At 54.5% G+C, this 115343-nt stretch carries 101 protein-coding genes, 3 pseudogenes and 2 riboswitches (2 of these 106 cut by a window edge); of the genes and pseudogenes, 69 read left to right on the top strand and 35 right to left on the bottom strand.

Annotation, left to right across the window (positions count from 1 at the left end):
• Window positions 1-2754 carry the 3' portion of an S-layer homology domain-containing protein gene (locus tag GE107_RS16530; protein ID WP_255570532.1) on the top strand. 5295 nt of this gene lie to the left of the window's left edge, so the window shows 2754 of its 8049 coding nt (coding positions 5296-8049); the start codon falls outside the window, past its left edge; it ends in the stop codon at window positions 2752-2754.
• 481 nt (window positions 2755-3235) lie between these two features.
• Here the strand turns inward: GE107_RS16530 and GE107_RS27200 are convergent.
• Window positions 3236-3391, bottom strand: a pseudogene (locus GE107_RS27200) (NAD(P)-dependent alcohol dehydrogenase); the annotation flags it as partial.
• 84 nt (window positions 3392-3475) lie between these two features.
• Window positions 3476-3811: a rhodanese-like domain-containing protein gene (locus GE107_RS16525; protein WP_219641088.1), complete on the bottom strand. Its 336-nt coding sequence runs from the start codon at window positions 3809-3811 to the stop codon at window positions 3476-3478.
• A 221-nt stretch (window positions 3812-4032) separates the two neighbouring features.
• Here GE107_RS16525 and GE107_RS16520 point away from each other — a divergent pair, with 221 nt between their 5' ends.
• Window positions 4033-4359 (top strand): DUF488 domain-containing protein, encoded by a 327-nt coding sequence (locus GE107_RS16520; RefSeq protein ID WP_219641087.1) that lies wholly within the window; start codon window positions 4033-4035, stop codon window positions 4357-4359.
• Between the two features lie 121 nt (window positions 4360-4480).
• Here the strand turns inward: GE107_RS16520 and GE107_RS16515 are convergent, their stop codons facing one another.
• Together GE107_RS16515 and GE107_RS16510 are read right to left on the bottom strand one after the other, a co-directional pair.
• Complete coding sequence (locus GE107_RS16515) at window positions 4481-4657, bottom strand: YjfB family protein (RefSeq protein WP_219641086.1); 177 nt, start codon at window positions 4655-4657, stop codon at window positions 4481-4483.
• Between the two features lie 104 nt (window positions 4658-4761).
• Entirely contained in the window at window positions 4762-5286 is a 525-nt protein-coding gene (locus GE107_RS16510) for a hypothetical protein (RefSeq protein ID WP_219641085.1), read from the bottom strand.
• A 228-nt stretch (window positions 5287-5514) separates the two neighbouring features.
• Here GE107_RS16510 and GE107_RS27195 point away from each other — a divergent pair, with 228 nt between their 5' ends.
• Genes GE107_RS27195 through GE107_RS16490 form a run of 4 tightly spaced genes read left to right on the top strand, consistent with a single transcriptional unit; the run spans window position 5515 to window position 10612 of the window.
• Window positions 5515-7569, top strand: coding sequence for a sensor histidine kinase (locus tag GE107_RS27195; RefSeq protein WP_219641084.1), 2055 nt, complete (start codon window positions 5515-5517; stop codon window positions 7567-7569).
• Window positions 7570-7582: 13 nt separating this feature from the next.
• Window positions 7583-8236: a response regulator transcription factor gene (locus GE107_RS16500; RefSeq protein ID WP_219641083.1), complete on the top strand. Its 654-nt coding sequence runs from the start codon at window positions 7583-7585 to the stop codon at window positions 8234-8236.
• Between the two features lie 55 nt (window positions 8237-8291).
• Complete coding sequence (locus GE107_RS16495) at window positions 8292-9629, top strand: FAD-dependent oxidoreductase (protein ID WP_255570531.1); 1338 nt, start codon at window positions 8292-8294, stop codon at window positions 9627-9629.
• A 44-nt stretch (window positions 9630-9673) separates the two neighbouring features.
• Window positions 9674-10612, top strand: a complete 939-nt coding sequence (locus GE107_RS16490; protein WP_219641082.1) for an LLM class flavin-dependent oxidoreductase — start codon at window positions 9674-9676, stop codon at window positions 10610-10612.
• An 87-nt stretch (window positions 10613-10699) separates the two neighbouring features.
• Here GE107_RS16490 and GE107_RS16485 read toward each other — a convergent pair whose 3' ends face one another.
• The 3 genes from GE107_RS16485 to GE107_RS16475 all read right to left on the bottom strand — a co-directional run bounded on the left by GE107_RS16485 (window position 10700) and on the right by GE107_RS16475 (window position 13091).
• Window positions 10700-11014: a hypothetical protein gene (locus GE107_RS16485; RefSeq protein ID WP_255570530.1), complete on the bottom strand. Its 315-nt coding sequence runs from the start codon at window positions 11012-11014 to the stop codon at window positions 10700-10702.
• Window positions 11015-11218: 204 nt separating this feature from the next.
• Window positions 11219-11716 carry a hypothetical protein gene (locus GE107_RS16480; protein WP_219641080.1) on the bottom strand — a complete coding sequence of 166 codons (498 nt, stop codon included), beginning with the start codon at window positions 11714-11716 and terminating at the stop codon, window positions 11219-11221.
• 76 nt (window positions 11717-11792) lie between these two features.
• The gene (locus tag GE107_RS16475) at window positions 11793-13091 is read right to left on the bottom strand and encodes a hypothetical protein (RefSeq protein WP_219641079.1); all 1299 of its coding nucleotides are present in this window, start codon (window positions 13089-13091) and stop codon (window positions 11793-11795) included.
• 580 nt (window positions 13092-13671) lie between these two features.
• Between GE107_RS16475 and GE107_RS16470 the strand changes: the two genes are divergently transcribed.
• The 6 genes from GE107_RS16470 (at window position 13672) to GE107_RS16445 (ending at window position 25701) form a co-directional block, all read left to right on the top strand.
• Window positions 13672-16278, top strand: a complete 2607-nt coding sequence (locus tag GE107_RS16470) for an NB-ARC domain-containing protein (RefSeq protein WP_219641078.1) — start codon at window positions 13672-13674, stop codon at window positions 16276-16278.
• A gap of 125 nt (window positions 16279-16403) precedes the next feature.
• A complete protein-coding gene (locus GE107_RS16465; RefSeq protein WP_219641077.1) occupies window positions 16404-18614 on the top strand; it encodes an McrB family protein in 2211 nt (736 codons plus the stop codon).
• Window positions 18586-21021 carry a restriction endonuclease-like protein gene (locus GE107_RS16460; RefSeq protein WP_219641076.1) on the top strand — a complete coding sequence of 812 codons (2436 nt, stop codon included), beginning with the start codon at window positions 18586-18588 and terminating at the stop codon, window positions 21019-21021. Before GE107_RS16465 ends, GE107_RS16460 begins: the two co-directional genes overlap by 29 nt.
• A gap of 5 nt (window positions 21022-21026) precedes the next feature.
• Window positions 21027-21611 (top strand): restriction endonuclease, encoded by a 585-nt coding sequence (locus GE107_RS16455; RefSeq protein WP_219641075.1) that lies wholly within the window; start codon window positions 21027-21029, stop codon window positions 21609-21611.
• A 20-nt stretch (window positions 21612-21631) separates the two neighbouring features.
• Window positions 21632-22219 (top strand): hypothetical protein, encoded by a 588-nt coding sequence (locus GE107_RS16450; protein WP_219641074.1) that lies wholly within the window; start codon window positions 21632-21634, stop codon window positions 22217-22219.
• Window positions 22220-22278: 59 nt separating this feature from the next.
• Window positions 22279-25701 carry an AAA domain-containing protein gene (locus GE107_RS16445; protein ID WP_219641073.1) on the top strand — a complete coding sequence of 1141 codons (3423 nt, stop codon included), beginning with the start codon at window positions 22279-22281 and terminating at the stop codon, window positions 25699-25701.
• A 146-nt stretch (window positions 25702-25847) separates the two neighbouring features.
• Here GE107_RS16445 and GE107_RS16440 read toward each other — a convergent pair whose 3' ends face one another.
• Both GE107_RS16440 and GE107_RS16435 read right to left on the bottom strand, forming a co-directional pair.
• On the bottom strand, window positions 25848-26255 hold the full coding sequence (locus GE107_RS16440; RefSeq protein WP_370636439.1) for an RDD family protein: 408 nt from the start codon (window positions 26253-26255) through the stop codon (window positions 25848-25850).
• Window positions 26256-26468: 213 nt separating this feature from the next.
• Window positions 26469-27386: an NADP-dependent oxidoreductase gene (locus GE107_RS16435; RefSeq protein WP_219641071.1), complete on the bottom strand. Its 918-nt coding sequence runs from the start codon at window positions 27384-27386 to the stop codon at window positions 26469-26471.
• 445 nt (window positions 27387-27831) lie between these two features.
• Between GE107_RS16435 and GE107_RS16430 the strand changes: the two genes are divergently transcribed.
• From GE107_RS16430 to GE107_RS16320, 24 genes and pseudogenes are all read left to right on the top strand, one after another.
• On the top strand, window positions 27832-28737 hold the full coding sequence (locus tag GE107_RS16430) for a DoxX-like family protein (RefSeq protein WP_219641070.1): 906 nt from the start codon (window positions 27832-27834) through the stop codon (window positions 28735-28737).
• 103 nt (window positions 28738-28840) lie between these two features.
• Window positions 28841-29521 carry a DUF4166 domain-containing protein gene (locus GE107_RS16425; protein ID WP_219641069.1) on the top strand — a complete coding sequence of 227 codons (681 nt, stop codon included), beginning with the start codon at window positions 28841-28843 and terminating at the stop codon, window positions 29519-29521.
• Window positions 29522-29584: 63 nt separating this feature from the next.
• Complete coding sequence (locus GE107_RS16420; protein WP_219641068.1) at window positions 29585-30205, top strand: class I SAM-dependent methyltransferase; 621 nt, start codon at window positions 29585-29587, stop codon at window positions 30203-30205.
• Between the two features lie 192 nt (window positions 30206-30397).
• Window positions 30398-31405 carry a hypothetical protein gene (locus GE107_RS16415; protein WP_219641067.1) on the top strand — a complete coding sequence of 336 codons (1008 nt, stop codon included), beginning with the start codon at window positions 30398-30400 and terminating at the stop codon, window positions 31403-31405.
• A gap of 82 nt (window positions 31406-31487) precedes the next feature.
• Window positions 31488-32000: a hypothetical protein gene (locus tag GE107_RS16410; RefSeq protein ID WP_219641066.1), complete on the top strand. Its 513-nt coding sequence runs from the start codon at window positions 31488-31490 to the stop codon at window positions 31998-32000.
• 128 nt (window positions 32001-32128) lie between these two features.
• Window positions 32129-33760 (top strand): hypothetical protein, encoded by a 1632-nt coding sequence (locus GE107_RS16405; protein ID WP_219641065.1) that lies wholly within the window; start codon window positions 32129-32131, stop codon window positions 33758-33760.
• A 240-nt stretch (window positions 33761-34000) separates the two neighbouring features.
• Window positions 34001-34504 carry a hypothetical protein gene (locus GE107_RS16400; RefSeq protein ID WP_219641064.1) on the top strand — a complete coding sequence of 168 codons (504 nt, stop codon included), beginning with the start codon at window positions 34001-34003 and terminating at the stop codon, window positions 34502-34504.
• 120 nt (window positions 34505-34624) lie between these two features.
• A pseudogene (locus GE107_RS27430) lies at window positions 34625-34789 on the top strand (integrase core domain-containing protein); the annotation flags it as partial.
• Window positions 34790-34795: 6 nt separating this feature from the next.
• On the top strand, window positions 34796-35080 hold the full coding sequence (locus GE107_RS16395) for a hypothetical protein (protein ID WP_219641063.1): 285 nt from the start codon (window positions 34796-34798) through the stop codon (window positions 35078-35080).
• A gap of 16 nt (window positions 35081-35096) precedes the next feature.
• A riboswitch (cobalamin riboswitch) is annotated at window positions 35097-35317 on the top strand.
• Window positions 35318-35497: 180 nt separating this feature from the next.
• Window positions 35498-36190: a HoxN/HupN/NixA family nickel/cobalt transporter gene (locus tag GE107_RS16390; protein WP_219641062.1), complete on the top strand. Its 693-nt coding sequence runs from the start codon at window positions 35498-35500 to the stop codon at window positions 36188-36190.
• A gap of 22 nt (window positions 36191-36212) precedes the next feature.
• Entirely contained in the window at window positions 36213-37964 is a 1752-nt protein-coding gene (gene cobJ, locus GE107_RS16385; protein ID WP_219641061.1) for a precorrin-3B C(17)-methyltransferase, read from the top strand.
• 17 nt (window positions 37965-37981) lie between these two features.
• Window positions 37982-39091, top strand: coding sequence for a sirohydrochlorin chelatase (locus tag GE107_RS16380; protein WP_219641060.1), 1110 nt, complete (start codon window positions 37982-37984; stop codon window positions 39089-39091).
• A gap of 2 nt (window positions 39092-39093) precedes the next feature.
• Window positions 39094-39873 carry a precorrin-6A reductase gene (gene cobK / locus GE107_RS16375; protein WP_219641059.1) on the top strand — a complete coding sequence of 260 codons (780 nt, stop codon included), beginning with the start codon at window positions 39094-39096 and terminating at the stop codon, window positions 39871-39873.
• A 16-nt stretch (window positions 39874-39889) separates the two neighbouring features.
• Window positions 39890-40540 carry a precorrin-8X methylmutase gene (locus GE107_RS16370; RefSeq protein ID WP_219641058.1) on the top strand — a complete coding sequence of 217 codons (651 nt, stop codon included), beginning with the start codon at window positions 39890-39892 and terminating at the stop codon, window positions 40538-40540.
• 5 nt (window positions 40541-40545) lie between these two features.
• Window positions 40546-41640 (top strand): cobalt-precorrin-5B (C(1))-methyltransferase, encoded by a 1095-nt coding sequence (locus tag GE107_RS16365; RefSeq protein WP_219641057.1) that lies wholly within the window; start codon window positions 40546-40548, stop codon window positions 41638-41640.
• Between the two features lie 17 nt (window positions 41641-41657).
• A complete protein-coding gene (gene cbiE / locus GE107_RS16360) occupies window positions 41658-42893 on the top strand; it encodes a precorrin-6y C5,15-methyltransferase (decarboxylating) subunit CbiE (RefSeq protein WP_219641056.1) in 1236 nt (411 codons plus the stop codon).
• Window positions 42886-43608, top strand: coding sequence for a precorrin-2 C(20)-methyltransferase (cobI, locus tag GE107_RS16355; protein WP_219641055.1), 723 nt, complete (start codon window positions 42886-42888; stop codon window positions 43606-43608). Before cbiE ends, cobI begins: the two co-directional genes overlap by 8 nt.
• Window positions 43605-44381, top strand: coding sequence for a precorrin-4 C(11)-methyltransferase (cobM, locus tag GE107_RS16350; RefSeq protein WP_219641054.1), 777 nt, complete (start codon window positions 43605-43607; stop codon window positions 44379-44381). Before cobI ends, cobM begins: the two co-directional genes overlap by 4 nt.
• On the top strand, window positions 44378-45499 hold the full coding sequence (locus GE107_RS16345; RefSeq protein ID WP_219641053.1) for a cobalt-precorrin 5A hydrolase: 1122 nt from the start codon (window positions 44378-44380) through the stop codon (window positions 45497-45499). The genes cobM and GE107_RS16345 overlap by 4 nt, the downstream gene beginning before the upstream one ends.
• Window positions 45500-45539: 40 nt before the next feature.
• Window positions 45540-46937: a cobyrinic acid a,c-diamide synthase CobB gene (locus tag GE107_RS16340; RefSeq protein ID WP_219641052.1), complete on the top strand. Its 1398-nt coding sequence runs from the start codon at window positions 45540-45542 to the stop codon at window positions 46935-46937.
• Window positions 46928-47509, top strand: coding sequence for a nitroreductase family protein (locus GE107_RS16335; RefSeq protein ID WP_219641051.1), 582 nt, complete (start codon window positions 46928-46930; stop codon window positions 47507-47509). The genes GE107_RS16340 and GE107_RS16335 overlap by 10 nt, the downstream gene beginning before the upstream one ends.
• Window positions 47506-48045 (top strand): histidine phosphatase family protein, encoded by a 540-nt coding sequence (locus GE107_RS16330; protein ID WP_219641050.1) that lies wholly within the window; start codon window positions 47506-47508, stop codon window positions 48043-48045. The genes GE107_RS16335 and GE107_RS16330 overlap by 4 nt, the downstream gene beginning before the upstream one ends.
• A gap of 288 nt (window positions 48046-48333) precedes the next feature.
• Window positions 48334-49002, top strand: a complete 669-nt coding sequence (locus tag GE107_RS16325; protein WP_219641049.1) for an NAD(P)H-dependent oxidoreductase — start codon at window positions 48334-48336, stop codon at window positions 49000-49002.
• Window positions 49003-49229: 227 nt separating this feature from the next.
• Window positions 49230-49682 (top strand): MarR family winged helix-turn-helix transcriptional regulator, encoded by a 453-nt coding sequence (locus GE107_RS16320; protein WP_219641048.1) that lies wholly within the window; start codon window positions 49230-49232, stop codon window positions 49680-49682.
• Window positions 49683-49688: 6 nt separating this feature from the next.
• Here the strand turns inward: GE107_RS16320 and GE107_RS16315 are convergent, their stop codons facing one another.
• From GE107_RS16315 to GE107_RS16285, 7 genes are all read right to left on the bottom strand, one after another.
• The gene (locus GE107_RS16315) at window positions 49689-50582 is read right to left on the bottom strand and encodes a haloalkane dehalogenase (protein WP_219641047.1); all 894 of its coding nucleotides are present in this window, start codon (window positions 50580-50582) and stop codon (window positions 49689-49691) included.
• Between the two features lie 284 nt (window positions 50583-50866).
• On the bottom strand, window positions 50867-51466 hold the full coding sequence (locus GE107_RS16310; protein WP_219641046.1) for a hypothetical protein: 600 nt from the start codon (window positions 51464-51466) through the stop codon (window positions 50867-50869).
• A 223-nt stretch (window positions 51467-51689) separates the two neighbouring features.
• A complete protein-coding gene (locus GE107_RS16305) occupies window positions 51690-52535 on the bottom strand; it encodes a carbohydrate ABC transporter permease (protein ID WP_219641045.1) in 846 nt (281 codons plus the stop codon).
• Window positions 52536-52539: 4 nt separating this feature from the next.
• Complete coding sequence (locus GE107_RS16300; protein ID WP_219641044.1) at window positions 52540-53484, bottom strand: carbohydrate ABC transporter permease; 945 nt, start codon at window positions 53482-53484, stop codon at window positions 52540-52542.
• Between the two features lie 95 nt (window positions 53485-53579).
• Window positions 53580-54938, bottom strand: a complete 1359-nt coding sequence (locus GE107_RS16295) for an ABC transporter substrate-binding protein (protein WP_219641043.1) — start codon at window positions 54936-54938, stop codon at window positions 53580-53582.
• 101 nt (window positions 54939-55039) lie between these two features.
• The gene (locus GE107_RS16290) at window positions 55040-56656 is read right to left on the bottom strand and encodes a response regulator (RefSeq protein WP_219641042.1); all 1617 of its coding nucleotides are present in this window, start codon (window positions 56654-56656) and stop codon (window positions 55040-55042) included.
• On the bottom strand, window positions 56653-58386 hold the full coding sequence (locus GE107_RS16285; RefSeq protein WP_219641041.1) for a cache domain-containing sensor histidine kinase: 1734 nt from the start codon (window positions 58384-58386) through the stop codon (window positions 56653-56655). The genes GE107_RS16290 and GE107_RS16285 overlap by 4 nt, the downstream gene beginning before the upstream one ends.
• 1307 nt (window positions 58387-59693) lie before the next feature.
• On the opposite strand from GE107_RS16285, the gene GE107_RS16280 reads away from it, so the two are divergent.
• The 7 genes from GE107_RS16280 (at window position 59694) to GE107_RS16250 (ending at window position 67721) form a co-directional block, all read left to right on the top strand.
• Window positions 59694-60674 carry a LacI family DNA-binding transcriptional regulator gene (locus GE107_RS16280; protein WP_219641040.1) on the top strand — a complete coding sequence of 327 codons (981 nt, stop codon included), beginning with the start codon at window positions 59694-59696 and terminating at the stop codon, window positions 60672-60674.
• A 106-nt stretch (window positions 60675-60780) separates the two neighbouring features.
• Window positions 60781-61668 (top strand): ABC transporter permease, encoded by an 888-nt coding sequence (locus GE107_RS16275; RefSeq protein ID WP_219641039.1) that lies wholly within the window; start codon window positions 60781-60783, stop codon window positions 61666-61668.
• 51 nt (window positions 61669-61719) lie between these two features.
• Window positions 61720-62613: a carbohydrate ABC transporter permease gene (locus GE107_RS16270; RefSeq protein WP_219641038.1), complete on the top strand. Its 894-nt coding sequence runs from the start codon at window positions 61720-61722 to the stop codon at window positions 62611-62613.
• A gap of 77 nt (window positions 62614-62690) precedes the next feature.
• Window positions 62691-64436: a type 2 periplasmic-binding domain-containing protein gene (locus GE107_RS16265; RefSeq protein WP_219641037.1), complete on the top strand. Its 1746-nt coding sequence runs from the start codon at window positions 62691-62693 to the stop codon at window positions 64434-64436.
• Between the two features lie 204 nt (window positions 64437-64640).
• Window positions 64641-66113, top strand: coding sequence for a glycoside hydrolase family 32 protein (locus tag GE107_RS16260; protein WP_219641036.1), 1473 nt, complete (start codon window positions 64641-64643; stop codon window positions 66111-66113).
• A 195-nt stretch (window positions 66114-66308) separates the two neighbouring features.
• Window positions 66309-67142, top strand: coding sequence for an HAD family hydrolase (locus tag GE107_RS16255; RefSeq protein WP_219641035.1), 834 nt, complete (start codon window positions 66309-66311; stop codon window positions 67140-67142).
• A gap of 18 nt (window positions 67143-67160) precedes the next feature.
• Complete coding sequence (locus GE107_RS16250) at window positions 67161-67721, top strand: DUF402 domain-containing protein (RefSeq protein WP_219641034.1); 561 nt, start codon at window positions 67161-67163, stop codon at window positions 67719-67721.
• Between the two features lie 45 nt (window positions 67722-67766).
• On the opposite strand, the gene GE107_RS16245 is transcribed toward GE107_RS16250, so the two are convergent.
• Window positions 67767-68324, bottom strand: a complete 558-nt coding sequence (locus GE107_RS16245) for an Hcp family type VI secretion system effector (RefSeq protein ID WP_219641033.1) — start codon at window positions 68322-68324, stop codon at window positions 67767-67769.
• A 226-nt stretch (window positions 68325-68550) separates the two neighbouring features.
• Between GE107_RS16245 and GE107_RS16240 the strand changes: the two genes are divergently transcribed.
• A complete protein-coding gene (locus tag GE107_RS16240; protein WP_255570528.1) occupies window positions 68551-69561 on the top strand; it encodes an aldo/keto reductase in 1011 nt (336 codons plus the stop codon).
• 142 nt (window positions 69562-69703) lie between these two features.
• On the opposite strand, the gene GE107_RS16235 is transcribed toward GE107_RS16240, so the two are convergent.
• Genes GE107_RS16235 through GE107_RS16225 form a run of 3 tightly spaced genes read right to left on the bottom strand, consistent with a single transcriptional unit; the run spans window position 69704 to window position 71351 of the window.
• Window positions 69704-70171 (bottom strand): nucleoside deaminase, encoded by a 468-nt coding sequence (locus tag GE107_RS16235; RefSeq protein WP_219641032.1) that lies wholly within the window; start codon window positions 70169-70171, stop codon window positions 69704-69706.
• A gap of 14 nt (window positions 70172-70185) precedes the next feature.
• Window positions 70186-70629, bottom strand: coding sequence for a DMT family transporter (locus GE107_RS16230; protein WP_219641031.1), 444 nt, complete (start codon window positions 70627-70629; stop codon window positions 70186-70188).
• Entirely contained in the window at window positions 70626-71351 is a 726-nt protein-coding gene (locus GE107_RS16225; protein ID WP_219641030.1) for a Crp/Fnr family transcriptional regulator, read from the bottom strand. The genes GE107_RS16230 and GE107_RS16225 overlap by 4 nt, the downstream gene beginning before the upstream one ends.
• Before the next feature lie 195 nt (window positions 71352-71546).
• Here GE107_RS16225 and GE107_RS16220 point away from each other — a divergent pair, with 195 nt between their 5' ends.
• The 5 genes from GE107_RS16220 to GE107_RS16200 all read left to right on the top strand — a co-directional run bounded on the left by GE107_RS16220 (window position 71547) and on the right by GE107_RS16200 (window position 77645).
• Window positions 71547-71744, top strand: coding sequence for a hypothetical protein (locus GE107_RS16220; protein WP_219641029.1), 198 nt, complete (start codon window positions 71547-71549; stop codon window positions 71742-71744).
• Between the two features lie 80 nt (window positions 71745-71824).
• The gene (locus tag GE107_RS16215; RefSeq protein ID WP_219641028.1) at window positions 71825-72406 is read left to right on the top strand and encodes a ribonuclease H-like YkuK family protein; all 582 of its coding nucleotides are present in this window, start codon (window positions 71825-71827) and stop codon (window positions 72404-72406) included.
• Window positions 72407-72858: 452 nt separating this feature from the next.
• On the top strand, window positions 72859-74586 hold the full coding sequence (locus GE107_RS16210) for a proline--tRNA ligase (RefSeq protein ID WP_219641027.1): 1728 nt from the start codon (window positions 72859-72861) through the stop codon (window positions 74584-74586).
• Window positions 74587-74896: 310 nt separating this feature from the next.
• The gene (locus GE107_RS16205; RefSeq protein ID WP_219641026.1) at window positions 74897-76321 is read left to right on the top strand and encodes an RtcB family protein; all 1425 of its coding nucleotides are present in this window, start codon (window positions 74897-74899) and stop codon (window positions 76319-76321) included.
• Window positions 76322-76340: 19 nt separating this feature from the next.
• Window positions 76341-77645 (top strand): AAA family ATPase, encoded by a 1305-nt coding sequence (locus tag GE107_RS16200; RefSeq protein WP_219641025.1) that lies wholly within the window; start codon window positions 76341-76343, stop codon window positions 77643-77645.
• Between the two features lie 5 nt (window positions 77646-77650).
• Here GE107_RS16200 and GE107_RS16195 read toward each other — a convergent pair whose 3' ends face one another.
• The gene (locus GE107_RS16195) at window positions 77651-78196 is read right to left on the bottom strand and encodes a hypothetical protein (RefSeq protein WP_219641024.1); all 546 of its coding nucleotides are present in this window, start codon (window positions 78194-78196) and stop codon (window positions 77651-77653) included.
• A gap of 400 nt (window positions 78197-78596) precedes the next feature.
• Between GE107_RS16195 and GE107_RS27425 the strand changes: the two genes are divergently transcribed.
• Window positions 78597-79262: an aminoacyl--tRNA ligase-related protein gene (locus tag GE107_RS27425; protein ID WP_219641023.1), complete on the top strand. Its 666-nt coding sequence runs from the start codon at window positions 78597-78599 to the stop codon at window positions 79260-79262.
• A gap of 45 nt (window positions 79263-79307) precedes the next feature.
• On the opposite strand, the gene GE107_RS16185 is transcribed toward GE107_RS27425, so the two are convergent.
• Both GE107_RS16185 and GE107_RS16180 read right to left on the bottom strand, forming a co-directional pair.
• Window positions 79308-79607 carry a hypothetical protein gene (locus tag GE107_RS16185; protein WP_219641022.1) on the bottom strand — a complete coding sequence of 100 codons (300 nt, stop codon included), beginning with the start codon at window positions 79605-79607 and terminating at the stop codon, window positions 79308-79310.
• Window positions 79608-79648: 41 nt separating this feature from the next.
• Window positions 79649-79734: riboswitch (cyclic di-GMP riboswitch) on the bottom strand.
• Between the two features lie 105 nt (window positions 79735-79839).
• Window positions 79840-80745 carry an HD-GYP domain-containing protein gene (locus GE107_RS16180; RefSeq protein WP_219641021.1) on the bottom strand — a complete coding sequence of 302 codons (906 nt, stop codon included), beginning with the start codon at window positions 80743-80745 and terminating at the stop codon, window positions 79840-79842.
• Window positions 80746-80940: 195 nt separating this feature from the next.
• On the opposite strand from GE107_RS16180, the gene GE107_RS16175 reads away from it, so the two are divergent.
• Complete coding sequence (locus GE107_RS16175) at window positions 80941-81393, top strand: SRPBCC family protein (protein ID WP_219641020.1); 453 nt, start codon at window positions 80941-80943, stop codon at window positions 81391-81393.
• 46 nt (window positions 81394-81439) lie between these two features.
• Here the strand turns inward: GE107_RS16175 and GE107_RS27180 are convergent, their stop codons facing one another.
• On the bottom strand, window positions 81440-81526 hold the full coding sequence (locus tag GE107_RS27180; RefSeq protein ID WP_370636445.1) for a hypothetical protein: 87 nt from the start codon (window positions 81524-81526) through the stop codon (window positions 81440-81442).
• 11 nt (window positions 81527-81537) lie between these two features.
• Between GE107_RS27180 and GE107_RS16170 the strand changes: the two genes are divergently transcribed.
• Window positions 81538-81873 carry a hypothetical protein gene (locus GE107_RS16170; RefSeq protein WP_219641019.1) on the top strand — a complete coding sequence of 112 codons (336 nt, stop codon included), beginning with the start codon at window positions 81538-81540 and terminating at the stop codon, window positions 81871-81873.
• 120 nt (window positions 81874-81993) lie between these two features.
• On the opposite strand, the gene GE107_RS16165 is transcribed toward GE107_RS16170, so the two are convergent.
• From GE107_RS16165 to GE107_RS16150, 4 genes are all read right to left on the bottom strand, one after another.
• Window positions 81994-82848 (bottom strand): AraC family transcriptional regulator, encoded by an 855-nt coding sequence (locus tag GE107_RS16165; RefSeq protein ID WP_219641018.1) that lies wholly within the window; start codon window positions 82846-82848, stop codon window positions 81994-81996.
• Between the two features lie 279 nt (window positions 82849-83127).
• Window positions 83128-83640 carry a nucleoside 2-deoxyribosyltransferase gene (locus GE107_RS16160; protein WP_219641017.1) on the bottom strand — a complete coding sequence of 171 codons (513 nt, stop codon included), beginning with the start codon at window positions 83638-83640 and terminating at the stop codon, window positions 83128-83130.
• A 58-nt stretch (window positions 83641-83698) separates the two neighbouring features.
• The gene (locus tag GE107_RS16155) at window positions 83699-85162 is read right to left on the bottom strand and encodes a HAMP domain-containing sensor histidine kinase (RefSeq protein ID WP_219641016.1); all 1464 of its coding nucleotides are present in this window, start codon (window positions 85160-85162) and stop codon (window positions 83699-83701) included.
• Window positions 85147-85830 carry a response regulator transcription factor gene (locus GE107_RS16150; RefSeq protein WP_219641132.1) on the bottom strand — a complete coding sequence of 228 codons (684 nt, stop codon included), beginning with the start codon at window positions 85828-85830 and terminating at the stop codon, window positions 85147-85149. The genes GE107_RS16155 and GE107_RS16150 overlap by 16 nt, the downstream gene beginning before the upstream one ends.
• A 193-nt stretch (window positions 85831-86023) precedes the next feature.
• Here GE107_RS16150 and GE107_RS16145 point away from each other — a divergent pair, with 193 nt between their 5' ends.
• Window positions 86024-86755 carry a YceI family protein gene (locus GE107_RS16145; RefSeq protein ID WP_219641015.1) on the top strand — a complete coding sequence of 244 codons (732 nt, stop codon included), beginning with the start codon at window positions 86024-86026 and terminating at the stop codon, window positions 86753-86755.
• A gap of 244 nt (window positions 86756-86999) precedes the next feature.
• Window positions 87000-89090, top strand: coding sequence for a methyl-accepting chemotaxis protein (locus GE107_RS16140; RefSeq protein ID WP_219641014.1), 2091 nt, complete (start codon window positions 87000-87002; stop codon window positions 89088-89090).
• 4 nt (window positions 89091-89094) lie between these two features.
• On the opposite strand, the gene GE107_RS16135 is transcribed toward GE107_RS16140, so the two are convergent.
• Window positions 89095-89985: an AraC family transcriptional regulator gene (locus GE107_RS16135; RefSeq protein ID WP_219641013.1), complete on the bottom strand. Its 891-nt coding sequence runs from the start codon at window positions 89983-89985 to the stop codon at window positions 89095-89097.
• Between the two features lie 137 nt (window positions 89986-90122).
• On the opposite strand from GE107_RS16135, the gene GE107_RS16130 reads away from it, so the two are divergent.
• The 3 genes from GE107_RS16130 to GE107_RS16120 all read left to right on the top strand — a co-directional run bounded on the left by GE107_RS16130 (window position 90123) and on the right by GE107_RS16120 (window position 93221).
• Window positions 90123-92594 carry a glycoside hydrolase family 38 N-terminal domain-containing protein gene (locus GE107_RS16130; RefSeq protein WP_219641012.1) on the top strand — a complete coding sequence of 824 codons (2472 nt, stop codon included), beginning with the start codon at window positions 90123-90125 and terminating at the stop codon, window positions 92592-92594.
• Between the two features lie 254 nt (window positions 92595-92848).
• Window positions 92849-93019, top strand: a complete 171-nt coding sequence (locus tag GE107_RS16125; protein WP_219641011.1) for a hypothetical protein — start codon at window positions 92849-92851, stop codon at window positions 93017-93019.
• A 37-nt stretch (window positions 93020-93056) separates the two neighbouring features.
• Complete coding sequence (locus tag GE107_RS16120; protein ID WP_219641010.1) at window positions 93057-93221, top strand: hypothetical protein; 165 nt, start codon at window positions 93057-93059, stop codon at window positions 93219-93221.
• A gap of 347 nt (window positions 93222-93568) precedes the next feature.
• Here the strand turns inward: GE107_RS16120 and GE107_RS16115 are convergent, their stop codons facing one another.
• From GE107_RS16115 to GE107_RS16100, 4 genes are all read right to left on the bottom strand, one after another.
• A complete protein-coding gene (locus GE107_RS16115) occupies window positions 93569-94144 on the bottom strand; it encodes a uracil-DNA glycosylase (protein WP_219641009.1) in 576 nt (191 codons plus the stop codon).
• Complete coding sequence (locus GE107_RS16110; RefSeq protein ID WP_219641008.1) at window positions 94141-94929, bottom strand: DUF72 domain-containing protein; 789 nt, start codon at window positions 94927-94929, stop codon at window positions 94141-94143. Before GE107_RS16110 ends, GE107_RS16115 begins: the two co-directional genes overlap by 4 nt.
• A gap of 2 nt (window positions 94930-94931) precedes the next feature.
• Window positions 94932-97988: a DNA polymerase III subunit alpha gene (locus GE107_RS16105; protein WP_219641007.1), complete on the bottom strand. Its 3057-nt coding sequence runs from the start codon at window positions 97986-97988 to the stop codon at window positions 94932-94934.
• Window positions 97989-98155: 167 nt separating this feature from the next.
• Complete coding sequence (locus GE107_RS16100; protein WP_219641006.1) at window positions 98156-99022, bottom strand: helix-turn-helix transcriptional regulator; 867 nt, start codon at window positions 99020-99022, stop codon at window positions 98156-98158.
• A 185-nt stretch (window positions 99023-99207) separates the two neighbouring features.
• On the opposite strand from GE107_RS16100, the gene GE107_RS16095 reads away from it, so the two are divergent.
• From GE107_RS16095 to iolB, 11 genes and pseudogenes are all read left to right on the top strand, one after another.
• On the top strand, window positions 99208-99807 hold the full coding sequence (locus GE107_RS16095; protein WP_219641005.1) for a nitroreductase family protein: 600 nt from the start codon (window positions 99208-99210) through the stop codon (window positions 99805-99807).
• 760 nt (window positions 99808-100567) lie between these two features.
• Window positions 100568-101875: an ABC transporter substrate-binding protein gene (locus GE107_RS16090; RefSeq protein WP_219641004.1), complete on the top strand. Its 1308-nt coding sequence runs from the start codon at window positions 100568-100570 to the stop codon at window positions 101873-101875.
• Window positions 101876-101967: 92 nt separating this feature from the next.
• On the top strand, window positions 101968-102867 hold the full coding sequence (locus GE107_RS16085; RefSeq protein ID WP_219641003.1) for a carbohydrate ABC transporter permease: 900 nt from the start codon (window positions 101968-101970) through the stop codon (window positions 102865-102867).
• Between the two features lie 42 nt (window positions 102868-102909).
• Window positions 102910-103737, top strand: a complete 828-nt coding sequence (locus GE107_RS16080; protein ID WP_219641002.1) for a carbohydrate ABC transporter permease — start codon at window positions 102910-102912, stop codon at window positions 103735-103737.
• 81 nt (window positions 103738-103818) lie between these two features.
• Window positions 103819-104937 (top strand): GntR family transcriptional regulator, encoded by a 1119-nt coding sequence (locus tag GE107_RS16075; RefSeq protein ID WP_219641001.1) that lies wholly within the window; start codon window positions 103819-103821, stop codon window positions 104935-104937.
• A gap of 205 nt (window positions 104938-105142) precedes the next feature.
• Window positions 105143-108283: an alpha-mannosidase gene (locus tag GE107_RS16070; RefSeq protein WP_219641000.1), complete on the top strand. Its 3141-nt coding sequence runs from the start codon at window positions 105143-105145 to the stop codon at window positions 108281-108283.
• Between the two features lie 7 nt (window positions 108284-108290).
• Window positions 108291-108602 (top strand): glycoside hydrolase family 125 protein, encoded by a 312-nt coding sequence (locus GE107_RS16065; RefSeq protein WP_219640999.1) that lies wholly within the window; start codon window positions 108291-108293, stop codon window positions 108600-108602.
• A gap of 3 nt (window positions 108603-108605) precedes the next feature.
• Window positions 108606-109565: an aldo/keto reductase gene (locus GE107_RS16060; RefSeq protein WP_219640998.1), complete on the top strand. Its 960-nt coding sequence runs from the start codon at window positions 108606-108608 to the stop codon at window positions 109563-109565.
• Window positions 109566-109580: 15 nt separating this feature from the next.
• Window positions 109581-110336, top strand: a complete 756-nt coding sequence (locus tag GE107_RS16055; RefSeq protein ID WP_219640997.1) for a sugar phosphate isomerase/epimerase family protein — start codon at window positions 109581-109583, stop codon at window positions 110334-110336.
• Window positions 110337-110361: 25 nt separating this feature from the next.
• Window positions 110362-110573 (top strand): annotated as a pseudogene (locus tag GE107_RS16050) (aldehyde dehydrogenase family protein); the annotation flags it as partial.
• 54 nt (window positions 110574-110627) lie between these two features.
• The gene (iolB, locus tag GE107_RS16045) at window positions 110628-111449 is read left to right on the top strand and encodes a 5-deoxy-glucuronate isomerase (protein ID WP_219640996.1); all 822 of its coding nucleotides are present in this window, start codon (window positions 110628-110630) and stop codon (window positions 111447-111449) included.
• A 515-nt stretch (window positions 111450-111964) separates the two neighbouring features.
• Here iolB and hflX read toward each other — a convergent pair.
• Window positions 111965-113248 (bottom strand): GTPase HflX, encoded by a 1284-nt coding sequence (gene hflX / locus GE107_RS16040; protein ID WP_370636438.1) that lies wholly within the window; start codon window positions 113246-113248, stop codon window positions 111965-111967.
• 587 nt (window positions 113249-113835) lie between these two features.
• On the opposite strand from hflX, the gene GE107_RS16035 reads away from it, so the two are divergent.
• Window positions 113836-115026 carry an aromatic acid exporter family protein gene (locus GE107_RS16035; RefSeq protein ID WP_219640994.1) on the top strand — a complete coding sequence of 397 codons (1191 nt, stop codon included), beginning with the start codon at window positions 113836-113838 and terminating at the stop codon, window positions 115024-115026.
• A gap of 69 nt (window positions 115027-115095) precedes the next feature.
• Here GE107_RS16035 and GE107_RS16030 read toward each other — a convergent pair whose 3' ends face one another.
• Window positions 115096-115343, bottom strand: partial view of a spore coat protein gene (locus tag GE107_RS16030; protein WP_219640993.1) — the 3' portion only. 103 nt of this gene lie beyond the right edge of the window; only the last 248 of its 351 coding nucleotides appear in the window; the start codon falls outside the window, past its right edge; the stop codon is at window positions 115096-115098.

Below are 115343 nucleotides of genomic sequence, written 5' to 3'. Positions count from 1 at the left end.
AGCGGCGTGAAGGCGACGGTGCTCTATAAGGACCCGGTCAGCCAAGAATGGACCGTGTGGGACGCGGGGCCGTATGAGCAAGTGAATCCGCATGACACCGACGATCAAGGCAAATACGGCTGGGACGTTCCGGAAGGCAAGTGGAAGGTCGTCTGGGAGAAGGAAGGCTACGAGACGAAGACGAGCGCGGAGCTTGACGTTCCGCCGCCGCATACCGAGGTGAACGCGGGGCTCGTATCCTGGGAAGCGCCGAAGGTTCAGACGGTGACGGGAGTCACATACGATGGCGGCGGTTATGTGGATATTCAATTCAGCAAGTACGTGAAGGTGCCGACCACGATCCCGGCGCAAGCCGTGACGGTGACGGGACCGGATAACCAGGAGATGGAGGGGACTCTGGCCTTCGTCAAACCGGAGATCAACCCGGCGGATCCCGCCGGACTGGAGACGCTGTCGCCGGTCCTCCGCTTTACGCCGAAGAACGGATCCGCTTTGAAGGTCGGCTCGGAATACGCGTTGAAGGTCAAGGCGAACCTCTTCCGGAGTTACGCCGGCGTATGGATGAGCGAAGGCTATGCCGGTCCGTTCACGGTTAGCTTGCGCGACGAAACGGGGCCGGTTCCCACCCGCGCGACGGCGGAAGACGGAGGCATGATCCTCAGCCTGACGTTCAACGAACCGCTTGGAGCCGCGGTAGACGCATCCAAGCTTGCATTGGACGGCAACGCCGAAGCGATTGCCTCGGTCGTACGGTCCGCAGCTACGGGCGGCAATCAGACGCTGCTCATCAGTCTGAAGGAGCCGCTGCCGTCCGGTAAGGAAACGGAATTGAACGTGCTCGGCGGAGCGGTCGCCGACGCGGCAGGCAACGCGTCGAGCGAGGGGACGCTCACGGTTTCCAGGCAAGCGATTGGAACGAATGCTTCGCTGTCGGCACTGTCGGTAGCCGGGGGCGCGTTGACGCCGGAATTTGATCCGGGAGTACTTGCCTACACGGTGCAAGTATCGCAGACGGCGGAAGACATCCAAGTGACGGCGCGAACCGCCGATGCCCAAGCGAAGCTCGCCGTAGACGGCGTCGAAGCCGTCAGCGGCACGGCCAAATCCGTGCGGATCCCGGACGACGGGGAAATCGCCGTCCGCGTCACGGCGGAGGACGGCGTGACCGACCGCGAGTATACGTTGAAGGTTACCAGGCAAGCGGCGGGAACGAATGCCAAGCTATCGGCACTGTCGGTAGCCGGGAGTGTGTTGTCGCCGGGGTTTGATCCGGAACGTCTTGCTTACACGGTTGAAGTATCGCAAACGGCAAAAGACGTCCAAGTGACGGCGCAAACCGCCGATTCCAAAGCGAAGCTCACCATAGACGGCGTCGAAGCGGTCAGCGGCACGGCGAAAACCGTTCGGATACCGAACGACGGGAAAATCGCCATCCGCGTCACGGCGGAGGACGGCGTGACCGTCCGCGAGTATAGCCTCCAAGTGAAACGGCGCGGCACGGAACCGGAGCCGAGTCCAAGTCCGAGTCCGGGAGGCGGATCGGGCGGATCGGGTGAGTCGCCGTCCGTGACGAAGACGGAGAAGTTCACGAGCGGCAACGGCGGAACGGGATTGCTGACGACCGTCCGCAGCGAAGCCATCGCGAAAGCTTTGCAGAACGGAGCGAACGGGCAGAAGCTGCTCCATGTCGCAGAAGGTCAGCAAGCCGACGAATACGTATTGCGGCTCACGCCTGACGTGCTTGCCGAGTTGAAGAAGAACAGCGCCGGCATCGTCTATAAGCCGGGCACGTTGCAAGTCTCGCTTCCGGGCGACGTTCTCGGAGCAGTCTCGCTTCCGTCCGACGCTTCTCTGAATATCTCGTTTGCCGAGCCGTCGGCGGAGCAGATTAAGACTTCCGTCGATGCTGCGGACCGGCAGAGCGGCAAGTCGTTGAAGCCCGTCGGGAAAGCCGTCATGTTCAAGCTCGAGGTTCTCCGGGATGGGAAAGCGAGCGCGTTCGAGGTGCCTTCGGAGAAGTCGGTACGCGTCGAGCTTCCTTATGGGGCGACAGGGCAGCAAGCGCTGTATCGTTTCGATCCGACCGCCGGACGCTGGTCCTATGTGCGGGATCAGGCAACGGCTCAAGCGCCGAATCGGATCGTGTTCGATATCCGCTCTTCCGGACACTTCGCCGTGATGGAGTACACGAACACCTTCAAGGACATCGCGGGTCATTGGGCCGCGTCTGATATCGGCTGGATGGCGCAACGCCTGCTGGTCTATGGCGTATCGCCGGAGTCGTTCCAACCGAATCGGGTGGTAACGAGGGCAGAATTCACCTCCGTGCTCGTGCGGGCACTCAACCTGCCGGCTGCCGAGCTCGCCAAAGTCACGCGGTTTACCGATGTCGACGAAGACGACTGGTATTATGCCGACGTGCAAGCCGCGCTCGCCGCGGGTATTATCCACGGCTATTCGGAGGATCGTTTCGCTCCGAATGCGCCGATCACCCGGGAGCAGATGGCCGTGATCATCTGGAGAGCCTATGCCTACTTGTATTCGATCGATGATCAGGACGCCAACCTGGAGCTTCTTAAGAAGTTCGATGATAACGGCCAAATCAGCGGATGGGCGAAGGAAGTCGTAGCCCTGTCGCTTCAAGCCGGACTCGTGCACGGTACATCCGCCCATCGCTTCGATCCCAAGGGTCAAGCGACGAGAGCGCAGATGGCGGCTATGATTAAGCGGTTGTTGCTGAATAAGCCAGGATAAAGCTGAGTTACAGAGGGCAGGCGAATGATTCGCCTGCCCTTTGAACATGTCGGGGAATTACGATCAGAAGGATATATACAATCCGTATCAAATGCTGTTAACGATTGGCGAAGATATTCAATGATGGGGTGATGAACGTGCGCAACAATCGTTTGATTCAGATCGAACCGGAGGTCGGTACCCGTGACAACGCAGGCGATCCGATCACCTCATCCGCTCCAAGGGATTTCACCCATTCCATATTCGCGGTATTGCACACTCGGAACGGAATATGCCTGGCCAGGATTATAATTTTGGAGCGCCATCACGATACCGAACATCGGAACGATGCTGAACTGATACCCGGGAATCAAGCCTCCGTTAAAGAGCATGCAGAAGACCAGGATCCACATGCCTGGGGACGGCATTCTCCATGCTGGTTACCGTTCTGATGGCTTATCCGCTGGCGAGACCCCAGAGAGAATTCAAAATGCGCAATACGGCCAAAATGTTTGGCAAGCTGCACGGCGTATGTTCCTACGCTGCCTGAAGCTCCATAAATAAGAACTTTTTGCCCGCTTTGGATGTTCGCTTTGCCCCCCGACTCCACTTCCCCGGCTAATTCCAGGCTGAGTATACGACCGCTTTCATGCTTACACACCTCAATCCGTGGGTTTATCCTGGCTAATGACCATAAGAAGCCCCCAATGGGATGTACCCTTGGGGGCTTCTTATTCATACCTTATTTTCCGCTTTCAAACGGCAGTCCGGCTTCGGACCAATCTTGCTTGCCTTCGCGATATTCTTTGACATTCGTATACCCGAGCTCCACCAGGCGCTTAGCGGCGATTTCCGAGTTGGGGCACGGCAGGCTGGCGCAATATGTGACGATTTCGGCCGATTTATCCGGCAGCAGAGCAGGGGCCAATTGATCCACCTGATCATGCGGCAAGTGAAGGGCACCCGGAAGATGCGCATCTTCATAGTAATTGGCGGGTAATGCCTCGACCAGAATGAACTTTTCTCCTTTCGCGAGTTTGTCTTGGATCTCGGTACGGCTGATGCTTGTAACAACCATCGTTGTTGCCTCCCTTGGAATTGTAGTTGACTGCGCAACTATATTGAGTTGAGAATAACACGGTTTAGTTGACTATGCAACAACTTTTTTTTGGATGGAAATGAAAAGAGCCATCCTGCGATGGCTCCAATATCTAGTTCCAGACTTTACGCAATATTTTGTCGAGCAAACTATGGAGGGCGTGTACGTTGTATATCTGGAACGGATAAGGGTGAACATGGATGATTCGTATCAAGCGCATCTATGATCCGACGGAGGAGTCCGATGGAAAGCGGATTCTAGTGGATCGACTTTGGCCACGGGGCGTTTCAAAGGAGAAGGCGGCGATACACGAGTGGATGAAGGAGGTTGCGCCAAGTCACGAATTGAGGAAGCGGTTTCATGAGCATGCGAACTTCGGCGAGTTCGAGGAAAGATATCGTAAAGAGCTCATGGATGATGAATCGAAGATTCCGTTATTAAAGCAGCTGCGGAAATGGGCAGACGAAGGTACTGTAACGTTGTTGTATTCCGCGAAAGATGAAGAAGAACCCAAGCCATATTTCTAGCTGAAATGATTCGCGGAATGGATATGGATTGAAAGTTGAAGCCTGCGTGGCGTTGTCTTCGAGGAGTCGCACCGGTCGGAAGGATGACAATAAAACTCCCCCGGGCCACCGGGGGAGTTACTCACACCTTTACATCCAAATGACGCCCAACATTAGGATCGAGACTTTGCTGAATCATTTGCACAAGTCCCTGGCCTTGCTGTACCGCCTGGTCTTTCGCCATAGACAGCACCCGGATTCCCACGGCGGTAGACAACGCGGATTGACTCATTGCCACGGATGCGGCCGCGATATCCATGATATCCCTCCTCAAGGTTATATATCGGTTTTCGGCCAGTCATATTTTTCATCGTGGTCGTCTTCCATCTCTTCGTAAACAAACCGCCGCTGGGTGTAAGCTGTTCAGGCTCTTGCGATTTGTTTGGACCTCCACACCGCGTATCCCATGCCGATGTAGGCGACTCCCCAGAGCAAGGCGACGATTTTCTCGAAGATTGGGACTACGCCGATAAACAGCATGGCAATAAGCGTAATGCACGGCCATTTCGGCAGGACGCGGGCTCTAAGACTTGCGATCGGGAAGAGCAGAAGTCCAAGCATCCCTGACGCGATCTCGATGCTTTTCACGATCCCCCATTCCCACGGCGATACATGAAGCATGGTTGACCAAACCGTACAAGTGACCATGATAAGACCAAGCTCCATGACGGCGAACGAGAGAAATCCGAATTTCCCCGCCTCTTTCGCTTGCGCCAGATAGAGACCGAACGTACCGAACACCATCAGGATGTTGGCGACAAATGCGCAAATCAGTTCCTGATTGCTGTCGCCTCCCCAAATGTAGGACGAGGGGGTCATCCCGATCCGGCTCATTCCTCCGATCATGGCGACAAATGCAAACCATCTTACCGCTCTTTCGATTGTCATGTTCATCCTCCGCTTCGCGCGTCGTAATCGAATTCGCCGCCCTCCGTCGTGCAAGGCGACGTAAACAATGTATCAGCGAAGCGATCCCGCCGTCATGATTCATATTCCCGGACGGGGCGGGAAGAAAGTTCCCGAGCCGAACGGGAATTCTTCCCTTCCAAGCCGGCGAAATAGCGGTTATAGTCTAGAAAGATTGTATTGACGAGCAGAAAGAGGTGGGTTGCGCCCGTGAAGAGGGTTATCTCTGGGGTCCTCTTTCTTGGCCGGTACGCGATATGGCCGTTGTTCGCCCTTCTCTCGCTTAGCATTTTTGCGATCTCGTTATGGAAAGGTTACTCCCTGCACCAGATCGCTTGCTCAGATGGTCGGATGTGCGCCAACATTTTTTATTTGACTTCTGATCAGATCTCCCTGTTGAATCGGATCGGATTGCCGGTGTCGTTCTACAGCGGAGTGATCGGAGGTATTGCTGCCCTATCGTTCGCGAGCTTTTTCGCCGTCAGTTGGATTCTCTATCGTTATGGATCGAACGATCCCGTTTGTTATGCGACTTCCATTCTGCTCATGGCAACAGGCTCCGCCTTCACGAATGACGGATCCACCCTGGAACCATGGCCGCTCGCGATCCATGCGTTCGAATTCCAGGATATCTTATTCGGCTTGTCCTATTTGCTGCTCTTCTTGTATCCCGACGGAGTCTTCACTCCCCGCTGGACGAAGTACTTCGCCATTTACGGATTGTTTTTTGCGTTAACCCCCTATTTCGCGCCATCGACGGTTCTGGATATGTCCACGTGGCCGTTGACGATCCGGGTCGTTCAAAGCTCTGTTCTGTTCGCGCTCATCGTCTATTCCCAAATCCATCGGTATCGGAGGACTTTTTCGCCGGAGCAGCGGCAACGAACGAAATGGTTTATCGGGAGCACCGCCTTATACGTCGTGGGAGCAGCCTTCATGCTGGCCGTCGGAAGCCATCCGGTCGTCAAAATCATGCTGTGGGCCGTCATGAATATTGGGTTGCTGTCGATTCCCTTCTCCGTGGCGCTTACCGTGATCGAGCAGAGAAACGGGAAAATCGCGACCGTATTCAACCGCTCTATCGTCTATGCCGTGCTTAGCTTCGCGATCGTATCCGTTTACGCGCTCGTGACGGGAATGGTCGGCGTGATCTTCCAAACGGCGAACAATTGGCTGATCTCCATGCTGACGGTCGGATTCATCGCGATGATGTTGCAGCCTCTGCGGGATCAAGTGCAGAATGCCGTTAACCGGCTGATTTACGGTATGCGGGAGGAACCCTACCGGGTGGTCGCGAATTTAACCCAGCAGCTGGAGGCGGTCGTATCCAATCGAACCTTCTTGCCGCTCGTATTGGAATCGTTGGCACAGGCTTTACGGTTGCCTTATGCCTCGATCAGGGACCATCGCGAAGGCTCGGACATGCTGCTGGCATCGTACGGAGTACCGGTTTCCGAATGCTTGGAATTCCCGCTGTCTATTCAAAATGAGCCTGTCGGAACGTTGATCCTCGGTTCATCGGCGATTCATAACCTCATCCCTCCAAGCAAACGTTACCTGCTCGACGATTTGATCCGGCAGGTGGCCATCGCGACCCGTACGGCTCTCTTGTCGAACGAACTGCAGCGTTCCAGAGAACAGCTCGTGAGCGCGAGGGAAGAGGAGAGACGCCGTCTGCGGCGGGATTTGCATGACGGACTCGGATCGAACCTCGCCAGCATCAGCATGAAGCTGGCGGCCGTCCATGATCAGTTCGAAGAACAGTCGCCTAAAGCCCAGTCTATGCTCGCGGGCATCCAGCAGCAATTGGATGGGGCGATCGCGGACATCCGCCGGCTCGTATACGCGCTTCGGCCGCCTTCACTGGATGAATTCGGCTTGCTGTTCTCCCTCCGCGAACTGGCGGCACAATCGCAACAAGCCCATTTCCGCATCGTCCTTCAGACGCCCGAGTCGCTGCCTCCGCTCATGGCCGCGGTCGAAGTGGCCGTCTATCGAATTATTCAAGAGGCCATCGCGAACGCATTGAAGCATTCGCGCGGCACCGTATGCCATATTCAGCTCATCGCCCGCGAATCGCTTCGAATCCAAATCGAGGATAATGGCGTCGGCATGTCCGACGCTTCCCATAGAGGCGTCGGCATCCGCTCCATGCGGGAACGCGCCGAGGAGTTGAACGGACGGATGGAGATCGATTCTTCTGTCGCAACGGGAACCCGAATCGAGATCGAAATCCCATTGATGCTGCAACCCGCATCGGGCTAAGGAGGCTTCACCAATGGAGAAAATGAGAATCCTGATCGCGGACGACCATCCCCTCTTCCGGGAAGGAATCATCGCCGTGCTTCAGGGATACGGGGAAGTGGAGATCGTCGGCGAAGCGGAATCCGGAGACGAGGCCGTAAGCCTGGCAGAATCGCTGCAACCCGATGTCGTTCTGATGGACATCAGCATGCCCGGCGTCAACGGAATCGAAGCCACCCGTCAAATCACGATGACGAGCCCGCATATTCGCGTGCTGGTCCTGACGATGTTCGACGACGACAATTCCGTCTTCTCGGCGATGAGGGCAGGCGCTAGAGGTTATCTGCTTAAGGGGGCCAAGCCCAAGGAAATCATCCGCGCTCTGGTCGGCGTTGCGGACGGAGAGGCCATTTTCAGCCCCGGAATCGCAAGCAAAATGATGTATTATTTCGACACGATCCAGCGCCCGCCTCAGAAAGATATGTTCCCGGGACTGACCGCCAGGGAGATCGAAATCCTGGAACAGCTCGCCAAAGGGATGACGGTCGCCGATCTGGCCTCAACGTTCCAGCTGAGTTTGAAGACGGTTCGGAATCACGTATCCAACATCCTGAACAAGCTTCAGGTTGCCGACCGTGCCCAGGCTATCCTGCTGGCGAGGGAAGCCGGTCTTGGACGTGGAACTTGAGGCGAAGGGACGCCATGAGGTCAAAGGACGGTAGATGGGAGAGGGAATGGCATTCATGATGGATCAAATAGCTTCCACGCCGCCTGGAAGAGCGGGTCGGGCGATCGTGATCGGGGGCAGTATTGCAGGACTGCTGGCGGCGAGAGTACTTGCTGATTTTTTCGAGGAAATCGTCATCGTTGAGGCGGATGAACCTCCGGAAGGCGCACAACCTCGAAACAAAGTTCCGCAAGGTCACCATTCGCACGTATTGCTCGAGCGCGGTCAGAATATTTTGGAGTCCATGTTTCCGGGTATGATTCAGGAACTGATCCGGAACGGGAGTATCGTCACTGATTTTACCCGTGATCTGGAGTGGTTCCATTTCGGAGAATGGAAACAGCGGTTTCCGAGCGGAATCCAAGGGGTACAGCAGACGCGGCCATTTCTGGAGCAGCATATTCGTGGTCGGGTGGCCCTCATTCCCCAAGTGTCGGTTCAGTATCGTTCCCGTGTAACCGGCATGATCCTATCCGATGATCGGAGCCGTGTTCAAGGCGTCAAGGTGCGCAGCGAATCCTCTCAACACGAAGAAGAGATCCTGGCAGATTTGGTCGTGGATGCCGGCGGCGCAGGTTCTCACACGCTGAAATGGTTGGGTGCGGAGCAAGACACGAGCGAAGTCGTACCGATTGAATTGTTTTATGCGACCCGCTATTACACGACCGATTGGGTGGATCGCGGATGGACCAATCTGATGATCTCGGCCCGGCTTCCCGAGTCTCCCTATGCGGGGGTCGTCCTTCCGTTTGAAAATCAAATCATCGGCGTTACGCTCGGTGGATACTTGAGAGAGCCTCCCCGGACTGAAGCGGACTTCGAACAGATTGCCCGAATGCTGCCTCAACCGCATATCTATGACTTTATTCAGAGGGCAACCCCTGTCAGTGAAATGAAAATTTACCGAATCCCCTCCCAATCCAGGAAGCGGAAAAATGTCCTGAGCAAGATCCCCGCACGGTTCATCATGATCGGGGATTCGTATTGCCGGTTCGACCCCCTGTACGGCCAAGGAATGTCGGTAGCGGCAATGGAGGCCGAATTATTGGGTGCGGAGCTGGGCCGTTTATCTATCGGAGACAGCATTGATGCGGCAATCCGAAGCTATTGGGCTCAGTTGCCCAAGCTTACTCAAGACCCTTGGGACATGGCGCTTATCGAAGCTTACCGGCATCCTGGCATTAAGGGAACGAGGCCGATCGGTACCGGTGTGAAACAATGGTTCACCCGCAGAATCTACAAGGCATCGGCCCATGACCCCTCCGTTTATTTGCGGTTGGTGCAAGTGATGAATTTGAAACGCCCTTCAAGTTCATTTTTCCAGCCCTCTCTGTTATGGAAGCTGTTTCGCTAGACGCTTAACTGAACGCATTGATAATGAACGGTTCATGAGGAGGAGTGCATCGCGTGAAATGGAAGCTGAGCGTGCTGGATCTGGTCCCCGTGTTCGGGAACCGGGGCGACACGTACGCTCTCGAACAGGCGGCAGAGCTGGCGCGGACGGCGGAACGGCTCGGGTATACCCGCTACTGGATCGCCGAGCACCATGGCATGCCTCAGCTCGCATGCCCTTCGCCGGAAGTGCTCCTGGCGCATATCGGGGCTAGGACAGAACGGATAAGGATCGGCTCCGGGGCCGTGTTGCTTCCGCATTATCAGCCGCTGAAGGTGGTGGAGTCGTTCCGCCTGCTGGCCAGCCTCTACCCGGGGCGGATCGACCTCGGCCTGGGCCGGGCGCCCGGCGGAGCCGCCCATGTCAGCATGGCGCTGAGCGGCAATTTCCTGGAGAACGTACGGCAGGTGCCGGACAAGCTGCAGGACATCGCCCGTTTGCTCCAGGACAGCTATTCGTACGAGGGGGAACCGGTCGGTGCCCGCCCGAATCCTCCGGTCCAGCCGGAGGTTTGGCTGCTCGGCACGAACAAGAAAAGCGCGGAATACGCCGCGGCATTCGGCATGGGCTACGTATTCGGCCAGTTCATGAGCGACGTGGAAGGCGAGGAGGTGCTGCGCGCTTACCGGGAAGCGTTCGTTCCTTCTCCGCTCTGCCCGGAGCCGAAGACGATCGTCACGATCGGCGTCATCTGCGCCGATACGGAAGAAGAAGCGAAGCGGCTCGCTTCCGCCGGCTCCGCCCTGTTCCGGTCAGAGAAGACGGAGGAAGAAGCCGCGCCGTATTCGGAACGCAAGCTGCTCGTCGGAACGCCGCAAACGATCGCCGCCCGGCTCGACCGAATGTCGGAGTCCTACGGCACCGGCGAGTTCATGCTCGTCACGACGATCCCGGATTATCGCCAGCGGCTGAAGTCGTATGAGCTCATGATGCAGCACGGATGACGGGTCTGCCGAAGGCGATGGGCAAGGCACATGGCAAAGCACTACTATTCGACACACTTCCCATGTTGGGGCCTGGAGTCAACGGGCCTACCGATACCTCGGACTGTCGGAGCGGGAGCCGAGCATATAGATCGCTTCAATGAACAGAATAACCGCAGCGACCGTATGCAGTATCCAGCCAAATAACGGTATCCACCCGAGCAGCGCGCCGGCCAATCCGACGAGATTGCCCGCGATGACCATCCTCCGGTTCACCAGCAGCAGGATCAGCGCCGCGAGATGCAAAATCCCTTCAAGCAGCAATGGGGTCCATCCGTTCGCGACGATAATCGCCCCGCCCAAGAACGGGATCGCCAATACGCCTTCGTAGCCGAACGCAATCCATTTCAGTAGTTTGTTCATCATTTTGCTCCTTTGTTCGGAAACATTTAGCAATATCATAGCATGATGAATTCCGATGAAAGAAGCCTTAGTTCGGAAGCGGTAATGTACATGAGCCCGCATTGCTGCCTTCGCAGCTAGCGAAAGCGTCTTGAAGCGTATTTAACGCCTTTGGTGATTCGCCCCGGGCCGAAGGAGGACGGTGGTGTTCGCGGATGCACAATTTCATTGATCTCCTGACTCAACAGGTACGGCTTTTGTTTTGAAATCATCAAAGTACCACGTTTTGTACGCGTCGATCGGCCGATCTTTCGCTCCCTCAACACCTGGTCCATAGTATGAAGCCGTATATTCATAATCAGCCTTTTCCTTTGAAGTCCCGAAGAAACGAATGATGATATCCGGATACCTTCGGTCGTCCTTGGAATAATGTTTGAAATAGGATTCTTCAATCGCTGTCTTTCGAAACTCGGAAGAAAGAACGAGTTCTCTCGTACTCAAGAAAATATCCTCATCGGCCTCCCTGTTCGTCTTACTGGTGAGGTAGTAGTTAAACTCGATTTGGGTAGGTGCCATTTGGATTTTCATATCATGAATTTGTTTATGCTCCGAAAGAACCTTCTTCTTAAAGTCGGTCAATTGTTTGGTTTGAACCGCCTTATGAGTCATGCAACCGGATAATAGAAATAGAAGCGAAAACAACGCCGGCACCCATTTTTTCACCAGGATCCCGCCTCCTTCAAGCACAAAGGATAGCTCTATGGGGAGCCCATAGAACTATCCTTTATTTTATGCAAAATTATTGGAAATACATCACTCCGCCTTGTACCCATCCATTGGCCATCGCATCAAAATGGACCCGGTAATCGATGCTGCGGCGCTGGCCCCAAGTAGATACGGCAATCCAACGATTGTCATTCGAATCTCGGAAGTACTTGGTGATCGTCATCCAGTGCCATTCATATTCATAATCGGACCACTTTTTGGTGTTAAGCGTAGCGACCGGCGAGTTAATGCTCAGACCGGCTTTAATATAGTTTGCTACATTATCCAGAGTGAAGGATGCCGAACTTCTCACACCCGTAAGGGTAACTCCGCGGTCCTTGGCAAACCTCTCTACATCCGAGGTGAAATCGGGTCCCGAAACCTCCCCGAACATGCCGGGATCAACGTAGGAGTACAGCGTATCCATATGGGCGACAAAATCCGTTTTGGAAGTCGTGTTCCCAACGTACAGCTTCCCGTACTTTGCGGAATCCTTAATCTTGGCCAGATAATTTGTAATATTGGCAGCAGCGACCGGACCGCAGCCTCTATCCTGTTTGGTTCCGGTACTGTACCAGCCCTGGTCTCCTCCGTAGCTATAAGTGTTCGTGGCGTATTCGACCGGAACGAACATGCCATAGTCACGCTCAACGGATAATGCCACGTTTTCCGATGTGACCGCTGCCGTCGTGATGGTTGATCCCAACAACTCGCTCATGTGTTTTTTATTTTCATCGTTACGAATCCGATTGTAACCTTCCTTCAGCTTTTCTTTCTTTGGCTTCACGATATCCGTGACTTCCCGAGGTTCGTCAGCCAGGTCATAATAACGATCTTGACCTTGATCCGATACTTTAATCAGATAGTCGAACGGTGGAATATAAACGACTTCTCCCTTCCCGTTCGAATGAGCGGACTTCTCCTTCAACTTGGCCTTGATCCCGCTCACAGCCTGATCCCGGATGTTGATTTCGTAAGTGGCATAACCATCTTCAATAGCACCAACGGTGATATAGCCGATCTCCCGGTTATTTTCGAGCAGGGGGACCATGTACGCAAAGAGATTATGATCCAAATCATACAAGGGAACGAAATCCTTGGAAGCCGAAATCTTCTTATCATGAGTCTGAAGGTCAGTTTTCAGGTAGCTGTCCAAGTTCGTTTGGACGATTTGTAACACATTTTCTTGGTTGAGATGCTTAGCTTTGCCGAGAGACGGATCGTTGTTTGCAAAGGAAACACCGCTGTTCGCGAACAGGAGCAGCAAAGCGAAGGCAAATAGAGCAACCTTTTTCAAGAAGATCCCTCCGACCATTCCCGCAGCTCGTTTCATAAGCTTGATTCTCCTTTTCTCGTAAATTGGTGAATCGGTGATAACGTGGGGTTCCGACAGCCTACGCCGCACCACGATGTCTTCGTTTTCTTCGATCACCACCCTTGGAAAGTTAAATGACCCATAAAAATCCAGGTGATACACCCTTAGTATATCTCTCGCATTTTCTATTCGTCTACAAAAAATACCAAATATTTGGATTCTACGAGGATAACTTCCGAGAACTGACTGGTTAGGCGGCAAGAACAAGTAAAGGCGGATGCCTCTGGGGCGTCCGCCTTTCATCACTGGGATCTATAAGAGACGATAGGGCTTACCGGATCGGGGAGCTCCCGGAGCACTATTTTCAAAAGATGTTGTTATGTCAAGTCTAACCGTTGCAAGCGAGAGAACAGATCGCGGAGAAGTTGTTCGCTGTGATCTGTTCTCTTTTTCTTTAAGTGGAACAAGAATTCAAAAACTCAAGTTCTGTCTTTAAGACATAATCTGACAAAAATAAGAAGGAAATTGCCAGAGGAAAGTCGAAATGAGTAAAAAATCTAAAAATATGTCTATTATTTTGAATATGGAGTGATTGAGATTGGATTTCGTACCATTTACCAAAATGGAACATAGATTGATGCAAGGTAAATTGGATTCAGAAGTAACCTATATGTACGATTTGTTATATTATGGGGAAATGCTTATTAAGTTAGCAACATTAGGTATGCTTTCAGCAGTTGATAAAGAAAAAAGCGAGTATAGCTATAGATTGAAGTATATATTGGTACGGGCAAGCGGGATCGGTGATTGGGTTCAAGCTTTAAACAATCTAGTTCATGGGCCGATTTCCTCATATATAGTTGATGCCGCTCTAGACGAAAAAAGACAATTAATCGAAATGAGGAAAACAACATGGCATTTCGAAGCACTTGAGCATTTGTATTCTGCTCTTAAAATTCTCATGCCAGATATCAAAGAGAATTGGGACAGAATGAGCTGGTTTGATCTTTTCTCTAGATTTCGTAATAAAACAAGGGGGCATGGGGCTCCTACCACCGCATTAGCTGCCATGATTAATCATCATTTGGAGCCGTCAATTAATATTGTTGCAAAAGAACTTTTAATCTTTAAAAAAGAATGGGTGTACCTAAAACGTAACTTTTCAGGTAAATATCGAGTTAGTCCTATTAGTCAAGAGGGAAGGTCGTTTAACCCTTTAAAGTCTATTTCAGAAATAAATATTCCTGATGGAGTTTATATTTATTTTGGACGTCCATGCATTGTTGATTTAGTTGAATCTGATGTAAACTTAAATGATTTTTTGATTGCAAATGGTGGATATTCGGAGACAAAGTTTGAATTACTTTCATATATAACTGGTGAAGTGAAATATGGAGATCCTACACCGTACAAACACCCAATTACGGAACTGCCGGGAAGTGAAACAGAAGGATTAAGGGAATTAGATGTAAGGGGTAAATGTTTTACAAACTTACCTCCCTTACCACATGGGTATGTAGAAAGAATTGAATTAGAGGAAGATATCACAAAAATACTGAGGACAGAAGATAGGTACCCAATTATAACCTTAATTGGTCGTGGGGGGATTGGGAAAACCTCAACAGCCTTAAAGGTGATTCATGAAATCACTAGTGAAGATCGCTTTCAAGCAGTGATTTGGTTTAGTGCTAGGGACATTGATCTAACAGAGGATGGTGTAAAACAAGTTAGTCCAAGAGTTCTCACGATTCCTGACATGGCACGAGAATATTGGAGACTTGTAATGGACAATCAAGAGGCTAAAGTGAACATACAAATTGATAAATTTCTAAATGATTTAACGAAGAGTGATCTTGGACCTACCTTATTTGTATTTGATAACTTTGAGACAGTACGTGATCCTGTAGGAACTTATTCAATGCTTGATAATTATATCCGTCACCCTAATAAAATGTTAATTACTACAAGACACAGGGAGTTTAAGGGGGACTATTCTATTGAAGTAAAGGGAATGAATGAGAAAGAGTTTACAGAACTCGTTAATTCGGCTGTAGTTCGCTTATCAATGAGATCACTTTCCGACTCTGAAATGCAAACTATATATAGCAAATCTGGCGGTCATCCTTACGTTGTCAAGATTGTCTTAGGTGAAATGTCCAAGCCGAATGGAGGCAAACCTCTGGAATCAATAATTGCAAGTAGGGAAGATATTCTAGATGCACTTTTTGAAAGAACATACACATTATTATCTCCAGGTGCGAAACGAATATTTCTCACGCTTTGCAATTGGAGATCTAACACGCCGCAACTTGCAATTGAAGCAGTAATGCTAAGGTCAAGGTATCAAGATGATAGTTTTGATCCACAAGAAGCAATTGAGGAACTTAGTCGCGTATCATTTGTGGAAATCTCTGAATCGGAAACTGACAATGAATTATTTGTATCGGTACCTCTTGCAGCTGCAGTTTACGGTAAAGGTAAGTTAAGGGTTGATCAGCTTAAGCCAGTTGTTCATACTGACACTGAGTTTTTGCAGTGTTTTGGGGCAGCACAGAGTACTGATATTCGGCATGGTATTGAACCGCGTATTAGACGATTTTTTATAAATGTTCAGCAACAGATATCAAAGCGAGCTTCAAAATTAGATGAGTACCTGCCAGTTCTTGAGTTTATAGCTAGAAAATATACTCCTGCATGGTTAGAAATTGCTCGATTGATAGAAAAGTATGGACAATCAGACAAATTATCTATGGCAAAGGAAAAATACCAAAAATATCTAGAGTCAGCACCTGAATCAGAAGAAACTTTTGCAGTATGGAGACATATAGCTGATATTAGTGCACAGCTAAATGATATGAAAGGCGTAATACATGCGCTAGTTGAAAGCTGCTTTGTAGGAAATAGGCCCTTTGGTGAGATCAGTACAGTCGTTAATAGATTTAATGAATTATTACGAACAAAATCATTAGTTATTGATTATGACGAGAGGAGATTTTTGGCACTACGGTTACTCAACTTAATCGATACGCGTATTGGAGAGGCAAGTGCAATAGATTGCTCTCGTATTGCTTGGCTATCTTTAAATATTCAAGATGAATCACGCGCCTGGACTTACACTCAAATTGGCCTGGAAAAGGACTCTACTGATGAGTATTGTATTAGTTTAAAAGAAAAACTATTGGAAAGTGGAAGTGTTGGAATTTAAAAGTGTTTTATGTATTAGTCAAAGTAAGAGAAAGAAAACTGAGAATTTGCAGGAATCATCTACCACCTTGACGAATTTGTAGGAATAATGTCGTATTCCTACATTCCCGTTCAAGGTGGTTTCTTATGAGCTTACCAAATGAGCTTTCAGGAATTTTTACCTATAAGCAGAAATCCTATAAGATGGTCCTCATCATCGCCCTGCTTCAATTAATGAACGAGACGGGTCAACGTGAGGTCTCACTGGATAAGATCAAAGCCCGTTTCCTGACTATTCTACAAGACCGAGAGTCACGTAATGAGCCAGTTGATAGTCCGATCACTCCCGCAAAGCGCTGGGCAGATGTCACGCTAAGTCAGATCTCTCAAATCATTTCAACCCCGATATCTGCGTTGGAACGAATCTTGGATTTTGATTCTGGACGCCAGACATTAGCGTTCAAAGAAAGCCTCTATAGTTCTTGGGACGAAAGTGTCTTGATGGAACTCTACGACAATGCCTTCCAAGAGTTAGAGCAGTACCATCTCCAACGTCAATCACCCACTTTTTCATTAAGAGAAGCATTATCCGTTGTGCTAAACAAGTATTCGGATGCCAAGCGGGAACCATTCAAGAACAATTCGATGGGCATTTACGTCCGACAACAAATACCTACTGGGATCAAGGATTTCGATTTCATTAAGGATAATTCCGATCTGAAGGTTCAAGCATCCGCCGGGATGGGAAACTGGGCTACAATTCCCTGGATCGCGATCATGGATCGCCGTATCACAGAAACCACGCAAAACGGTGAATACATCGTATATCTGTTCGCGGAGGACATGAGCTCCGTTTATTTGACTTTGGCTCAGGGTGTTACGGAGCCGAAAAAGCATGGTACGACAGAAGCGCATAACTATCTTCGCCGCAAAGTCCAAGAAATCAGAGCTCAACTGCCACTTGAGGGGTTAAAGAAAGATGAAGAGATCTATCTCACCTCCGGTGGTTTAGGTCGGGATTATCAAGTATCTACCGTGGCGTATTACAAGTATGACCGGGACAATTTACCGCCTGAAGAGCAGCTCATATCGGATCTCCAAAATCTAGTCTCGAACTACAAGTATTACTTGGATATCGTTCTTCAAACCGCAGCCGGACAGGAGGTGCTAGCCGTGATCGATAGCACTATTGAAATAACGAATCTCAGTGACGACGAACGACTGAGTGCCATCAAATCTTACATCCGTTATAAAGGCTTCTCCTTCCCGGACAACCTGATCGAGAACTTTTACTTGTCCCTAAAAACCAAGCCCTTCGTCATCTTGGCAGGTGTATCCGGTACGGGAAAAACGAAGCTTGTCCAATTATTCGCAGAAGCGATCGGTGCGACAAACGATAACGGCCAGTTCAAGCTAATTCCGGTGAGGCCCGATTGGAGCGATCCAGCGGATTTGATCGGCTATAAGGATTTGAATGACCGTTTTCGTCCCGGTCCTCTCGCGGAAGTGTTAGTCGAAGCATCTAAACCAAACAACCGAAATAAGCCGTATTTCATTTGCTTGGACGAGATGAACCTTGCCCGAGTAGAGCATTATTTTAGCGATGTTCTGAGCATACTGGAGACCCAGAAACGTCATGGGGATCGGATTGTTACCGATGTTATTCTTCGAATTTCGGCACTCGTGACGCCGGAAGACCAGTCCACCTACGGGGATCTTCACATTCCAGACAACGTGTATTTGATCGGAACCGTCAACATGGACGAAACGACGCACCCTTTCAGTAAGAAGGTCCTCGATCGTGCGAATACGATTGAGTTCAACTATATTCAGTTGGCTCAGTATCCCGTGGGCGCTGTGGCAGAAGTTACATCCCAACCGGCACCGAATTCGTTTTTACAATCACAGTACCTGCAACTGGTGGACGCCTATCATGATGAACATAAAAGTCTGATCGAGGACGCGACTCAAACGTTAGTCCGGATCAATGACATTTTGGAAGCCATCCATGCGCACGTAGGATTCCGAATTCGGGACGCCGTGTGCTTCTATTTGATCTACAACGAGCAGTCGAAGCTTATGACGAAAGAGCGGGCGTTCGACCTCCAGTTGCTTCAGAAAATTTTACCAAGAATCCAGGGCAGCAATCGTTCGGTTAAGCGCGTGCTCTTACAGCTCCTGGAGATCGCGCTTGGCAAACGACTAAATAAAAGCGAGCTTGAAGATGATGCTTCCGAGCTGTGGGCGAACGTCGGAAAAACGGTCGAATCAGCCGTCTACCCACAGAGCGCGAAGAAAATCATCTTCATGTTGCGGAGGTTAGACGAGGATGGCTTTACCTCTTACTGGCTCACTTAACCGCGCGGTAGAGCTGCTTCGAATCGAGACGAACTGGTTTCAACTATATATTCAGGGGAAGCCATTCCACCCAACAGTGGAGACTTTGCAGCTTCATCGGGAGGAGGATTCTTCATGGGTGAATGCCAGATTTGAGCCGCAATCCCTGCACTCAGAACTGAAAATTCTCTCCGTAGAACGCTTCTCGCCGGCTGAGAAACAGTTGGCCCCCTGGGATCTGGAACAACCCAGTCCGCCTTTATTTTACGAGACGCAGACTTACGAGCTCGTGGTGGAACTGGAACCGGACATCCCGTTAACCTTTTTCCATGAAAACCTTTCACTACGTGAAGCGATTCTTCCGAAAGGGAAACGTCTGTTATCGGGGCTGCTGAATTTCCAAAATGAGGTTGGATTTACCGAACTAGAGCTACGATTGCACGGGGAACCAGTATTCCGACTGCAGCTCGAGATCTTCCCCTCGAAAATGGACTACAAGAAAGATTACGAAGCGATTCTGCGAGACGTGAACGAGCAGATCTACAATCTTTCGTTCGATTTCTTGCGAAAGACGTACAACCTAATGGGGTTAAAAGAATCACGAAATCAAAGTTTATCGGAGTTCTTCGTGATCCTTCAGCAGGTGTTCCAACAGCTGGTCCATCAGGTGGAGCTCATTCAAAGTACGCCTAACCATCGGCTCCGTATGGAAAATCGACTGGTCGATTCTGCCCGCGTGAAGAAAACGGGACGAGCGAACGTTTCCTTTCTCGCAAAGAGGCCGCATTTATTGGCGCTGAAAGAAGCCAATGGGCAGTTACATATCCAGGGTAAGTCATACACGCCGACATGTGTATTAGAGACTAGACGGCATATGGATTATGATACTTTGGAAAACCGTTTTGTCCGATGGGTACTTCTTCGAGTTCAGCAACGACTCAAAATGCTAAAGCAGCTTCTAGCACAGAGAGAACGGGTAACAGATCCAGTCCTACAGGCCAAACTGAACCGAATGCAATCTGATTTGCAGCGATTGTTGAAGTTGGATTTCCTTCAGGTTGGGGACATGACACAGCTCACGATATCGCTTGTGTTGCAAATGGCTCCGGGCTACCGCGAGGTATACCGGAACTACCTGCTGCTCATGAAGGGCTTATCCATACAGAATGAACTGTTCCGATTGTCCATGAAGGACTTGGCGCAGCTATATGAGTATTGGTGCTTCCTGAAGATCCACGATTTGCTTAGCCGGAAATACGAGTTGGTGTCCCAGAACGTGATCAAACTCAATCGCGGCGGGCTGTTCGTTACCCTGGATCGAACGAAAGACGCGCGGATGGTGTATCGGAATCCGAAAAACGGGGAACAGTTCACGCTGTATTACAACTCTCTTCCCTCGGGGGATAGAAGCCAGACGGTATCCCAGCGTCCCGACAATGTACTGACCTTGAGAAAACAACACTCGGCTATCGAATACAAGTACGTGTTTGATGCCAAGTATCGCATTAACCCAGCTTACGAGGGGACCTCGTATCGGCGGAACTATTTGACGCCGGGACCTCAGGAAGAGGATATCAACACGATGCATCGGTACCGGGACGCCATCGTGTACGAATCAAGCGAAGGCGAGGAACGCAGGGAGTACGAGCGGACGATGTTCGGAGCTTACGTTTTGTTTCCGTTTCCGAACGAAGAAGAGTACCGGCAGCATCCTTTTTATCGAAGCATCGAGCTCGTCAATGTAGGGGCATTTCCATTCTTGCCGAGTGCCACGTCATTGGTCGAACAATTCCTGGACGAATTGATCATGGACAGTCCTGAAAAAGCATATGAACGCGCAACGCAACAGCGGGGAACGAAGGAGTATTATGCGGACAAGCTTGCCGGGAAAAACGTACTCGTAGGTGCACTAAGCCATAAAGATCAGCTGCGTGATTTGCAGGAGCATCGGTTCTATCATGTTCCTTTGAAGCAATTTGCTGATCATGGAGAATTGGCAAAGCTCGAATACGTGGCCATCTATCAATCGATTGCCACCTTTGGGCGTGAGCGGGCGGGCATCTACTTATACGGACGCATCAAATCGTGGAGTGTGCTACCCCGAGAGCAAATTCGTGAAATTCCATCTCGCCGTGGGGCAACAACTGAGTTGTACGTGAAGTTCGATGTTGAGGAATGGCTCATCCGGGATCGGCCTATTTTACCGGGAAAACACGGGGTCCATCGTGTCCTTCTGACCTCGGAGTACATTTTTGGCCGAGCGGAAGAGTTAGCCGAGCTTCGTCTTGAGTCGGAGGAGCAGCTCCGAGATTGGCGAGAAAAGCGGCGCCGGGGCAAGGTGAATGTGAAATGGGATGCGTATAACGTTGATCACGCACGAGTTTTAGAGTCTTTGGCTGTTGCGGACGATGTTGAGATGAGGGAGTAATGGAGATGCAAACATTCTGGTGGTTAATTCTTATACCAATTGCATTAGGTATACTGTCGGGTATACTGCAACCCGCCAAGAAAAAGAGGAAGAAACGGAGTTCGAGTCGGAAGAAAAACAACGCTAAGACAGTTAATAAAGGGACGGATAATCGTAGATCGAAAATCTGCCGGCCCGATGAGGTGATATTAACCAGTTCGTTTAGTGACTTGAATGGCCCAGAGTTTGAGCGTCTTCTTGCGCTATATTTTCGTGATCAGGGTTATGAGGTCCGCGAAGTTGGTGTCGGTGGCAACGACGGTGGGGTTGATCTCGTGATCATTGATCGACGTGGCGAGAAAACGGCCGTTCAAGCGAAATGCTATGCGAATCATAATTTAGTTCCTGTCCAGACGGTAAGGGAACTTGGCACGGCCAAGAGAAATCATGATTGCATCCTGGCATTATTGATCACAACCTCGGATTTGACTGCCCCCGCAAAGAAGGAAGCCGAGCAATATCGCGTGGATTATTGGCACGGAGGACTCACTGAGGACAAATTAAGAAGATGGGGCAAGTGGAATCCGGGTAAGCAGAGGAAGAATGGATGACTCCTCCGGAGGGATAAGAAATGAAGAACTACGCAGAAGAGCTGGTCTACTGGTATCTCAGATTCAATGGTTTCTTCCCTTTGACCAATTTTGTACTACATAGACAGGACCTCACGAGTAATCAAAACGCGGATGCCGATTTGCTCGGGGTGAGGCCGAAGTTCGTAAGGGAGGAAGTCGGCAGGGGGCACGTAGATAAAGCATTATTCAATTCGGATAATTTGAATTTAGCCAAAAACATCGGAATCATCTGCGAGGTAAAATCCGGGATGCAGAGGCACCCAAGGATACCTTTAGATCAGGAAGATCGAATTCTATACGCGTTGAAGCGGATCGGGTTTTTCGCAGGCGAAAAATTGAGGATTCATGCCCAGACTCTTAAAAGTAATAAGGTTGCTCGTGGAGATTTCCATGAGGTAGGTAAATTATTTATCTCAGAACGAGAGGAAGATTTGCCTGGTTTTATCTGTATCACGCTAGGTCATGTAGAGAGGTTTATTTTAGAGCGAATTGATCAATTCTCGGATGAAAAGGAAGGCTCAAGACACTTTTTCGATTCCGATATGCTGCAATATATGATTTGGAAGCAAGGTCAAGGCAGACGATAAAGACCGTAACTCCAATCTTCCCTTTGATGCAGATTATTTAGAGAAGGGTATTGAATTATATGGATGTATTAAAGTATTGGAGAAATAGTTTAGCTGACGCGGATATTTTAGATCCTGATTTCGGTAAAAGAAAATCGGAAGCAGTACTCGTTGGTGTTAACGATATCGAAGAGGGCAGGATAAATCCGCACTCATTGAAACAATTGCTCCCTAATGTCAATGACAAAAAGAAAACTGTTTTGGAAGTTTTGTTGTGCCCTGCTGTAGCAAATCTGAAAAGAACACATGGCAGCAGAGTAAGTTCTCATTTACCCGATGAGATTGTCCCCTTATGGATTCCGGCACTATTGGATTTATCGGGCAAGCTAAAGCCGCATACCAGATTAGTGCCATGGTTGAGTAGAGATTATCTAGAGCCGTGCGAAGGCGAAGTTCTTTCTATCGGGTCTATTGATCAATTCGATATATATTTGTCTACTCATTCTATCGATACAGATGATTGGAATAATTATCTGCGCTATGCCAATGAGCTATTTCACTCGGTTACAGGAATGTTGCCTAGGAACTTCACACATGAACAGTACGAATTAACCGACGATTGTTACCTACTTCTTAGTGATCTTATCGTAGGGACCTCCAAATCGATACAGGATCTATACGGATATATAGAAAGAGACGGGACAATATCACCTCTGCTTCAACGATTTGCTACATTGGATAACCATCACGCTCATCTCCCCAAAGGAGAATATGAGACTGATCAGTTATCAACTCGACACTTTGGACAGATGAGCGATCAATTCTCCCTCTCCCCGTCCCAACGTCAGGCTATGCATCATACCATACTATTACGTAATGGTGATTTGCTTGCTGTCAATGGACCTCCAGGTACGGGGAAAACAACTCTTCTACAAAGTATGGTCGCTACTGTGCTTATTGAACGAGCAATGGAAAATTTGGACCCGCCGGTTATTGTTGTCTCTTCCACCAATAACAATGCCGTGACGAATGTCATCGAGAGTTTTGGGAAAATTAATGAGTTGGGACAAGAAAAGAATCCGCTGTCAGGAAGATGGATTCCGGATCTTGACAGTTACGGGGCTTATTTGAAGTCTTCTTTCAAGAATGAGGAAGTCAAGGCGAATTGGCTAACCGTATTAAAAGGCAAAGGAGGTGCAAATGGTTATTTCGATCGATTTGAAAATCGAGATTATTTAATACGAGCTTCCCAATACTATCTTGAGAAATGCGCTGCTTATACATCAGAACAGTTGAAAGATGTAGGGGAAGCAGTGGAATTACTGCATGCTCACCTCATGAGAAAAGTTCAGCAATTACAAAAAATTATCAATTTGCATGCTAATTATAGGGAATTAGAAAGAAGGTTAGATCATGAGTACCCCACTGGAGTCAACAATGTCATTCAGGAACTTGAAAAGAAATCACAGCGATTAAGTGTGACGTTAGCAGACTTAGAAAACCTGCGTCAGGATTGGAGAAAATACCAGAGTGAGGAGCAGTGGTGGATTCCTCTTCTCCTTCGGATTCCTTTACTCAAAAGTATTGCATCTAGAAAGAAGCAGCTGCGTTGCCAATATTTTTGCTCCACAAAACAGTTGCCAAACCTGCAGGACGAAGACAAAATCGATTTATGGTTCGTTGAACAGGACAGTTCGATCAAACACCAAAAGCGGGAAACAGATGGATATCTAACGGAAGCCAAGTGTAAACTGGCGGAGTTTATTGGAGCCAAAAAGAAGTGGGATGATCTGGAGAAGACATTACCCCTAAGAGATGGCGAGACATATCTAGAATACCTCGATCGAACTTATCGGTATGAGACATTCAAGCTAGCCGTTCACTATTGGGAAGGCAGATGGTTGCTAGAAACTGAGGGGATGCTGTCAAATCCTGCATATAAACGAAATAATGGAAGGCAGGGTCAGACTTTACTTTGGAGGAGACTGGCTAAACTGACGCCTTGTTTCGTGACAACCTTGTACATGCTGCCCTCCTTTTTTAGTGCGTGGGAAGGAAGGACCTTTCCTCTGTATGAGTATATTGATTTGCTTATTATCGATGAAGCCGGTCAAGTGGTGCCCGAAGCAGCGGGGGCTTCCTTCGCATTGGCTAAGAGGTCCGTTATCGTAGGAGATACTAAACAAATTCCCCCTGTTTGGAAAGTTCCGGTAGCGGTCGACATTGGAAATTTAAAACGTAATCGTATCCTCACAGAGATTAATCCATATGATTCACTTTCAAACACGGGAATTCTTGCCTCCTCCGGATCTGTTATGGATATTGCTAGAAGACAAACTCAGTTCACTTTGTCAGAGTCAGATGGGGGCCTGTGGTTAACTGAACACCGAAGATGCGTACCACAGATCATTAGCTATTGTAACGAGTTAGCATATCATGGAAAACTTGAACCCAAACGCAAGCCGCTCTCGGACTTTTTTCTGCCACACATGGGGTATGCACATGTTCCAGGTTATTCTGAGAAACGAGGGGGAAGTCTTGAAAATAAGTTCGAAGCAGAAGTGATTGTTAGTTGGATCGATCGCAACAAAGATAAACTGCTAGAAGCTTATGTCAAGGATGGATTAACTCGAATCGAGGACATTGTTGCAGTTATTACTCCGTTTGCGCCGCAAAAAAGACTTCTTCTTCAAAAATTGCGGAGTGCCGGATTAAAGGGGATTAAAGCAGGGACTGTCCATACACTGCAAGGAGATGAAAGACCAATTGTTATTTTCTCCCCGGTCTATGACAGTAACCAGGCGGGTGAATACTTTTTTGACAAGGGGATCTCTATGCTCAATGTTGCGGTTTCCAGGGCAAGGGATAGCTTTCTCGTGTTTGGCGACATGGGCATATTCTCACCCGAATCCTCTTCTCCATCCGGTTTGCTAGCCAAGTACCTTTTTGCCTCGGAAGACAATGAAATTCGAAATATTGAATTGGGGTCTTATTTTAAAACCCGTTATGGTGAACCCGTTGAACATCTTCATGAATTGGAACATCATAGACAGATGCTTAGAGACTGTATTCAATCCGCGAATAAAGAAATAAATATCATTTCTCCCTTTTTGTCATCAGTAGCCATTGAAGCGGATCAATTAGAGAATTTATTTACTGAAGCGGTCAGCAGAGGGGTAGTAGTCACGGTATACACCGACGAAGCGCTAAACTATTTTAGAAAAAGTCTTAAATTGAATTACCTCAAAGCAAAGGAATTACTTGTTAGACTGGGGGTTCGCCTTCTTCTTACCAGGAGAGTACATAGTAAAGCTCTATGGGTTGATTCAAAAGTGTTGGTTGAAGGATCCTTTAATTGGTTATCTGCGGTAAGAACACCGACAAGTCAATGGTGTCGTTTCGAGACCTCCTTGGTTTATCGCGGATCCAAAGTGCCTAATATGATCAGCAAGATAAGAAATGATTTGGAAAATCGAGTAGTAGTTCCTAAGGCAGAAAAGTGAAGGAGGAAAACAATGGAGCTGATTCAATAGAGTCAGCTCCAATTTTGTCGCCCGTTTACCCTTGAAGATGAGAATCGCCGGATCAATGCCGCAGCTCATCAGCAACTGCTCACCCCCGATTCTTTCCTGACACTGTTCAGCCTGGGCTAATCCCTCACGACTTCCGTACCGGCAATAAAATCGTGAATCGATCGTTTATCCTCTCGGACTCCGACCATAATTGCACTGACGATGACGGCGATGCCGAAGGTGACGGCATAGATGAGGCTAGCCACCAGAACGCGCAACAGCATCGTCCCCAGCCTCGGCGGCTCTCCATCGTCGACTCTCACGATACGAATGCCGCAAATCCGTTTGCCGATCGTATAACCATTCCAGAAGATTGGCGTAAGCAAAGAGTACAAAAACGTCAATGTATCCGAGAGAAATTCATCTTCTGCCTTCGAACCGGTGATCAACACCGAGATGATGGTTAGCGGTATCCCAATGATGATCGAATCAAGGATCATGGCGCCGAATCGAATCCAGAAACCGGCAGGTTCATTAACGTTCAAGGATGCATCCCTCTTCCTTAATGGAATACCTAATTGACGCATTCTTACGAGTAAAGTTTCTATCGAAGCGAATCACGATTGCCATAATCCCGGTGGTAAATGTTATGCTATTCCTCCCGTTTGCGGAATAAGAAAAAACACCCTTGTGAGGGTGTTGAATTGCCCCGATGATACTATCTCCGAACCGGCCATTACATAATTCCGCGATCCACATTAATCGATCGCGAGAACGATTTTTCCGCGACCGCGTCTGGTTTCAATAGCGCGGTGCGCCTCATCCGCCTTGTCTAACGGAAAGGTCTGTCGGATATGGATGTGAAGTTTACCTCTTGCGTGAAGCTCCGACAGTTCGGCAAGGCGGGCCGCGGAACGTTCGCCTCGAACGGAGCGAAGACCGAGCTCTTCAATCAGGTCGTGCGCGTAGAAGGTACAAATGCGGTTTCGGTCTTGTACCAATTCCACCGCCGCCCGGAGCCCCTCGCCGCCGGCGGTATCGAAAGCGGCATCGACACCGTCCGGCGCGATCGCTCGTATTCGCTCGGCTAACCCTTCCTCATACGTAATCGGGATGGCCCTCAGTGAACGGACATAGTCGTGGTTGTATTCGCTGGCGGTGCCGATGACCGTCTTCGCTCCCCATTCTTTCGCGAGTTGTACGGCTATCGAGCCAAGCGAACCCGCCGCACCGTTAATCAGGATGGTTTCTCCCGGTGCCACGCCGATTGCCTTCAGCGCCATGTGAGCGCCTTGACCGTTACCCGTCAACCCGCCGGCGACTTCCCATGGCATGGTCCGGGGTTTACTCACGATTTGGTCCGGACTTACCACCACATATTCCGCGTAGCATTTCAGCATGGCGAAACCAAGCACTTCGCTGCCGACGGAGAAGCCGGTTACGCCTTCCCCCACCTGATCCACGATTCCCGCGAATTCATTGCCCGGGATTTGGGGGAGTTTCACCGTAATCCCATAAGCAGGCGTCCAGCCGCCGCGCACGGCGCAATCGTAATGCTGGACGCCGGCTGTTTTCACGCGGACCCTGACTTGGCCCGGACCTGCTTGCGGATCCTCGAACTCCATCACGTTCATGACTTCCGGTCCTCCGAACGAAGCAAAAGCCGCTGCTCTCATACGGGTATCTCCTCCACGCATCATTTATTCATTTTGAGCTTGAACGTAAAATCTTCACGAAAATAACCCCAATCACGAGAAACAAGAGCACAACCCAAAACGTAAACCTCGCTGGATTTTGAGTCGCTGTCATCCAAAGCGGTGGAGAACTACTCTCCCAAGATTGAGGCATATGGGGGTCGAACTGACTCTGACGGTAAACGATCGCCCAGATTTGATAGATTTTCGCTGCGAGATAACCAATAACGCTACCTGTAAACCCGCCTAAATAATAGTACGGGTGAATCTGTCCTAACATGCTGCACCTTCTTCCTCGAAAGTTGCTGTCTGCACCAACAATACCATAATTTGCCGGCTGAAAATACCCAACAAGGGAAGCCGTTATCAGCAGGAAGGAATCGGTTGGCAATTGTCGAAATGTTGGATGGAGTAGGGGGAAGACGCGATGAAGGGAAAACCCGTTTATGTAGAAATCCTTATGAAAGCACCGATGGAAACCTTGTGGACCTATACCCAGACGCCTGAACTTCATCAACAATGGGATTTGAGGTTCTCGGAAATTACTTACATCCCCAAATCCCATGAAGAGCAGCCTCAGCGATTCCTATATAAGACGAATATCGGCTTTGGGCTCAGTATCGCGGGAGAAGGCGAGACAGCCGGTACGAGGGAGAAGGACGGCGTTCTTACCTCCAGTCTGAAGTTCAGCTCCGCCAATCCGATATCGCTGATCTCCGAGGGGGCTGGCTTCTGGCGTTATGTGCCGACGGATGATGGCATCCGCTTCTTAACGAGATACGATTACAAGACTCGTTTCGGTGCCTTCGGCAGCTGGATTGACCGTTTCCTGTTCCGACCGCTCATGGGGTGGGCGACTGCCTGGAGCTTTGACTGTTTGCGGCTATGGCTGGAGCAGGGGATTCCCCCGCATGTATCGATCAGGCGCTCTATGATCGCACTGATATCAAGCTTCAGCCTGTTCTTCATTTGGCTGTACCAAGGACTTGTGCCCAAACTGTTCGTACCGGACTCGGGGGAATTGGAGATTTTACGGGGAGCGGCCATTCTGAATGGTTATGAAAGGCCCCTCCTGACTCTGATGGGGCTGTGCGAAGTCGGATTCGGCCTGCTGTTTCTCATGATATGGGGAAAGCATCGGAAGGTCCTTCATAAGACGAATATCGCGGTGTTAATTCTACTTGGGCTGAGTGCGGCCGCGCACCCGGCATCGTATGTCGCGCCTTTCAATCCCATTACTTTGAATGTGGCGATGATAGTCTTGTCTGTGGTCAGCTTGCTGAACGCGTCGGAGCTTCCGAGTGCGGGAAGGTGTCTGCGAAAAAAACCTTAAGCGGAGAGAGTTTGACATCGTCAAACTCCCAATTAGAGGAGAGAGTTTAACTTCGTCAAACTCCCAATTAGCGGAGAGAGTTTGTTTAGAGGAGGGAGAAAGTATGGCCTCGATCTATGAGAGGGTCTTGGGTGAGGACTTCGCCAAACTCCACCCTCAGATCCGGAAGCGTTTCGGATTCGGCAGCGCGGATCAGATGGCTTCTATCGGAAGAGGGGTTATGGAACAAGTCTGGTATGGCAAATGGTTTACGCTGCCGTTTCTAGCCCTTGGTACATGGCGCAACATTCTATTCCCGCAGAGGGGACAAGAGGTCCCGTTCACCATCGAGAATTATGCCTACCAGGACAGCTTCGGACGCGAGACGGTGACTTGGATTCGAACGTACCATTTTCCGGATCGGGTCCGGCGCTTTGATGCCACCATGATTTACAGCGAGAACAAACGGAAAATCATCGACTATCTGGGTACGCACCAGCACTTGGCCGTGGAGATCGACATGAGCGTTGCGGAGAACGGAGGGATGAGGCTGCGGTCGGGGGAGCAATTTTTTTATGAAGGAAGGGTCGGATTCCGGTTTCCGATGATCTTCTCCGGCTATGCGGATGTCTGCGAGTGGTATGACGAGGAGACGGAGAAGTTCCGGATCGACGTGCAGGTGAACAACAAGTTTTTCGGACCGCTGTTCGGATATCGAGGTTCCTTCGAGGTGGAGTACATCTCCATGGACGGTCGTGAGATTCCTCAGCATGTGAAGCCCCTACGGGAAGAGAGAAGAGAGTAGGCAGGGGCGCGAGCAGCGAGAGCTTCGTATAAACGGTTGAATGGAATGAAGAGGTGAACGCGAATGAATAGGGATGAGAAGCTCTCATTGAAGCAAGCGTACAACAATTTCGCTGAGCATAGAGAACGAACGGAGGCTGCCCCTTGGAAATGGGAGGAGCGCGAGCAGTTCCTGGGCAGGATGAAGCAAGAGAATCGCGCTTCTCTGTTGGAGATTGGGGCCGGAACCGGTCGAGATAGCTTGTACTTCAAACAGCAGGGCCTTGAAGTCACCTCGGTTGATCTTTCGGAGGAGATGGTCAGGCTTTGCCAGGAGAAGGGGTTGAACGCCCGGCTTATGGATTTCTACGAGCTTGATTTTCCGGATTCAACCTTCGATGCGGTGTACGCCATGAACTGTCTTCTTCATGTGCCGAAGGCTAAGCTTGAGGGGGTGCTGCTTGAAATCCGCCGAGTCCTCAAATCGGATGGATTATTCTTCTGCGGCGTATATGGCGGGGAAGATTCGGAAGGAATTTGGGAAAAGGATTCCTACGAGCCCAAGCGGTTTTTCTCCATGTACGAGGATAGAGCGGTTGTGGACGTGTTTCAGCGCGTATTCCGGATGGCGGACTTTCATACCGTGAGCATGGGCGAAGGAGCACCGCATTTTCAGTCGTTGCTGGTTAGGAGGATAGATCCCTGAAAAAAGCACTTGTTGTAATCCCGGTCGGGAACATGATCCTTTTCTTGGGCGGCCGCTATAAGTTGGAACGGAATCGATAGCAAGGAGAGAAGAGTCAAAAAACTAAAGCGAGGAAACACGCATGGCTCCGAAACAATATTTTTAATGGGATGAATGATAATAGAGAAAATCTCTGATAAAGGGAGAAAACCGATGGGGCAAAGGGCGAACTTAATCATTCCTCGTTCCGATAACGGATATGACTTATATTACAACCATTGGTGCGCTAATACATTGCCGATAGATCTATTTTGGGGTCCGGAGTATGCGGAAGCTTTCATCCGCAAACAAGTGCAAGTGGATCAGTCCGGTTGGCTGAACGACATCTGGGCTGAGGGTGGCGTGGTCATGGATGCGGACCGTCGGGTCTTGCTTTTTTACGGCGGAGAGGACATTCGAGATGACATCCCGTTAAGAAAGCATTATCTGGGTTTAATGCGGAAGGTTTGGGCAGGTTGGGAGCTCAAATGGGCAGATGATGGCATTGCGGATCTGGCGGCCTATGTGGGGTTCCCGGTAGAAAAGGTGATCGCCTCGGAAGAGGACGATCGTACTGATTTAAGTCTTGCGCCTCCACAGCAATTGGACTGGACGGATACGGTTGGCAGCATTCGCTTCGAAGATGGAGAATTGCTCCTCTTTCCTCTGACCGGGGGCGTTGAAAGTTATTTGCAGGAAGGTCCGAACATGCTGCACTCTGTTCGTCGATCCTATGGCTATCCCGAGTTCGACCTCACGGAATGGACGGAGGATTTTCCCACGGATGGATTCCATATTGATGTATCTGCAAGAACGGTAGATTTATGGCATGCGGGCGTTTATACCAAACTTACGAATCGGTTGCAATCGAAATGGCTGGGCTGGAGGGTCATAGATCATCATACTGGTTACGAGAAACAACTGGAATACACGAAGGATAAATTGAAACTACCTATACGGGCCTCCCAATCCTATTTGTTTACACTGTCTCGAATGCTACTCAAGGACCGCTCGAATCCATTGAACTCCTTGACTGATATAATCGAGACGTTGACGCAGAAGGGTGAAGAAGTGAAGGTAAGCCCTTGGGCATTCGCTCACCACCAAGATCCATTACCAATCGATGTCCGAAAGGGCATCTTGCGGAAGGCTATAAATGCTACGGATCAATCGTTGCTTTAGAAGAGTGTAAAGCTCACTAGACGCAGGTAAAAAAATTATTAGGTTCATAATAAATGACACTAAACAATTGGGGACGCTATTAATGATGGATCATGAAGGTATTCGATCAATTCTGCTACGAAGTATAAGAAAATTAATAGAAAAGGACCTGTTTTTAGTAACAAACAAAGTCAAGGAAGAGTGCATTAATCATAGACTTGGTGTGTATTTAGAAAAAGCGTTACTGAGCAGCTATAAGGAAGGTCCTGATTACAACGTAGATCTTGAATACAATAAGAACTACACAAATCCCAAGGAAATTATAACTGATAAAGGTGAGCTCAGAATTCGCCCCGATATTCTGATACATAAAAGAAACAGTTTTGAAAATCTGCTTGCAGTAGAGGCAAAAAAACTTTACCCCAGCAGGTATGATAGAGAAAAGTTAGAACATTTACTGAAACCGCCGTACAACTACGAAGTAACTGCACTGGTATCGTATCTTCCTGAAAGAGAGTACATGAAGGTCACTATTCGAACGAAAGATAAAACAGATGAATTGAAGATTAGCAAGTTTGAACATGACAAAGACGAACCTTGGGGGCGAAATCTCTAGGGTCTTTTCAATACGCCGTCGCCAAGACGTCGGGAATATTCGTGTTGGACGTATCCACTTCTTGGGATGAGAAAAGTTCGCCAACTGTGTTCTTGGGCGTGAGGAAGAAATCAAAGGAGCGGCTAACCATGAGTTACCGGCTACGGTTGAATGAAATGATAAGCAAAGCAGCTAATCAGGTGTGGAGCCAACCCCATCTCGAAGGCGGGCTCTGGTTTCACGAAGATATCCGCAACAATTTCTACTATTCCTCTTACTTGGCGGCCGCCGCTCTGGATGAGAGCATTCCTTTTCAGGGGGATCGGGAGAAAGCTCTGCATACCGCCTGGGAGGTATTGCACGGTGTACTGTCGCTGCAGAACCGGAACCCGGACGATGCGATGTACGGCCACTGGCCGCTTGGCCTTGCGCCTTCGCCCGCTCAAGCAGAGCCAAACCCGTTGCCCGCGGAATTGATGGGCCTATTGATGGTATATTTCCACAGCCGGTACGGTTCGGTTATGCCTGACTCGTTAAACCGCGAGTTTACGAGGACTTTCGAAGCGCTGCTTTGCAGCTCCTTCTATCGCGTCCCGATCCAGCTGTACAATCATCATGAAGCCAAATATACGGCCGCCAAACTGATTTACGGGCACCGATTTCAAGATGACGGGCTGTTCAAGGACGGTCGGGACAGCTTGACCCGTATCCTCGAACGGTTGAGGGAGAAGGGGATGCCGGAATACGGGGGGCTGCCGTGGTTCTGGCATTGGGTCCAGGCGTTTACCTGCGTCCTGGAGTTGGTGGAAGACGCTGAAGCGACGAATGACGTGCGTGAACTTCTCGATTATCTGTGGGCGGTTAGGGCGGATTACTATTTGGGAGGGGCATGGGCGGGAGCAAGGTCAAGAAGCCTCCCCCATGATCTTCCCTGCGACCTGAATGTGGCGTTTGATTATGTGCAATTCGGCGATTTTGATTTGCCCGAACGGCTGGCACGCGTCGAGTATGCCGGGTTGCTGTTCTATCCGGCCAAGGAAGAAACTCGCCGTGTGGCGTTAGACCGTTCAGGCAAGCCGAGAGAGTTGAAGAGGGCGGTTTACCCGGAAAACCGGAGTGAGGATCAGCCTCTGCACAGCTATCTGTACAGAACGGACAAATACGCGATCGGCGGCATGTGGGAGAGGGTCAGGGAGTTCGACAACGAGCAGCATCGATGGGAGCTTACGCTTCCGCTGCGCGGCCGTGCCGGCGTTAACCGCCTGTATTTCTTCCAGCCGGGCGAGGGCTATCGGGAAGGAGATCCGAGACACGAGAGCGATGGGGGCGAAGTCCTCTATCATCAGAATGTCGTCATCGCGCTGTATCCTTCCGGTTCGGGGGGAGAGGACAGGCTGATCGGCATCCTTCCGAAGGGAAAATGGGTTTGCAGGCGTGAGGGTCTGTACGGTTACTTGGGTGGTGTTTATGTGGCCATCCATCTTCCCGAAGGGTATTCCTTATCGGAAGAAACGGACCGTTATGTCGTGAACAGCAGGGGCATGCCGAGCTATGTGGTTGTGGAGGCAGTCGACGAAGAGGAGTTGGACCGTTGGCCGGCCGGCGACTTGGAGGCTTTCGCGAACGATGCGGACCAAACGCTCCTGGATCGACTGAAACGCTCCACCGACCTCCATTCGATCGAATATGTTTCCTTGCGCGGCGATCGTCTCGCCTTAAGTGTCGGGGACGGGGGGACGCCTGCCCGTTCGATGAATGGCGTACCCATGGAAGATCGATGATCAAGGGTAGTGGTAACAAAAAAATGGTTGAGCAGAGGGCGGCATCTGCTCAAAGGTGAAACAGATAATAATCAATCATTAACGTATATATGTACAAAAGTGGATGTCTGGATTGGATATCAGTAGATGCCTGCTTGAGTCCATACGCACAAAGAAGAGCGACGGTCGACAGGATTGATCTCGCTGGACGTTCTTCACGATTTTTTTCATCAGAGGGATTGATGAATGGAGGGAAGTCTCTTGACATTACAAAAAAAGTTGCTGCTAACGCTATCAACGATATCCATCATTTTAATAGCTGCAGGTGCATTTGTTTTGTTATATAACTTCCCCAAAACGATCGACATTGAATATCCTGCGATTGAATACCTTGAGGATGATCCTTTAACTGCCCAAGCAACGACAATTCGAATACAGGGGACCTTATCCCGCCCTTTATTTCGAAATGCTACATTTCATGGTAAATTCATCATTGATAAATATGACTTTACAAAAACTTATTGGTTGATGGATGTTGTCATGAGGAACGGTTGGGGTTGGTTAACCTATGCCAATACAACAAATGGAGATACGACGCTTCAGTCGCTTGGTTCGATTTGGATGTCGGGTGATTTCGATAAACTCAAGATCGTCGTTCACGAACCGGTTTCGGGAGAATATACAAAACCATCCGTTATAAGAATTTCCGCACCCGCAAAAAACTATTACGAGGCATTGTCCATTGATCAAATTAATAAAGAGTAAGCTGCCATACTGCAGGTTGGGCTTTTTGAGAACAGAATGATCCAGTGAAACTCGGGGACAACAGCTACTGTTTGCCAGATTCATAAAGATTTGCGTAGAGAGCAATGCGTGATCCGTCAGCAACCGCTCGTGCTTCACTCGGATAACGGAAGCCCGATGAAGGGAACAACGTTGTTAGAGAAACGCGTGAATGGGTCATGCAATTTGTTAGCTGGTACAACGATGAGCATCGCCATAGCGGACTAAATTTTTATAACGCCAAGCCAACGGCACAAAGGATTAGCACACCAGTTGTTTGACGTAAAAAAGTTTATGCGGCCGCAAAGTTATGTGGTTGTGGAAGCGGTCGACGAAGAGGAGATGGACCGTTGGCCGGCCGGCGACTTGGAGGCTTATGCGAACGAGGCGGACCAATCGCTCCTGAATCGACTGAAACGCTCCACCGACCTCCATTCTATCGAATATATTTCCTTGCGCGGCGATCGTCTCGCCCTGACTGTCGGAGACGGGTCAACGGCTGCCCGTTCGATCAATGGGAATAAATCTCCATCATGGACATACATTGAATCAGAATGATATAGTACATACGACAACAGAATATTTGGAAACAGGTGCTGCTTAGCGTACTGGACGCAGTCATGCTATTCAGCTTAATAGGGAAGTTCGGTGAAAATCCGACACGGACCCGCCACTGTAAGGAGCCGCCGATCGCGGAGATCGGTCCTTTTTCCGGCATAATGTCACTGAGGAAACTTGGGAAGACGCCGGAATAAAGCTCCAAGTCAGGAGACCTGCCTGTTTTAACAACACTGTTAACCTACGAGGACTTAGGGAGGTGTTAGAGATCGGGCAGGTCGAATGAACTTGGCGATCGCTGTCAGCGGCGATTTTCGGGCTTCAAGCGATTGTTCTTGCGGAGCATTTCTAACACGTTGTGTTGGAAGTGCTTTTTTTGTTGACTTCAAAAAAAGCGGAAACGGGGAATTCGAACACATGGAATGGTTAATGTTTCCTATGGTCTTTATCTTGATGGGATTCCGGCACGGGCTCGATTCGGATCATGTCGCCGCGATCGCGGATATGGTCGGGGTAGAAACGCATAAGCGCAAACAGGTGCTGATGGGGCTGATGTACGCGCTTGGACACGGCGCCATCGTGCTCGTGATCGGCATCGCCGCCGTGCTGGTCGGAACGCACCTTCCCGAGGGCTTCGTCAAATCGATGGAGGTGCTGGTGGGGGCCAGTCTTCTCGTACTGGGCGCTCTCATCTTATTCTCGATCTTCAAGCAACGGGAAAATTATCAGTACGTGAGCCGCTTCGAGATGGTCTATCAGAGCTTGAGACGTTTGTTCGGAAGAAACGGAAGCCGTAAAAAATCGACGGACGCGGCCCGAATCGGTATCATCGGAGCGTTCGTCATCGGCATCATCCACGGCATTGGAGCGGAGACGCCTACGCAGGTCGCCCTTATCTCGTCGACGGTAGGTCTAAGCAACATTGCTGCGGCGGCCGTCCAAATCGTCTTTTTCACGGTGGGACTTCTGGTGGCGACTTCGCTTGTTACCTTTGCGGCTTCATGGGGGTTCCGGTTGCTCCGGTTCAAGAAAAGCTTGTTTCTCGCGCTCGGGTTCGTGACCGGGGTGTACAGCGTGGTGCTTGGCGCCTTGATTCTCGGCGGCGTATAACCGCAGGAAGGAAGGAGCTCGAATGAGGGAGTCCAGGGGGAAGCTTCTCATCATCGGTTTTGGTCCGGGAAGCTTCGAGCACATCACCAAACGGGCCCGCGAAGCGCTGGAGGAGAGCGACGTCGTCATTGGCTACAACACCTACGTCGATCTGATCCGGGAGCTGCTGACGGACCAGGAGATCGTCAGAACCGGGATGACGGAGGAGGTAAGCCGGGCTCAGGAGGCGGTCAGGCAGGCCGAAGCGGGGAAAAAGGTGGCCGTCATTTCCAGCGGCGACGCGGGCGTGTACGGGATGGCGGGTCTGGTTTACGAGGTGCTGATGGAGAAAGGGTGGCGTCAAGAGACCGGCGTGCAGGTAGAGATCATTCCCGGCATCTCGGCCATCAACTCCGCGGCGTCTCTTCTCGGCGCGCCGGTAATGCACGATGCTTGCACGATCAGCCTAAGCGACCATCTGACTCCGTGGGAACTGATCGCCAAGCGGGTGGAGGCGGCCGCGTCAGCCGATTTCGTCATCGCGCTCTATAACCCCCGCAGCGGGAGAAGAACCCGGCAAATCGTAGAGACGCAGCGCATTCTTCTGAAGCACCGTTCGCCCGATACGCCCGTCGGCATTGTCAAAAGCGCTTACCGCGATCGTCAGAACGTGGTGCTCTCCACGCTCGGCGGCATGCTGGAGCACGACATCGGCATGCTGACGACCGTGATCATCGGCAATTCGACGACCCGCATCTATGACGGGTTGATGATCACGCCGCGGGGCTATCAGCGCAAATATACGCTGGATGCGGACGTTCAGCCTTTGAAACCGCATCAGCGGCTGCAAAGCGAGGCGGAGCCTTGGGCCCTGAAGCAGGGGGACGACGGCGCGGACGATGACGATTACCTGTGGGAGGATTCGGAAGACGGGCAATCGGAGGAGCTTGAGGAACGATCGGAATGGCCGGGGGGGGCGGATCGGTCCGGATCAGCGGAGACGCGGGAGCGGCCGGCTGCCTCCGCGATGAAGGCGATTCATGCCACTCCGTTCGAACTGGCGGCGGAAGCGCTGAGGCTGGTTGAGCGCAGCAAAGGCATCGCCGGCGCGGACAATGCCGCGTATGCGGCCCCGTTGTTCCGGCAGGAGTCGATTCTGGAGTTCGCGCTCAGCTCCGGTCTTGCGAACAAGCAGTTCACCGCCCGGCAGATGCTGGCGCTCGCCGAGATCGCCGGAGACAAGGGCACGATCGAATATTCGCCGCATCATCACCTGATTGTGCGCGTTCCGACGTCCGAACCGGAAGCGCTCGCTTCCCGCTTGCGCGAGGAAGGCTTCGCTCTGGCGCCGATCGGCGATGTCGTGCAGATCAAGGCATGCGACTTCTGCAACATGGAAAAAGGGGAATCCGTTCCCTATGCGGAAACGCTGCAGCGGAAGCTCGGCGGCATGAAGGTGCCCAAAGAGCTGCGAATCGGGTTTAACGGCTGCGGAATGGCTTGTTACGGCGCGGTTCACGAGGACATCGGAATCGTCTACCGCAGAGAGAAGTTCGATCTCTTTCTCGGCGGCAAAACGGTAGGGCGCAACGCCCACGCCGCGCAGCCGGTGGCCGAAGGGATCGAGCCGGAGCGGCTGGTGGAGACGATCGAACGGATTGTCGCTGCCTATGCGTTGGATGGTCACCCGAACGAGCGGTTCCATAAATTTTTCAAGAGAGTGAAAGAAATCGAAGGGTACCGGCATCGGGACGTGCCGGCATTCGTGATCGAGGATGCCGTTTGCGGCGATTAAAAGAGGGGAGAATGCGGATGAATGCAGTATTGTTCGTAGGACACGGGAGCAGGGACCCGGAAGGCAACGATGAGGTAAGGGCTTTCGTGCATTCGATCGCGGACCGGCTGGCGGAACCGATCGTGGAAACCTGTTTCCTGGAATTCGAGGAGCCGGGTCTGCCCCAAGGGTTCGCCCGCAGCATCGCGCGCGGAGCGACGAGGGTTGCCGTCGTTCCGATTACGCTGTTCTCGGCAGGGCATGCCAAGCTGCATATTCCGGCGGCCATCGACGAAGCGCGGGAGCTCTATCCCGACGTGGAATTCATCTACGGCAGACCGATCGGCGTGCACGACCGGGTGCTGGATATCCTGACGTCCCGCCTGCGGGAGTCGGGGTTCGATCCGGAGGAGGGGCTGTCCGAAGATACGGCCCTTCTGGTCGTGGGCCGGGGCAGCAGCGATTCCGACGCGAACAGCGATCTGTTCAAGATTTCCCGCCTGCTGTGGGAGAAGTTGAAGGTGAAATGGGTCGAAACCGCCTTCATCGGGGTAACGTCCCCGCTGGTGGAAGAAGGGGTGGAGCGCTGCCTGAAGCTGGGGGCCAAACACGTGATCCTGCTGCCCTATTTTCTGTTTACGGGCGTCCTGATCAAACGGATGGAGCAGATGAGGGAGGATTTCGCGAGGCGCTATCCGGAGCATCGCTTCTCGATGGCCGAATACTTCGGCTTCCATCCCGAGCTGCAGCATATTTTGCTGGAGCGGGCGGAAGAGGCGCTGCGGGATGAAGTGAAAATGAACTGCGACATGTGCCAGTTCCGGCTTCACGCGATGGAGCATGGCGGCCATCATCACCATCATCACCATCACGACCACGATCATGGCCACGATCACCATCACCATGATCACGCCCACGATCACCATCACCATCACCACCATCATCATGATCACAGCCACAGCCACGATCATCATCACCATGATCACGACCACGTCCATGATCACGGCCACGATCACAACCATGATCACGACCACGACCATGATCACGACCATGATCACGACCATGATCACGACCATGATCACGACCATGATCACGACCGCCATGATCACAAACACGTTCACGTTCATGGGCTGAATCGGGGAGAATAACGATGATTCTGATGCTGTGCGGAACCAGCGACGCTCGCGAGCTCGCGCTGCGGATCCGGGAGGCGGGCCATGAGGTTCTGGCGACGGTCGTGACCGACAATGCGGCCAGAAGCCTGGAGGAAGCGGGGATCGCCGTGCGGGTCGGCCGATTGACCGCGCCCGAGATGGCGGAGCTCATTCGCGGCCGACGGATGGAGGCGGTCGTCGACGCCAGCCATCCGTTCGCCGAAGAAGCGCACCGCAACGCGATGGCGGCGGCGAAGGAAGCGGGCGTGCCGTACATCCGCTACGAGCGCGAGAACGTCTCGTTCGAAGGGCAAGGCAGCGTCATCTACGTCGACGATTACGCGCAAGCCGCGGAAGCGGCCGCGGCGAAGCGGGGCGTGATCATGCTCACGACGGGCAGCAAGACGCTGCAGATCTTCGCGGAGAAGCTGCTGCCTCTTCCCGATACAAGGCTCGTAGCCCGCATGCTTCCGCGGAAAGACAATATGGAGAAATGCGAAGAGCTCGGCATCGAGCAGAAGAATATCGTTGCGATGCAGGGGCCCTTCTCGAAAGAGCTGAACAAGGCGCTCTATTCCCAATTCGGGGTAACGCTAATGATAACGAAAGAAAGCGGCAAAGTCGGGGCGGTCGACGAGAAGCTGGAGGCCGCGATGGAAATGGGCATCGAGACGATCGTCATCGGCAGGCCGCAGATCGAATTCGGCACAATGTTTTCGGATTATGCCGGCGTGGTCGGACAGCTGGACGAATGGCTTCGGCCCCAACAACGGTAAGCTGGGAGAGATCGGGATGGATTTTCGCACGGAATTCAAGCCTTTGACCGTACAACCTCAGGAGATCGAGGAGAAGAGCTTCGAAATCATTACCGAAGAGCTCGGGGAGCATCCCTTCACGGCGGAGCAGTATCCGGTCGTGCAGCGGGTCATTCACGCGTCCGCCGATTTCGAGCTGGGCCGCAGCCTCGTCTTCCATCGCGATGCGATTGAAGCCGGGATTCGGGCGGTCCGGAGCGGAAGAACCGTCGTCGCCGACGTGCAAATGGTGCAGGTCGGCATCAGCAAGCCGCGGATCGAGAAATTCGGCGGGGACGTTCGGGTCTACATTTCCGATCCCGACGTGATGGAGGAAGCGAAGCGGCTCAACACGACGAGGGCGATCGTATCGATCCGCAAAGCGGTGCGGGAAGCGGAAGGCGGCATCTTCGCAATCGGCAACGCGCCGACCGCCTTGCTCGAGCTCATCCGGCTGGTCAAGGAAGGAGAGGCCAAGCCGGGCTTGATCGTCGGAGTGCCGGTCGGCTTCGTCTCCGCGGCGGAGTCGAAGGAGGAGCTGGCCAAGCTGGACGTGCCTTTCATCACGAATATCGGGCGAAAAGGCGGGAGCCCCGTTGCCGTGGCGGCCGTCAACGCCATCTCCCTGCTCGCGGAGCGCCGGGGGTAACCACGATGAGCGGGACGGACGGCAAACCGCTTCGCACCGGCTACACGACCGGCTCCTGCGCGACCGCCGCGGCCAAAGCGGCATTAACGGCGTTGATTCTCCAGGAGCCCCAGCAGGAAGTGACCATCCGGCTGCCGATCGGGGAGGAGGCGACCTTCCGGCTCGTGCGCTGCGAATTCGATGAGGCTCGCGCGGAGGCGGAAGTGATCAAGGACGCGGGCGACGACCCCGACGCGACCCATGGGGCGCGCATCATCGCCGAGGTCTCGTGGGCAGGGGAGCCGGGAATCGTGCTGGACGGCGGAATCGGCGTCGGCCGGGTGACGAAACCGGGGCTGCCGGTCCCGGTCGGAGAAGCGGCCATTAATCCGGTCCCGCGCAAAATGATCCGCGAGTCGGTGCAAGCGGTGCTGAACGAATTCGACATCGAACGGGGGATCCGGGTGATCGTTTCCGTTCCGGACGGCGAAGAAATCGCCAAGAAGACGCTGAACGGCCGGCTGGGCATTATCGGCGGGATTTCGATCCTGGGCACGCGCGGCATCGTCGTGCCCTTCTCCACGGCGGCGTACAAAGCGAGCGTGGCGCAGGCGATCCGCGTGGCCGTGAAGTGCGGGTGCGGGCATCTCGTGCTGTCGACGGGGGGACGAAGCGAGAATTTCGGCATGGAGACGTACCCGGAGCTGCCGGAGGAAGCGTTCGTCGAGATGGGCGATTTCGTCGGTTTCTCGTTGCTGCAATGCCGCAGGCAGGGCGTGAAGAAAGTGACGCTGGTCGGGATGATGGGCAAGTTTTCCAAGGTGGCGCAGGGCGTCATGATGGTGCATTCCAAGAGCGCTCCCGTCGATTTCGGCTTCCTGGCGCAGGTGGCGGAGGAGGCCGGCGCCGCTCCTATGGAAGTGGAGGAAATCCGCCGGGCCAACACCGCCGCGCAGGTCGGGGACATGATGCAGGAACGGGGCAACGCCCTCTTTTTCCAGAAGCTGTGCGAGGCCTGCTGCCGGGCCGGCTTGCGGGAAACGGGGGACGGCATGGAGATCGAGACGATCCTGATTTCGATGAAGGGAGCTATGCTCGGACGGGCTGGCTTGCAAGGGTAACGCGGGGAGGAGAGCTGGTGGAGAAGAACGTCAAAATCGTCGGCATCGGGGATGACGGCCGGACCGGTCTGCCGCCGCTGTATGCGGAATGGATCGAGCGGTGCGAGCTGCTGGTCGGCGGGGAACGGCAGCTGGGCTTTTTTCCCGAATACGCGGGAGAGAAGATGGCGATCAGAGGCGGCCTTGCGGAGCTGGCGTCGAAGCTGCGTTCTGAGAAGCGCCGCACGGTCGTTCTGGCGTCGGGGGATCCGTTGTTTTACGGCATCGGCGGGTATTTGGCGAGCAAGCTGGATGCGGACGTATACCCGAGCCTAAGTTCCGTCCAGCTGGCCTTCGCCCGAATGGGAGAAAGCTGGCAGGACGCTTATTTAACGAGCGTGCACGGCCGGGATATGAAGGGGCTCGCGCAGCGGATCGACGGCAAGGAGAAGGTGGCTCTGCTGACGGACCAGGCGAACGATCCCGCCGCGATTGCCCGGTATTTGCTTTCTTTCGGCATGCGGGAGTATCGGGCGTTCGTGGCGGAAAATCTCGGCGGGGCGGAGGAGAAGACCGGCTGGTACGACTTGGAGGAGCTGCAGGACGGGCAATTCTCGCCGCTGAACGTCGTCATCTTGCGCAAGCAGGGCGACTCTCCGTTCTGGCCGCTTGGCATCCCCGACCATCAGTTCGCCCAGCGCAAGCCGGACAAGGGCTTGATTACGAAGCGGGAAGTCCGGGTGCTGAGCCTCGCCCGGCTTCAGCTGAAGCCGGACAGCACGGTGTGGGACATCGGGACGTGCACCGGCTCCGTCGCGATCGAGGCGGCCAAGCTGGCGAGAGACGGAGCGGTATTCGGCATCGAGAAGAACGAGGGGGATTTGCAGAACGCCCTGGAGAACATGCGGAAATTCCGCGCGGACATTACGTTCGTCCACGGCAAAGCGCCGCAGGGGCTGGAACGTTTCCCCGACCCGGACGCCGTCTTCATCGGCGGCAGCGGAGGCGAGCTGCGCGAGCTGCTTCAGCAATGCTGCGGCCGGTTAAAGCCTGGAGGCCGGATCGTGCTGAACGCGTCGACGATCGAGACGCTGTATGAAGCGACGCGGGCGATGGCCGAGGAAGGCTTCGAGACGGACGTCACGCTTCTCCAGGCGGCGCGGAGCAAGCCCATCCTGGACATGACGCGGTTCGAAGGGCTTAATCCGGTCTACATCGTGACCGCATGGCGCAAGGAAGAGAGCGGAGAGGAGGAGGAGAACGGCAGTGACTGACGCGGAAAACCGGTTGGGAACGTTGTACGGGCTGGGTGTCGGACCCGGGGACCCGGAGCTCATTACCGTCAAAGCTTTCCGGATCATGAAGGAAAGTCCGGTGATCGCCTATCCCCGCAAGAAGATGGGCGCCAAGAGCTACGCCCTGACCATTGCGGAGCTGTACGTGAACACGCAGGAGAAAGAGATGATCGGCCTGACGTTCCCGATGACGAAGGACCGGGAAGCGCTGGAGAAGCAGTGGGACAAGACGGTCCGGGCGGTTTGGGAGCATTTGAGCCAAGGCAAGGACGTCGCCTTCGTGACGGAAGGCGATCCGATGATCTACAGCACTTATATCCATCTCATGAGACTGATGCAGGAACGCCATCCGGAGGTGCGTTCGGTGGCCGTTCCCGGCATTTCCTCCGTCAACGCCTCCGCCGCCCGGCTCGGCGTTCCGCTGGCCGACGGAGACGAGCAGGTCGCGATCGTGCCGGCGACGGACGATTACGACGCGATGCGCAAAGCGATCGAGGAGCACGACTGCGTCGTGTTCATCAAAGTGGCGAAGGTGATCGATCTGATGCTGTCCGTCCTCCGCGATTTGCGGTTGGTCGGCAAGGCGTCCGTGCTGACCAAGGTGACGTCCCCGGAAGAGTCGATCTGGCGGAATGTCGAAGAGCTGCAAGGACGGGAGCTGGAATATTTGACGCTCATGGTGGTGAGAAAATGAAAATTTACATCATCGGAGCCGGGCCGGGCGATCCCGATCTCATTACGGTGAAAGGCTTGCGCATCCTGCAGCAGGCGGACGTCGTGCTTTACACCGATTCGCTCGTGAACGACGAGCTGATCGCCCGCGCCAAGCCGGAGGCGGAAATCGTCAGAAGCGCGGGGATGGACCTGGAGGCAATGGTCCGCCTCATGGCGGACCGGGTCAAGGAAGGCAAGCTGGTGGCGCGCGTTCACACCGGGGATCCGGCGGTTTTCGGAGCGACCATGGAGCAGATCGCGCTGCTGAAGAAGGAAGGGATCGGCTGCGAGATCGTCCCCGGCGTCAGCTCCGTCTTCGCCTCGGCGGCGGCTGTCGGCGCGGAGCTGACCATTCCGGAGCTGACCCAGACGCTGATCCTCACCCGCGCGGAAGGCCGCACGCCCGTGCCGGAGCTGGAGCAGCTGAAGGACTTGGCTTCGCACCATTGCACGATCGCCTTGTTCCTAAGCGCCACGCTAACGAAAAAGGTAGCGGCCGAGCTGCGGGAGGCGGGCTGGAGCGACGAGACGCCGGTGGCGGTCGTGCAGCGGGCGACTTGGCCCGATCAGGTGATCGTGCGCACGACGCTGGCGAACCTCGACGAGGACATGCGCAAGAACGGCATTCGCTCCCATGCGATGATTCTGGCGGGCTGGGCGCTCGATCCGGACATTCACGCGAACGAGCAATACCGCTCCAAGCTGTACGACAAGGCGTTCACCCACCGGTTCCGCAAGGGAGTGAAGCCATGATCCGGCTGGAGGAAGGGATCGTTCCGGAAATTAAGCCGCGTGGCGACGTGGCCGTCATTGCGATCACGAAGCATGGGGTCGAATTGGCGCGGAAGCTGGGAAGCTCGTTTTCGCATTCGGATCTGTACTATATGAGCAAGTTTGCCAAGGGGGATGAAGAAGCGCGGGGTTTCCGGCTGTTCGAAGGAAGCGTCCGGCTGCTCTTTCCCGCTTTGTTTCCGGCTTACAAAGGCATCATCTGCATCATCTCGCTGGGCGCGGTCGTCCGGATGATCGCCCCTCTGCTTCAGGATAAGAAAACGGACCCTGGCATCGTGGTGATCGACGATAAAGGGGAGCACGTCATCAGCGTGCTGTCGGGCCATCTCGGCGGGGCGAACGAGCTGACGCAGGAGGTGGCCGCGGCCATCGGGGCCAGGGCGGTGGTTACTACCGCTTCCGACGTGCAGAAGACGATCGCCGTCGACCTGTTCGGCCGGCGGTTCGGCTGGGAGTGGGAATCGGCGGACAAGCTGACGCCGGTCAGCGCTTCCGTCGTCAACGAAGAGCGGATCGCGGTCGTGCAGGAATCCGGGGAACGGGGCTGGTGGCCGTACGATACGCCGCTGCCGGGCCATATCCGCACGTTCGGATCGGTGGCCGAAGCGCTGGCGTCCGGCCCGGACGCCGCCTTGGTCGTCACCCACCGCCTGCTGTCGCCGGAAGAAGAAGCCATTCTGGCGAATGGGGTTCTGTACCGCCCCAAGGTCATCGCGCTCGGAATCGGCTGCAACCGCGGAACGCCGGCCTCGGAGATCGAAGCGGTGATGGCGGATACGCTCGGGGAGCTGGGCTTTTCCATCCGCAGCGTGAAGGCCGTCTGCACGATCGACCTCAAGAAGGACGAAGCGGGACTGCTCGAGGTTTGCGCGCGGTACGGCTGGCCGCTGGTCACGTATGCGCCGGAGCAGTTGAACGGCGTCGCCGTCGAGGAGCCGTCGGAGACGGTGTACAAATACACCGGAGCCTACGCCGTCAGCGAGCCCGCCGCCAAGCTGTACACGGGCGCGGACCGGTTGGCGCTGGTCAAGAAGAAGTCCGGCAACGTTACGATTTCGGTAGGACTCTTCCGGCACTAGTCATTTTCAGCATTTCGGAGCGAAAGGAGGATCCTGCCGGATGCCGCATCGAAGGATCATCGTGGCCGGGACGGGGAGCGGCGTGGGCAAAACGACCGTCACCATCGGACTCATGGCCGCTCTTCGCCGGAAGGGTTATCGGGTGCAGGGGTTCAAATGCGGTCCGGACTATATCGATCCGACTTACCATGCCGCGGCGACCGGAAGAGTCTCCCGCAACTTGGACAGCTGGATGTTCCCGCCCGATGTCATGAGACAAATCTACAACCGCGCGGCCCAGGATGCGGATATTTCCGTGATCGAGGGCGTGATGGGCTATTACGATGGGAAAAATCCGCGAACGAACGAAGGCAGCACGGCGGAAATCGGCATTCTGCTCGACGGCCCCGCCGTGCTAGTCGTGAATTGCCACAGTATGGCGCGCAGCGCCGCGGCGATCGTCAAGGGCTTTCAAATGTTCGATCCCCGCGTCCGCATCGCCGGCGTCATCGCCAACCGGATCGGCAGCGACAACCATTACCGGCTCGTGCAAGAGGCGATCGAGCAGGAGTGCGGCATTCCGGTCATCGGGCATTTGAAGCGGGAGGAGACTTTCGAAATACCGGAAAGGCATCTGGGGCTCGTCCCTTCGATTGAACGGGGGGACCTTCAGCCGTTGTTCGACAGGCTGGCCGAAGCCATATCGGCAACCTGCGACCTGGACCTGCTGATGCGGCTTGCGGAAGCCGGCCCCGTGGAAGCTGGAGAAACGTTATTCGCCCCTCGCTTCGGCTCTGCGGAGTATCGAGCGAAGATCGCCGTGGCCAAAGACGCCGCTTTCCATTTCTACTATCCCGAGAATTTGGAGCTGCTCGAGGCCTTCGGGGCGAAGCTTGTCTATTTCTCGCCGCTTGCCGGTGAGACGCTGCCGGAGGAAGCGGACGGTCTGTACATCGGCGGAGGGTTTCCCGAACAGTTCGCCGCCGAGCTGGCGGCCGACGATCGAGTCCAAGCGTCCATCCGCGGCAGGATCGAAGCGGGACTGCCGACGCTCGCGGAATGCGGCGGGTTCATGTACCTGACCAGGGAAATCGAAGATACGCAAGGCCGGACGTTCCCGATGCTCGGGCTTGTTCCGGGCCGGGTGAAGATGCAGACGAAGCTGGCCGCGCTGGGTTATCGTGAAATAACCGGAACGGAAGGCAACTTCTTCATTGGGCCTGATCATCGCGCGAAGGGGCACGAGTTTCATTATTCCGTATTCGAGCCCGAGGGAGAGGCGAATCCCGTTCATGCCTATGAAACAAAGGGGATGCGCGGTTTGAAGAAGGAAGGCGTCTTGTTCCGCAACGTGGTCGCAGGCTATACGCATTTCCATTTCGCCTCCGAGCCCGGTCTGGCGGAACGCTTCGTCGCGAAGTGCGCGCGTTATCGAGAGGAGAGGGACGGATGTCGATGAGGGAAATGCTGCGAAAACGCAGAGCCGTACGGAACTTGCGGCCGGAGCCGGTGGAGGAGGACAAGATCGCCGCGCTGCTGGAGGCTGCGACCTGGGCGCCGAACGACCGGCTGCGCGAGCCTTGGCATTTCTACGTGATCCGCGGGGAAGCGAAGCGGCAATACGAGGAAGCCGCGCATGCGTATCTTCGGGAGAGGTTCCCGACCAAGCCCCATTTGGTGGAAGAGTCGCTGAAGGTGCTTCTGAGCACGCCGCTCGTGATTGTCGTGACTTCGGATATCATTCCCGGCGACCCCGATTCATCGAGGGATAACGAATATGCGGCGGCCTGCGCCATTCACTCGATGTGGCTCGCCGCGGACGAGCTGGGGCTCGGCTTCGTATGGAGAACGAGAGGAATCGGGCTCGTCCATGACGATCGGATGCATCGTTTGATCGGGGCTCCGGCTAACCGCAAAGTGATCGGAACCCTCTTCGTCGGATACCCGGCGGAAGAGCCGCCTGCAACCAAGCGGACCGGTTACGCCGACAAAACGACATGGCTGCTTGAACTGGATAGTGAGAGCAGGTGAACGGTTGCCGCGTCCTCTTTCTTCGTCATGGGGAAACCACCTGGAACGCGGAACGTCGGATTCAAGGGACGAAGGACGTTCCGCTTACCGAGGCGGGGATGGCCCAAATCCGCGCCGTATGCGGCCGGTTGAAAGACGAATGCCGTCAACCGTTTGCGGGGATCGTGACGAGTCCGCTTCGGCGGGCTCGGCAATCCGCTGAGCTGTGCGGAGAGCTGCTCGGAGTTCCCGTAACGGAGAGTGCTTGGTTCCGCGAGCGTTCGTTCGGCCAACTAGAGGGTCTGACGGCCTGCGAAATCCGTCTCCGCTGCGGGATCCCCGACGTGGAACGAATTCGCGATTCTTCGTACGGCATCGAGCCGCTTCAAACGGTTACGGAACGAATCCAGTCCGGACTGGATTGGCTTCGTCAAGCCTATGGCGGCCGCACGGTTCTCGTTGTTACGCATGGAAGCGTCATCAAGCGCATTGCCGAAATCCTGGGAACGCCGGCCGGCATCATCGGGAACGGGTGTTACCGGGAATGGTTGGTGTGATGCGAAAGCTCAATTGTAAAAGAAGCAACCCCTCCGCTTAACAAGGGCTGGTGGGATTGCTTCTTTTTCGCTTTCTAGGGGAGTTCCAGCCGCGAAGTTATCCCAAAAGTAAAGAAGCGGCTTGCAAAAAAAGATGTGCTGCATATAATTGAGATATCAACAATTGATACATCAATAATTGATGTATCAATTGTTAGGGTATCATCGACTACGCAACGAGGAGGGAAAGCGAGACAGAAGCCTTATTGCTTCAGGAACGAAAAAACCGAAATGAAAGGTTGATTTCGCATGATCACGGAAAATAAAAAACAAGAAATTTTAAAAGCTTACCGGTTCAGACATGCTTGCAAGGTATTTGATGCCCACAAGAAGATTTCGGATGATGATTTTCGTTTTATTTTGGAGACCGGAAGATTATCGCCGAGCTCCTTTGGTCTCGAGCCTTGGAGGTTTGTTGTCGTTCAGGATGCCGCGCTTCGCGAAAAATTAAGACCAGCTTGCGTCGGCGCTCAAGGACAACTGCCCACTGCGAGCCATTTCGTCATTATATTGGCCAGAGGAGAAGCAGGTCTAAGGCATGATTCGGATCACGTTATGAAGATGATGAAAGAAATCCAGCATATGCCTGAAGAAACTGTACAATTCGTTTCTAAGATCTATAAATCCTTTGTCGAAACCAGACTTGAAGATAATGACCGTCTTATTTTTGAATGGGCAAGCAAACAAGCCTATATCGCATTGGGAAATATGATGACAGCCGCGGCTCAAATCGGAATTGATTCTTGTCCGATCGAAGGCTTTGATCCACAGAGGGTGATCTCTATTTTACACAAGGAAGGCATCATGAACGGCAACGATTTCGGCGCAGCCTGTATGGCCGCTTTCGGCTATCGGCAAGAGGATCCCAAACGTCCGAAAGCTAGACAGCGTCTCGAGGAGATTGTGGAGTGGAGATAATCAAAGGCCACGGGGATGCATTGCTGAGGTAAGCCGCGGCTGATGGCCAAGGGCAATTGATACCGTGTCGCGATCCCGTTGAGCGGCACGGTAGGTTGGCCGACCACAATAAAGCAGAAATGGACTTGTAAAGAAGAAATGAAGTTGTATATGATTGAATGATCAATGGTTGATACGTCAATAATTTTGCAAAAGGACTTATGCAAAAAGGAAAGAGGGGATGGTTAATGAATACGCGTTATTCACAAGAAGCTGGGATTTTTCTTCAACTGTATTGGGTAAACAAAATGATTGGCACGAAGTTCGAAGCAAGCACAGGTGCCAGCCAAACCCGCTTGGAAATACTCTCCGTGCTCTATCAAGTTGACGAGATCAGTCAAAGCGACCTTCAAAAGAAGGTGAATATCGATAGTGCAGCCATCACAAGACATGTCAAACAGCTTGAAGCGGGCGGCATGGTATTAAGAAGAAGGAAGTCTGAGGACAATCGCATCATACTTGTTTGCTTAACCGATCATGGGCGTGAACAGATCGGATCTTCTCTGGAAGTAAAAGAGCGCTTCATGAAGGAAGTGCTTGCCAATGTCAGCGCAGAAGAACGCCGGGTTCTTGAGAATGTGCTGTCGCAGATGCGGAAAAATTTGGAAAGTTTAAATGCCCAACCTGATCCCTCGCCATAGTGAGACCTATTTCAGATCTTTCAGCCAAGCCGCAAGGGCAGCACCAACATCATCCGGAGCATCTTCCTGGGGATAGTGGAGCCCCTTCACTGCGACCTCAGTTTGTGAACGCCAGGTGCGGCAAAAATCAACGTGCGATTGCGGCATCATGCCTGGCTCGCTTCGAATGAAGAGCTTGGGAACGGGACTTTGTGCCAACCAATCTCCGTAAGCAGCAACGATTTCAGACACATCCGCCGGCTCTCCATCAAACGGAAGCTGACGCGCCCAGGTTAATGTTGGCCGACGAGCTTCGCCTGGCTCTGCAAAAGGTCGACGATATTGAGCCGTTTCTTCTTCCGATAACTTGCGAATGATGGTCATCGGAAGATTGACTTCAATGAAGGAGTTTTGTTCCAACACCATTTGTTCACCTTCCGGGGACCGAAGTTTCTGAAAGATTTTGCGTCCGGTCTCCGGTATCTCGTTCCAACTTCGTGATTGGATAATCGCCTCCATGTAGACAATGCCTTTCACCGCGTTGGGATGGCGGCGCGCCCAATCGAAGCCGAGAGCCGAGCCCCAATCGTGCACCACGAAAACAATGTTTTGCTTTACGCCAAGTTGATCCAGAAGTTCATCCAGATAACGTCTATGCTCTACAAAAGTGTAAGAGCCTGGACCGCTGTCCGGGAGTTTCGCCGAGTCTCCCATGCCGATAAGATCAGGAGCAATGCAGCGTCCATGCTGTTGTGCATACGGAATAATGTTTCGCCATAGATAGGAGGAGGAGGGATTGCCATGCAGGAAAACGATCGGATCCCCGCTACCAACCTCCACATACGCCATCTCCAACCCTAAAACCTGCCGACGCTTCTTCTCATAAGGAAATCCTTCTGCGGTTCTGCCTTCCAACCTCATGTTCCCAACTCCTTTTAAAATTTGTTTGTTGTAACAACAGCGCGGCTATAATGCAAGTACTTACTTGCACCATTGGCAATAAAAAGTGCCAGGGGGACATAGCCCTAGCGAACAACCGATCACAAATGCAAGTGATTGCTTACATCCTCATTATATGCTGCCTTCCTTTTTATGTCAACCGCCAAAGTAGCTGAAATTCAGAAGTCGGCCTCAGGGAAGTCACGACCATCCAGAGAGGCATCGAGAATGCCGACTTGGACGTCAATCCTGGTTATCGTACTCGCTTAAAAACCTGAATGAAATTCTTCATTCGTGATTTTCAACATATCCGCATTAAAGTGTTGCTTGAGGTCGGCGATTTGTTCATCGTTGAATTTGCCTTTGATCTCGATTGCTTCTTCCTTGGTGTTGTATCCAACACTGTGTGAGGAATTGCTATTGTATCCGCTGAGTGTTTTGGAGAATAAGTAATCGCTAACTTCCTTTGCCGTATCTTGAAGGAATTTTGGGTTGTACTTTGCTTTCTTAAATACGACTTTATCGCGAAGCTTATCTTCCAACTCCTTGCGGATGGCTGTCATTTCTTTCGTATGTTCTTTATCGACCAGGAAAACAACCTTAAGATTATCGTTATCATAGTAATAATCGGCTTGCGCAAAGAATGCATCTCCGTAGTCTGCCTTCGGAAATTGCGCGTGCACGGCAGACTCTACAATCGGAATCACTTCTCTCTGGAATTCCAAGATGGGGTCCGATTGCTGTGTTTGTGAGGAAGGAGCATCTTGATTCCTTTCGACTTTGGAGGCAACGAGATCAGGTCGATTCCCGCAAGCGGATAGCATTAAAATAGACAACCCGATCCACCAAATTCTTTTCGGATTCATTTAACTTCTCCCATTCCGTTGAGAAATGTGTGTCTACATAATAGACGAAGGGCAAGCCGAAATGTTGCCGTGTTTCATTTCTCCAGATTATGGGGGGAGAAAATCAATCTTGCTAGGAGACGAATACGCGGTGGCCATCACCTAAGCCAAAATAAAAAAGAGCTGACTCCAACGAATCAGCTCTCAAATCGCAGTAAGTTTGGCCTTTTATTCAGCCGCTCCATTACCCCTTCACGGCCCCCGCCGTCATCCCCTCGATCAGAAACCGCTGCAGGAACACGAAGATGAGGACGACCGGAATAACGCACAGCACCGAAGCGGACATGAGGGAACCCCAGTCGGTCTGGAATTGGCCCCGGAACAGGCTGATCCCGGGCGTCAGCGTCCGCTTCGCTTCATCGTTGATGAAGACGAAGCCGAACAGGAACTCGTTCCAGGCGTTCAGGAAGGCGAACAGCGACGTGGAGACCAGGCTGGGCAGCGAGACCGGCATCAGGATTCGGAAAATGATCCCGGTTCTCGAACACCCGTCGATTTCCGCGGACTCTTCCATTTCGAGCGGCACGGAGTCGAAGAAGCTCTTCATCATGAAGGTACAGAGCGGGACCGTGAACGTTGTATACGCGAGAATCAGCGACCAAGACGTATTCAGTAAATGCAGGTTCTTCATCGTCAGATACAGCGGAATCAGCAGCAGCACGCCGGGAATCATCTGCGACAGCAGCATCGCGAAGCTGACGGCTTTGATACCGTGGAACCGCATGAACCGGCTCAGCGTGTAGCCCGCGAAGATCGAGACGAGCAGGGCGGCCAGCGTCACGGTCACGCTAATGACCATGCTGTTCTTGAAAAACGTGAGAAAGGACGAGCGAGTGAGCACGTTGTCGTAATGTTCGAACGTCGGATGGGGGACCCAGAAGCTCGGATTCGTCGACCGGATCAGGTCCGTCGGCTTCAGGGAGGTGACGACCATCCACAGAAATGGAAACAGGCAGTAGGTCGAAAAACCGACCAGAATCACGTAGGTCGCGATCGTCAGGAAACGTCGTTTGCCGCGGCTCATCAGCATCCGCTCACCCCCGGTTCTTCCTGACGCTGATCAGGTAGTATAGGATAAATCCGCTCATCATGAAGCCGAGCATCATCGATGCGAGCGCGGAGGCATTGCCGAAGTTGTATTCCTCCATGGCGTAGCGGTAGATCATGATGGGCAGCGTCTCCGAAGAATGAAGCGGCCCGCCTTCCGTCATGATGAAGATGAAATCGAAGTTGATCGCCGTCCAGATGACATGGATGAAAATAATCGTCAGGGACACGGTCTTCAGCTGGGGCATCACGATCCGCCAGAACCGCGTGCGGATGCCGGCGCCGTCGATGGCGGCCGCCTCGATGATATCGCGCGACACGGATTGCAAGGCGGCGAGCAGGCTGATCGTGTAGAAGGGGAAGCTCCGCCATATATTGACGAAAACGACCGTCAGCAGGGCGGTATTCAGTTCCCCGAGCCAGTAATAAGGCTCCTTGAGCAGGCCCAGCTTGACCAGCCAGAGGTTGATCACGCCGTAATCCGGCGTCAGCATCCACGTCCAGGTCAGGCCGGCAATGAGGATCGGCACGACCCATGGCACGATGATGAAGGCGCGGAACAGCGTGCGTCCCTTGACATTCTGATTCAGCGCGAGAGCGGTGATGATCCCGAAAAGATATTCGCCGGCGACGGACAACACGGTCCATACCACAGTATTCCAAAGCGCGGTACGGAAATATTCGTTGTGGACAACCTCCCGGTAATTCGCCAGTCCGGCGAAGCCGGTGAGCGTCTTGTTCACGAGCGACTTGAATTGAAAGCTGTCCCACAAGACGGTGATCAGCGGGTAAGCGTTCAACAGAATAAAGAACACGACGGCAGGCAGGATGTACAAGTACGCGATTCGTTTGAACCGTTTCTCTCTCGGGCTGATCGAGCTCCGCAGCCGGATGGCCGGGAGCGGGCGCTTTTCCGTTTCGGCCCTGTGCATGTCTCTCACCACTTTTTCCGCGGGATGCCAAGAAGGAGGCGAGTCCGGAAACGCGGATCGTCCGCGCTTCCGGACTGGTCTGTTAATCCCTGCAATCAGCTTCCGCTAAGTTCTCCCGTTTTCCTCAAGCTCTCGTTGATGGCATCGGACAGCCATTGTGCTACGACCTCCGGCTTGTCGTTCTTCAGCATCGCCCGGGCGAGGGAATCTTCCAGCGCGGTCGTGATTCCGCTGAGCGATACCGGCGGGAATACTTGACCTTGCGGCGCGAGGGCGAGGAAATCCTTGCCCCACTTGTTCGTCGCTTGGACATCGGAACGCGGGGAGTTGCCGGCATAGTTGATCTCGGTTTGGTAGTCCTTGCCGATCAGGTAGGAAGCCAGCTTCCAAGTCGCGTCCGGGTGATCCGACTTGAACGGGAACAGCATCGCGACTTCCAGGAACGTGGCCGGCTTCTCGCTGTAAATCGGAGCGGCGATCTCCACGTCCTTCATCGTATCGGGATTATCCTTCGCGCGGCCTTCCATCCACGGGCCGTTGACGACCATCGCATATTGGCCGAGCGCGAAGTTCTGGTCTTCCTCTTCCCATCCCCACGTCTTGGCGTCGGACTTGATCGTCTTCGTCGCCAGCAGATCTTGGTAGAATTTGAATACCTCTGCCGCTTTCTTCAGCTGGTCCGGATTGTCCGCCCACGTATTCTTGTATTTGCCGTCGGCTTGCCGGTCCGCGACCGTAAGGCCATTCTGGGCCAAATACATCATGAGTTCCTGTGGAGAGCGAACGCCTTTGCCGGCGATGCCGAACGCTTCCTTGCCCGTCTTCTCCTTGATGACCGAAGCCATCTTCAGCAGCTCATCCCATGTTTTCGGGGGCGCGTTGTAGCCTGCTTGTGCCAGTATATCCTTGTGGTACAGCAGCGCGCGGATTCCGAGGTAGTTCGGAAGCGCCTTCACTTTGCCGTCGACGGTGACCGCGTCCAGGACGTTCGGGAAGATTTTCGATTTGTCTTCCCATTTGTCGATATAAGGGGTCATGTCCGCCAACGCGTCCATTTTGTTCAGTTCCCCGAACCATTCGCTTAGGCCCCAGGTCAGATCCGGCGCGTCGCCGGCGTTGATGGCCGCGATCAGCTTGTCGTGCATGACGTCGTAGCTGATGATTTGGACGTTCACTTGCACGTCCTTCTGCAGGTTGTTGAACGCTTCGATCTTAGCCAGCGTCTTCTTGCCGGCTTCCGTGCTGTCGAGCGCGGCCCACATGTTCAGGGTGATCGGTTTGCCCGAGTCGCCGCTGCCGGCCGATTCGGACGCGCTCGCCGAAGCCGATGCGGATTCCGATGCGCTTGGGCTCGCGGAGGAACCGTTCTCGCTCGATCCCTTGCTGCCGCAAGCTGCCAGCAGCGTCAGAATGAGCGCCATCGCGAGGATGCCGGAGATTGCTTTTAACTTCATGGTGTAGCCCCTCTCCTTGTCTTGTGGTGGTTGCATTTCCATTGTATAAGGAACCCCGCATGAGCCGGTATGACGCAATCTTCAGCACCTTGTTCAAAATATTAAGGTTTCTCCGAGGCTCGAATCCTCTGCCGGTACTGGGTAGGCTGACAGCCTGCATGCTTCCGGAACACCTGGCTGAAATAGCGCTGGTCGCCGTATCCGACCCGGTCCGCGATCTCGTACGTCTTGAGCTCGCTTTCCGCGAGCAGCCGCTTCGCCTGCTCCATTCGCCGTCCGGTCAAATATTCCATGAAGCTCTCGCCGGTCACGCCCTTGAACAGCGAGCAGAAATAATTCTTGTTCAAATAGAACGTCGAGGCGATCTCTTCCAGCGAAACGGTACGGTAATGCGAGTCGATGTAGGCCTTGATCGTGTCCACGAGCTGCTTCCCGCTCTTGGCCTTCGGCTCTCCCGTCGCGCCTTGGAGGATCGTTTCGAACATTTTGCGGAGTAAATCGTTCACCTGGCTAATCCTCAGCTCTTGCGCGCCCAGCCGGGCTTCATGGACGAGCAGCAGCGTCTCTTCGCCGGAGGCCCGGTGCTCCAGCTTGCCGATGAGCGTCGAGACGGCCTTCCGCCATTCGGCGACGGTCAGCTGAGCCGCGGCCCGCCCGAGGAACGACTCCAGCTTGCCGAGCAGCCGTTCGCCCTCGCGTAGCCCGCCGGTGGTGAGCAGCGTGTCGGTCAGGACAACGATCTCGTCCATTCCGGCGCTGCCGCTGTCCGCGGGTTGAGGGGAAGAGATGGGCTTGCCGTAAAACGCGATCGGGTGCTCGAAGCTCAGCGGAATCGTCTCCAAGGCATGCGCCGCTTCCGCGTAAGCCGCGGGAAGCTTGCCCGGCCGCTGCTTCCAGCCGCTGACGCCGATCATCGCCTGGGCCTTGACGTATTGGCCGAGCGACAGGCGGAGCCGCTTCAGACGATCCTCCAAATCGCGGGCAGAACGCGGCGTCCCGGGGTACAGGAACACGAATTCGGATGTCCGGTGCAGATTGCGATAGACGACGGAGGCGGGGCCAAGCATCTCGTGCATGACGTTGCGCACGGCGAAATAGAACAAGCCGCGGTCGCCGTCGTAGCGCTGGTAGACGTGTTCGTCGAGATCGGGAAAATGAACCAGCACGGCGGCGTATCCTTCGTCAGGCAGCGTGAGGAGCAGCTGTTCGGCGCGAACGATCATCTCGTTCTCTTCCAGGGTCGTATCCCCGACAATCCGGGAGAAGAATTCGTCCCGCATCAAAGTCAGCCCTTGGTTGAGCACGGCCTTGTCGTTGATCCGGTCGGCCATCGTGCGGGAATCCCGGCGGATCTGCTCCACGGCCTTGCTCAGCGCCATCAGAAGCTCGGCTTCCTGGATCGGCTTCAGCAAATAATCGTACGCCCCGAGCAGGAAAGCCGACCGGGAGTATTCGAAATCCCCGTAACCGCTGAGCACGATCACTTTGGCATTCAGGCCGGATTGCTCCAGCCATTTCATGAACGACAGGCCGTCCATCAGCGGCATTCGGATATCGGTGATGACGAGATGGGGGCGAAACGCTTCCACAAGCTGACGCGCCTCGTCTCCGTTGTAGGCATGGCCGGCGATCTCCCAACCGAGCTCATCCCATGGGATGAGCAGCCGAAGCTGTTCATGTACGGTCGATTCATCGTCCGCGATAATGACCTTGATCATTCGTCTGCCTCCTTCAGGGGAAGAGTGAACGTGACGCAGGTGCCGACGCCGCGGCGGCTCGTCAGGCGCAAGCCGCAAGACGGGCCGCAGATGAGCCGGATCCGGGCGTGGACATTGGCGAGCCCGATGGAGGCCTGCTCGTCCTGCTGTGCCCGCTGCACCGCCGTTGCGTGCGGCTCGAGCCCGGAATCCAGCGCGAGGGATGCGGCATCCTCTATCCCGGCGCCGTTATCCAGGATGTGGATCGTCAGCATGCCGTTCGCCCGGTCTGCGCGCACGGACATGCGAAGCAGCTTACGCTTGCGGGATCCGGGGATCAGTCCGTGCTCGACGGCATTCTCCACGATCGGCTGAAGGATCAGCTTCGGAATCCGCCAATCGGAAGCGCCAGGTTCGGTATGGAGGCGGAAGCGGATCGCGCCGGCGTAGCGCTTGTTGATGATCGCCAAATAATTGCGGATGTGCATGATTTCGTCGCGCAGGCGGACCCATTCGCGGTCGATGTCCATGTTGTACCGGTACATGTTGCTGAGCGATTGGCAGATCATCTTAAGGTCCGGCACCCGGTTGAACTCCGCGATACCCGCCATCATTTGCAGCGTGTTGAACAGGAAATGCGGCGAGATCTGCGCCTGCAGCGCTTTGATCTGCGTCTCCTGGTTCATCAGCCGCAGCTTCAGGTCGTGCTCGACCAACCGCTGGATTTGCTCGGCCATCCGGTTGAACTGGTTGCCGAGGAACCCGATCTCGTCCTGCGTCTTCACGTCTACCCGCGCGTCATAGTCGCCGATTTGGATCCGGCCCATGTTCCGGTGGAGATGGACGATCGGCTTCGTGATATTGAAGCTGAGTCCGAGCGAGAGGAAGATCGCGAGCAGCGCGGCGACGCCGATCATCGCCGCGGCCAGATTGCGGTACAGGATTTGCTCCGGATCGATCTGGTAGCGGTACAGGAGCGTCCAACCCGACTTGTCCAACGTCGTCTTGATCTGGACGGTTCGATGGTCTGCGGGCGAAGCCGGCGGCAGCGCTTGGCCGACCTTGGCCGGATCGGTATCGTACAGCGCGACGCCGCCGGACGACAGAAGAGCGACCTCGCCCCGGTAGAACGCGTTATACCGCTCAATCTGCTGACGGAACGTTTTCTCCTTGAGATCGATCACGAGCAGGCCGCTCGGCGCGCCGCGATATCGCACGGGGTAGAGGAATTGGATGGCCGGCTCGCCGTACTCGCTTTTATAATGGATCAACATGAGCGGTCGGTACCCATTGTTTCGGACCCGGGCAAGCAAATCGTCGTAGTAGGCTTGTTCGTAACTCGGATGGAGGGTGGGAAAAAAGTTGCCGAGCAGCTCGCCGTTATTGCGGAGCAGGTACATGCCCATGATGTCTTTCACGCGGGATTGGTAATATACGTCGAAGAAGAATTGCTCGATGTCCTTCACCGTGTCGTACGTTCGGCTTTCGGTCTGAAACTCTTTGTCGAGCGCGATCGTCTCGATCAGATCGGAATTCGAATAAATTTGGTAAGCGGTTTCATTAAGATCCTCGAAGAATCCCTCGATCCGGTCCTTGATATCCTGCTCCACCCGGATCTTGGCGAAGGCCTGGTCGTCGTCGATGCTGCGCGAAACTTGGTAGAAAATAATAGTGGACGTGATGCCGAGCGGAACGGCCGTCGCCGCGATCATGGCCAGGAAAATCTTCATGCGAATCCGAATGAACTTCATCGTCTCGTCCCCGTTTCCATCCGCATATTCTCGTTGAGAGCAACGGTGCTTTTATTTTGGAATGGAAAGAGGCCCTTGTCTAGCATAATTGCTTGGAAGTCGGACGGCACTCTCATAAGCAGGAAGGAAGTAATCCTTAGACGAATTCAAGAAGAAGGGAAACAAAGATGGATGTCGAAGTAAGGGGGGCCAATCCGACCGGGATGAGTTCAGCGATTCTCCACGCGAAGAGCACGGTGCAGCACCGAACATGGTCGACAGCAACGGCCATACCTGTCTTTTCATGATGATAACCGGGAGATTATCGAGCTCTTCATCGAATGCGGAGCGGACGTTAACGACAAGCAGGAAGGCGGTGTATCGGCGATAGCCATCGCGAAAGATCGAGGAAAAGGGAATGTGGTCGCGGTACTGCGGGAAAGAGGGGCCGCGAATAAGCTGGAACGCTTGTGATTTGGCGGCATGAAGAAGGAGGGGCAGGTGCCTCTCCTTTTATCATTGATACGGGTAACGTGTATCAAGGCTGGGGTGCCCTCAAATGGTCAGTTCTCTCGCAGCCGCGCGATTAGACGGAAAACCTCCCTCTATTTTTGCGCTTTGGCTGCAAATGGAACATTAGAGGGAAAACCTCCCTCTAATCTTAGCGTTACACGCTCAATTTGGGATTTCCCGCGATATTAGTGGGAGGTTTTCCCTCTAATCATCCAAAATCTGCGAAATGATTGAAATTAGTGGGAGGTTTTCCGTCTAAATTGGATCGACGGGCGAATCAGGCACGCTGACTCGAGAAAAATGCCGCATCTGGATCGGGTCCCACAAAGACAAGACATCAGGTAACGACGTCGCTGCGCCATTTCCAGCATAACGACTTGGCCGAATAGGATATTGAAGCTTAGCCGTAGTAAACGGAACGAATATTCATCGCCAATCAAACTGGACAGTCTTTCGATAAGGTCGAACGTGATACTGGTCGAGTGGTTGTAATGTGGCAGTTTTGGTCATTTTTTTTGTAATCCTTATGAACCTTTTTCGGGTAAGGTTGTCCAATAGAAATAGAGAAAGAAAATTCAAGGCCGCAGCCGACTGTGACCATGATCCAATTTCTACTCACGTACGGAGCGCGAGGGGATAACCGAAAACATAATAATCTCTTCGACAATGGAGTATTAACGCAAGACACATACAACACCACCTATTGAAACGTTTCCAAACCTGTGCTATACTCGAATCAATTCAAATGAAACGTTTCCAAATCGGATGAAACGTTTCCACTCAAAGGAACCGGATGGCCTGGAGGTCGATCGAACATGTCCAGCATTAAGCAAGTGGCCGATCGGGCCGGAGTCGCGGTGGGGACGGTGTCGCGGGTGATCAACAACCATCCCGCCGTCAAACCCGAAACCCGGGACAAGGTGTTGGCTGCAATTGAAGAGCTTCAATACATTCCGAACGAAGTGGCCAGAAATTTCAAAATGCAAAAATCGAATATCGTCGCTCTCCTGCTTCCGACCATCTGGCATCCTTTCTTCTCGGAGCTGGCTTACTACATCGAGGATGAACTGGACCGGAACGGCTATAAATTGATCCTCTGCAACAGCGACAGAAAACCCGAGAAAGAGCTGTACTACTTCGAGACGCTGAACCAGAACAAGGCGGCGGGCATCATCGGGATCACGTACAACGATATTCAGAATCGGATTACGGCCAACATTCCGATGGTGACCATCGATCGTCACGTGAAAGAGGAGATTTCCTGCGTAACCTCGGACAACTACGCGGGAGGACGAACGGCGCTTGCTGAACTCGTCGGTGCAGGCGCCAACCATCCGGCCTACTTGGGATTTATCTCGCAGTCGTATGCGCATAGTGAAGTCGATCTCAGGAAACAAGGCTTTACGGACGCGGCGAAGGAGCGGGGAATGCCCATTCGCATTTATGAGATCCCATCCGATGAAGACCTCATGGAAACTTCTTTTGCGAAGCTGTTCGCTTCCGAAGAGTTCCGCGGCACCGACGGATTATTCGCCAACGGAGACCTGCTGGCCGCCCGGTATGTGAAGCATGCCCGCGAGCATCGGATTCGGGTTCCCGAGGACGTCAAGGTGATCGGCTATGACGGGATCCAGAATAACGATTGCTTCCATCCCGTGTTATCCACGATCCGGCAGCCCGTGGAAGAAATGGCCCGAACCTCCGTACAGCTCCTGATTCGCAGGATCGAGGGGGAGGAACTGAAGCAGGAGACGTACCGTCTGCCCGTCCATTTCAGGAAAGGCGAGACGACTTAGCGGTTGAAGAGGTTGGCTGCATAAGGTTATCGGGCCGGGCAGCCCCTTCATTTACAGTGCAAACACTTACTTTGTCATCTATGGATAAAGGAGGGTTCTATTTGTCATGGAAAAAAACCTGAGGACGCACTATTGGATCATGCTGATTCCGGCCTTGATCTGGCTCGTGATGTTCCAGATCGCGCCGATGTTCGGAATCGTCATGGCGTTCCAGGACTTCAATCCGGGGGCGGGCTTCCTGCATTCGGAATTCGTCGGTCTGGAGAATTTCCGGTACATGTTGGAACTGAGCGACGTGCGATCGGTCTTATGGAATACGCTGGTCATCGCGTTCGGCAAAATCGTCGGGAATCTCTTCGTGCCGCTCGTGTTCGCTTTGCTGCTGAATGAGCTTAGGAAAAAATACTTGGTCAAGTTCATCCAAACGAGCGTATATTTGCCCCATTTCTTATCTTGGGTGATATTGTCGGGCATTATGCTTCAGATCTTCGGCATCAACGGTCCGGTGAACCACGTCTTGGCGTTTCTCGGGCTCGAGCCCGTACAGCTGTTCCAACGAGCGGACTTGTTCCGGGGTTTCATTATCGGATCGGACGTATGGAAGAACTTCGGGTTCAACTCGATCATCTATTTGGCTGCCTTAACCGGCATCGACCACACGCTCTACGAAGCGGCGGAGATGGACGGGGCGGGACGCTGGAGGAAAATGTGGCATGTCACCTTGCCGGGCATTCGCACCACCATCGCCCTTCTCGCGATTCTATCGCTGGGCGGCATTCTGGACGCGGGATTCGACCAAGTGTACAACATGTACAATCCGCTCGTTTACAGCACGGGCGATATCATCGATACCTACGTTTACCGTTCGGGCTTGCAGGAATTGGACTTCAGCATGGGTACGGCCGTGGGATTATTGAAATCCGTAGTCAGCTTCATTCTCATTACGACGGGTTATTGGTTGGCGAAGAAATTAGTCGGTTACCGGATTTTCTAAAGTGGAGAGAGTTTTAACTCCGTCAAAACCCCTATGTCAGGAGGGAGAACAGTGGTACAAAATCGGTCGCTCGGGTCCAAAGCGTTCGATGCCTCGAACATCGTCCTGCTCCTTGTCGTGACCCTGCTATGTTTGTTGCCGATCTGGTACTGCCTGATGATCGCGTTAAGCGAGAAAGCGGCCGTACAGGCGGGAAGAGTATCCTTCTATCCCATCGGCTTCAACCTGTATTCGTTCCAGGAAATCCTGTCCGATCCCAAATTCTTCCTTTCGCTGTGGGTATCCTTCCAGCGGGTCTTGCTGGGAGCGGCGTTCACGATGCTGGTGTTGTCGCTGGCCGCGTACCCGTTATCCAAAACAAGCAAGCAATTTCCGGGACGCAATCTGCTGATGTGGGTGTTCGTCTTCTGCATGCTGTTCAACGGCGGCTTGATCCCTTGGTTTATCACCATGAGGAACTACAACCTGCTGGACAGCGTCTGGGGCTTGGTTTTATGCGGCGGAGTTCCGATTTTTAACCTCATTCTGATTACGAACTTCATCAAGAACCTGCCGGAAGAAATGGAAGAGGCGGCAAAAATCGATGGAGCGGGCCCGTGGAGATTCATGTTCCAAGTGCTGCTGCCACTCCTGAAGCCCGTATTGGCGACCGTCCTCTTGTTCACGATGGTCGGGTACTGGAACGATTTCTTCCAAGGGATGGTCCTGTCTACGAGGGAGGAGAGCTATCCGCTGCAAACCTATATCCAACAGCTGGTCGTATCGACGAACTTGCAGAATTTGGCGAACATGTCTGTGGAACAACTGAACCGCATGTCCAAATTGAATAACGATTCCTTGAACGCCGCCAAGATTTTCGTCGCGATGATTCCCGTGCTGTTGATCTACCCCTTCTTGCAGAGGTATTTCGTGAAAGGGATTACGCTGGGATCCGTGAAGGGCTGATCGGTTTGTCCGCGTCGTCGTTGTCCGAGGAGTTTCTCCTTCGACATAAATTGAAGATAAAAAAGGGGAGTAAGAGTATGTTGAAACCAAGCATGAGAAAAGCGAGCGCAGCCGTATTGTCCATGACGCTTGGCGTTGCCTTGCTCGCGGGGTGTACCGGCAAGGGAGGCGAGGCTCAGCCTTCCGCCGAGAGCAAGCCTGCGGCTTCGGCTTCGGCTTCGGCAGAGACGAAGGCGGATCCGCTCGGCAAGCAGCCCGAGCTGACCGTCGTGACCCGGGGAGTGTCGCTGGACCCGAACCAGAAATACCCGGACGGCCAATCCTTGGACGATAATGCGTACACGAGAATGCTGAAGGACAAATTCAACATCCAGATCGAGAACGCCTTCAGCGCGGCCGGCGGCGAGGATTATCAGAAGAAAGTGGATTTGGCGATCGCAAGCGCCAAAATCCCGGACTACATGACGAACCTGACTTATACGGAGTACAAAGCGATTGTCAAAGCCGGCTTGGCCATGGACATCTCGGACGTCTGGGAGCAATACGCAAGCCCGAAGACGAAGGAAGTGTACAACTCCAACAAGGCGCTGTTCGACAGCCTGGTCAAGAAGGACGGCAAGATGTACGCCATTCCGTCCTCCAACCCGCTGCCGGATTTCTTGTCCGTCATGTGGATCCGTCAAGACTGGTTGGATAAACTGGGTCTCAAGGCGCCGACGAACCTGGACGAGCTTGCCGCCGTGGCGAAAGCGTTCGTGGAGCGGGATCCGGACGGCAACAACAAAGCGGATACGGTCGGGATTGTCGGCCCCAGCGTAAACGGAAAGCTGTATCAGGATATGGCCAACACGAACTTCAGCCTGCATTTCGACCCGATCTTCGCGGCCTTTAACGCCTTTCCCGGCATCTGGGTCAAGGACGGCGAAGGCAAGGCGGTTTACGGCTCCATCCAGCCTGAGACGAAAGCGGCGCTTCAGAAATTGGCCGATATGTACAAGCAAGGATTAATTTCTCCCGGCATGATCATGTCCAAGACGGAAGAATTGATCGCGAATAACAAAGCCGGCCTGTTCTTCGGGACATGGTGGAACCCCTTCGCCGACATCGGAAACAGCTGGAAGAACGACAAAAACGCCAACTGGCAGCCTTACCTGCTGCCGTCCGGTTCCGACGGCATCTACTTGGCGAAAGGCGGAAACGCGGCGCAAACGTTCACGGTCATCAGCAAGGATGCCAAAAACCCCGAAGCGGTCATTAAAATGCTGAACATCTTCAAAGAGGGCCTGAAAAACTACGTCGACGAGAAGGATCAGACGGTTCTGGGAGACGGCGCGTTCCCGATGTACCAGACGTTCTCGATCGCGGACGGTCCCGCCATGGTCATGCAGGAGCTGAACAACTACTACGCCGGCAAGAAGACGGCCGACGAGATCCACGCTTACTTCAACAACTATGACGCGTACCAGAACCAGGCGTTTGACAAGATCATCGCTTCCAAGACGAAGCCGTACGACAAAATGAACATCTCGGGTTGGGATTTCTCCGGGGACAAAGCGAATGAGTTCGGATGGGTATGGTCCTTCGGCGTCGGCCTGAAGCCGTATGTGGACGGCAAGTTCAAGTGGGTCAACTCCTTGACCTACGAGAGAACGAAGACGATGGATAAGCGCTGGGCCAACCTGACGAAGCTCGAGCTGGAAACGTTCTCCAAAATCATCATCGGCCGTGAGCCGATCAGCGCCTTCGACACCTTCGTCAGCAAGTGGAAGGATGAAGGCGGCAACCAAATCACGGAGGAAATCCAAAGCACGCTCAATCAATAAAGACAAAACGATGGGTTCTGTCTTGGTGATTCAGAAAGTATAAAATCCGCCATCCTTTTCTGAATCACCTCCGATAAAACGTCTATCCGTCCGAAAAGGACGGAGTAGCCGTTTTACTTGGACAGAACTCATCGTTGCTGCTGAGTCGCTCTTGCAGCGCTCACGGAAGCATGAGCAGGGATAGGGAGAGGGAGAGGGAGAGAGATGTCTGCTGTTCGAAATACAGAGAAGTATCGCCCAAGGTTTCATTTTACTCCTCCGGCGAATTGGATGAACGACCCGAACGGGCTCGTCTATTTCAACGGGGAATACCATCTGTTCTACCAGCACTATCCCCACGGAACGAAGTGGGGCCCGATGCACTGGGGACATGCCGTGAGCCGGGACCTGATGACGTGGGAGCACCTCCCGGTCGCGCTTGCGCCCGACGAGAAGGGGATGATCTTCTCGGGCAGCGCCGTGGTGGATTGGCACGATACGACGGGTTTCTTCGGCGGTCAGCCGGGTCTGGTCGCGATTTTCACGCATCATGAGGATCAACAGGGGGCGGCGCCGCGGCAGAAGCAGAGCCAAAGCCTGGCGTATAGCCGGGATTCGGGAAGAACCTGGGTCAAATTCGAGGGCAATCCCGTCCTCGGTTCCGACGAGTTTGCCGATTTTCGGGACCCGAAGGTGTTCTGGCATCCGGATACGAGGATGTGGGTGATGATTCTGGCTTGCGGCCGGACGGTTCGCCTGTATCGTTCCCCGAATTTGAAGGAGTGGAGCTTCTGCAGCGAGTTCGGCCATGGAATCGGCAGCCATGACGGCGTCTGGGAATGTCCGGATTTGTTCGAGCTGCCGGTCGATGGGGATCGCGGGAAACGCACGTGGGTCATGCTCGTCAGCATCGCGAATGAGCCGGGAATCCCGGAAGGCTCGAGAACCCAGTATTTCACCGGACAATTCGACGGGAATACCTTCGTGCCGGATGAAGCCTCGCGGCAGGTCCGCTGGATCGATTACGGAAGGGACAATTACGCGGGCGTGAGCTGGTCGGATATCCCGGAGGAAGACGGACGCCGCATCTATGTCGGCTGGATGAACAATTGGAAATACGCGGACGCGACGCCTACGGAGAGCTGGAGAGGCGCGATGACGATCCCGAGAGAGCTGGCCTTGGAGACGCGAAACCGCGAAGTCGCCTTGATCCAACGTCCCGTCAAGGAATGGGAAGCGCAACGGGCTCTTCTGTTCGAGGCGGAGGGGAAGTCGGTCGGCGAGCTCAATGCGCAGTTCAAGGAACATCCGCTGGAGACGTATGAAATCGAAGCCGAATTCGAGCTTGCGGAGGGGATCGAAGCCTTGGGCTTCAAGCTAAGAACCTCGGCATCGGAAGAGACGGTGGTCGGCTGCTCCGTGAAGGATCAGGCTGTATTCGTAGACCGCACCCGTTCGGGAGCCGTCGACTTTCATGAACTGTTCCCCGGCCGGCATCAAGCAAGCTTGCAGCCGGACTTGAAGCGCCTGCACTTGCGCATCATCGTGGACCAGGCATCCGTAGAGGTATTCGCGAACGACGGGCAGATCGCGATCACCGATTTGATCTATCCCTCTCCCGATTCGTTGGGCCTCTCTTTGTTCTGCGAGGGTGAAGGCGGGCTGTCTTATCGAGTGAAGATGTATAAGCCGATCTAACGAAGTCCCGCACCTTGCAATCCGCGTTAGATCGAATGCGATATAGTCGTCAAAGAAGCAGGTTCCCGCAAAGGAGCCTGCTTGCTTGTTATTCAATTCAAATCCATACTGTGGTAGAATAGGCTCGCTTAAGGCGCTGGCTGAGGAAGAGATGACCCCAAGCGGGCATCATCGCCATTCGGGGGGAGACCGGCTATGAGAACGTTGTATGTTTCCGATCTGGACGGGACTTTGTTGAATCGCGAACAGAGTGTCGGCGAGGAATCGATTCGAATCCTGAACGATTTGATCGGACGGGGTCTTCACTTTACGATCGCAACCGCCCGTTCCATGGAATCCGCGCTTCCGCTTCTGGAAAGGCTGCATTTGAAACTTCCCGGTATTTTCATCAACGGGGTCTTCATCGCCGATCTTAAGAGCGGCCAAATCATCCAGTCCCACTATCTGCCGAATTCGCTGGGAGAAGAAATCGTAGAGAGCTACCTTCAGGCGGGCCTGAAACCGGTCGTATACACCGTCGATCACGAAGGCCGGCCGCGTGTCTATTATCGCGGCATTCATAATGCGAGCGAGGAGCATTACATTGGCGACAGATTGCTTCGCCAGGATGGCAGGTTTCGATTGATCAACGATTATTCCGCGTGCTTGACCGAGAAGCTGATTACGATTAACGCAATTGACTTGCCGGAGAAGCTGGAAGACGTATACCTGAAGTTTGCGAACCGGCCGGAATGCATCCGGCACTATGGACCGGATATTTACGCGCCCGGCTATCATTGGCTGGAAATCTCGAGCGCGCAAGCGACGAAGAGCCAAGCGGTACAATATCTGAAGGAAGCCTACGGATATGAAAGACTGGTTTGCTTCGGAGACAATTTGAACGATCTGTCCATGTTCGAGATGGCCGACGAGTGTTATGCGGTGGGCAATGCGCACGACCTGGTCAAGAAGGCCGCGACTCGAATCATAGACACCCATGATCATGACGGAGTAGCGAGGTTTTTGAGGGAGCGGCATCTCATCGGTTGAAGAAGAAGGAAGGGTTCCATGAGTACCCCAGTACGAGTTCAAGCACTCAAGTACGGAAATCGCCCGCACTACGAATGGGACACCATTTTGCTGGAACGGTCGGAATCTCATATTTTCGTATTGGGCGAATACGGCCGGAAGCTTCATCATCATACGAAGCAACGGATATTTACGGTGGAGAATTGGACCCTCGAGTTTTTTCCATTCGATGCTTGGTTTACCGTAAGCGCGGATGTGGTCGGCGGTCAAATTCAACAGTATTACTGCAACATCAACGAACCGGCCAAACTCGAAGACAACACCGTTTCTTTCGTCGATCTGGACCTTGATCTCATCCATAGGAACGGAGAGTGGAGGGTCGTCGACGAGGATGAATTCGAGAGGAATTCGGTCAAGTTCGCTTACCCGGATGGGCTCATCCACAGGGCGAAGCTTGAATTAGCCAATTTGCAAAGCCGTATTCAGAACAAGGGTTTCCCTTTCGACGGTTCTCTCGAACGCTTCATCGATCGAATCGGCGTGAGGCAGCTTGCAAATGACGAGGCCACTGGAAACGAGCAAAACCGCCTTCGGAAGTGAAGGCGGTTTTTGCCGTTCGGAGGGGATGTTCCGTTACGGAACACGTTATTTGGCCGATGGATTGGCCGTGTCGATCTCCACTTTGATGGGGAGACCCGAGGATCCGTCCAGTTTCTGGGGCGAGTACTCCCACACCATTTTCTCGGCACGGAAGGTGATCTGTTCGAAAGAGGTATCGGAGCCCTCATTCTCCTGCAAATGATAACCGGTGATCGTCAGGTTCGTGAATTTGATTTTCAAAAAGGTGGGTTGTTTCACGCTTCCCCGTTGGAAGTATAGAACCCCGTTCGAAATCTTCTGGCCCGTCGCAGCCCGTTCCAGCAGCGGCAGGGAGGCGCTGTCGATGGATTTGGTAATCACGATGTCGTGAAACTTCGTTTTCTCGGCGTTGGTGCAGGGACAAACCTCTTTCGCCACGTTGAAATCGAAGGACCGCAGTTCGATCGCGTCTCTCAAGCGAGCGTCCGTGCTGTCTCCCTTGATCCCGTCCAGCACCAAAAATAATCGGGTGCCAGCGGCAGACGCGGAAACCGGCAATGCGAAGATCAGGGCGGCGGCGGTCAACAGGATGAACAACGGTTTGAACCTCTTGAATCGTAACATCTCGAGCTCAGCTCCTTTTATGATACAATTCGTATCAATAATATCATGAGCGATTCGGTTGGTCTAGTGTTTTCGTAGCAAATCCACATGGAGCAAGCCCCGCAAGTCGTAAATTCTAGTTGCGCTGAGGTGGGTAGGAAGACCAATGTCCGTGACGGCCCGGTAACTTCCTATACTCCGGTATACTCCTTACGCGGCGTCCAGAGGTTGACTATAATGAAAGTCGATGAAGGATACCGAAAACGGAGGTGCAGGTTTCATAGCGATCGATGCGAAGTTGCCGCTGAACCGACACGGATTCGAGGCGAGCCGGCTCGTGCTCGGCTGCATGGGCTTCGGCGGAGGCTGGACCCGGGATCCGCTGACGGCGGAACATCTCAAGCAGATGCACGAAGGAATGGACGCGGCGCTTTCGGTCGGCATCAACATGGTCGACCACGCGAACATTTACGCGTTCGGCAAGGCCGAGCAAGTATTCGGGCAGATGCTGAAGGAGCGCCCCGGCTTGCGCGATCAGCTCGTGATCCAATCGAAATGCGGCATTAGGTGGGCCGAGAGGGAGGGGGAGTCGAACCGGTTCGATTTCTCCAAATCGCACATCCTCGAAAGCGTGGACGGGATTCTGAGCCGGCTCGGCATCGAGTCGCTGGATATTCTGCTGTTGCATCGTCCGGACCCGCTCATCGAACCCGAAGAGGTAGCGGAAGCATTCGAGGCATTGAGAAGCTCCGGCAAAGTGAAGCGATTCGGAGTCTCCAATATGAGCGCAGGCCAGATGCGCTACCTGCAAGCATTCTTGGATGAGCCGATCGTGGCGAACCAACTGGAGCTCAGCCTGACGAAGCTGGACTGGCTGGATTCGCAGGTTCATGTCAACCAGGAGGCCGGCAAGCTTTCGTCGTTTCCGGACGGCACCCTCGAGTATTGCCGGTTGAACCATGTGCAGATCCAAGCCTGGAGCCCGCTGCGGGGACTGTTCAACGTCGACCTCGGCCAAGCGGAGCCCCGGGTCCGCGCGACGGACGAGTTGGTCGGCTCCATGGCGGAGGAGCGGGGAGTGTCCAAGGAAGCGATCGCACTCTCCTTCCTGCTACGTCATCCGGCGCGGATTCAGCCCGTGCTCGGCACTTCGCGGCCGGAGCGGATCCGGGCTTGCGCGGAAGCGATGCAGGTGGAGCTCAGCAGGGAAGAGTGGTACAAGCTGTACGTCACGTCTCGGGGACGTCCGATGCCCTGAGGCTGTGGTATGTTCGGTAAGCCGAATCGGCTAGAGCCATCACGCGCGCATTCGGGTAATTTGCTTCCATCGGTCAAAGAAAACCTCCCTGGTAATGGCGGTCTATCGCAACCGCAATTTCCAGGGAGGTTATTTCTTTTACTCAATATTCGATCTTATTCGAAGATGCTCTCCATAACTCGAACGGTGCCATAAATTGATCCGTTAGCATCCGTTTCATGCGGATGGACCGCTGCTCCATGGGGAGAGCGATTTCTTCGTAGATGAAACGATCGTCGAAGCCGATCGCGGCCGCGTCTTCTTTCGTGCAAGCGTAATATACGGCATCCGGCCTCGCCCAGTAGATCGCTCCGATGCACATCGGGCAAGGTTCGCAGCTGGTGTAGATTTCGCATCCCGTCAATTGGAACGAATTCAGGTGCCTGCAGGCTTCCCGAATCGCTTGAACCTCGGCATGCGCGGTGGGATCGTTCGAACAAGTCACTTCGTTTCGGCCTCTGCCGATAATCTTGCCGTCCTTGACGACAATCGCGCCGAAGGGGCCGCCGTGACTCGATGTTACATTCTCGGCCGCCAACCGAACGGCTTCCTTCATCAGTTCGTCATGCATGAATGGGTACCCTCCTAAACGTTGTGGTGGACATTGTCTCTTGTAAAAAAGTATACGGCGGCGATCAGCAAAACGATGGCAATCAGCTTGGATGAGGTGATGGGGATCCTGGGCGATTGGAGAAGCCCGAAATGGTCGATGACCACGCTCATGGCCGCTTGTCCGCAGAATACGAGGATGGTGGATGCTCCAACCCCGATTTTAGGTACCGAGTAAGCTAACACGATGATATAGAAGGCTCCCGCCAATCCGCCGAGCAGCTTCCACTTTTCAACATGAAGCACGGAGCTGAACTGACCATTTCCCCAAAACAGCAGGGTTCCGGCGATTCCGATTAAGCCGATGACAAAAGATACGAGCGCGGATTCCAAAAAACCGATGTTTTTTCCCAATGCCCCGTTCATGGAGCCTTGCAAACTTAATACGATTCCCGACAGCAGACTGAGCACGTAAATCATGACCCCGATCCTCCCGGCCGAATGGATGAAGATGGACTTTCTTGCGATTGCAGGAGAAGATCTCCGTATTGTTTCTCCGTAATTTGTATTTTCCCCCGCGCGATGTGGATTCGACCGGCCTGCTTCAACTTTTGCAAACTGCGGTTCAACGTTTTGACGCTGATCCCGATCTCGCTGGCGATCACGGGCCGCGTTTGGTTCAGAATCAACGGCTTGCGAGGATCCGGCGCTTCTTCCTGGCAGCGTTTGAGCAAATACAGGATCACTTTCTGCAGACCGGCTTTGTACAAACCGGCGCCCATTTCCACGGATCTTTGGAACATTTTTTTGGCGAGCGAGCCCGACACCAGCAGAAGAAACCCGTGATCCGTCTTTAAGAAGCGGATAAAGTCGCGAATATCCATTCTTAGCAAAACGCTGTCTTCGGCCGCGACGACGGTAACGGCGTTTACCGTCTGTTCCGAAAGCGCCTCCAAGTCGGAGACGAAAGAAAAAGGCTTGATTTGGGCAAACAAATAATGGTTCCCGTCCTCAAACTCCGCAACAACCCTCAATAACCCTTTGAGGACCAGATAGGCGTGGTCCGTTTGGGCATCTTTTTTGGCGACGACCGAATCTTTCGCGAAAACGGACGGCACGAATTTCGAACGGATGTACTCGGGTATTCCGGCCATAAAAGCCTGAATCTTCTCGTCTTTATTGATGGCTTCAACAGCATCCAACTGGCACTGCCCCTTTGACAAGATTATCTTAGCAGATGCTTCGGGCTGATAAAAAGGTCACATGTCCTTTTTCTCAGTTTCGCCTTGCGCCTGAAAGAAATACTTCGAAGCGGAGCGAAAGCGCCCAACGGAGTCTGTTTAATACTCCACTAAAGTACATATCGTATAATGAAACGAAAGGAGGTGACGTTCGCGATGCGCCAACTGCGCAACGATCCGCACAATCGGCTGGATAGGGTCCAAGAGCATAACGCTTCGGATAGCCGATTCGCGATGCTGCGGAACGGTCCCGTCTTATCGTTGAACGGACAGGAACGCAGGCGCAGAAACGGCGAACGTTCCTCTATGCGCGCTTATCCAGCTATCTGGGATCCGGTTTCGCATCCGCCTTGAAGGCGGAGGGGGCCGGCGACAGGTAGCTTTTTATTTTGTCGGGAAAGGAAGCAGCCAACCTTGCGAATGAGGTGAAAGCCATGAAAAAGCAATATCCGTTGATCCACGAAAAGGTATTCCGCAACCTATCCGAACGGAACATGCCGCTGGACGAAGTGTTCGATCGGATTCAAGGCTTCATGCGGGGCGTACCGCGCGCCGCCTACGAGCTCGTCATCGGAACGGACGCGCAGGTCCATGCCGGGCATACGAAGTTCGTGACGTCCGTCGTGATTTTCCGGCCGGGACGTGGAGCTTGGTTCTGCTACCGCCAGGTGATTCTGCCGCGGGAAATCCGGTCGATCCGGGAGAAGCTGACCTTGGAAACGACGTACAGCCAAGAGATCGCGGCGTACTTCGATCCGTCCAAACGCGCGCTGCTGGAGGACATTCTCCTTCCGCACGTGTATCAAGGCGCGGAGCTGCGGCTCTTCATCGACATCGACGCGGGTACCGACGAGAAGCGGAACCGGACGTCGGCGTTCGTGGCGGAGATGGTCGGAAGGATCGAGGGCATGGGATTGTCGGCCAGGGTGAAGCCGGAGGCGATCGTTGCTTCCTCCGTGTCCAACCGCTTTACCAAGACGCCTTACCGGGGCTATGCGGCCGCGGCTGGGAACTGAACGTCTCGATCCAAGGCCGGCAGTAACGTGATAATGGCCGATAATTAATGGCATAATTATATAATCATATTAATTGTGCTGTGCCACGCAAGCCAATGGAATTCCTCCGTAGCGCATGCCGCAAGTGACGCTTGACAGCGTTGTGCCGGTAGCGTAAATTACTAGCCATACGAAAAGTCATATCGAACGGCTATGACCCCAGGAAACGAAGTCCAATATCGGTCGCCCAGAGAAGAAACCCGCCGGCTGCAAGGTTTCTCGACGCGAATGGACGCTCCCCGCCTGGCGAGCCGCAGCGGAGAACCGGAGTATCCGCTGCCGGGATATTCCCGTTATCCGACGAGGACCGGGCGGCTTGCCGCTCCGGTTGAATAAGGGTGGTACCACGAACGCATTCGTCCCTGACGGATGCGTTTTTTTGTTTTCTATTTCCGCTGGTCAAGGAGGAACCTATGAAACAATCCCATTTGTTCGCGCCGACCCTGAGAGAGGCTCCTTCCGACGCGGAAGCCGTCAGCCACCAATGGATGCTCCGAGCCGGGTTCATCCGCCAGTTGGCGTCCGGCATCTATTCGTACTTGCCGCTCGGATGGCGAGTGCTCCGGAAAGTAGAGCGGATCATCCGGGAGGAGATGGACCGTGCGGGCGCCCAGGAGATGCTGATGCCTGCCCTGCAGCCGTCGGAGCTGTGGAAGGAGTCCGGCCGTTACGACGCGTACGGTCCCGAATTGATCCGGGTGAACGACCGGCACGCCAGAGAATTCGCGCTCGGTCCGACGCACGAGGAAGTCGTGACCGCTCTGATTCGGGATGAGATTGCCTCCTACAGGAAGCTTCCGGTCACGTTGTATCAAATTCAGACCAAATTCCGCGATGAGAAGCGCCCCCGGTACGGACTTCTGCGGGGAAGAGAGTTTCTGATGAAAGACGCGTATTCTTTCGATGCGAGTCGGGAAGGGCTGGACGCTTCCTACTGGCGGATGTACGAGGCCTACCGGAGGATCTTCCAACGCTGCGGCTTGAACGTTCGGGCGGTGGAGGCCGATGCGGGAGCGATCGGCGGAGAAGGCGGCACGCACGAGTTCATGGCGTTGGCCGAGTTCGGGGAAGACACCGTCGTGACGTGTTCCCGTTGCGACTACTCGGCGAATCTGGAGAAAGCGGAAGTACGCGCTTCAGGGGAGCCGGTCGTAGATACGGCGGAAACTCCAGCGGCTTATCCTGCCATGGAGAAAATCCATACTCCCGGCGCGCGGACGATCGAACAACTCGCCGAAATGCTGAGGATCGAACCGCGGGATATCATCAAGACGATCGTGGTCTCCGCCGATGGGCAGCCGGTTGCCGTACTGATTCGGGGAGACCATGAGGTGAATGAGATCAAGGTGAAGCAACAGCTGGGCGCCGCACAGGTGGAGATGGCCGATGCCGAAACTGTGGTGCGTGCGACGGGGACTCCTATCGGCTTCGTGGGGCCGGTGGATATGGGGATCCCGCTGTTGATCGATCAAGCTGTCGCTCGGATGAGCAGCGGAATTGCGGGTGCCAATGAAACGGACTTCCATTTCCGAAACGTTCGTCCGGGAAGGGACTTCCCGCTCCAGGTTGCAGGAGATTATAGACAAGCGGCCTTGCACGATCCGTGTCCTCGATGCACGGAAGGGACCCTGCAATTTCACCGGGGGATTGAGGTCGGCCATGTGTTCAAGCTCGGAACGAAGTACAGCGAGAAACTGGGGGCGGTCGTGCAGAACGCATCCGGTCAGGCGGAGCCGGTCATCATGGGATGTTACGGAATCGGGGTGTCCAGGATCCTGTCCGCCGCGGCGGAGCAGCATCATGACGAGAACGGATTGATTTGGCCGATGGCGATCGCTCCTTTCCAAGTTCACTTGATCGTCGTATCGGTTAAGGATGAGACGCAATCCGAATTCGCGAATCGGCTGTATCGAGCACTCGCGGATCGCGGGATCGAAGTGTTGATGGACGACCGGGAGGAGCGTCCCGGCGTCAAGTTCAAGGATGCGGATCTCTTCGGAATTCCCCTCCGGCTCGTCGTCGGTAAGCACGCCGGCGAAGGGTTGGTGGAATTCAAAGAACGCGGCCGGGAGGGGAAGACGGTTCTGACGGCGGAGGAAGCGATGGATCGGATTGCTAGATTTTTTCTATTTTCCGATTGACAGCCCTTCCCTGAAGCCATTATGATAAGCAGTATCTTACAACGAAAGGAGGCCGACCGGACATGACCGGAATCGTGAATCGCCGCAACGCCGCTCTGTCGCAACCGAATCGCCAGTTCATTGTCCATCGGCCTCTACGGGCCCAAGCATGGGAAAGGCAGGGGTAACGCTCGATTCAGCCGCTTGATCGGCAGAGAGGGCTAGACCTTCCATTTCACGATGCGCGAAGACCGTAAGCGAATGGGCTTGCGGTCTTTTTGCGTTCTTTTTTCATTTTAATTTATCGACTAGAGAGGAAATTACGGATTCTATGAATTCAAACGATGTTTATTACCGGCGGATCGATCTCCCCGCAGGGGACTTGCACGTATTCGCCCACGACGATCTTTACCGCGCCATGGGGGCCAAGGTGCTCGAGATGGCGAACAACAATCTGCAAATTCCGAATATCCGGTACATGAGCTACACGCCGGATGCCCATGTCGGAGTCGGCACTTGCATCGGCACGACGGCTGTATGGGGGACGCACGATGGCTTCGTATCTCCGTCTATCGTCGGAAGCGACATCGGCTGCGGGATGCGGGTACATCTGACGAATTTGCAGGTGCAAGATTTGCAAGATGTAAAGCTGCGGCGAAAACTGGTCAAAGCGATCGAGAAACGGATTCCGGTCGAGAACCATTCGAGGGGTCATTTTTCCGACATTCGCTTGGAAGACGTGCTGCTCAAAGGACTTCACGGTCTGCCGGGCAAGTACATTCCGGATGCGTATACGCCGCGAAAGGCGACGTCCTTGACACATGTCGAGAGCAGCAGGTTCCGTTACGACGAGGACGTTCTCAACCGGATCCCGGAACCGGTGTGGCACCGGTCCCACCGGCAGTTGGGCACGCTGGGGAACGGCAATCATTTTATCGAAATCCAGGCGGTCAACGTGAACGAGGATAACCGGGCAATCGGGGAGCGCTGGGGACTCACAGACGGTCAAGTGGCGGTCATGATCCATTCCGGATCCCGTTCCTGGGGCGGCGCGGTGAACCAATACAGCGGATCGGAGGTGGCGAAGACGATGCGCAAGCTCGGTCTTGGCACCCCGGACCCGAAGCTGGTGTATGCGCCTCTGGACAGCGAAGCCGGCCGGACGTACGCCAACCTGATGTATTCCGCTTTGAATTTCGCGGTTGCGAACCGCCATCTGATCGCCTATGCCGTCCGCGAAGCGTTCCGGGAAACGTTCGGCCCGCAGGCAGAGCTGCGCACGCTGTACGACTTGATGCACAACTACGCTTGCGAGGAGAGTCACGGTGACGAACCTTGCCTCGTTCATCGCAAAGGAACGACCCGGGCCTTGCCGGCCGGCCATGCGGGGAATCCGGAGGCTTACCGGGAAACGGGGCATCCGGCGCTCATCCCCGGTTCGATGGGGACGGCCTCTTATCTCATGGTCGGCTCTACGGAGGGTGCGCGAAACTACCATTCCATCTGCCACGGAGCAGGCAGGGTCCGTTCGCGGAATGCGACGAAACAGCTCGTCACGGTTGACGAGTTCGCTTCTTCTCTCCGAATCGGCCAAGAGGACGAAGTCGTGCTTAACCATCGGGCGCTCGAAGCGCTGATCGATGAGTCTCCCCAAGCATACAAGGACGTAGATCAAATTATCGACAGCGTCGTTCAGGCGCGGCTGGCCTCCGTCGTGGCGAGGTGCCGTCCGCTGGCGGCGGTGAAAGGAGTGTGAGGAGAATATGGCGAGTTCCATGAAAATGAAAACAACAGCAGAGCCGAAGTTCCTGATTCGGGCGGAGCAATCCTCCGGCCAACCGCTGGACGCGGCCAAATATTTCAATTACATCGCGGCGACCCAAACGATCGTCGATTTCCTGAGCGGGCGATTCGGGTGCGGGTTTCGACTGTACGAGCAAGAAGACGGCTGCGAAGTGTGGAACGGGCTCGAGGAAGACATCCGCAATGGATACGAGGGTGTGGTCCATATGGCCAGCCTGTTCGATTTGGTGGAGACGAATGTGTTCGAATATTCCAATGACCGCGATCCGGAACGGATCGGGTATGCGATCAGACCGGCCGTTCGCAACAATTTGTTCGTTTATCCGCAGCATCGCGTCGCGTTGGCACGGATTCCGAGGCTTACGCTGCACGGTCTCGGGTTCGAAGATCTCATTTTCGGCGAATCCGACGAGGGGCTTGTCCGGTTTCTGGAGGGGATGAGGAAGCGCCAGCGGGCGGACACCAAGATCGTCGTGTTTACCGATACGGGCGATGGTTTGGAGCAAACCCGGGAAATGCTCGCGAATACCGTTACCCGAGGCGACGTGTTCCTGGAGGAAGAGCTGAAAACGCAAATCTACCGCTCGGTCGACGAATTTTTCTCCAAGGACCGATCGTTCTTTCAAACCTACGGCATTCCATACAAAAGAGGCATTCTGCTGTACGGCAAACCGGGCAACGGCAAAACGACGCTGGTCAAATCCATCGCCTCTACCACCGGAGCCCCCGTGGCGTATTGGCAGATCACCGAGCATACGAGCAGCGGATCGATTCAAGAGGTATTCGCGTCCGCCGCTCAAATGGCGCCGATGGTGCTCGTCATCGAGGACATCGATTCGATGCCGGCCTCTTGCCGTTCGTTCTTCCTGAACACGCTGGACGGGGCGACGTCGAAGGAAGGGATCTATCTCATCGGGACGACGAACTACCCGGAGAAAATCGATCCCGCGCTCATGAACCGGGCCGGGCGATTCGACCGGGCTTACGAGGTGAAGACGCCGAATGAGCCGCTGCGCCTAGCCTATCTGGTTCATATTGGCATGGGGCGGCTCGCGGATGATGAAGCCGTTGCCGAGGCGGCCCGCAAGACGGAGGGGTTCTCGCTCGCCCAGCTTAGCGAGTTATATGCCTCCGCCGCCTTGCAGACGCATTACGAAGGGGAAGTCAACCTGGAGCGGCTGATCGCCGCCATGAAGTCGGATTTGTCCAAGGGGCGCAGCCGTGAATGGATGACGGACGCGCAGCCGCGCAGACTCGGGTTCACGCAGACGGAATAGACGCCCTACTGCTTCTGCGCCGTGGAGAATTGGATCGGGGTCTGTCCGATGGTCGGCCTCAGAACGTCCCGGAAAACATCGGCCGCGACCTGGTTGATGTTGCGGTACAGGTCGGCGAGATTATCGGCGAAATACTGCACGACGACGGCTTTGAATACGGGGAATACGGCCACGATCGGTAGGTTCCGAACGGTAACGAAGCTGAATAAGCGGTTCGTCCGGAGGGCGACTCGGTAAAGCGCTGCAATCTGGCTCGGGGTCAGGCTGCCTTGGATCGGACTGACCAGTGTCCCTTGCTGGGTACGGACCTGCACCGATATCCTAATGTTGCCGATCGTAACGGCCGGTACGAGCAAGGTGGCGAGGGCCCGCGCTTTCTGGCTGCCGCGCACCCGGATGGTGATCAGATAGTTGCCGTTCGGTAGCTGGCGCAGAGGATCCACTTGAACGAGCGGGTCGTTGCCGACCGAGTTCAGGATTTTGCTGAAGTAGATGTTCGGGGGCGGGGACAACCGGATCCGGACTTTCTTCGGCGAAGAAGGAGTTGCCATGCGTTCGATCTCCTTTCTGAACCTGCACTCCGATATCCTATTTGTCAGCGGGCGGCATAGGAACAGCGTGCGCCTATCATACGTATTTTTATCGCCATGAAGAAGCCGGAGCAGATTGACAACACGCGGCTGAAATTATAGAATGGTCACACAATTGAACATCGCGATCATGCCCATGAAGAGCATCCAACTCGGAGGCGTTTTCGTCAAGAGCAACCCCATGCGGGTTGTGTCCTAAGCTTACCGGCCTCGCCCGTTACCGCGGAACCAAGAGGATCGAACCGTGTTTAACCGCGGTTGGATCAAGTTGGGTGGCACCGCGAGCTGACGCTCCTCGTCCCAATCGGACGGAGGGCGTTTTTTTGTTGCCTACAAAACGGGAAGAGAGGTCGGGGTAAGCATGCTGGATATTTCATGGATTCGGGAACACCGGGAGCTGCTGCAGTTGACGGCGGATAAGAAAGGGATCAAGCTCTCCATTGGGGACTTGCTTGAACGGGATGATCAGCGCAAGCGATTGCTGCAGGATGTCGAGCGGCTGCGCCGGGATCGGAATCGGCTGTCCGAACGGATCGGCGAATGGTTGAAGCAGGGAAAACAGGTTGAGGCGGAAGAAGCCAAGAGGGAAGTCAAAGCAGCGAACGAGGGGTTAAGCGCACTGGAAACAAAGTCGGATCGGCTGCTGCAGGAAATGACGCGAAACGCCGAAGACATTTTGCAGCTCCTGGAATTGCCTTACCGGGTCGTAGCCGTCTGCATCGGCGACATGTCGCAGAAAACGCACAAACAATACGATATCGAGACATGGATGCCGAGCCGGCAGTCGTACGGGGAGACGCATTCCTCTTCCAACCTGCTGGATTTTCAAGCGCGACGCGCCAATATCCGATATCGGGACGCAAACGGCAAGCTGATGTATTGCCACACCTTGAACAATACGGCGGTCGCGACGCCGAGAATCCTGATCCCGCTGCTCGAAAACCATCAGATGGAAGATGGATCCGTATATGTGCCGAAGTCGCTGCGGCCTTATTTGAACGGGGTGGAGTCGATTCGGCCAAGCTGAATGCAGAAAAAAAACTACCGTCAGGACAGTGCCTGCGGTAGTTTTTTAGTACGCGAATTTTGCGGGATCGACGGCAATGACCGGATCCCCGTTCACGGTGACCCAGCAGTAGTAGTAGTTGTAGTCTACGCCAGTCGGGCTGAGCGCAGGATTGATCACGTTGGTGTACAGCGACTGTTGCGTGTCAAACGTCAGGCTGCCCGTATTCGTCTTCGGAAGCGATACCGGAACGTTGAGGTTCACGTATTTATCGTCGGAAGAGCTGTACTTCGCCGCGCTGGCCATTCCCGCGAACAGCATTTGGCAAGCCAGAATCAGGGCGCCGATGAGAAGCGTGCGTTTCATTTCGTTTCACCTCCAGGGTTTGAAAAAAAAAAAAGCCCCCTTTCGGCAACTGGCTGCCATCCGTCCGAGACGGGAAGGCCCTGTAGTTTTGCGCCCTTGTCTTTCGACAAGTTTGCCATTATCGTGAAGTGCTCCGTTCTCATTAACTCTTACCAAAACTTACTAGATTCACTATAAGGGTTTTTGTCGAAACAGTCAACCATTTTTTAGGTACAAAAGCATAATCCCAAAGTCATGCAAGCTGATCTCCTATGGAAAGGAAGACCTTGACGATCTCCGGATGATACATCGACCCGCTGCACCGCTCGATCTCTTGCAACGCAACGTCCCGCGGCCGTCCTTTCTGATAAACGCGATCAATGGTCATCGCATCGTAAGCATCGACGATCGAGATGATCGCCGCCGGCTTTGAAATTTGGTCTCCCTGCAGTCCGTGAGGATAGCCTTTGCCGTCGTACCGCTCATGATGCTGTTCGACCACATCTCCCACGATTCGCAAATCGGGCATACCCGTATCGTGCAGCAGCTGTTTGCCGTAAGTCGTGTGCAACTTCATCTGCTCGTACTCTTCATCCGTGAGTTTATTGGGTTTATTGAGGATGTGCTCCGGGATTTGCGTTTTGCCGATATCATGCAGGAAACCAGCCAAACTCAGAATGTACATTTCATAAGGGGAGAGCCCCAATCTCTCTCCAAGCAGCACGGACAAACGTTTGATCCGATCGCAGTGGTCGGAGGTGTAGCCGTCTTTTTCTTCTATCTTTACAGCAAGATCGAACAGCTTCTGGATAGAGCCGCTGTAATTATGAAAATAGGGCCGGGAAACGACGTAGAGAAACTCAGTGTCCTTTGAAGCCACAAACATCGCCATCTCGGTAATCATATAGGCGGAAATGGAGTCTCCGGGTCGCAGCACGACGTCTTCGTCCTGCTTTTTCCACACCAATTCTCCCGCGAGAATATGAGCGTACTCCAGCGCCAGCCAGCCCTCTTCGGGCGCAATATACCACCTGAAGCCGGCTTCCAGTTTATGATGAATGACCTCGGTCCCGTCACCGGAACAAATGTGAGAAATAACGAGGCCTTTCGTTGAAAATCTCTCGATATATTCGCCGGACCGAGTGATTTTGATATCCATGCCGTCTCCCACATCCCTTATTGGGCGCTTTGCTATTAGTATAACACTCTAACAACGAAGGAAGGGGGAAAATTGTTGCATTTTGTCGATATTAAACTGTCCAGTGTAGAGGGGAAATCGATATATAATCAAGAGGCAATAATATGAACTTGAGTATCGGAAAATCCATTCTGACATGAAAGCGGGGCGTTTTCGATGAACAACCTCACGAAAATGAAAATCATGAAACCTGCGAATGAAGTGTTCGAAGCGGTGGTCGATCCGGAGAAGATCGGCAACTTCTGGTTCACATCGAGTTCCGCAAGATGGGAGCAGGGCAAGACAATCACGCTGAGATACGATGAATACGATGCGCAAGGCGATATCCAAGTTCTGGAGATCGAGGACAATCGGAAAATCGTTTATCGATGGGGCTATGAAGACGGCGGGGAAGGAAACGTGGTTACGATTACGCTGAACGAGTCGGAAAACGGCGGTACGATCGTGGAAGTTAACGAGGAAGGGTTCGACGACAACGACGAAGAACTGTTGAACCAAATGATCGGCAATAAGGAAGGCTGGGTGTACATGCTGACCTGCCTAAAAGGGTATTTGGAGTTCGGCGTCAGCGGATTGAGGGCGGCGTTGGTGAAACCATTATACGGCTAAGCTTTATCATGGCCAAGTGGCGATCCCCATGTCGTACAACATTACGCTACGCGTGTTGAGATACGACGTCCACGCTCATCCGCAGCTTTCGCAAGTTCGGCTGATGAACCTGGCCGTTCTCGATCACGACCATGGAGCGGCCGCATGCGAATCGCTCAAACGATTTGCAATTACGACTTCAGCGATTTGAAGGCCGGGTATCCGCTTCGCGGCAGTCGCGTGCCGCATTGCTTGTATATTTACCCGGCCATGTACGAGAAGTTGATCGCGTTTCAATTCCCGGGAGAAGAAATTATCGAGCGAACATGCAGCCCTAAGGAGTACCGGGAGTATTGGACGAAGGAACAAGAGCTGCGATTCCGCGGGTGGCAGATCGGTTGTTACGATAAAGAGCATCTGGAAGCCGAATTGTCCGTCTTGACCCATCACCTGGAGAAAATCATCGAGTTGGCCTGTCGGCGGGATCGCAAGGATATATGAATCTTTCCTACTTTATTCCCATGTTCAAGAAGGTGAACGGGGTGACCTCGATGGGTTTCAGAAAGAAGGGGTCGGCATCGTGACCGGCCCCCTGACGTGCATCTTCGCCCGACGTGAATTTCAGTTGGTTTTCACAACCGGCACCCACAGCTCGTTCCGGCCTTCCTCAATCGGCAAATAGCATTCGACGGCAGGCAAATTCGCCAGCTCGTAAGCGGAGGCGGGAAGCCACTCCGTGTACAGCCGTTTCCATATCTCCTGAAGCCCTTCCGGAGGCCCCGACGCTTCGAATACGGCCCAGGCCGCCTCCGGAAAATCCATCTTCACCATTCCTTCCGGCGGTTCATGTCCGCACACGATGGCGAGATAATAGTCGAAGGAAGGGTTTCGGCCCCAATCCCCGTCCGCGCAGACGCCGAGAATGCCTCCCATCGGATGGCCATCCCGGCGAACGGCCCACAGTTCCTCGAAGACGCCCCGCTCCCTCGCTTTCCTCCATACTTCGGGCACGATGCGGAAGGCAAGCTCAGTTTCAACCGTTTCCATGATCCCCGCAATCGAGAAAGCTCCGAGCGTTTCCATCCGGTAGTTCATTTCCGCGGCTCCTTTTAAGGTGAATTGAAACGAGAGAGGCGGGTACGTTTTGAGCCGGGTCCCCGCATTCCTAGCGGCTGTCGGCGTCGCCCCATGTAAGCCGTGAAATGCGCGGGTGAACGCCTCTGGAGAGTCGTAGCCGCATTTCATCGCGAGATCGACGACCTTCACGGCGCCGTTCTGCAGCTCGAAAGCGGCCAGCGTAAGACGCCGCCTGCGGATGTACTCGGATAATGAAATATCCGTCATAAACGAGAACATGCGCTGAAAATGATAAACGGAACAGCCGGCCAGCCGGGCAAGCTCCGCGTAATCGATCTCCTCTGTTAGATGGTCTTCGATATAATGAATCGCTGCATTCATCCTGTTAACCCAATCCATAACGGTTCATCTCCTCCGTGATCCACTATAGCAGGAACGGAGGGGATACGTCGTGCAGTTTGCGATCGGATCATGCAAGATCGTTCTGTTTAGGGTCATTGCGCGGGCAGGTGCGTTTCCGTCGTGCCAGGCTTGACGAGCAGATACCCCCGCTTGCCGACGGGAAGCTGATCATCGAGGAAGGCCGTGTTGGGCGTGCTTCCGATCGCCACGAAGATGAGTCATCCGGGGCGACTTCCACCAAGCCGGCGGCATGGTTCCGCACCTTCAAATAAAAGATCACATGTCCTTTTTTTCGAGAAGATCCTTTCGCGCTCGCTTAAGCGCATCCTCCAACGTTCCTTCGACGATGGTGGACGGGACGGAAATCATCAGGTTCGTCGGAAGGCCGAAATCCTCGACGCGCATGCCGTCTTTGTACAAGCCGCTGCTTTGATCGATTCCCGGCATCAATTTCTCCGCCATCGTTCGCCCGTCCGATAGAAAACCGTATAACTTCTTTCCGAGGCCGTAAGCGTAGCCGCACTCGAACACGGTTCCCGAGTCCGGTTCATTGCCCCGGAACGGATCGAGATTGGCGATGATCAGGTCCGACTTCTCGATCAGCCTCAGGTTCCCTTCGAAAATCGCCTTTGCGGTCTCCCATTTCTCCGGCAGGGGCTTGATGTCCTTGTCCAACGGAAAAATGCCCTCGAACCCGTATTCCTCGCACAGCCGTTTCATTCGCAATCCCGTCTCCGCCGCATCGTCGCGAAACACTTCGAACCCCGCCATATAGATTTTCAGCCGCATCGTCGCTCTCCTTTTTCTTCGTCTATGATTACCATTGTATCAAACGGTGAAGCCCTCCCTATACGGAGGGTTCTTCCTTGTGCATCCGGTATGTGCGCAACGGAGAGGGTCGTCCACGCGGCGCCGTCGAAGCAAGCGGCAGCGTCAGAGAGAAGGAGGTGCCTCCGTTCGAGCTTTCCCGGAAAAGGAGATCCCCGCCCTGGGCTTGCGCGATCAGCCTGCTGAACGCCAGGCCGAGACCGAGACCGCGCACGGCCAGCTTTTTGCTCTCTCCCCGGAAGAATCGCTCGAATACGAGATCCTGCTCGGATGGCGGGATGCCGCTCCCGTTGTCGTTCACGATGATTTCGGCGTAGCCGCCGTCCCGTTCGAGAAGCTCGATCCGGATCTGAAGCGGGCGGTCCGGATGCCGGGCTTGCGCGCTGTTATTGAGCAGATTCACCAGGATTTGCTGAATGCGGAGCGGGTCGCCTTGCACCTCGATCAGCTGTCCGGGCAGCGACAGCTCAGGTTCGCGAATGCTCTCGTCCTGATGCAGCGTCCATTGATACACGATTTCGGACAGCAGCGCCCCGGCGTCCAGACGGTCGCGGCTCACCTGCACGACCCCGGCGGCCAAGGCGTTATAATCGAGCAGATCGGCAATCATCCGTTCCAGCCTGTGCGTCTCTTGAAGGGCGATCTCGAGAAATTCATCCGCTTCTTCGTTTCTCACGATTTTTTCCTTGACCGCGTGGACGAGTCCTTTCACGGACGTAACCGGCGTTTTCAACTCGTGCGTCAAGCCGGCCAGCATGAAATTGCGGGAATGCTCCAATTGTTTCAGCTTGCCGGCCATATCCTTGAACGAGACGATCAGCTCGTTCAGCTCCCGCTCCTTCGCGTTCGCTTCGAGCCGGACATCATATTGTCCGAGACTGATCTCCCGGGCGGCGGATGCCACCTTGCGGATCGGACGGGACAGCTTGCGGGAGAGCCGATAAATCGTCAGCCAGCCGAGCCCGGTCAAGCTGACGAGAAGCAGGACGAGCGCCCATTGGGCTTCCGGCGGCAGATGGGCCAAGGACCGTACCGGCTGCAGCAGAGAGACCTGCCCGATCTTGTTTCCGTTATGTTCGATCGGAGCCGTAATCGCCTTCATGCCGGGCTCCCGGGCCTGATCGAGCGCAGCGGTCATCTTTCGCCGAAGATCCTCTTGCGTCAGCGGCTCGTTGGAGAACAGCAGCTTGCCGTCCTTGTCCGTCACGATCGCGCACACGGGGCCGAGCTTGAAATACTGGGCGCGTTTCTCGATGTGTTCCTTCAAGTCCCGAGGCACGGCAATCGTTCCGTCCGGACGGTCCAGACGATCTGCGAGTTCCTGCGCCAGGAGCTGGACGGTTTGCAGGCGGCTGTCCAGCGTTTCCCGGTGGGTCCACCAGACGGCGGCCGCCGCAAGCGCCAGCAGACCGGCACAGAGGATGATGAAGTATCGAATGGTCCAATACGACAAGAGGGAAGTTTGCTTCAGTTTTCGATCCAAAATTGATACCCCGTTCCCCGCAAAGTGCGAATTTCCCCTTCCTCCACAGGCCAATGGGACAGGGCCTGCCGGATCCGCTTGATGGACAAATCGACCGCGCGGTCGCTTCCTTCGTAGTCCGTTCCCCAAACGTTCTCGATCAGCTGCTCCCGGGTAAACGTCCGGTTCGGATGTTCCGCCAGGTAGAGCAGCACGGCCAAATCGCGGGGCATGAAGGTGACCTCCGCGCCGTTCAGGGTAACGCGGTGAGCCAGGAAATCGATGCCGAGCCGGCCGAAGCGTCGCTGTCTGGCGCCGTCCGTCCACTGCGACGGGCGGCGAAGCACGGCCTGCACGCGGGCAATGACTTCCTCCGGAATGAACGGCTTCGGCATGTAATCGTCGGCTCCGCCGTTGAGCCCGGTCAGTCGGTCGTCGATGCCGTCTCGCGCCGTGAGCATGATGATCGGACAACTGCTGGTTTCGCGTATCCGGCGCAGCACTTCCCAGCCATCGATATGCGGAAGCATGACGTCGAGCAGAAGGAGCGCCGGCGGTTCCTGCGAAAACAATTCCAGGGCCTGCCGCCCGTCTGCCGCCAGTTTCACGCCGAAGCCGGCTTTGCGCAGATAAGCGGCCAGCACGCGGGCGATCGCGGGTTCGTCTTCGACAACCAGTATCGTTTTCAGGATCGGACAGCTCCTTTCGTGCCGGATGCCCCCATTGTAGCAACAGGCCGTCGGCCCGGCAATCGCCGGAATGCAGGAGCGAGGCGAAATGATGAGATTTTTCCATTTTTTCAGCTTCGACATCTATTAGACATACTGGGCTGGTAGAATGGGTGAAAAATTGCGGCCGTGCCGCAATGAATGGAGGGAAATCATGAAGAAAAAGAATGTTTTGCTAGTGACGGCAGCGGCTGTAGTTGTGGTTGGATTCGGCGCATACGCGGGGCTTAACCGTTACCTCGGCAACAATGTGGAGATCGAATCGGTCATGGCTGCGCCGGCGGAGTCGCCATCGGCATCGGCTTCAGCTTCGGCGGGGAGCGGCGAGGTCTCTAATGCGGCGGGTGCCGCGGTATCGGCGGCCCAGCTGAACGGACAATGGAAGATCGCGAGCGGTTCCAAAGTCTACTGGTCGGTTACGACGTCCAAAGAAACGGTCAATTTCGTCGACGAGGCGGTAACGGGCTCCTGGACCGTCGACGTGAACGACGCTGCGACGATGAGCGGAGAAGGCGTCGTCGATTTGACGGCGCTGGATTCGGGAAACAGCCAGCGGGACGGCCACGTGAAGGAGCGGTCGGATTTGCTGGAGGTTACGAGATTTCCGCAGGCGACGTTCAAAACGAAAACCTTCTCGCAGGTGCCGGCAGAGTGGACGGAAGGAACCGAAGTTCCGCTTACGATTACGGGAACCCTTACGATTAAAGGGATCGAGAAGGAAGTGACGTTCGACTCGAGCGCGATGTACCGGAACGGGCAGCTGCTTCTGTCCGGCAAGACCCAGGTCACGTTCGCCGATTTCGGCATGACCAACCCGCATACGGTCGTCCTGGATACCGAGAACGAGTTCTCCGTGCAGCTGGAGCTCGTTTGGGATAGAGCATAATAACTTTGCGACCGCTGAGTTCAATTACAGGCTCGCTCCCCCATCGTAACAAGAACCGAAGAGATGTCATTCCATCACCCTGCGCGGCGTCCGGGCATTCCGGCACGTTTCGCAGGGTTTATCTTCTTCGGAGCATTCTCAACATTTTACAAAATTAACTTTTGGATAATGCAAATGACGTAGGATTATCGCGAAGTCTGTCGAACTCATTCACATACAACCATGTGAGATGAGGGCGATAAGGTTGGCGATCCGGGCAATTCTCGATTTCTTCCTGCTGAAAAAGGTAAAGAGCGTCAAGACGAAAACGATGTTGGTGATCGTGCCATTGGTCGTGACGGTGCTTGCGGCGCTTATCGCCGAAACGTTCGTCCTGTCCATGCGGATCATCCAGGATCAAACGGAGCAGAAAATGAAGCTCGAACTCAGCGGGATGACGAACATGATCGAAGCAAAGCTGGTTGCCCACAGCAAAGCCACGGAGGCCATGGGCAAAGCCTTTGAAGCGAACTTTCGTTCGTTTTCCTTGCCCGACTTTCAGAAGGTAACCCAGGAAACGCTTGACGTCAGTGAAAATGCGTTCGGTTTGGGCGTGTTTGCGCAACCGTTCAAAAAAGATCCGAAGGCCGAGTTTTTCTCCACTTATACCTATCGGGAGCAAGACGGGCACAAGAAAACGACCGAGGAATACAGCGACCCAAGCTACAATTATCCGGGTCAGGACTGGTATAAGATCGTAGGGGAAAAAGGCGAAAACGGAACCCAATTTACCGCGCCTTATTACGATCCTGGCACGAACGTAACGATGGTAACCGTGGCGGTTCCCCTGTTCGACGATCGGAAGAGCTTTCTCGGCGTGGCCACAGGCGACCTTAATTTGACCACCATTCAGAAGATCATTGGCGACGTGAAGATCGGCGATACGGGCTGGGCCTTCCTGATCGATGCGGAAGGAACTTACATGGCAGGCGCGCCCGAAAATAAGATCATGAAAGCGAAAATCGCGGAGGACGACAATCCTTCCTTGGCTGCGCTCGGCAAGGAAATATTAGGGAACGGCTCGGGAGAGAACGCGTTTCAAGATGGGAATGGACTCAACCATGTTTTCTACTCGAAGCTGCCCAGCGCGAATTGGTATTTGGCGGTCGTCATGCCGGACAAGGAAATGGGAGCGTCTCTCGTCTCGCTGCTCCGCACGACCGTCATCATCAGCGCGATCGGAATATTGCTTCTCATCGCGGCCGTTTACCTGTTTAGCAGATCCATCACGGGCCAGATCCGGAAAGTCAATGCACTCTCCGAGTACATGTCCAATGGAGATTTCACGCATGTCATTGACCTGAAGAGCAGCGACGAGTTCGGCACGATGTCCCGAAATTTCAACCGCTCTACCGAGATCGTGAGACAGATGCTTCGGAAGGTTTCGGAGAGCACCCTGCATGTCGCGGCGACATCCGAGCAATTGTCCGCCGGCGCCGAGGAAACCACCGGCGCTTTGGAATCGGTCGTGTCCACGATTCAAAGCGTCGCGGGCGGAGCCGAAAACCAACTCTCCGGTACGGAAGAGACGGCAAAGGCGCTCGAGGAAATGTCCGTCGGGATCCAGAGAATCGCCGAATCGGCATCCGAGGTTTCCGAATCCTGCGTAGAGGCTGCGCATCAGGCCGCGGACGGCAATGAACGGGTGCAAATGGCGGTTCGTCAAATGGGAGTCATCAGCCGGTCCGTGCAAGAAACCTCCGAAGTCGTCCGGAGGCTGGATCGCCGTTCGCAGGAAATCGGGATGATCGTGGGCGTGATTTCCGATATCAGCGCCCGGACGAATTTGCTTGCGCTTAATGCTTCGATCGAGGCGGCGCGGGCCGGGGAGCACGGCAGAGGCTTCGCGGTTGTCGCAAGCGAAGTGAAGAAGCTGGCGGAACAGACCAAGCAATCGGCCGAACAGGTCGTGGACTTGATCCGCATGATTCAAGAAGATGTCGTCGATGCGGTGCAGGTTATGAACGCCGGTTCAATTGAAGTGAGCAAGGGAACGGAAATGGTGAGCGAGGCGGGAAAATCGTTCGAAACGATCCTGATCCGGGTTCAGGAGATCTCTTCAGAGGTTCAAGAAGTGTCGGCGGCCTCCGAGCAGATGTCCGCCGGTTCCGAAGAAGTGACCGCTTCGGTTACGGAACTGGCGAAAATCGCCAAAGACGCTTCAATGGGCGCAGCCACCGTCGCCGCTTCCTCCGAGGAACAGATGGCGGCCATGGAACAGGTTGCATCTTCCGCCGTGTCGTTAAGCGGCATGGTTCAAGAACTTCAGTCGTTGCTCGTCAAATTCAAAGTGTGACTCGTCAACGCTTCCTATATGCTTGAGGACTGACTCCGTACCTTTTTTTGAACGCCTTGCTGAAATAACAAAGGTCGGGAAATCCCGCTTTCTCCGCGACTTCCTTAATCAGCAGAGCGGGCTGCTGCAGCAGCTCGCAAGCCTTTTCCAGCCGGAGCCGGTTCATTCTCTCGATGAGGGTGATACCGGTTCTTTGCTTATACAGGCGGGCAAGATGTCCGTAGCTCATGTGCAGGGATGCGGCCAAATCCGCCACGCGCAATCGATCCCCCTGAAAGTCCTCCATGTAGACTTCAACCTTTTTGATGAACGAATCCCTTGTTCCCCCAATATCGGGTAGCACGGCATCGTCCGGATCCCGGATTTTGGCGAGCGTCTCCAAGAGCCGGACCAGGAGCAGCTGCAGGGATAGAACGGACCTGCCGCCCGATACGGCCTCTTCAAAAAAATGAGCGAGCAAGCTTCCGATGCCGTCGTGATCGCGATAACCCCCAGGTTTCCAATCTTTCAGTCCGTTTAGCCGCGCGTATAAGGAACCTTCCCCTTCTTCGTCAGCGTCCCTGCGCCGCAACCGCCACCGCAAACAGATTCCCTCGTGCGGATTGCCCGGCGTGTAAGCATGGGAGTGGGTTAAACCGGGAGGGATGAGGAAAAATTCCCCCTCGCGGATCATGACGGGATCGCGTCCGAAGCGGGTCAGCATCTGTCCGGACAACACGTAGTTGAACTCGAACCAGGTGTGGGAATGAGGCGGGCAGCTTCCGGCGTTCCCCACTTGTTCGAAAATGATATCGATCCAATCGATGACGGCATCGTTGATATGGATTTCCTTGCAGATGCGATGGAAAACAGCCGGAAGTTCGTTCTTCCACCGGGAAATATCGTCCTTGTTCAACGTTATTCCTCCTGCAGTGTGCTTTTGGTTATTGTATCATAATCGGACAAAAGACGATGAGAATAGGAAATGTACACCGGAAGCCGGGTTCCGCCAAAATAAGGAGGGAAGGATGATCCTGAGGCGGAGGGATGAAGTTGAAAAGGCTGCATTTGCTTAGCAACGCGCATTTGGACCCGGTGTGGCAATGGGAATGGGAGGAAGGGGCGGCTGCGGCGGTTTCGACTTTCCGGGCGGCGGCCGAATTTTGCGAGGAGTTTGGCGGCTATGTGTTCAATCATAACGAGGCGATCTTGTACAAATGGGTAGAAGAATACGAGCCGGCGTTGTTCGAGAGAATCCGCCTGCTGGTTCGGCAAGGAAAGTGGCACATCATGGGCGGGTGGTATTTGCAGCCCGACTGCAACATGCTTTCAGGCGAATCGTTCGTTCGGCAAATTCTGCTGGGCAAATCCTATTTTCGGGAAAAATTCGGCGCGGAGCCGACGACGGCGATCAACTTCGATTCCTTCGGCCATACGCGCGGGTTGGTGCAAATCTTGCAGCTGGCGGGTTACGACTCGTATATTTTCATGCGGCCCGACGAATTCGACGTCCTGCCTGCGCAGGATTTTATTTGGTGCGGATTCAATGGAAGCGAGGTGATGGCCCACAAAATACAAGGCGGGTATAATACGCTGCTCGGCAAGGCGCACGAGAAAATCGCCCGGTGGCTGGAAGAAAACAGCGACGCGCAGACCGGGCTCGTTCTTTGGGGAGTGGGCAATCACGGCGGCGGCCCTTCCCGCATGGATCTGACGCGGATCGCCGAACGGATGGAGCAGTCCGAAACATTCGAAATCGTTCATTCGACGCCGGAACGGTATTTCCGCGATTTGAAGCAGGCTGGACCGCTCCCCCGCTTCGAAGGCGATCTGAATCCGCGGTTCGTCGGCTGCTACACCTCGATGATTCGCATCAAGCAGCGGCATCGCCGGCTGGAGAACGAGCTTTACATGACGGAGAAGATGTTGTCCGCCGCCGCGCTGCTAAATCTGCTGGACTACCCTTCCGCCGAGCTTCATGAAGCAATGCGCGATTTGCTCACCGCGCAGTTTCACGACATCCTGCCCGGCTCCTCCGTGCAGCCTGCGGAGGAAGCTTCGCTGCGGCTGCTCGACCATGGCCTCGAAATCGCGGCGAGACTGAAGGCGCGCGCCTTCTTCGCCCTTGCGGCCGGCCAGCCGAAGGCGGAGCTCAAGGAATATCCGGTGCTGGTATACAATCCTCATCCTTATCCGGTCAGAGGCGTGTTCGAATGCGAATTCATGCTGGAGGACCAGAATTGGGAGGAGCAGTTTTCGCTGCCCGTCGTCTATCGGGACGGGAAGCGGCTTCCTTCACAGCCCGAGAAGGAGATGAGCAACCTGAATCTCGATTGGCGGAAGAGAGTCGCGTTCGAAGCGGAGCTTGCTCCCTCCTCCATGAACCGCTTCGATTGCCGGATCGAGATGCTGGAGCGCAAACCGGTCCCCGAGCTCCGGGAGCGGGATGGACGGTATGTTTTCCAAACGGAAGATCTGAACGTCGTCATCCATGCGCGCACCGGACTCATGGACGAGTATGCCGTTCGGGGCGTTTCCTATTTGCGGCCGGACGCTTTCGCCCCTCTGGTCGTCCGGGACAACGAGGATCCGTGGCGGATGGATACCGACGCTTTCGGTCCGGTGATCGGCCGGTTCGAATTGATGGATGCGGAGGAAGGAACCGAATTTTCCGGCGTCAAGCAAGCCCCGCTGCCTTCCGTCCGCGTCATTGAAGACGGGGAAGTGCGGACGGTCGTCGAATCGGTGCTCCGCTACGGGCAGTCCGCGATCTGTTTGACCTATAGGCTGCCGAAACGGGGGACGGAAATCGAAGTGCAGCTTCGCGTATATTGGAATGAGAAGGACAAGATGCTGAAGCTCTCCATTCCGACTTTGTTCGCGGACGGGAAATACCGCGGCCAAACGGCTTTCGGCATCAGCGAGCTGGCGGGAAACGGCGAGGAGGCGGTCGCGCAAAAGTGGGTCGCGGTGGAATCGGCCGGGCTGGGCCGGGCGCTGACTTGCATCAATGACGGCATCTACGGTTCGGATTATCGGGCGGGAGAGATCCGTTTATCGCTGCTGAGGGGAGCAGGTTACTGCGCGCATCCGATCCTGGATCGTCCGATCCTGGTGCAGGACCGCTTTCTGCCGAGAATGGACCAAGGGGAGCGGAGCTATACGTTCTGGCTGAACGCGGGCGAACTGGACGAACGGAGGCGTCTTGTGGATCGCGAGGCGATATTCCATAACGAGCGGCCTTATGCGCTGTCGTTTTTTCCTTCCGGCAATGGACAACCGGCGGGGACATTCCTGGAGCTCGAAGACGACACGGTGCAGCTCAGCGCGTTCAAGAAAGAAGAGCGGGGAGACGGGTATATCGTCCGATTATTCGAACCGACCGGATTCTCCGGATCGACGGTTGTGTCCATCCCGTCGCTTGGCGTTCGCGAGGAGGTTCGGCTGAACGGGTTCGAATGCAGAACCTTCCGTTTGGATCCGCGGACAAGAGCGTTTACCGAAGCCCCGCTGTGCGAGATCTGATGGGAAGAGAAGCACCTCGCCAAAGCCGGACACCAACGTGTTGCTTTGTCGGGGTGTTTCAATATTTCGGAGAGAAGGATCAAGCGTAGTGGCGAAAGATCGGATAGACGGAGAGCGGTACGGCATACACGGTTTGTATGAGGGTGATGACCGGGTCTCGTCGGATAAGCTGCCCTGCGTTTCTTGTGCGATCGGCGATCTGTTTCGGGACGAGAACATCCGAAAGCTGATGTCGTCGAATTGACGGAATGTCCTTGACCGATCTGTATATCGAGCCTGATCCCGAGCAAGATGTAGCGATGCTTCGCGATATGCGTGAGCAAGATCAGGAAGGAGCGGAAACGATCATCGAACGGATGCCCGCATGGAAACGCTGGGGGTATGAAGAGGGAATTGCGGAAGGCATAGAAAAAGGCCAAGATTGACAATCTAAACTGGAAATCAGTTTCCGGAGGTCTAACCGTGGAAGACAACAAAACCCAAATGTTCAAAAACATCAACCAGTCGGCGACCCAATACGCGCAGAAGGCGATTGAAAATGTATCCGAATCGCCCATGGACGCCACGCAGAATTTGGTGAACCAAGCGATGAAAAAAAGATTGAACGAAGAGAACAACCAAATGTGAATAAACGACGAAAAAGCAAGCCTGCGGGCTTGCTTTTTCGATCATCAGAATTTATTACTCCATAGAAGGAGAATAGGGGTGAAGCGTATCTTCAAAGGGGCTAAGGGCTAAAATGCAGTTATTATTTCTCATTTCCCCTAAAATTCGATGACTAAAGGCCAAAATGCAATTAGCAGAGCGCGATACGGCAGAAGAATGAAATTTTGGCTGCCTAGAATAATTGCAATTCGGCTCTTAGTCCCCCCAAAAAGGGTCAGAATGATAAGACTAGTTGTATTTAAGCGCTTAGCGAGCGCCCTTGCTTCATGAGGATGACGAAGTCGTTTTTCTGATGACCTTTGGAACCCTTATCGTAAAGCCGCCCCCACCTCGCGCAGGTCCTGCTTCAGCAAGTCCCGCTTATCCTCGTCGCGGAAAACGGCGGAAGGGTGATAAGTCGGCATGACGCGGATGCCGTCCTTCTCCTGCCACTGTCCGCGGATCTCCGTGATTTTGGCTTTCGGATCGAGAACGGCTTGCACGGCAACGCTTCCGAGACAGACGATGATCCGCGGTCCCACCAGCTCGATTTGCCGAAGCAGGACGGGCAGCGCATCCTTCACCTCGGATATTCGCGGTGTGCGATTGCCCGGCGGCCTTATCTTGACGACGTTCGTCAGGTAGGCCTCTTCCCTCCGAATCGATGCCTCTTGCAAATACTTGTTCAGCAGCCTCCCCGCGTTGCCGACGAATGGCCGGCCGCTCTCGGCTTCCTGCTTCCCCGGAGCTTCCCCGATCAGGAGCAAACGGGCGTGCGCCGGCCCTTCGCCGAACACCGCCTGTTCTCCCGGTGCCGGCGAGAACTCGCGCAGACAGAGGTCACGCAATGCTTCCAAATCGCGGACGGCCTGCAGATCCGTCAGGACGGCGGTTCCGACAGTCATGTGGGCACGACCTCCATCTCCTTCAGCATTTCCCGAAGCATCCGTCCGTTGATTACGGCCTGCGCGCGGTAATGGTTGTTCATGCTGACGAACGTTTTTTCCGTCCGCTCCGCCAGCTTGCGAATGTTCGGGACCCAATCCTTCAGCTCGTTTTCGTTGTACAGGTAGTCATAGCGCTCGTGGGATTCTTTGTGCTGCCACCACTTTTTGTAATTCCGGCCGTGGAACCGGACGTAGCCGATCCGGCTCGTCGCCCGGACGACCGGCGGGACGAGCGTTTTGAACTGCGGTTCGTCGACGCAGACGTAGCCGAGCTCTTCTTCCTCCAACAGGTCGAAGATCCGGTCGTCGATCCATTCTTCATGCCGGAATTCGACCGCGACCGGGATGTCTCCGATCATTTCCTTGAATTCCTTCAAATAATCGCGGTTTTCGTCCCGGTTCCGGAAGCTCGTCGGGAATTGCGCCAGGATGCAGCCGAGCCTGCCCGCCTCGATTAACGGTTTCAACGCTTCTTTGAAGTCGCGGAAATGCTGCTCGTTATCCTCCCGTTTGTGGGTCATTCCGCGGTACGCCTTCATGACGAACTGAAAATGCTCGGGCGTTTTCTCCCGCATGTGGTACAGCATAAACCGGTTGGGCATGGCGTAAAAGGACGAGTTCACTTCGGTGAAGGGGAATTCCCGCGCGTAGAAGGCCAGCATTTCTTTCTTGTCGATCTCCTCGGGATAGAAAGTCCCCCGCCAATCCTCATAGCTGTAACCGGCCGTTCCGATCAGAAGCATCGTCATCCCCCAATCGCTTTGATTTTTTCCGCGACCACATGCCTGTGAGCATCCCGGTTCCGGAGGGTGCCTTCGATTAAGATGCCCCGGGGATTGAGCTCGTATAAGAAGGTTTTGTAAGTGTCGGGATAGACGACCGCTTCGATCATTTCGGTATGATCCTGGACGACGAGAACCAAGACGTATTCGCCGCCGGCCGCCGGTTGCCGTCTGCTGTGGACGATCGTTCCGCAGATTCGGATACGGGCAAGATCGCGGGAACGGCACAAGGATTCGATCGGTACGACGCGGTAACGCTGCGAAAACGATCTCCATTTCTCGGTTAACGAAGGGTTCGGCGAAAAGCCGAGCAGTGTTTTTTCCGCTTTTCGCTTTTCGGATTCGTCGAAGTCTCGGAACGCCTGAGTCGAGATCGTACCGCCAAGACAAGCTTCTTCGTCCAGTGCCGCGATCATGTGCCGGCGATTGCCGCCCAAACCGTCGCAAGCTCCGGACAGGATCCAGGCTTCGAGCACGGGGCGTTTGATTTTCTGCGGTCCCATCCGGGTCCGCAAGTCGCCGAAGGAACGGAAGGGGCCTTCTTGGAGACGGGAGCGGAGCAGCGCCGTCACGGACTCCGGTCCCGTACCGTGAATGGCGTCCATCCCCGCGCGAATGCCCCCGTCCTCGGCGTGAAATCCGAAGCCGCTGCGGTTGACGTCGGGGCCGAGGAGCGTGATTCCCATTCTAGAGAGCTCCCGAAGATACGCGCTGCGGTCGTAATAACCGCCATTGCTGCTCAGCAAGGAAGCCATGTACTCGACCGGAAAATGCGTCTTCAAATAAACCGTCCAGTAAGAAAGATGCGCATAAGAGACACTGTGGGCTTTGTTGAAGCTGTAACCGGAAAAGCGGACGAGGAAATCGAAAACGGATAAAGCTTCTTTTTCCGAAATCCCCCGTTCTGACGCTCCCCCGACAAACCGCTCCTGATGCCGCGACAGCGTTTCGATCGATTTGGAAGACAGCGCCCGCCTCAGCAAATCGGCCTCGCCCATCGAATAGCCGGCCACGGCATGGGCGATTGCCATCACTTGTTCCTGATACAGGATTAACCCATACGTCGGAGCAAGAACGGGCGTCATTGCGGGCAACGCGATTACGTATCCCTCTTCGCCCGAGCGCCTTCGCAGATACGTTTCCGCGATTCCTTCCTGCCAGGCACCGGGCCGGTATAACGCGAGAAGATCGGCCAGATCGGCGATCGACTGCGGCTGCATCCTGCTCATGAGACGGCGGATGCCCATGCTCTCCAGCTGGAAGCAGCCGAGCGTATTCCCGCTTCCGAGGGTTCGGAACGTATCCGGGTCATCCAGAGGGATGCGGTCCGTTGCGAGGAGGGTTCCGGTTCGTTCCCGAATCGCGGCGAGCGTATCGTGAATGACCGTCAGATTGCGCAGCCCGAGCAAGTCGATTTTGGGCAAGCCGAGCGCCTCGATATCCTCTTTGGTGAACGTCGTCATCAGGTCGCCGTTAGGCCGTGGCTGCAATGGAAGAGTGCTCGCGATCCGTTCGTCCCCAATGACGATGCCCGAAGGGTGGGCGGAGTGATGACGGGGCATGCCTTCGATCCGTTCCGCCAGCCGGAAAAGCGATCGAAACGGTTCCTGCCGGGTCGGGAGCTTCCGCAGCTCGGGAAGCGTACGCAGGCAATGGCGGATGCCGCCTTGGCCGGACAGGGAGGGCATCAGCTTCGCCAGAACGTCGACGTGTTTCTTCGGCATGCCCAGACGGGTTCCGGCCTCCCGGACGGCTCCCCGCGTGCCGAGCGTGTTCAGGACGCCGACGTGAATCGTGCGGTTCGGTCCGTACCTCTGCCGGAGGTATCCCAGAATCTCTGGCCTTCTTCTCTGGCAAACGTCGATATCGATATCCGGCATGGAGAGCCGGTCCGGACTCAGAAACCGTTCGAACGAAAGCCCGTGCCGCAGCGGATTGACTTCCGTGATCCCGAGCAAATAAGCCGCCAGACAGCCGGCGACGGAGCCTCTTCCCGGTCCTGCCGGAATCCCCAAGTCGCGCGCAGCTTGAACCATATCCGCTACGATCAGAAAATAATCGGAGAACCCCCGTTGCGCAATCACGTCCAGCTCCCGGTTCAGACGTTCCGTTATGTCCGGCATTTCCGCCGGTTTCATCGCGCCTGCATCCAGCCGCTTGACCAAACCGTCCCGGCACCGTTGATGCAGCTCGTCATCCGGACTTCGAGGCGGATTCGCGTTGTCCGTGCGGAAGTTCGGAAGCCTGCAAACTCCCGGTTCGGGGCGGAACCGGATACGCTCGGCGATACGGACGGTATTGGCCAGAGCCTCCGGAAGGCGCCGGAATTTCTCCTTCATTTCCAGCGGGGAAGGCAGGTAGAAAGGGCCTTCGGCATGCCGGTCAGCTGGAGGGGGAGGGACGGAACCGCGGCGAAGCCGCTCGAGCAGCCAAGCATCCTCGGGAGACGCATAATGGACGTCGTGGGTGGCGACGAGGGGGATCCCCGTACGGCGGGAGAGCTCGGCGGTGCGCTGCACGCAAGCTTCGTCGTCCGGAAAACCGTGATGCTGGACCTCCAGATAGAAGTTATCCTTCCCGAATCGATCCACGTTCGCGAGTGCTTGCTTTTCGGCTTCGTCCATGCGGCCGCTTGCGATCAGACGGTGAATGGCTCCCGTCCTGCCGCCGCTTAATACGATGACATCGCCTTGGGAAACGGGGGTGAGGAACGCCGCGCCGTTCAAATGCTCAATGATCGACCGCCAGCCTTGGTTCGTTGCAGCCAGCGCCAGAAGCGTATCGCCGGTTTCTCCGTCTTTGATTTCGCAGCCGGTAATCGGGCGAATTCCGTGCCGCCGGGCGATTTCGTAGAAGCGAAGCGCGCCGTGTACCGCTCCCTTGTCGGTGATCGCGAGCGCCTGCATGTTCCACGCTCTGGCCCGGTCGATCAAATCTTCGAGTTTGCAGGCCGCTTCCATCAGGCTGTATTCCGTATGAACGTGCAGGTGCACGAAGTCCGCAACCGGTTGTTCTTGCATAAAGGCCACCTTCCGGAACGGGAACGTTTGTTCCATCATATCGAGGACAGGCGGCCGTTGTCTATTGGAGGATGTTGGGGAGGAAGAGGAGAATCCGTTTCGCGCGTTGCAAAAAAAGAGCACCGATCTTAGGGGTCGGTACTCTTCCGCGACTGCCGAAAATGGTTTCAAACGGACAACGGCTGCCTGGCATTCGGCTCTTCCGCGAGTTTGGCCAAGCGGTCGGCCGAGCCGTCTTGGAGATCGGGCGTATAGACATTCAGGAACTGGCCGCTGCCGTCCTGCATGGGGAAGAGGTGCGTCAGCAGATTCAGCCGTCCGGCCTGGGGATGCGAGAGCACCCGCGGGTGCTGGTTCGTGCACCGAACTTCGTAGCTCTCCCACATCGCCGCAAATTCGGGGCTGCACTCCGTCATTTCCGCGATGAATTCCGGATACCAGGGATCTTCGATGTGCTGGTCGTACATCACGCGGAAATGGCCGAGCAGGGAACGGGCGAGGTCTTCCCACCCGATGAACATCGTCCGGTAGGACGGCAGCATGAACATGCGCCAGATCATATTGCGTTCGCGGCTATCCGCCGGGCCGAAGGAGCCGAAAACGGAGGAAGCGAGCCGGTTCCAGGCCAGCACGTTCATTCTCATGTCGGTAATGTAGGCGGGGCAGTGCAGCATTTGATCCAACAGGTACTGCAGCGAATGCGATACGGTTGGCTCCTCTGCCTTGGTCTGGCGCGGCGTCCGGTTCGGATTCGCGAGGAAATAGAGATGGTTGCGCTCGTCCCGGTTCAAGCGCAGAACGCGGGCCAGGCTGCCCAGCACCTGGTCGGAAACGTTGATATCCCTTCCCTGTTCGAGAGAGGTGTACCACGGCAGCGAAATCCCGGCGAGCGCCGCAACCTCTTCTCGCCGCAGCCCTTTCGTTCTTCTTCTGGTGAAACCGGCGTGCTGCAGGCCTGCGTCCTCCGGCGACAGCCGCAGCCGCCGCGTGCGCAGGAAGCGGCCCAGCTCCTGACGGCGTTGATCGTCACTCATGGACGTTCGCTCCTTTCATGCTGATACTCTCAGTATTAGGATTGGAACTTATAGAATCGGCGGCAGAAGCAGTCGCAATAGCGATACAAACACAGTTCTTCTTGGCGTATCCGGATGGAGGTAGGATGAAGCCATAGCCTGTTACGTTTCATCTTATCACATTCGGAAACCCGGAGGGATCATTCATGAGCATAGCATTTTTGGAAGCCGTCAAACAAAGACGTACCTACTACGGATTGAGCAAAGAAAAGGTCGTATCCGCCGAACGCATCCAAGAAATCGTGAACGAAGCGGTGAAGCATACGCCGTCCGCCTTCAACTCGCAGAGCGCCAGGGTCGTCGTTCTGTTCGACGAACAGTCCGACAAGCTGTGGAACCTTACCAAGGAAACGTTGCGGAAGATCGTGCCCGCCGATCAGTTCGCGGCGACGGAAGAAAGAATTAACGGATTCGGCAGCGGCTACGGTACGGTTCTCTTCTTCGAAGATCAAGCCGTCGTCAAAGGCCTGCAAGAGAGCTTCCCGACGTATGCCGATAATTTCCCGGTCTGGTCGAACCAATCCTCGGGCATGCTGCAATTCGTGGTTTGGACGGCGCTGGAGCTCGAGGGGCTGGGCGCTTCCCTGCAGCACTACAATCCGCTCATCAATGAGCAAGCGGCCCGGGAGTGGAACCTTCCGAGCGAATGGAAGCTGCTCGCTCAGATGCCTTTCGGCAAGCCGACTTTCCAGCCGGGAGCGAAAGAGTTTCAGCCGCTGGAAGAACGTATTAAGGTGTTTAAATAACGATAACGCAACGCCGAAAACGCCGGCCCTCGGGCTGGCGTTTTTTTAACATGTTAGAAATTATTAGGTTCCAGAGAGTGGTTTGGGGGAAGCGAGAGGGGTGCCGTTTTCGGTATTGGCGCTCCAGTTCTTGTTCTGCTCGTCTTTCTGGGAAATCCCCGACTACCGGCGCTGTAGTGACTTCCGGAGACGTTATTTCTGGGAAATCCCCGACTGCGGGCGCTGTAGTGACTTCCGGAGACGTTATTTTTGCGAAATCCCCGACTACCGGCGCGGGTCGTTCAATCGGAACGGGGAGCATTTTCGCTCCCCGTTTCTTCATTTTCGTCAGCGATGCCCGACCGGAAGAGGGAACAGATATTACCTATGGATTTATAGCGGAAGTAGAGGTAATTTTGATTTGGGCGGGAATCTTTATAACTAATAATCTATTTAGGTATAGAAATTACTTGAATCAGGGAAGCTATTCACCCTAAAAGGTATATAAATGAAATAAAAAGACGCCCCATGGGGATTGATTTCGTTTTCATAATGGTATATCATTTACTCATGCGTAGAAAAAGCGGTCATATAAAAAGTTATATTGTGGTCACGGGCATGGGGAAGAGGCAGAAGTGTAAGCGTTTTACCAATGGTAAAAGCGGTTTCATCTTCTCGGGGAGGTGTTCGGGGCGGGGGCCAACATCCATGAAAGGTGTCTGCATTGTTACATGCCGAACGAAGCCACAGTCCTTCAACCAATTATTAAGGGGGAACTTCCATGAACAAGAAAGTTTCGTACCTGATCGTGCTTACGATGATGATGGCTCTTATCCTCTCGGCTTGCGGCGGCGGCAAGAAAAATGACGAGGCAAGCGGCAGCAGCGAGCCGAGCGCTTCGGCCTCGCAATCGGCGCCGGCCGGCGAGAAAGCGAAGCTGACCTTGTGGTATTGGAACGGCGCGATCTCGGATTCTTCGATTGAAGCGGCGAAAGCGAAATTCCCGAATATCGAGCTGAAGGCGGAAAAGCTGCCTCCGGGCGACGAGTACAAGACGAAGCTGAAAACGACGCTCGCGGGTGGCGGGGACGGTCCCGATATCGTCGCGATGGACAGCTGGGTGACGGAAATGCTGGAGTACAGCGACAAATTCGTCAACCTCTACGACCAAGGCGCGTCCGAGATCAAGGACCAGTATTTGGAATGGAAATGGAACATGGCGGCCACTCCGGACAAGAAAACTTTGATCGCCTTGCCGATCGACGTGGCTCCGGTCGTCATGTTCTATCGCGAAGATCTGTTCAAGCAAGCGGGCGTTCCTTCCACGCCGGAAGAAATCAAAGCCAAAGTCAAAACGTGGGACGACTACATCGCGCTTGCCAAAACCGTCAAAGAGAAAACCAAGGGCAGCATGGGCACGATCGTCGACATTTACCGTAACGTCATCAATCAACTGCCGAAGCGTTATTTCGACGAAAACGGCAACTTCATCGGCGAAGACGGCCACGTGAAACAAGCGTGGGATACCGCGGTCAAGGCTTACCAATCGGGGGCGACATTCGGGATGTCCTCGTCTTCGGAAGCCAACGCGGCTCTGAACAACGGATCGATCGCGTCCACGATCGGCGCTTCCTGGGTGAAAGGCGACCTGATCGCGGCGGCTCCGGACACGGCGGGCAAGTGGCGCATTGCCTACCCGGCGGGCGGCGTGGGCAACCAAGGCGGTTCCTTCTTCGGCGTCCTGAAATCGACCAAATATCCTAAGGAAGCTTATGAAGTCATCAAGTTCCTGGTCAGCCCGGATAATCTGAAGAAAGCGTTCCTGGAATTCGGCAACTATCCTTCTACTCCCTCCGTGTACGGGGACGCGGACATGAAGCAGCCCGACGCGTTCTTCGGAAACCAAGCGATCGGCGAAGTGTTCGGGGAAGCGGCGAAGGACGTCGTCGTCTCCCATTCCGATCCGAGAGACGGCATGGTCGAGGATGCCATTATCCAGGAGCTCACTTTGGTCGACACGAACAAAAAGGATCCGGAAAAAGCGTGGAAGGACGCGCTTGAGAACGTCAAGAGAAACCTGCAGCGGTAAACGGATCGCTTAAACGGTGAAGGGCGGGGCTTTCATGGCCGCGCCCTTCCTGGATATCGAACGCCGCAATCGGCTATCGGGAGGTCGGGATCGTGGGAACGAAGGTCAGGCATACGTGGAGAGAAGTGATAAGAAGCCGGACGCAGTATTTATTCATTTCTCCGTTTTACATTTTGTTTTTGGTTTTCGGATTATTCCCGATCCTGTTCTCCGCGTATCTCGCCTTGAACAAATGGGACGGAATCGGGGAAATGAAGTACGTGGGGTTCAGGCAGTTTCAGTTCATCATAACCGATCCCGAGTTCCTGGACGCCGTCAAGAATACCTTCATCATATGGGCGATGGCCAATATTCCGCTGCTCTGCTGCGCGCTTGTGGTCGCTTTTCTGATCAACTCGGCGATGGTCCGCTTTAAAGATTTTTACCGCATTGCTTACTACCTTCCGAATGTAACCGCAATGGTGGCGGTCGTCATCATTTTCCAGTCGTTTTTCGGAAACCATTACGGCTTCGCGAACTATATTTTGCAAAAAATCGGACTGCATGAGGTCGCTTGGTTCAACTCCGCGTTGACCGTGCAAATGATTATCGCCAGCATGATTTTCTGGCGTTATCTGGGGTACAACATGGTCATTTACCTGGCGGGCCTCCAGAAAATCCCGAGCGACCTGTACGAAGCGGCGAATCTGGACGGAGCCACGATGTGGCAGACGTTCACGCGCATTACGGTTCCGATGCTTCGGCCGATCATCTTGTTCACCGTCATGATGTCGACGATCGGCGGTTTGCAGATCTTCACGGAGCCCCAAGTGCTCGCGACCCTCCAGACGCCGTACCAAGGCTCGATAACCATTCTGCTCTATATGTATCGGGAAGCGTTCAAATTCAACAATTTCGGTTATGCGGCGGCCGTATCGTGGGTGATGTTCGCCATCATCATGGTCGTCTCCTTCCTGAACTGGAGAATTTTCAAGCCTTCGGACGATCGTTAATCAGATGACGGACTCGACAATCATTTCGCGAGGTGCAAGATCATGAGAAGCGAAACTTGGAAAAAGGTGACGATCCATCTGATCTTGTTGATCGGCGTGGCCGTATCCGTATTCCCGTTCTATTGGCTGTTCGTAATGTCCACGAATACGACGAGCGCGGTGTTCGCGTTTCCGCCCAAGCTCGTTCCCGGCAACCAATTTTGGACGAACGTCCGCAGCGTTTGGGAAGCGGTCGACTTTACCCAAGCGTTCCTCAATACCGTTTTCGTCGCCGTGGTCATCACGTTCTTCCGGCTGTTTTTCGAGTCGCTTGCCGGGTTCACGTTCGCGAAGTACAAATTTCCCGGCAGCAAAGTTCTGTTCTTCCTGCTGCTCGCGACGATGATGATCCCGGGACAGCTGTCGCTCGTTCCGCAATTCATGATCATGAAGACGCTCGGGTGGCTCGGCGATTTCAAAGCGCTGATCGTTCCGAGCTTGGCGAACGCGTTCGGAATCTTCTGGATCCGGCAGTTCGCCCAGGATGCGATCCACGACGATCTCATGGACGCGGGCCGAATCGACGGCTGCAACAATTTCAGGCTTTATTTCAACGTGGCGCTTCCGATTTTGAGACCGGGTCTGGCTTTTCTCGGCATCACGGCGTTCATGGGGGTGTGGGAGGATTATATGTGGCCTCTGGTCGTGCTTACGGATTCGTCTAAATTCACGCTCATGGTCACGCTCGCCCAAATGAAAACGAGCCATACCGCGAATTACGCGATGATCATGACCGGCACGCTTCTCGCTACGCTGCCCTTGATCGTTTTCTTCCTGTTCGTCAGCCGCCAATTCATCGCGGGACTTGCGGACGGCGCGGTGAAAAGTTGAACTTGAATCGTGTAAAATCGATCCAACCTTTGGTAGAATGGTCATTATATTTGAACTAAGTGAGCAGGGTGGCGAACGCTGATGCAAGATGGCAAGCCCTTATATCTGCAAATCCTGGAAGAATTGCAGCGCAAAATCAAAGACGGGGTGTACGGCGACAACGACAAGCTGCCGACGGAAATCGAACTCGCGCAGCAGTACGGCGTCAGTCGCATTACGTCGAAACGGGCTTTGATCGAGCTGGAGAAACAAGGTCTTGTGTACCGGAAGCGGGGCAGCGGAAGTTACGTCCGAAACCAGGAGGATGCAGCCGGAACCGCGAGGGACGTTAACGCCGCCCGCTCCCGGATCATTTCCATGATTCTCCCCTGGTCCTCGACGGGCCGTCTCGATTACATCCAGGGAGCCAACGATTACTTGGATCCGAGAGGATATTTCTTAAGCATCCATATTTCGGGCTGGAGCGTGGAGAAGGAGAAGGAATTGCTGCTGAAAATGTACCATAACGGCCACAGCGGCATCATCCTGTACCCTTCGAGCTCCTCCCACAATATCGCGACGGTGAATACCCTGATGATGAACGATTTTCCCATCGTGCTGATCGACCAGCATTACGAGGGAGTGGAAATCAGCAACGTGGTGTCCGACAATAAAGCGGGCGGATATATGGCGGCCGAGCAATTGATACGCAAAGGTCATACCCGTATCGCCTTCGTTACCTCCATCGCCATCGACCTGCGCAGCACGATCCGGGAGCGTTTTCTAGGCTACTGTAAGGCGCATAAGGACAACCGTCTGCCCATTCAGCTAGATCATATCGTATCGGAAGTTTACCAAGGGATTCGGGATGAGGACCGGATCAACCGTTTGGCCTCGCTCGTCAAGGAGCTTGTCCTTCGAAACGTGACGGCCATTCAGGCCGAGCACGACGATATGGCGATCGATCTGCTCAAGGCTTGCCAGCAGGCCGGCATTCAAGTGCCGGAACAGCTGTCGATCGTCGGATTCGATAACGAAGAGAACGCCGGATATGCTCAAGTGCCCCTCACGACCGTCGGGCAGAACTATTACGAGATCGGTCAGAATGCCGCCAAAATCATCGTGGACATCATCGAAAAGAAAAACACGGGCTTCCGTCCGGTTGTCGTGCCCGTGCAGTGGGTCGAAAGAAACAGCGTCATCTCCATGGAGAAAGAATGAACCTTAAGCGTGGAACGGTGTAGTGAAACCCCAAGAGCTGGGGTTTTTTTTATGGGTCTTTTCGAGAGATGGTATAACATTTTATTCAATTTCAATATATCAAATAGCCTTGATTTTTGAAATTAGGAATATACTTTTGTTTACATCCCCTATTATTAGATATATAATTGGTATATCACAACGCCAAACGGCAGGGGGATTCATCTTGTTCTTATTGGAGGACAAAATCAAAGCCAGAATCGAAGAAATCGAGTCCTACCGCTATCGCGACGCGATTCCGATACCCGAATTCCGTTTTCTGCCCGACGAGAAGGGGGAGATCGGCGCCTTCCCGCCCGCGGTCGACGATTCCTGGTCTCGCTTGGAGATCGGTTCCCGCTGGGAAGGCAGGGATCGGTATGCTTGGCTCTCTCATGAGATCGAAATTCCTCAAGCATGGTCGGGAAAGGACGTGGTCGGCAGATTCGACTTCGGCAAAACCGACGAAGGCACCAATTCCGGCTTCGAGTCGCTGCTGTTCCTGAACGGTCGTCCCTATCAGGGCGTGGACGCCAACCATCAGGAGGTGTTCCTGCCTGCTCGGGAGGCGGGGAATACGGTTCGCCTTGATTTCCGTCTCTGGTCCGGCTTGGAGGGCGGAGGTCCGAGAACCGTACAGGTCCACCGTCTGAAGAGGGCGGAGATTTGCTGGCTGGATCGCCAGACGGACGATTATTATTTCACGGCCAAGGCGGCATTTGAAACCGCTCTCGTGCTGCCCGCCCACCAGCCGGAAAAACAGCAGCTCCTGAAAGCCGTCGACCGTTCGCTGCGGGCGATGGAGTGGCAATATCCCGGGAGCGCCGGTTTTTACCGTTCGATCGATGCGGCGCTCGGCATCCTGAAGGCGGAGCTCGGCCGAATCGAGAAGCATTCGCGCGTGACGGTCACGGCGATCGGACATACGCATATCGACGTGGCCTGGTTATGGCGCCTGAAGCATACGCGGGAGAAGATCGCCCGCTCCTTCTCGACCGTGCTTCGCCTGATGGAGCGCTATCCGGATTACGTTTTCCTGCAAACCCAGCCCCAGCTGTACGACTATATCAAGGAAGATTACCCGGAAATCTACGAAAACATCAAGGCGAGAGTGGCGGAAGGCCAGTGGGAAGCCGCCGGCGGCATGTGGCTCGAAGCCGATTGCAATATCCCTTCCGGCGAGTCCCTCGTGCGGCAAATTCTGTTCGGGACGCGGCTGCTGCGGCGGGAGTTCGGCAAGGAATGCTCCTATCTGTGGCTTCCCGACGTCTTCGGCTACAGCTGGGCATTGCCGCAAATCTTGCGGAAGTCCGGCATACGCCGGTTTATGACAACGAAGATCAGCTGGAACCAGTTCAACCGGATCCCGCACGACACATTCCGCTGGCGCGGCATGGACGGTACGGAAATTCTCGCGCATTTCATCACGACGCCCGAACCCGGGCTGCATCAAGCGGATTCCTGGCTGTATACCTATAACGGCAGACTGACCGCTTACGAGACTTACCAAACCTGGGTGAATTACCGCGACAAAGAGATCAACGAAGAGCTCCTTCTGTCTTACGGCTACGGAGACGGAGGCGGAGGCGTCAACCGCGAGATGCTGGAGATGCGCCGCCGGCTGGATGAAATGCCGGGTCTCCCGCACGTGAAGACCGGTACCGCGAACGACTATTTCGACCGGCTGGAGCAAACGGTCGACAGCTCGGACAGATACGTTCACACCTGGGACGGCGAGCTGTATCTGGAGTACCACAGGGGAACGTATACGAGCCAGGCGAAGGTCAAACGGATGAACCGCAAGCTGGAGCTGGGCTACCGCGAGGGCGAATGGCTGAGCGCGTTCGCGAGCCTGCTTTCGGACGACTGGTCCCGGTACCGGCAGCAGCGAATCCACGACGGCTGGAAAATCATCCTCCGCAACCAGTTCCACGACATCATACCGGGGTCTTCGATCCAGGAAGTTTACGAAGACGCCATGGCGGAATACGGGGAAGCGGAAGCGGCGATCGCGGAAGTCCGTTCCGAGGCGCTGGACGGCATCGCGGAGCCGGCGGAGGCGACGTTTACCGTACTCAACGGTTTGCCGTGGGAGAGGGAGGATTTGCTGCAGCTGGCCTATGGGGAAAGCCGAAGCGGGGTCTGGGTCGATCGCGAAGGCCGCGAGCTTCCGGCGCAGAAGGGTCCGGACGGATGGTCGATTCTGGCGAAGACGCCTTCCATGGGCTATGCGCCGATCCGGTTCGTGCCCAAGAACGAAGCGGAACCGGTGCTCTCGAAATTCACGTTCGGGGAAGGCGTCATCGAAACGCCTTATTACCGGATTTCTTGGAACGATCAAGGCCAGCTTACCGGCATCCGGGATATGGAGCTTGGCCGAAACGTCCTCTCAAAAGGCGGCAGAGGCAACGTGCTGCGGGTTTTCGAAGACAAACCGCTCCATTTCGACGCGTGGGACATCGACATCTTCTACAAAGACAAAGCGGCGGAGATCACCGATCTTACGTCCGTGGAGCTTCTGGAGACGGGTCCCTTGTACGCGGTTGTCCGATTCTGCTGGTCGTACGGCCGTTCGCGCATCGTTCAAGACATGAAGGTGTACGCCGGCAGCCGGAGAATCGACTTCGTCACGAATGTCGATTGGCAGGAGCACAACCAATTGCTGAAAGCCGCGTTCGAGATCGACGTCCGGGCGACCGAAGCGACGTACGACATCCAATACGGCAACGTCAAACGGCCGACGCATTGGAATACGAGCTGGGACAAAGCCCGGTTCGAAGTCGTCGGTCATCAATGGGCGGACTTGTCGGAACGCGGATTCGGCGTCAGCCTGCTTAACGACAGCAAATACGGCTACGACATCAAGGACAACGTCATGAGCCTGTCGCTGATCAAATCGGCGCGGTACCCGGATCCGGAGCAGGATATCGGGGCGCACCGGTTCACCTATTCGTTGCTGCCGCATCGGGGAGATTGGTACGAGGGCGGCACGGCGATCGAGGCGTGGCACCTGAACAACCCGCTGACGAGCCATCCGGGAACGGCGCCGGGGATCCGCCGGTCCATGTTCACGCTCTCGGCGGACGGCATCATGATCGACGCGGTGAAGAAAGCGGAAGACGAAGACGTCGTCATCGTCCGCCTGCACGATTATTCGGGAAGCCGCAGCGCCGTAACGGTTTCGAGCGATCTTGCGATCGTCTCGTGGCAGGAATGCGACCTCATGGAGAACCGGATCGGAGAGCCGGTATCGGCTCCGTCCATTACGGCCGAATTCGCCCCCTACGAGATCAAAACGTTCGCCGTCGTCATGAAGAGAAAGGATTGAAGCGGCCATGAAGCAGAGGGAGCTGATGAACCGGTATGTCGAACGCCCCGCCATGTGGCTGCGCGATTCCTCCGCCCGGGTGAGGCACTATCTGCCGATCGCGGCCGAGGACGAGGTTCTGCAATCCGTCATCGAAGGTTTGATCCGCAGGCAGCTGAAGTATATCGGGATCGATCCCTACACCGGCTATATGCACGAGGGCTTCCGTAAAGACGACCCTTCGTCGTTTACGAGACCCTGGTTTGCGTGGGCGAACAGCTTGTTCGCGGAATTCGCCGTACGCCTTGCGGAAGATTCGGAACCGGAAAGGAAGGACTGACAGATGAAAAACATTCGGATTGAAGCGGTCGTGGACGGAAAGCCGGCCTATAAATCGGTTTCGCAGCTCATCATGGGCTCGACCGATTTCCTGCGGAGAGACGATATGGATTATATCCACGCCATGTTCGGGGCTTTCCTCGAAGCAGGCGGCAATACGTTCGATACGGCCCACCAGTACGGCGGGTGCGAGCAGAAGATCGGCAGATGGCTCGAAGAAACGGGAAAGCGGGCCGAAGTCGTCATCATGACGAAAGGCGCGCATCCGAACGATCCGGAGCCCGGCAACCGCGTCGCGCCGAAATTCATTCACCGGGACGTGCAAGAAAGCCTGGAGCGGCTTCGCACCTCCTACGTGGATCTCTACGCGCTTCACCGTGACGATCCTTCCGTAGAAGTCGGACCGATCATCGAAGCGCTGAACGAGCACGTGGAAGCGGGACGCATTCACGCGATCGGCGCGTCCAACTGGAGCCATGAGCGGATCCAAGCCGCCAACGACTACGCGAAGGCGCACGGGCTGGTCGGCTTCACGTTCAGCAGCCCGAACCTGAGCCTGGCGAAGTGCCGCGTGCCGCGTTGGCCGGGCAGCATCTCGGCGGGTCAGGACATGATCGCGTGGCACCGGGCGAACGGGTTGCCGCTGCTGTCCTGGTCGTCGCAGGCCGGCGGATTTTTCTCCGGGCGTTACTCGCCCGACAATCTGCAGGACGAAGAGATGGTGAACGTTTACTACACGCCGGAGAACTGGGAGCGATACCGCCGCGCGACGGAGCTTGCGCAGAGCAAGGGCGCTTCGGCGATCCAGATCGCGCTGGCGTACGTGCTTCACCAGACGTTCCCGACCGCCGCGCTTATCGGGCCGGAGACGCTGCCGGAGCTCCAGTCGTCGATCCGGGGCATGAGCTACGAGCTGACGGAGAGCGAGATCAACTGGCTGGATTTGGTCGCCGACCACATTTGACGGGGGGATTCGGACATGCTGCATAAGTTTGCCGCCCAGCTGTATACGCTGCGGAACGAATTGAAAAAGGACTTCTACGATACGTTGCGCACCTTAAGCAAAATGGGCTGGAAAGCGGTGCAAATCGACGGATTGCACGGGTACCCGGCAGCGGAAATCGCGGCCGTCCTGAAGGAAACGGGCTTGTCCGCAGCAGGCATGCACGTCGGCCTGAACCGGATGACCCGCGAACTGGACGCGGTGCTCGAGGAAGCCCGGCTGTTCGGGACGCCTTACTTCTTCAATCATTATCTCGAGGGCGAGCTGCAGAACGAAGCCGGTTACCGGTCGGCCAAGCGCCAGTTGCTGGAAGTTTCGGACAAGGTGAAGCCGCTCGGCTTCCAGGTCGGGTACCACCACCACGAATTCGAGTTCGAAACTGAAGTGGACGGCATGCCGGCGCTCGACTTCGTACTGCAGCCGGAGGACGGCCGCGCTCTCGTTCCGGAGATCGACACCTATTGGGTGAAGTTCGCCGGCCGCGATCCCCTCGAATACCTATCGAAGTTCCCGAACCGGATCCCGATCCTGCATTTGAAGGATATGGCCGGGGACGGAAGCAAGGCGTTCACCGAGCTCGGCAACGGCGTCATCGATTTCGCGCCGATTCTTCGTTGGGGAGAAGCGAACGGAGTGCAATGGTACTGCGTGGAGCAGGACGATTGTCCGGGCAGTCCGTTCGTCAGCCTGGAGACGAGTTTGAACCATCTGAGGACGATCACGGGGAAGTGATCGTCCTTTCCGCCAATCGGTTTGCCGTTCGGAATTCGCCAGCGGCGCCTGCCTGTTCACGAGGAATGGCGGCCATGTCCGCCAGTTCCGCGAGACGATCGACGCGGGCATGCTCGGCGTCAATCTCGGCGTTCCCGCTCCGATGGCGTTCTTCCCGTTCTCCGGCTGGAAAAAGTCGTTTACGGCGATTTGCATGCGAATGGGAACGACGGCGTGGAGTTCTATACCCGTAAATAAATGGTCACCGCGCGCTGGTAAAGCGAGCGTTTGACTCCGAAGGAGGAATCGGCGTTGTCCAAATGGATCGTGGCTCCGGCGGCCGAACCGGACGGGGAAGGCAACTGGCTCGACATCACGCCGGAATCGGCCGGCTGGAGCTATGTCGGATTTCAGGTCGTCCGTCTGACCGAAGGGCAAATCTTCAAGCGGGAGACCAAGCATCGGGAAGTATGCCTCGTGCTGCTCAGCGGCAAGGCGGACGTCGTCACAGCCGGGCGCGAATGGCGGGGTATCGGGCAACGGATGAACGTCTTCGAACGGATTCCGCCCTATTCGGTGTACGTGCCGAGCGGCGACGGTTATGTAATTCGCGCCCTTACGGACCTTGAGGTCGCGGTCTGCTCCGCGCCCGGGCGCGGCGGCCATGAAGCCCGCCTGATCGCTCCCGACCAAGTCGGTTCGGAGACGCGGGGGTATGGCAACATCGAAAGACGCATCCACAATATCCTGCCCGAGCAGGAACCGGCCGACAGCTTGCTGGTCGTGGAGGTATTCACCCCGAACGGGCATTGGTCCAGCTACCCGCCGCATAAGCACGACCGTGACGCTCTTCCCGAGGAGTCGCTTTTGGAGGAAACCTATTATTTTCGCATTCAGCCGGAGCAAGGGTTCGCGATTCAACGCGTGTATACCGATGACCGTTCCTTGGACGAGACGCTGGTCGTGAAGGACGGCCAAGCCGTGCTGGTGCCGCGGGGCTACCATCCGGTATCCGCTCCTCCCGGGTACGATTGTTATTACTTGAATGTCATGGCGGGTCCGGTCCGCACGTGGAAGTTCCATAATGACCCGGATCACGCGTGGATCATGGCAAAGCCTGCCCAGCAGCGATGAATCGGGCAGGAAGGGGGATGGCGCGATGAAAACCTATGATGCCGTCGTTATCGGGGACGCGAACATCGACCTGCGTCCGTGGTCAGCGTCACATGGAATGAACACTTTCCATGATCAGGCACTACGGTTCTGTACGAAATTTCATATAGAAAATTACCGAAGGCGATAAATATGATCAATCTGTACGAAAAATCATACAGAATCTGTTCTATCCGCCCGAATCCCCACGATTCTAATCGAAATTTCATACAGATTCAGATTTACGGGCAGGCCCGTCATCTGACTCGCTTCGTTCGATTCTTCAGAGCCCTTCGCCGAGTCGGGAATCATGAATCGTGGTTTGTTAAATGTTCCGCCGTAGAAAAAAAGGAGCCTCGCTGCCGCGCGGCTCCTTGATCGCTGATCGTCTCTTCTTCAAACACCGGCTTCGCGCGGAGCCGGAACCGGGACCCGCTGCCAAGTCGCCGGAATCAATGCCTGAAGAGCCGACCTCGCGGCCGGCTCTTCTTCATGCCTTAATCTTCGATCACGCGCGCTTCCGCGAACGCGTCGCGGTACTTCTCGAAATCGGCCGATTTGCATTCCAGCCTCAGACGTGTGCCGTTCTCTTCGTACTCGGTTGCCATCACGCGCGCATGTTCGTTGAAATACGAGGTGACGCGTCCCTGATCGTATGGAATCAGCACTTCGCAGTGCACGTAGTCGCCGAAAATGCGGCCCTTGATCATGGAGATCAGCTCGTCGATCCCGCGGTTCTCCCGGACCGAGAGGTAGATGCGGTCCTCTTCCGTCCGCGGATAGGTTTCCTCCGTCAAATCCGCCTTGTTGAAGGCGTAGAGGGTCGGAATCCCGGACGCTTTCAGTTCCTTCAGGGTCTCCTCGGTGACTTCGATCTGCCGTTCGTACTCGGGGTTGGAGCAGTCGACGACATGCACGAGCAGATCGGCTTCGGACACTTCCTCCAGCGTAGAACGGAAAGCTTTGATCAGATGATGGGGCAGCTGGCTCACGAAGCCGACCGTGTCCGTCAGCAGGAACGTCTTGCGGTCGGGCAGGTCGATGCTGCGGACGGACGTTTCCAGCGTGGCGAACAGCATGTCTTGGGCGAAAACCTGTTTGTTCGAACCCGGATGGAACTTCCCGATCAGGGCGTTCATGAGGCTCGACTTGCCCGCGTTCGTGTAGCCGACGAGGCAGACGACGGGCACTCCCGTCTTGTGCCGCTGCTTGCGCTGGACTTGGCGGCGGGCGACGAGCTTCTCCAGCTCGTCCTCGAGCGCGGAAATCCGTTCTTCGATCCGCCGGCGGTCGAGCTCCAGCTTTGTTTCTCCTGCGCCCCTGTTGCGCAGCCCGGCGCCGCCGCCCTGCCGGCCGAGCGATTCGCGAAGGCCGACGAGGCGGGGCAGCATATACTGCAGCTTGGCGACTTCGACTTGAAGCTGCGCTTCCCTCGTTTGGGCCCGTTCGGCGAAAATGTCGAGAATCAGGATCGTCCGGTCGATCACTTTCCGTTCCAGATCCGCTTCCAGGTTGCGGATTTGCGAAGGAGACAGTTCGTCGTTGAAGATGACGGTCTGCGCGCCGGTCGCCTCCGCAAGCTCCGCGAGCTCCTTGATTTTCCCGGTTCCGACGTAATGGGAAGGGGTCACCCGGTGGGCGTTCTGGCTCAGTTCGCCGACCACTTCCACGCCGCACGCCGCGGCCAGGCTGCGCAATTCTTCCATCGAATAAGCGAAGTCGGGCCTGTCGTTCAAGTTGACCCCGACGATCACGGCTTTTTCCTTTTGTTGTTGTTCCACAGGTCGTTCCTCCTCTGCGGGGGGGCTCGAAATCATTAAAAAACACAGGCAAGCTGCCTGTGTTCGCATCGTCGCAGAAGAAGCTCAAGAAGAGCAGGAAAGTCCGTTAAGTACGGATTTGGCGCGGCAATTCACCGTCCTCGGGCGATGGCGCGCATCGTCTCCGCGAACTGCCGATTGCATTCCGATCCGTAACTTCCAAGACGTATCCCGGGTTGCCGCGTGACGGGCAGACCTATCCTGAGTCCTCTGCGCACAGGCAGAGCTTTGTCGCGGTACATTAGGCGCGCAAAGACCGAACCCGGATAGACTGAATCACACGTAACCCTCCGTTCCTTCAAAGTAAGTCGATCTTACCACATGGATTCAGTTGAAGCAATAACCCGATCTTCTGGGGAGAGCGCGAGATCCGGCGGCTTCCTCAGTTCGCGGACATCCTCTGCTCTCCATCTTATGAAGCGCCTTTAGATGAAGATTTATGTTAAGTTTAATAACACAAATGTTCAGGTAATAAAAGTTTTTCAAGCAAATTTCGACGTTTGTGTTATATAATATAACATAAACTTACGTCATAGGAGGCCGTCATCATGGTAGGCGCAAGAGTCCTGAAAACCTGCTTGGCCGTGATGGTCTCCGTTCTGATTGCCAATAGCTTGCACTTGCACGCCTATCAATTCGCCGGCATCATCGCGGTTCTGTCCGTGCAGCCGTCGCTGCACCGTTCCTTAAAGAACGGCATCCGACAGCTTGCGAGCGCGGTCATGGGAGCCCTGATCGGGTCGGTCGCCCTCTTCGCCGCGGGTGATTCCTTTCTCACGATGGGCATCGTCACGTTCCTGCTGATGGGGCTCCATGTTCGGATCGGGTGGACGAACTCGCTGCTCGTTTCGGTCGTGATCGCGATCAATACGATGGGGGCGCCCGGCCTTCCGTTTTGGGAATCGGCACTGAATCCGATCGCGCTCGTGCTCATCGGCACCGGCATGGGAACCTTGATCAATCTGGTCCATAAACCCGTGCACCAGGAGCGGGCGGAGGTGCTCCTCACCCAGTCGGAGGGGATGCTTCGGGCGCTGCTCTACTACATGCTGCTCGACTTGGAGAACGGACGGGTCACGTCTTACGTTTCGATCAAAGAGCAAATCGACGAAATCAACGGGTATTTGAAGAAGGGCAAGGAAATTTCCGGGCTCGTGACCGAGGATCGCAAATACCTGAAAACCGCGTATAAAAACACGTCGAACATTTTCCAAGCGTTCGAATCGATGCTGGCGCGCATCGACGACATGGCGAAGGTACTGACCCTGACCGATCCGAGCGAGGAAGAGATCGCGTTCACGGCCAAGGCGCTGAAGCTGCTGATTCGCTTGCAGGAGCAGATCGTTTCCGGCAAAAAGCCGAATCTCGCGAGTTACAAGCGGGCGCTAGAGCGCAAACGGGCGCTCATGTGGAACGGATCCGGCGAGTCGGAAGGGTTTTACAACCTGTACGGCATTATGATCGATTACGCTAGGGAAATGGAGCGTTTTCTCGTGGAAAACGCGGGAATGGTCAAGAGACAGCTGTCCTACACGTCCATTGACCGGCCCGGCCTCATCGCCGAAATTTCCGACATTCTCGGCAGGCACGGCTTCAACATTACCGGCGTTTCGATCCGCGTGAACGGCGAATTCGCGACGACCACGATGGAGGTCGCCGCCCGGGATGAAGCCGGACAGGAAGACGCGGTGCGGGACATCCGGAAGGTCCGCCACGTGCTGACGGCGAAGCTTAGATGATGAGGCTTCTGTTCGGGCGCAAAAGCAACCGGCCGATCCGGAACGCGCCCGGATGGCCGGTTTGCCATGTCATTGCAGCTTCGGAGCCGCGTACGGGAACTGACTGGAGTATCCGTTGAATTGCTGGTACGCCTGATCCAGCTTCTGCTGCTGCTCCGCTTCCAGCTTGTAGTGGCCTTTGCGGAACATGAGCTCGAACATTTCGTATTGGCACTGATGCGTCTCGTTCAGGATCGTCATGATGTCCTGGTGGAGGGCCGAGTGGCTGGCCTCCCGGGCGGCTACGTTGAAGCTGTCGGTCAAATATTTCTCCAGAG

The organism is Cohnella sp. CFH 77786 (genome assembly GCF_019400745.1).
GTDB lineage: Bacteria > Bacillota > Bacilli > Paenibacillales > Paenibacillaceae > Cohnella.
This window is presented reverse-complemented; position numbering and strand designations above follow the sequence as displayed.

What these genes read in the sequence shown, in the direction of transcription:
- GE107_RS16525 (WP_219641088.1), bottom strand. Translation starts at nt 3,811, where the DNA reads ATGGTTGTTACAAGCATCAGCCGTACCGAGATCCAAGACAAACTCGCG.
- GE107_RS16520 (WP_219641087.1), top strand. Translation starts at nt 4,033, where the DNA reads ATGATTCGTATCAAGCGCATCTATGATCCGACGGAGGAGTCCGATGGA.
- GE107_RS16515 (WP_219641086.1), bottom strand. Translation starts at nt 4,657, where the DNA reads ATGGATATCGCGGCCGCATCCGTGGCAATGAGTCAATCCGCGTTGTCT.
- GE107_RS16510 (WP_219641085.1), bottom strand. Translation starts at nt 5,286, where the DNA reads ATGACAATCGAAAGAGCGGTAAGATGGTTTGCATTTGTCGCCATGATC.
- GE107_RS16500 (WP_219641083.1), top strand. Translation starts at nt 7,583, where the DNA reads ATGGAGAAAATGAGAATCCTGATCGCGGACGACCATCCCCTCTTCCGG.
- GE107_RS16495 (WP_255570531.1), top strand. Translation starts at nt 8,292, where the DNA reads ATGATGGATCAAATAGCTTCCACGCCGCCTGGAAGAGCGGGTCGGGCG.
- GE107_RS16485 (WP_255570530.1), bottom strand. Translation starts at nt 11,014, where the DNA reads ATGAACAAACTACTGAAATGGATTGCGTTCGGCTACGAAGGCGTATTG.
- GE107_RS16475 (WP_219641079.1), bottom strand. Translation starts at nt 13,091, where the DNA reads ATGAAACGAGCTGCGGGAATGGTCGGAGGGATCTTCTTGAAAAAGGTT.
- GE107_RS16465 (WP_219641077.1), top strand. Translation starts at nt 16,404, where the DNA reads ATGAGCTTACCAAATGAGCTTTCAGGAATTTTTACCTATAAGCAGAAA.
- GE107_RS16460 (WP_219641076.1), top strand. Translation starts at nt 18,586, where the DNA reads ATGGCTTTACCTCTTACTGGCTCACTTAACCGCGCGGTAGAGCTGCTT.
- GE107_RS16455 (WP_219641075.1), top strand. Translation starts at nt 21,027, where the DNA reads ATGCAAACATTCTGGTGGTTAATTCTTATACCAATTGCATTAGGTATA.
- GE107_RS16450 (WP_219641074.1), top strand. Translation starts at nt 21,632, where the DNA reads ATGAAGAACTACGCAGAAGAGCTGGTCTACTGGTATCTCAGATTCAAT.
- GE107_RS16445 (WP_219641073.1), top strand. Translation starts at nt 22,279, where the DNA reads ATGGATGTATTAAAGTATTGGAGAAATAGTTTAGCTGACGCGGATATT.
- GE107_RS16435 (WP_219641071.1), bottom strand. Translation starts at nt 27,386, where the DNA reads ATGAGAGCAGCGGCTTTTGCTTCGTTCGGAGGACCGGAAGTCATGAAC.
- GE107_RS16430 (WP_219641070.1), top strand. Translation starts at nt 27,832, where the DNA reads ATGAAGGGAAAACCCGTTTATGTAGAAATCCTTATGAAAGCACCGATG.
- GE107_RS16425 (WP_219641069.1), top strand. Translation starts at nt 28,841, where the DNA reads ATGGCCTCGATCTATGAGAGGGTCTTGGGTGAGGACTTCGCCAAACTC.
- GE107_RS16420 (WP_219641068.1), top strand. Translation starts at nt 29,585, where the DNA reads ATGAATAGGGATGAGAAGCTCTCATTGAAGCAAGCGTACAACAATTTC.
- GE107_RS16415 (WP_219641067.1), top strand. Translation starts at nt 30,398, where the DNA reads ATGGGGCAAAGGGCGAACTTAATCATTCCTCGTTCCGATAACGGATAT.
- GE107_RS16410 (WP_219641066.1), top strand. Translation starts at nt 31,488, where the DNA reads ATGATGGATCATGAAGGTATTCGATCAATTCTGCTACGAAGTATAAGA.
- GE107_RS16405 (WP_219641065.1), top strand. Translation starts at nt 32,129, where the DNA reads ATGAGTTACCGGCTACGGTTGAATGAAATGATAAGCAAAGCAGCTAAT.
- GE107_RS16390 (WP_219641062.1), top strand. Translation starts at nt 35,498, where the DNA reads ATGGAATGGTTAATGTTTCCTATGGTCTTTATCTTGATGGGATTCCGG.
- cobJ (WP_219641061.1), top strand. Translation starts at nt 36,213, where the DNA reads ATGAGGGAGTCCAGGGGGAAGCTTCTCATCATCGGTTTTGGTCCGGGA.
- GE107_RS16380 (WP_219641060.1), top strand. Translation starts at nt 37,982, where the DNA reads ATGAATGCAGTATTGTTCGTAGGACACGGGAGCAGGGACCCGGAAGGC.
- cobK (WP_219641059.1), top strand. Translation starts at nt 39,094, where the DNA reads ATGATTCTGATGCTGTGCGGAACCAGCGACGCTCGCGAGCTCGCGCTG.
- GE107_RS16370 (WP_219641058.1), top strand. Translation starts at nt 39,890, where the DNA reads ATGGATTTTCGCACGGAATTCAAGCCTTTGACCGTACAACCTCAGGAG.
- GE107_RS16365 (WP_219641057.1), top strand. Translation starts at nt 40,546, where the DNA reads ATGAGCGGGACGGACGGCAAACCGCTTCGCACCGGCTACACGACCGGC.
- cobM (WP_219641054.1), top strand. Translation starts at nt 43,605, where the DNA reads ATGAAAATTTACATCATCGGAGCCGGGCCGGGCGATCCCGATCTCATT.
- GE107_RS16345 (WP_219641053.1), top strand. Translation starts at nt 44,378, where the DNA reads ATGATCCGGCTGGAGGAAGGGATCGTTCCGGAAATTAAGCCGCGTGGC.
- GE107_RS16340 (WP_219641052.1), top strand. Translation starts at nt 45,540, where the DNA reads ATGCCGCATCGAAGGATCATCGTGGCCGGGACGGGGAGCGGCGTGGGC.
- GE107_RS16335 (WP_219641051.1), top strand. Translation starts at nt 46,928, where the DNA reads ATGTCGATGAGGGAAATGCTGCGAAAACGCAGAGCCGTACGGAACTTG.
- GE107_RS16325 (WP_219641049.1), top strand. Translation starts at nt 48,334, where the DNA reads ATGATCACGGAAAATAAAAAACAAGAAATTTTAAAAGCTTACCGGTTC.
- GE107_RS16320 (WP_219641048.1), top strand. Translation starts at nt 49,230, where the DNA reads ATGAATACGCGTTATTCACAAGAAGCTGGGATTTTTCTTCAACTGTAT.
- GE107_RS16315 (WP_219641047.1), bottom strand. Translation starts at nt 50,582, where the DNA reads ATGAGGTTGGAAGGCAGAACCGCAGAAGGATTTCCTTATGAGAAGAAG.
- GE107_RS16310 (WP_219641046.1), bottom strand. Translation starts at nt 51,466, where the DNA reads ATGAATCCGAAAAGAATTTGGTGGATCGGGTTGTCTATTTTAATGCTA.
- GE107_RS16305 (WP_219641045.1), bottom strand. Translation starts at nt 52,535, where the DNA reads ATGCTGATGAGCCGCGGCAAACGACGTTTCCTGACGATCGCGACCTAC.
- GE107_RS16300 (WP_219641044.1), bottom strand. Translation starts at nt 53,484, where the DNA reads ATGCACAGGGCCGAAACGGAAAAGCGCCCGCTCCCGGCCATCCGGCTG.
- GE107_RS16295 (WP_219641043.1), bottom strand. Translation starts at nt 54,938, where the DNA reads ATGAAGTTAAAAGCAATCTCCGGCATCCTCGCGATGGCGCTCATTCTG.
- GE107_RS16290 (WP_219641042.1), bottom strand. Translation starts at nt 56,656, where the DNA reads ATGATCAAGGTCATTATCGCGGACGATGAATCGACCGTACATGAACAG.
- GE107_RS16285 (WP_219641041.1), bottom strand. Translation starts at nt 58,386, where the DNA reads ATGAAGTTCATTCGGATTCGCATGAAGATTTTCCTGGCCATGATCGCG.
- GE107_RS16280 (WP_219641040.1), top strand. Translation starts at nt 59,694, where the DNA reads ATGTCCAGCATTAAGCAAGTGGCCGATCGGGCCGGAGTCGCGGTGGGG.
- GE107_RS16275 (WP_219641039.1), top strand. Translation starts at nt 60,781, where the DNA reads ATGGAAAAAAACCTGAGGACGCACTATTGGATCATGCTGATTCCGGCC.
- GE107_RS16265 (WP_219641037.1), top strand. Translation starts at nt 62,691, where the DNA reads ATGTTGAAACCAAGCATGAGAAAAGCGAGCGCAGCCGTATTGTCCATG.
- GE107_RS16260 (WP_219641036.1), top strand. Translation starts at nt 64,641, where the DNA reads ATGTCTGCTGTTCGAAATACAGAGAAGTATCGCCCAAGGTTTCATTTT.
- GE107_RS16255 (WP_219641035.1), top strand. Translation starts at nt 66,309, where the DNA reads ATGAGAACGTTGTATGTTTCCGATCTGGACGGGACTTTGTTGAATCGC.
- GE107_RS16250 (WP_219641034.1), top strand. Translation starts at nt 67,161, where the DNA reads ATGAGTACCCCAGTACGAGTTCAAGCACTCAAGTACGGAAATCGCCCG.
- GE107_RS16245 (WP_219641033.1), bottom strand. Translation starts at nt 68,324, where the DNA reads ATGTTACGATTCAAGAGGTTCAAACCGTTGTTCATCCTGTTGACCGCC.
- GE107_RS16240 (WP_255570528.1), top strand. Translation starts at nt 68,551, where the DNA reads ATGAAGGATACCGAAAACGGAGGTGCAGGTTTCATAGCGATCGATGCG.
- GE107_RS16235 (WP_219641032.1), bottom strand. Translation starts at nt 70,171, where the DNA reads ATGCATGACGAACTGATGAAGGAAGCCGTTCGGTTGGCGGCCGAGAAT.
- GE107_RS16230 (WP_219641031.1), bottom strand. Translation starts at nt 70,629, where the DNA reads ATGATTTACGTGCTCAGTCTGCTGTCGGGAATCGTATTAAGTTTGCAA.
- GE107_RS16220 (WP_219641029.1), top strand. Translation starts at nt 71,547, where the DNA reads ATGCGCCAACTGCGCAACGATCCGCACAATCGGCTGGATAGGGTCCAA.
- GE107_RS16215 (WP_219641028.1), top strand. Translation starts at nt 71,825, where the DNA reads ATGAAAAAGCAATATCCGTTGATCCACGAAAAGGTATTCCGCAACCTA.
- GE107_RS16210 (WP_219641027.1), top strand. Translation starts at nt 72,859, where the DNA reads ATGAAACAATCCCATTTGTTCGCGCCGACCCTGAGAGAGGCTCCTTCC.
- GE107_RS16205 (WP_219641026.1), top strand. Translation starts at nt 74,897, where the DNA reads ATGAATTCAAACGATGTTTATTACCGGCGGATCGATCTCCCCGCAGGG.
- GE107_RS16200 (WP_219641025.1), top strand. Translation starts at nt 76,341, where the DNA reads ATGAAAATGAAAACAACAGCAGAGCCGAAGTTCCTGATTCGGGCGGAG.
- GE107_RS16195 (WP_219641024.1), bottom strand. Translation starts at nt 78,196, where the DNA reads ATGGCAACTCCTTCTTCGCCGAAGAAAGTCCGGATCCGGTTGTCCCCG.
- GE107_RS27425 (WP_219641023.1), top strand. Translation starts at nt 78,597, where the DNA reads ATGCTGGATATTTCATGGATTCGGGAACACCGGGAGCTGCTGCAGTTG.
- GE107_RS16185 (WP_219641022.1), bottom strand. Translation starts at nt 79,607, where the DNA reads ATGAAACGCACGCTTCTCATCGGCGCCCTGATTCTGGCTTGCCAAATG.
- GE107_RS16180 (WP_219641021.1), bottom strand. Translation starts at nt 80,745, where the DNA reads ATGGATATCAAAATCACTCGGTCCGGCGAATATATCGAGAGATTTTCA.
- GE107_RS16175 (WP_219641020.1), top strand. Translation starts at nt 80,941, where the DNA reads ATGAACAACCTCACGAAAATGAAAATCATGAAACCTGCGAATGAAGTG.
- GE107_RS27180 (WP_370636445.1), bottom strand. Translation starts at nt 81,526, where the DNA reads ATGGTCGTGATCGAGAACGGCCAGGTTCATCAGCCGAACTTGCGAAAG.
- GE107_RS16170 (WP_219641019.1), top strand. Translation starts at nt 81,538, where the DNA reads ATGCGAATCGCTCAAACGATTTGCAATTACGACTTCAGCGATTTGAAG.
- GE107_RS16165 (WP_219641018.1), bottom strand. Translation starts at nt 82,848, where the DNA reads ATGGATTGGGTTAACAGGATGAATGCAGCGATTCATTATATCGAAGAC.
- GE107_RS16160 (WP_219641017.1), bottom strand. Translation starts at nt 83,640, where the DNA reads ATGCGGCTGAAAATCTATATGGCGGGGTTCGAAGTGTTTCGCGACGAT.
- GE107_RS16145 (WP_219641015.1), top strand. Translation starts at nt 86,024, where the DNA reads ATGAAGAAAAAGAATGTTTTGCTAGTGACGGCAGCGGCTGTAGTTGTG.
- GE107_RS16115 (WP_219641009.1), bottom strand. Translation starts at nt 94,144, where the DNA reads ATGACTGTCGGAACCGCCGTCCTGACGGATCTGCAGGCCGTCCGCGAT.
- GE107_RS16110 (WP_219641008.1), bottom strand. Translation starts at nt 94,929, where the DNA reads ATGCTTCTGATCGGAACGGCCGGTTACAGCTATGAGGATTGGCGGGGG.
- GE107_RS16105 (WP_219641007.1), bottom strand. Translation starts at nt 97,988, where the DNA reads ATGCAAGAACAACCGGTTGCGGACTTCGTGCACCTGCACGTTCATACG.
- GE107_RS16100 (WP_219641006.1), bottom strand. Translation starts at nt 99,022, where the DNA reads ATGAGTGACGATCAACGCCGTCAGGAGCTGGGCCGCTTCCTGCGCACG.
- GE107_RS16095 (WP_219641005.1), top strand. Translation starts at nt 99,208, where the DNA reads ATGAGCATAGCATTTTTGGAAGCCGTCAAACAAAGACGTACCTACTAC.
- GE107_RS16090 (WP_219641004.1), top strand. Translation starts at nt 100,568, where the DNA reads ATGAACAAGAAAGTTTCGTACCTGATCGTGCTTACGATGATGATGGCT.
- GE107_RS16080 (WP_219641002.1), top strand. Translation starts at nt 102,910, where the DNA reads ATGAGAAGCGAAACTTGGAAAAAGGTGACGATCCATCTGATCTTGTTG.
- GE107_RS16075 (WP_219641001.1), top strand. Translation starts at nt 103,819, where the DNA reads ATGCAAGATGGCAAGCCCTTATATCTGCAAATCCTGGAAGAATTGCAG.
- GE107_RS16065 (WP_219640999.1), top strand. Translation starts at nt 108,291, where the DNA reads ATGAAGCAGAGGGAGCTGATGAACCGGTATGTCGAACGCCCCGCCATG.
- GE107_RS16060 (WP_219640998.1), top strand. Translation starts at nt 108,606, where the DNA reads ATGAAAAACATTCGGATTGAAGCGGTCGTGGACGGAAAGCCGGCCTAT.
- GE107_RS16055 (WP_219640997.1), top strand. Translation starts at nt 109,581, where the DNA reads ATGCTGCATAAGTTTGCCGCCCAGCTGTATACGCTGCGGAACGAATTG.
- GE107_RS16035 (WP_219640994.1), top strand. Translation starts at nt 113,836, where the DNA reads ATGGTAGGCGCAAGAGTCCTGAAAACCTGCTTGGCCGTGATGGTCTCC.